The sequence below is a fragment of the Agrobacterium sp. NPDC058088 genome (assembly GCF_042885035.1).
Lineage (GTDB): Bacteria > Pseudomonadota > Alphaproteobacteria > Rhizobiales > Rhizobiaceae > Agrobacterium.
Map to the genome: position 1 here is coordinate 1 of NZ_JBHVSU010000010.1, position 113,476 is coordinate 113,476.

The window sequence follows — 113,476 nt, forward strand, 5'->3', positions numbered from 1 at the left end:
TGGCAGGGCAAGGTCACGGTCGCCGAACATCTCGGCTCCGACACTTTTCTGCATATCGATGTCCCAGGCATCGGCCCGATTACCGCCCGCGCCGACGGTGAATTCGCCTGCAAGCACGGCGACACTGTCTTCATCACGCCCGACGATAGCAAAATCCACAGGTTCGATGACAAGGGCAAAGCAATCTAGGCGGGGCTGGCCCTAACGACGCAGCGGCTCGCTATTTGGTGGCGGCCGTTTGCAGATAGTCCGAATGCCCGCGACAGGGCAATTGGCAAGACCACCGTTTTCCCTTCGAGGATCGTGACATGACATGCAAACTCTCCCTCGCAACGCTTGACGAAGCCAGAAAGACGGCGGCGGTTCCGGCCTATTCCCGGGACGATCTATCCGCCGGCATCGTGCATTTCGGCGTCGGCAATTTCCACCGCGCCCATCAGGCCGTCTATCTTGATGACCTGTTCAACACCGGCACGGATCATGACTTCGCCATCATCGGCGCCGGTGTTCTGCCCTCTGACGCCGTAATGCGCGAAAAGCTTGCGGTGCAGGATTTCCTGACCACTGTCGTGGAGCAGGACAATAACCGCACCGGCGCGCGCGTGACCGGGCCGATGATCGACATTTTGAAGGTCGGCGATATCAGCGCCATCATCGATACGCTTGCCGATCCGAAGATCCGTATCGTTTCGATGACGATTACCGAAGGCGGCTATTTCATCGATGCCTCCGGCTCTTTCAATCCGCAGCACCCGGCCATTGCCGAAGACGGAAAGAACCCGTCTTCGCCGAAAACCGTGTTCGGTTTCATTGTCGCCGGGCTGAAGGCGCGGCGCGACAGGGGCGTGCAGCCTTTCACCGTCATGTCCTGCGACAACATCCCCCATAATGGCAAGGTCACGAAAAATGCTGTGGTCGGTCTGGCAGCGCTCTCCGACCCGGCCTTTGCCAACTGGATCAGCGAAAACGTCGCCTTTCCGAATTCCATGGTCGACCGCATCACGCCTGCCACCGGCGAGCGCGAACGCAACATCGCCCGGGATGACTTCGACATCGAAGACAACTGGCCGGTCTTTTGCGAAGAATTCAAGCAATGGGTGATGGAGGACAACTTCCCAGCCGGACGGCCCGCACTGGAAAAGGCTGGCGTGCAGTTCGTCAAGGACGTCGCGCCCTATGAGCATATGAAAATCCGCATCCTCAATGGCGGCCATGCGGCAATCGCCTATCCTGCGGCGCTGCTCGACATCCATTTCGTGCATGAGGCGATGGAGCATCCGCTGATCCGGGCGTTTCTCGCAAAACTCGAAAAGGACGAGATCATCCCGGTCATTCCGCCGGTGCCCGATACCGATCTCAACGAGTACTTCGCGTTGATCGAGCGGCGTTTCCTTAACCCGAAAATTGGCGACACCATTCCGCGTCTGGCGCAAGATGGCTCCAACCGTCAGCCGAAATTCATCCTGCCGTCGACCGCCGACCGACTGTCGCGCGGTGAAGACATCATCGGCCTGTCGCTGGTTTCGGCGCTCTGGTGCCGTTATTTCTACGGCACTTCCGATAGCGGCAAGGAAATCACCTTCAACGATGCCAGCGCCGAGCGACTGCAGGCCGCGGCCATCAAGGCCAAGGATGACCCGATGGCCTTCCTCGCGCTTGACGACATCTTCGGAGCAGTTGCCGAATCGGCGCTTTTCCGTAAACGCTTCGCCCATGCATTGAAGACGCTGTGGCAAGACGGCACGGCAAAGACCTTGCAGCTTTATCTGGATGACAAGCTGGCTGAAAAGTGACCATGAGATGGACGACCGGACCGGGCCCCTGCTGATTTTCGATTGCGACGGCGTTCTCGTCGACAGCGAACCGGTCTCGATTGCGGTGCTTCTCGACATGCTCTCCCATCTCGGCGTAACGATGGGGGAGGAGGAGGCTTATGAGCGCTTTCTCGGCCGCAGCGTTGCCAGCATGACGGCAACCTTGTTCGAGGATTACGGTGTGGAAACCGACATCGATTTTCTCGACCATATGCGGGCGACGCTGTTCGAGCGCTTCCGCACCGAACTGAAGCCGATCGACGGCATTGCCGAGACGCTGGACCGGCTTGTGGGCCTGAAGCGCTGCGTCGCCTCTTCCAGCCAGCCGGAGCGTATCCGGTATTCACTTGGGCTGACGGGTCTGATCGACAAATTTGAGCCACATGTCTTCAGTGCCACCATGGTGAAGAACGGCAAGCCGGCTCCCGATCTCTTCCTGCATGCGGCGCACGCAATGGGCGTCGAGCCGCGTCACTGTATCGTGATCGAGGACAGCCCGGCCGGTATTGCCGCCGCAAGGGCAGCCGGCATGGGCGTTTTTGCCTTTACCGGCGGATCGCATGCACGTTTTCCCGCATTTCGCGAAAAGATCGCCGGTCTGGGCGCAGACGCCGTGTTTGACGCGATGCCGGATTTGGTCCAACTTGTCGGCAGCTATGTGGGGAGGGGCGGTTTTGACGGCCAGGTGGAACGTGACGCAGGCTGAATCTGATCTTGCCTGCTGCCGCCGGGTCGTTGCGCCAGGGTTGGAATTGCAGTCTTGATGCGTCAAAATCTCGTCGCTGTCGATGTCGGTACGGCAAGCGCCCGGGCCGGGATTTTCGATCCGGCAGGCCGGCTGCTTGCGCGTTCCACCCATCCCATCCTCATGCAGCGGCCCCGTGAAAATCACGCAGAGCACGATTCCACCGATATATGGAATGCCGTCTGCATCGCCGTGAAGGCGGCGCTTGCCGATGCAGGCGTGCTGCCGCAGAGCATTGCCGCCATTGGTTTCGACGCCACCTGCTCGCTTGTCATCCGTAACGGGCGGGGTGAGCCGGTGTCGGTTTCCACGACCGGTGAAGACCGTTTTGACACCATCGTCTGGCTCGACCACCGCGCCATCAACGAGGCGGACCGGTTGACGGCCTCGGGCCATCGGGTGCTCGATTTCGCCGGCAACAGCGTTTCGCCGGAAATGCAGATGCCGAAGCTAATGTGGCTGAAGACGCATATGCCTCAAAGCTGGTCGCGCATGGCCTTCGCCTTCGACCTTGCGGATTTCCTGACCTGGAAGGCGACCGGCTCGACAAGGCGCTCCAATTGCACGCAGACGGCAAAATGGAATTTTCTGGCGCAGGAAAGCCCCGGCTGGCAGGCGGATTATCTGGCCTTTGCCGGACTTGCCGATCTGAAGGAGCGTGCCGGCCTGCCCGAAACCACAGTCATGCCGGGGGCGGCCATTGGCCCGCTTTCACCCGAGGCGGCCGCAGAGCTCGGTCTCGATACCGGCTGCCAGGTGGCGGCGGGCATGATCGATGCCTATGCCGGCGCGCTCGGGGCGCTGGGCGGTTGCCTTTCGGAAGATGTCGGCAAACATGTCGCGCTGATCGCTGGCACGTCCAGCTGCCTTGTCGCCATGTCCGCGCGGCCCATGCCGGGCCACAGCCTGTGGGGACCCTACTGGCAGGCGGTGCTGCCCGGCCACTGGCTGGTGGAGGGTGGGCAATCGGCCACGGGCGCACTGCTCGACCATATCGTGCGTATGCATGCGGCGGGCGGCGAACCGGACACGGCGTTGCATGCCCGCATCGTTGCGCGCGTCACCGAATTGCGCGAGCTGGAAGGCGAAGCCTTTGCGGACCGGCTGCATGTTCTGCCGGATTTCCACGGCAACCGCTCGCCGCTTGCCGACCCGCATGCGGTGGGCGTCATCAGCGGGCTGACGCTCGATACCTCATTCGACAGCCTCTGCCGCCTTTATTGGCGCACCGCGGTCGCGATTGCACTCGGCGCGCGTCACGTGCTCGACGCCATGGAGCGTTTCGGTTATGCGGTGGAGACCCTGCATGTCACTGGCGGGCATGTGAAGAACCCGCTGTTGATGGAGCTTTACGCCGACGTGACGGGCAAGCGCATCGTGGTTCCCGCCACCGCCGACGCGGTCCTGCTCGGCACGGCCATGACGGCGGCAACGGCCGGTGGCGTGCATGTAAGCCTCGCGGCAGCAGGGGCCTCCATGTATCCGGGCAATGCGGAAATCTCGGGCAATCCGGCGCTTGCTGCGCATTACGAACGGGACTATCGCCGTTTCCTCGCCATGTACCGGCATCGTCAGGAACTGGAAAGCCTTTGACTTTTCAAGGTAATAGCTGGCGTTGACTGTTAGTGTATTGCTTCCAAGCGCAATCAGCCGCGCAGCGAGCGCTTCAACGCGGCAAAGTTTTTCGCCCGCGTTTTTGCTGCATCATCCGCCCCGGCGCTCAGCGCGCAGAGGGTGAATTCCAGCAGGGAGACCAGTTGCAGCAGGCCCTGGCCGCTGTTCTGACTCTGCGGCATGGCAAGACAGAGATCGACGCTTTCCGGTCCCCATTCGTAAAACCGCGTGGTGATCAAAAGCGTCCTGTAACCGCCCTTGCGGGCCGTGGCCGACAGGCGTTGCAGGGGCGCGAGGTTGCCGCCGCAATCCATGATGACGAGGAGCGTGCGTTCGGGATCGAAATCCCACAGAGCGACATAGGTCGCATTATCGCTGCCGAGATAATGAACGTGGCCCCGGGCCTCCAGAAGCCGCCCGTAAAAATGCCTGCTGGCATCGAGGCCTTCCGGAGAGGTCGCCAGAAAGACATCGCCCGCCGAGGTTATCTCGTTCATCGCAAGGCGCCAGATCGTCTGGGTGGTCATGTCGAAGGCGGTCTGGATGGCCTGAATCTGCTGTGACAGAAGCTGAGAAAACGGGTTGGAATTCCGTTCTCCGGCTTCGGTCGTCGCGGGCTGGCCTATGCTGACGGTTTCTTCCGCATGGCGCAGGTCGGCGCGGATATCGCTGAATTGCCGGTAACCCAGAGAACGCAGGAATCGGCCGACCGTCATCGGGCTGAGGCTGAGCTTGGCGGCCAGCGTCTGCGCCGTTTCAAACGGCAACTCGTCCAGATGCTCGATCAGATATTTGGCAATCTTGCGCTCGGAAGGGGTGCCTGCCTTCATGGCGCGCGTAAGGTTCAACAGCAGCTTTTCCACCAACGCCTCGTTTATTTTTTAGTTATTGAACGATGATGCTTTCGCGCGCCCGTGCAAGCGTGCGAACCGCGATTTGGCGGTGGGGGCGAGCTTTCCCGGCCATGTCCTCCACCGGATCGAAATGCGAATTATCGTAGATGGTTTATTATATTTTAGGGATATCTTTTATTCAAGGGAAATTCCATCTGCGGTTTAATTCTCAACAGCTTGCCGTCTTTGCACCCGTCTTGCGCAGCGGAGGGTGAGCCCCTATCTCGTGGATCAGAGGGTTTAGACGCGAAAGGCGTCAAGGGAGTTCCGAATGATTCTTGATGCGGCGCGGCTGGCATTCCACAATCTCTTTGCTGCCGAGACCCGGTCGGTGTTCTGGAAAGTGCTGGGGCTGACGCTTCTGGTGCTGGTGGCGCTATGGTTCGCCATCCGCTCCATTTTCATCTATTTCGCCCTGCCATGGGTGGATACGCTGATCCCCGGCGTGCCGGATTGGGCCGGGTGGCTGACCTTCGTTTTTGCCATTTTCGCCGGCATCGGGCTCGCCTTGGCGCTGGCGCTGCTCATTTCTCCGGTTACGGCCGTCATCGCCGGCCTGTTTCTCGATGATGTCGCCGAAGTGGTTGAAAAAAAGAGCTATCCGGATGATCCGCCCGGCAAGGCAATGCCGATCGGCGAAGCCGTGCTGTCGTCGATCAAGTTTTTCGGCGTTGTCATTGCCGGCAACCTCATCGCTTTGTTGCTGCTCCTGGTGCCGGGCGTCAATCTCATCGCGTTTTTTGTCGTGAATGGTTATCTGCTCGGGCGGGAATTCTTCGAATTCGCAGCGATGCGTTTCCGACCGCCCGCCGAAGCCCGGCAGTTCCGGGTGAAGCACCGCGCGACGGTATTCATGGCCGGATTGGTAATCGCCGCATTCCTGGCGGTGCCGTTCCTCAATCTGCTCACGCCGCTTTTCGCCGCCTCGATGATGGTGCATCTGCACAAGGCCGTCAGCCGGCGCGACCCCTTATTCGCTAGCGGTCGCACCGAACAGCTGCGCGGGTAATTCCACCAGCGGGGCTGGAATATCAAAGGTCTTTTCCGGTGATTTGCAGATATCGGCAATCACGCAGCGCTCGCATTCCGGCTTGCGCGCCTTGCAGCAATAACGCCCGTGCAAGATCAGCCAGTGGTGCGCATGGAACAGATATTCTTCGGGAATGATGCGGAGAAGCCGGTCTTCAACCTCGTCAGGGGTTTTGCCCGGCGCAAGACAGAGCCGATTGGCAATGCGGAACACATGCGTGTCCACCGCAAGCGTGGGCACGCCGAACGCCATCGACATCACCACATTGGCCGTCTTTCGGCCAACACCCGGCAGGGTCACCAGTTCCTCGCGGGTTTTCGGCACCCCGCCGCCGAAATTGTCGATCAGCATCTGCGACAGGGCGATGACGTTTTTCGCCTTGTTACGGTAAAGCCCGATGGTCTTGATATGGCCGATCAGTTCTTCCTCGCCGAGCGCCAGCATTTTTTCAGGCGTATCGGCCACCTTGAACAGCGCCCGGGTGGCACGGTTCACACCCACGTCGGTCGCCTGCGCTGAGAGCGCCACGGCCACCAGCAGGGTGAAGGGATTGGTGTGTTCCAGCTCACCTTTTGGCTCCGGCCGCTGAATGGAAAAGCGCCGGAAGATCTCGGTGAGCTCGTCCTTCGAATAGGCCGTTTTCACCCGCGCCGGTTTGCGTGCGGATGCCGGATTTGACTTTTTCAATGTTTGGGTGCTGGATCGTTTCTTGGCCACTGTCATGGACTATCTATAGCCAGCCAGCCCAAAGGAAAGCAACGTGGATACGCTCAACGACCAGCCGATTTTCGCGGCGGAACTCGTTCCGCACCGCTCGCTTGGCCGGCGCGGTTTCCGGCTGCTCCTGCTGATTTCCGGGCTGGCCTGCCTTGTCTATGGCGGTTTTTTCCTTGCCACCGGCGCATGGCCGATCGGCCTGTTCTTTGGACTGGATTTTCTGCTGCTTTATATTGCTTTCCGCGCCAATTACCGGGCGGCGAAAGCGCGGGAAGAGGTCAGCGTATCGCGCACCAGCCTGTCTATCCGCAAATTTTCTCCCGCCGGGCGGATGGTGGAGCATCGCTTCAATCCCTTCTGGGCCCGTTTCAGGGTGAGGCGGCATGACGAGATCGGCATCGTCTCCATGCATGTGACGGGTGAAGGCCGGGCGACCGATATCGGTTCGTTTCTTAACCCGGATGACCGTGAAAGTTTCGCCAAGGCGTTTGGCGGCGCGCTCGCGACTGTGCGGCGGCGGATGTGAGCGGATCAAAAGGTTGTCGTAGCGCTGTAGTCTCTTTCCCTCATCCCTGTGCTCGTCACAGGGATCCAGCCAGCCCAAGTCTTTGGGCTGAAAAGAGTCCTTTCCCACGCGGACGCGTGTCTCCTGGATTCCTGTGATAAGCACAGGAATGAGGGTGAGTGAGTGTTCCGGCTAACGAACATTCCTTGCGTATCGTGATGCCGCGCAAGAAACGGGTGGAGACGCAGTCGCTTTAATGGTTTTCTCTTACCCGTTAGGAGATTTGCGATGAACGCCAATATAATGCTGAACGAAGACATCACCCCCATCGGATCCGATTACGACACGGTGCGCGGCGTCATCGAGCTTTTGACGCTGGATTATCGCGAGCAGCCCTCCCTCGAAGCCATTGCGGCAAGGCTCGGCCAGTCGCCGACGCAATTGCAGAAGACCTTCACCCGCTGGGCCGGCCTTTCACCCAAGGCATTTCTGCAGGCCGTGACGCTCGATCACGCCAAGCGGCTGTTGCGCGAAGAGGATTTACCGCTGCTGGAAACCTCCATCGAGGTCGGCATGTCAGGACCCGGCCGCCTGCACGATCTGTTCGTCACCCATGAGGCCATGTCGCCCGGTGAATGGAAGGCCAAGGGCGGCGGGCTGACGATCCGTTACGGCTTTCACACCTCGCCCTTCGGTCTTGCGCTGGTCATGGTGACCGATCGCGGCCTTGCCGGTTGCGCCTTTGCCGATCCGGGCGAGGAAAGGGCCTGTTTCGAGGACATGGCCGGCCGCTGGCCGAATGCTGACTATGTCGAGGATCGCGAAGCGACCGCGCCCTACGCGGCCCGCATCTTCGATCCATCCATGTGGTCGGCGGACAGGCCACTACGCGTTGTGCTGCTTGGCACGGATTTTCAGGTGCGGGTCTGGGAAAGCCTCCTCAAAATTCCGATGGGCCGCGCGGTTACCTATTCGCATATCGCCTGCGATATAGGCCAGCCCACCGCGTCGCGTGCTGTGGGCGCCGCAGTCGGGGCAAACCCGGTGTCTTTCGTGGTTCCCTGCCATCGCGCTGTTGGCAAAAGCGGGGCTCTGACGGGTTACCATTGGGGCCTCACTCGCAAGCGGGCGATGCTCGGTTGGGAAACGGGGAAGGTGTGAGGCTTTCTACGCCTAAACCAGCTCCATCAACGCCCGCGCCGCCGCTTCGTCGGTTATCAGCGTATTGCAGCCGATCCGCTTGATCGTCGCGCGGATGGCGATGGCGCGGTGGGCGCCGCCGGAGGCCAGCACGATGTGTTTGGCCTTGCGCAGCGTGTCGAGATCGATCGCCATGGCGCGCTGGTTGATGGGATGATCGACGGAGCGGCCTTCGGCATCGATGAAATTGAACATGGTGTCGCAGACGCAGCCGGCATCGACGAGTTCGCGCAACGTCTCTTTCGAGATGAAACCTTCAGACAGCGAGGTGGAGTGCGGGCCGATATCGCCGCAGGAAACGATGGCGAGATCAAGCGTTTCGGCAAGCTCGTAGAGCGTCGCAAGCCCGCATTTTTCGATCAGCGCCCGTTTGGTCTCGACGGAATCCACCAGCAGCGGCGCAAGAAACATGTAACATTCCGCGCCAAGCGCACTTGCCAGCCGCCAGGTGTAATCGAGCGGATTGGTCTGGTGCACGGCGACGATGCCGCCGAGCAGCGACACGACCTTGCAGTTTTCCCGGCGCGGAGGGCGGAAGCTGGAAAGCGAAGCGGTCATGGTGCGGCCCCAGCCGACGCCGATGGTGGCGTCGTTCGGCACCGCTTCGGAGAGGAACTGACCGAGCGCCAGCCCCACCGCCTTCGCCGTGCCTTCGGCATTCACCCTGTCGGGAGATTGGCCGGGGGAGGGGATGATCACTGCCTCGTCCAGCCCGTAGGCGGCCTCCAGCTGGCCAGCCAGCGAAACGAAATCCTCGATGCCCTCGTTGATCCATATCTGCACTTCCGAGCGTTTCATCGCCTCGTCCAACAGACGGATCACGGTGGAGCGGCTGATGCCCAGTTTCTCGGCGACATCCTTCTGCGTCATGCCCTGATTGTAATAAAGCCACGCCGCACGCAGCCTCAGCGAAGCCGCTTCCGAATAGGCCGTATGGGTTTCTCTTCTCAGTTTCGCCACGGTTTCCGCCATTGCTTATATGCGGTCGAGTATCGCAGGCATGAAACTTATGTCAATTGCGATGCGCAAATGTCTTGACTTTCGGCCGCCGCGCTTGCGATAGTCGGAGCCGGACAGAACCGTGATTTCGGCCTTGGGCGCACCCTGGTGCGGGAACGAAAAGACGGCTGAGCAAGTTTACCAGAGATCATGAAGGATCATTCGCCATGACGTCCAAACTCGAACAACTTCGCGCCATCACCACAGTTGTTGCCGATACCGGTGACATCGAGGCGGTTGCACGCCTGAAGCCGGTGGATTGCACCACCAATCCGACAATCGTTCTAAAGGCCCTCGGCACGCCCGCTTTTGCTGACGCAGTGAAGGAAGCCGTGGCCTGGGGCAAGAAGCAGGGCGGCCAGTCCGACGCTGTCGTCGCCGCCGTTGCCGACCGTCTTGCCATTTCCGTGGGCGCAGCCCTTGCCGGCCTCGTTCCCGGCCGTGTGTCGACAGAAGTCGATGCCGACCTTTCTTTCGATACGCAGGCCTCTGTTACCAAGGCGCGCCACATCATCGCCGCCTATAAGGAGCGCGGCATCGAGCGTGAACGCATCCTCATCAAGCTTGCTTCCACCTGGGAAGGCATCAAGGCCGCCGAAGTGCTGCAGTCCGAAGGCATTGACTGCAACCTGACGCTTCTCTTCTCCCAGGCCCAGGCGATTGCCTGCGCGGAAGCAAAAGCCTTCCTCATCTCGCCCTTCGTCGGCCGTATCCTTGACTGGTACAAGAAGTCGACCGGCGAGACCTACACCGCCGAAACCGATCCGGGCGTCGTTTCGGTTCGCAGCATCTACAACTACTACAAGGCCAACGGCATCAGCACCGTCGTTATGGGCGCCTCCTTCCGCAATGTCGGCGAAATCGAAGCGCTCGCCGGTTGCGACCGCCTGACGATCAGCCCGGCCCTGCTGGAAGAACTGGACAAGGACACCGGCAAGCTGGAGCGCAAGCTCTCGGCAGACAACGTCAAGGCCGAACCGCTGCAGTCGCTCGACGAGAAGGCATTCCGCTGGGCGCTGAACGAAGACGCCATGGCAACCGAGAAGCTTTCGGAAGGCATCCGCCTCTTCGCAAAGGATCTGGTGACGCTGCGTGAAATGGTCCGCAAGGAACTGACGCTGGCTGCGGCCTGAGGCATAAAGGGGGGAACCATCCACATTCTCCCCACGTTTAAGAGATATAAATCTCCAGTCACTCAAAACGCGATCGGGTCCCTGCCGGTCGCGTTTTTTTGTGCGTTTCAGGAATTGCCAATCCCTGTCGCCACTTCGGAAATACGCTTTGCCGCCTCTCGGATCAGCACCTCGCAGGCCTCGCGTGTCGGCGCCTTGCCGCCAAGCGGGGTGATATAGGGGCAGGTGATGACGGCGAGCGCCGTGCCATCGAGCGTCAGCACCGGCGCGGAAATATTACGCACGCCGGCGGTCTGGAGGCTGTCCATCGATTCGAAACCGTTCTTGCGCACCACCGCCAGCCTCTCGGCAAGGTCCGACGGCACGGTTTCGCCGCTGCCGCGCACCTGTTCGGTTATCATGATCTCGCGTTGCGCTTCCGTTTGGAAGGCCAGAAGGACATGGCCGGAGCCTGTGTGGAACAGGCTCATCTGCGCGCCGACCCGCATGGACATGGCCCAATAAGTGGCGGATTCCTGCTGGGCGATGACGACGACGCTGCCGCGATCATAAACGGCGAGATGACAGGCCTGTTCGGCGCTTGCGGAGAAATCACGCATGACAGGCGCGGCGAAGGAGACCAGCCGACGGATTGGCGCATGGAAATGCGCCAGCCCGAACATTTTGAGCGTCAGCGAAAACCGGTCGCCGTCAAGCCGCTGCACATAACCCCGGCGCACGAGACGATCCAGCATGCGGTACAGCTCGTTGGGGCTCTTTCCGATCGATTTGGCGATCTCGATCTGCGTCAGTCCGCCATCGGTGCGTGCCAGAAGCTCGAGAATGTCCAGACCCTTGTCGAGGGCGGGGGCGCGATATCTTTCGCTGTCTTCGTCAGTCATCTGGCCTCGATGGTGTTTTGCATGGATGCCCGGCAGAGGTGCCATAAAATATGGTTGCCCTATACGCCGCATCCGCGCAAGTTTGCTTGACGCCATATGAATACCCCGTTTACATATGAATTGTCGATCCATATTTGAGATCATTGAAATTCAGCGGTCCAGTCCACGAAGGATGGGCGCGCCTTAGCGGGAGGCTATTGATGGTGCAGGATTTTAACGGCCGGACAGTGGTGATCACCGCAGCCGGTCAGGGTATCGGCCGAGCGACGGCGGAGCGCTTCATCTCGCTCGGCGCGCGCGTCATCGCCACCGATATCAATGAGCAGGCGCTTTCGACCCTGAAAGGTGCGGAAACCCGGGTTTTGAACGTGCTTGACGGCGATGGCGTCAAGGATTTCGCGGCAGATATCGGCCATGCGGATGTGTTGTTCAACTGCGCCGGCTTCGTGCATTCCGGCACCATTCTCGATTGCGAGGAAAAGGACTGGGACTTCTCTTTTGATCTCAATGCCAAGGCCATGTACCGCACGTGCCGCGCCTTCCTGCCCGGCATGCTAGAAAAGGGCAAGGGCGCGATCGTCAACATGTCCTCGGTTGCTTCAAGCGTGAAGGGCGTACCGAACCGTTTTGCCTATACGGCTTCCAAGGCTGCTGTCGTGGGTCTTACCAAGGCCATTGCTGCCGATTTCGTTACCAAGGGCATCCGTTGCAACGCCATCTGCCCCGGCACGGTCGATAGCCCGTCCCTGCATGACCGCCTGCGCGCCACCGGCAATTACGAACAGGCGCTGGCCGATTTTATCGCCCGCCAGCCGATGGGCCGCATCGCCACGCCGGAAGAAATCGCAGCGCTCGTCACCTATTTGGCTTCTGACGAGGCAGGTTTCACCACCGGCCAGATCCATGTGATCGATGGCGGCTGGACGGGCTGATTATTGAGACGGGAATGAAGAGAGGCGACCGGTGAGAACCGGTCGCCTTTTTCGTTCAGACGATGGCGCTTCCGGCCATCAGTGCAAGCACGAGGAAGACCAGGAAGATCACCACGGCGATAAAGAACAGGATACGGGCGATGCCAGACGCCGCCGCGGAAATGCCGGTAAAGCCGAATACGCCTGCGATCAAAGAAATAACGAAGAAAATAAGAGCCCATTTCAGCATGGCGCTTCCCCTTTTGCATAATTTGCCAAGCCCGCCGCCCCGCGACAGGCTCAGCAAAATGACGCGCAAAAGGGGAAAATGTTCCACGCGCCCGCAAAAATCGTTTTTTTAGAAGCCTGTCTCCTGGGCCGTGTCGGTGCGGTGGGCTTTCCAGATGGTGCGGATGAACGTCGCGATGAAAGTGAGGCTCATGAACAGCACTATCGTCGGGGCGGGGGCGCTATCGATCAGGAAACTCAGCCATATGCCCGCAAGCGATGAGGCGACCGCCACCGCAATGGCCACCAGCAGCATGGCGGAAAAACGCCGGGTCAGCAGGAAGGCGATTGCGCCCGGTGCGACGAGCATGGCGACCGAGAGAATGATGCCCACCGCCTTTAGCGCGCCGACTACGGTGAGCGATAGAACCATCAAGAGACCGTAGTGCAGCAGGCGCACCGGCAGGCCGATGGCTCTTGCATGCTGCGCATCGAAGGCGTTGACCAGCAGGTCCTTGCGAAGGGCGCCGAGGAACAGCGTGGCGAACAGCGCAATCAGCCCGGTCTCCAGCATGTCCAAGGGCGCAATGCCCAGCATGTCGCCGAAGAGGATGTGGTCGAGATGCACATCGCTCTGCACCTTCACGTAAAGCACCAGCCCCAACCCGAACATGCCGGAAAAGACGATGCCGAGCACCGTATCTTCCTTGATACGGCTGTTTTCTTTGATGAAACCGGTGCCGAGGGCACAGATCATCCCCGCGATGAAGGCTCCGATGGAAAGCGGGATGCCAACGATATAGGCCACCACCACGCCGGGCAGCACGGCATGGGAAACCGCATCCCCCATCAGCGACCAGCCCTTCAGCACCAGAAAACACGACAGCATCGCCATCGGCACCGCGATCATCAGGGTGATGACGAAGGCGTATTGCATGAAGGGCAACTGAAACGGCAGGATAGCGAGTTCGAGATAGTCGCTCATGGCGTTTCCTCCAGCGCCCTGCGGGCCTTGGCGCGCGACGCGAGCAGGCCATGTTTCGGCGCAAAGACAAAGGCGGCAAGGAAGATTGCCGTTTGCAGCACGACGATCACGCCACCCGTCGCGCCGTCGAGGAAATAGCTGAGATAGGCGCCGACGAAGCTGGTGGCCGCGCCGATGATGAGGCTCATCAGGATCAGCCGCTCGAAACGGTCGGTCAGCAGATAGGCGGTGGCACCCGGCGTCACCACCATGGCAACGACCAGGAAAGCCCCGACCGTCTGCAATGCGGCAACGGTGGAGGCGGCCAGCAGGGTGAAGAAGATCGCCTTCAGCACTTCCGGTTTCAGCCCAACGGTGCGGGCGTGGTTCTCATCGAAGAACACCACCATGAAGTCGCGCCATTTTACCGCCAGCACGAGGAGGCTGATGCCGCCGATCAAAGCCAGCTGGATGGTGTCTTCGGTGGTGATTGCGAGAATATTGCCGAGCACGATGGTCTGGATGTTCACGGAGGTAGGCGAGAGCGAGACCATGAAAAGCCCGAGCCCAAAGAATGAGGTGAAGATCAGCCCGATGATCGCGTCTTCCTTGAGCCGCGTTTTCTGGTTCAGAAACAGCATGGAACCGGCCGCCAGCCCGCCGGAGAGAAAAGCACCCAGCGAAAAGGGCAGGCCCAGCATATAGGCGCCCGCCACACCGGGAACGATGGCGTGGGACAGCGCGTCGCCGATCAGCGACCAGCCCTTCAGCATCAGATAGGCGGAGAGAAAACCGCAGACACCGCCCACCAGTGCGCTGACCCATATGGCGTTCAGCATATAACCATAAGTGAAGGGCTCAAGAAGACTGTTTATCATCAGCCCTGTCTTTCGAAGCGCGTGGATAGGCGTCCTGTTGGCCGTTCTTGCCGTAGATCACGAAGGGCCGCTCGTCATCGGTAATGACCTTTACCCGGCGCGGATCGGCGTCGTCATGCAGGTCCGTCCCGCCAAGAACGAAGTGGCGCAGGCTACCGCCGAAGGCCTTTTGCAGGTTCTCCTCGTTGAAGGTGTCCGCCGTCTTGCCCGATGCCAGAACCGTGCCCTTGACGAAGACGGCGCGGTCACAGAACTCCGGTACGCTGCCGAGATTATGGGTGGAAACCAGCATGACGCGGCCCTCGTCGCGCAGCGCTTTCAGAAGGGCGACGATCTGCTCTTCCGTGGTCACGTCGACACCGGTGAAAGGCTCGTCCAGCAGGATCACCTGTCCTTCCTGCGCCAGTGCGCGGGCGAGAAACACCCGCTTCTTCTGCCCGCCGGAGAGCTCACCGATCTGGCGCTTGCGATAATCTAGCATGTTGACGCGTTTCAGCGCCTCTTCCACCATCTGGTGGTCGCGTTTTGCGGGAATGCGCAGGAAATTCATGTGGCCATAACGGCCCATCATCACCACGTCTTCCACCAGCACCGGAAAGCTCCAGTCGACCTCTTCGGCCTGCGGCACGTAAGCGACGAGGTTTTTCTTCAGCGCCTCCTTTACCGGCAGGTCGAAGATCGAGACTGAACCGGCGGCCAAAGGCACGAAACCCATGATCGCCTTGAAAATCGTGGACTTGCCGGCGCCATTGACGCCGACAAGTGCCGTGATCGTTCCGCGGGGGATGGAAAAGCTGGCATCTCTTAATGCGGTGTGGCCGTTTCGATAGGTCACTGTCGCATTTTGAACCGTCAGGCCGCCGCCTGATTTTTTACTTCCCATTCTCATGAAGACAGTCCCTTGGCGATGGTTTCGCTCGTCACACGCAGCAGGTCCAGATAGGTCGGGACCGGACCATCAGCCTCGCTCAGCGAATCCACATAAAGAATGCCGCCATAGGCCGCGCCCGTTTCCTTGGCCACCTGCTGGGCGGGATCGGCGGAAACGGTGCTTTCGCTGAAGATGACGTTGATATTGTGCGCGCGCATGGCGTCGATCACGCCGCGCACCTGCTGTGGTGTGCCCTGGCTATCGGCATTGACCGGCCACAAGAACAGTTCCTTCAGGCCGAAATCGCGGGCGAGATAAGAAAATGCGCCTTCACTCGTTACCAACCAGCGCTTGTTTTCTGGCAGAACGGAAAGCGTGTCGCGGATCGGCTGCACGGTGGCCTTGATCCTGTCCGAATAGGCTTTCGCGTTGGCCGCATAGACGTCGGCATGGGCAGGGTCGATCTCGGTCAGGCCCTTGCGAATATTTTCCACGTAGATCAGGGCGTTATCGGGTGACATCCAGGCGTGCGGATTGGGTTTCCCCTGATACGCCCCGCCGTTGATCGCCATGGGCTCCACGCCGTCGCTCACCGTCACATCTGGCACGCCGGAAAGGTTGGCCAGGAATTTCTCGAACCACAATTCCAGATTGAGGCCGTTGCGCAGCACAAGATCGGCCTTGCGGGCCTTGAGAATATCGCGCGGCGTCGGCTGGTAGTTGTGAATTTCCGCGCCGGGCTTGGTGATGCTCTCCACATCCGCCGCGTCCCCCGCCACGTTACGCGCCATATCGGCGATGATGGTGAAGGTGGTGACGACCTTTGGTTTTTCCTGCGCGACGGCCACAGTCGGCAGGAAAAGCGAAAAAGCAAAAAGCGCATGGCGGATTTTATCGAGTTTCACGTCTGTCACCAATTTTGTTGCGATTAACTCGCAATACCATCTGTTATAGAATCACGCTTGTCAACGCTATTGCAAATCATTCGCAATTTAGTTGATTTCAGAAATGTCCGATATTGGTGCGCTTTTGCCCGCTCGGCGACGGCCGGGTTAAACTTTTTTCAATGAGAAAGCGGCACTATCGCAAGGCTCGGACAGCGTAGTCCGTAGCTTGTCCCGCGTGTGTTCCTCATCCATCGAGCCACGTTTCGGGGTGAGGGCGTAAGACGGGGTACTTGATGTCAGGATGTTGCGGGTGAAAGCTGTATTCGGACGAATGCGGTTTTCGCGCAAGCTCGTTATGATTGGAGGCGGGATCCTGCTTTTGGCGGGTGCGACCGGTTCTGCGGCCGTGTTCATCGGCAGCGATCGGCTGCTTGGCCCATCCTATGCCTCCACCAACGGGCTTTCCTGCGACGCGGTCCAGACGGTCAACATCCGCAAGAACGGCGCCCTATGGGTGCGCAAATTCATCCGCACTGGAGGCGGCGACGGCCCAGAGCGGCTGAAGACTGCCCTTCGTGTTGCAAAAGCGGTTTACGACAAACAGAAGCCCGATCTGGTTCAGGTTTCCGTGCTGGACAGTAACGGCCCGCAGCTGCGCTCGGAAATGCGCGGTCGCGCCATTGCCGCGCAGGTGGTCTTCATTCCCGATCTGGCAAAGATTCCCGAAGGCGCGAATGCCCATCGTTATTCCGCCTTTTATTACGATGGCGCGGCCAATGGCAGCGGCCAGTTTTACGGCCTGCGCATCGATCTGCCGCTCGAAGATGCCGAAGCCATGGCGGCAAGCCTGAGCGATTTCGCTGATTGCGCCACCCCGGCCTCGGATGCCAGCTCGGAAGAGCATGAGGGCAAGGCCGCGAAAGGTCATGGCAAAGACAAGGGCGAGGCCAGCGGCGAACATGGCGCTGCTCCGGCAGAGAGCGGCCACGGCGAAACCAGTCCGGAAGCCAATGGCGAAACGCCGTCTCCCGAAGCGCATGGTGAGACCGTCACCGACGAGCTTCTGACCTCGACACCGGAAGCCGAGGGCAGCAGCATCTTCAGCCTGTCCTATCTGAAGTCACTAATCTTCGGAAAAGGCACGACCACCGCGCAGGCAGCGGAGAAAAAACCGGCGGACGGAGAGGCAGCGGTGGCGGAGGAAGCTGCTGGCGAAAAGGCCAAAACGGGGCATTGAGAGGGATTCGGCTTTTGCCGAGGCGTTCCTGTTTCATGCCGGCGGCATGCTCAGCCGACACTGCCTTGTTATGCTTGCGCGACGTCATCCTTGGGCTTGCCCCAGGGATCTAATCACGTCAACAAAATTGCTACGTTAGCAGATCCTCGGGACTAGCCCGAGGATGACGTTGAGTGGATATTCACCCTTCAGCACCAACTTAAAGGGATTGCAGCTTGCCCGGAAATTCGAACCGGGCAGCGCTCCTCGTGCCTCAATCCGCCTTGTTGCGGCGGGCCGGGAAGAGGATGACGTCGCGGATCGACGGGGCGTTGGTGAGCAGCATGATCAGGCGGTCGACGCCGATGCCGAGGCCGCCGGCGGGTGGCATGCCCTGGTCGATGGCGTCGAGGAACTCGTCGTCCAGCTGCTTGTCCTTTTCGCCGCGGGCATGCGCCTGTTCCAGCTGTTCCACCATGCGGCGGCGCTGTTCTTCCGGATCGTTGAGTTCCGAGAAAGCATTGCCAACTTCCCAGGCGTTGCAATAGCTTTCGAAACGCTCGACGAGGCGCGGTTCGCCCGGCACTTCCTTGGCGAAGGGCGAGATGTCCTTCGGAAAGTGCGTGACGTGGCTCGGCTGGATCAGCGTGCCTTCCACCTTCTCTTCGAAGATGAAGGCAAGGCATTCGCCCCAGGTCCAGTCCTTCTCGACGGCAAAACCGGCGGCCTTGGCAGCGGCGCGGGCTTCTTCGTCGGTCTTGATGGCGAGGAAGTCGATACCGGTTGCTTCCTTCACCGCATCAGGCATCGGCACGCGCTTGAACGGACCCTTGAAGGAAATCGTCTGGCCCTGGAATTCCACCTCGGTTGTGCCATGCAGCGAGATCGCCAGCGTCTCGAACAGCCGCTCCACGAGACCCATGATGTCCTCGTAGTCGGCATAGGCCCAGTAGCACTCCATCATGGTGAATTCAGGATTGTGCCGTGTGGACACGCCTTCATTGCGGAAGTTGCGGTTGATCTCGAAGACCTTGTCGGAAAGGCCCGACACCAGCGTGCGCTTCAGGAACAGTTCCGGCGCGATGCGCAGATACATGTCCATCTTCAGCGTGTTGTGAAAGGTCTTGAACGGATCGGCCGTCGCGCCGCCATAGACGGTCTGCAGCATCGGCGTCTCGACTTCGAGGAAGCCTTCCGCCTCCATGAAGCGGCGGATGCCGGAAAGAATCTTCGAGCGTTGCAGGAAGCGCAGCTTGGATTCCTCATTGGAGAGGATGTCGAGGTGGCGCTTGCGGTAACGCAGCTCGATGTCGGAGACGCCGTGCCACTTCTCGGGCATCGGCAGCAGCGACTTCGTCAGCATGGTGATCTCTTCGGCGTTGATCGTCAGCTCGCCGCGCTTGGTACGGCGAACCTTGCCTGTCACACCGATGATATCGCCGATGTCGATCATCGGCAGCAGGTTGCGCGCCGCTTCCGGCGTCGTATCCTTATGGGAGAAGATCTGCACCTTGCCCGAGGCGTCATGGATGTCCATGAACATGCCGGAATTGCGCGAGGAATAAACGCGGCCCGCCACCGTCACCGTATCGCCGGTTTCGACGTCGGCTTCGATATCGGCGTATTTTTCCGCGAGCTCGGCATTGCTCATCGTGCGATGGAAATGCGCCGGATAGACGTCGCCGATCTGCTCGCGCAGCAGCGCAAGTTTCTGGCGGCGCACTTCTGTCGCGTCGGAGGAAAGGGCGGTGGTCTCGGTCTTGGTGTCGGTCATTGTGTTCGCCTTTAGCGGGCTTGTTCGTTGCGGGTGGCCTTTGTGCGCTGGGCTCACCCCCCTCTGTCCTGCCGGATATCTCCCCCTCAAGGGGGGAGATCAGATGCCGCGCCCGCCCGTTCCATGGGCAAGGTGTCAGCCGCTTGTCGATCTCCCCCTTGAGGGGGAGATGCCCGGCAGGGCAGAGGGGGGTGAGCCCCAGGCAAAGGGCGTATTCTAAAATGCTGCCGTCACCGCCAGCACGTCATCATCAGCTTCCGCTGCCAACCATCGTGGCCACAACGGTAATCGCAGCCTTCAGGCGCTGGCGCACGACGGAGCGGCCAAGCAGCGCCATCGAGTCAAACAGCGGCAGCGAGCGCGACGATCCGGACATGGCGACGAACAGCGGCGGCGTGACGACGCGCAGCTTCTTGCCAGTGCGTTCGGCCACGTCGCGCAGCTCGGCCTCGATGGCTTCCACGTTCCAGTCAGGCATCTTTTCGAGGTCTGCTGCAACGGTGGTGAGGATTTCGTGGATTTCCTCCGGCTTGCTCTTCAGGCCGGCAAAGGAAGCGGGCGTGAGGCCAGCATCGCTTGCGAGCAGGAAGCCGGCAAGGTTCGGCAGCTCGCCGAGCTTGGAAATGCGGCTCTGCGCAAGCTTCAGGCCCTCGGTCAGGCGGGAATTCTCCATCGCCCATTCGAGTGTGCGGGCAATGAACTCTTCCGGCGAAAGCTTTTCGCGGAGCCAGCGACCGTTCAGCCAGTCCAGCTTCTGGATGTCGAAAATGGCGCCGGCCTTGGAGAGCGCTTCCGGGTCGAACTTTGCAGCCAGCTCGTCCATGGTCAGGAGCTCTTCGCCCTCTGCGATCTGGATGAAGAACAGGCCGAGGAAGTTCATCAGCGCTTCCGGCAGGTAACCGAGCGCGGAATAATAGGAGATCGAGGTCGGGTTCTTGCGCTTGGAAAGCTTGGACTTGTCAGCGTTGCGCATCAGTGAAAGATGCATGAACACCGGCTCCTGCCAGCCGAAATAACGGTAAAGCAGGATGTGCTTCGGCACCGAAGCCAGCCATTCTTCGCCGCGCGCCACATGGGTGATCTTCATCAGATGGTCGTCGATGACGTTGGCCATGTGATAGGTCGGCATGCCGTCGGCCTTGATCAGCACCTGCATGTCGACGGAATCCCAAGGGATCGATACGTCGCCATAAACGCCGTCATGGAAATCGCATGACCCTTCGGTCGGAATTTTCATGCGCACGACGTTCGCTTCACCGGCGGCAACGCGGGCGGTGACTTCTTCAGCCTTCAGGTTGAGGCAGTGGCCATCATATTTCGGCGGCTTGCCGGCGGCTCGCTGGGCCTCGCGCATCTGCTCCAGCCGCTCGGGCGTGCAGAAACAGCGGAAGCCATGGCCTTTTTCGAGAAGCTCTTCAGCATAAGGCCAGTACATGGCCTTGCGTTCGGACTGGCGGTAAGGACCGTAAGGCCCGCCCACATCGGGACCTTCCGACCAGGTGAGGCCGGTCCAGCGCAGCGCTTCCAGCACCTTCTGCTCATATTCAAGGGTCGAGCGGGTGGCGTCGGTATCCTCGATGCGCAGGATGAACTCGCCACCGTGTTTCTTGGCGAAGAGATAGTTGAACAGCGCGATATAGGCGGTGCCGACATGCGGCTCGCCGGTGGGGGAAGGTGCTATGCGGACGCGAACGCCGGAAGTGGTCATGAAATTCACTCGTCGTGACGTGGCAGTGACATCGGAGCGTTTTACCCTGACATCACGGAGTTTTCGTTTGGATGCGGCAGGACATCATGTCGAAAGGCGAAAGGAAAGCGCCTTTTTCATATTCCCGTTAGGCTTCGGCTTAGGCCATATTCTGCCGCAGGCGTCAAGGAAATATGGAATCGGAACCGTTGCCGGACAGTCCCACCCGGCCCTAATTGACCGGCCAGACATAGAGCAGCATCGGGATGCTGACGATGACGATCATGATCGACAATGGCAGGCCAAGGCGAGGGTAGTCGCTGAAACGATAACCGCCCGGACCCATGACCAGCGTGTTGCACTGGTGGCCGATGGGGGTAAGGAAATCGCACCCCGCGCCGATCGCCACCGCCATCAGGAAGGCCTCGGGCCTGAAGCCAAGCGTGGTGGCAAAACCGGCGGCGATGGGGGCCATGACCAGCACGGTGGCGGCATTATTAAGGAAGGGTGTCACGGCCATGGCGGTGAGCAGGATCATGCCGAGTGCCGCAAAAGGCGGCAAACCCTGCGCCGCATGCCCGAGCCAGCCAGCGATCAACTCGCTTGCGCCGCTGGTGCGCAGACTGTCGCTGACAGGAATGAGGGCGGCGAGCATCACGAGGATCGGCCCATCGACGGATTTATAGACCTCGGTCAGTGGAATGGCGCCGACCACGATCATCAGGAAGGCGGCCGCAAAAAAAGCGACGGAGACCGGGACCAGACCGCTGCCAGCCGCCAGCATGGCGGCGGCAAGCACGATGACCGGCAGAAATGCCCGGCGCTGAACGCCGAGCAGGATTTCCCGCTGCGCCAGCGGCAGCAGCGAAAATTCCTGCAAGACTTGCGGCAGGTTTTTCCGGCTGCCCTGTAAAAGGATGACGTCACCCGCCTGCAATGTCAGTTCCGAGAGCCGCTGGCTGACACGCTGGCCGCGCCGGCTGACTGCGATGAGATTGACGCCGCGCGTATAGGAGAGCGCGAGTTCTCGCGCCGAAATGCCGTTCAGAACGGATTCGTTGCTGATAACGGCTTCCATGGAAATGAGATCGGCGGTTTTCTGGCCGTTCTCCATCAGGGGCTTGCCGGAAAGCAGCAACTTTGCCTGGCAGACGATGCGGTCGAGCCCTTCCGGGCTGCCTTCGAGCAGAACCGTGTCTCCGGCCTTCAGCGTCACGTCGGGAAAGGGGGAAATGCGTCTAGGGCCGCGCAGGATGGTGCTGGCAATGACATCGCCATCCGCCTGCTTGAGAAGCTCGCGCAGCGGCCTTTGCGAAAAGCTGCTGTCTGCGGGCAGCGTCGCTTCGGCGGTATAGGCGGACTGGTCGAGAATATCCTCGACTGAGGCCGTTTCCCGGTTGCGCACCGGCAGCAACCGGTAGCCGAAGGTCAGAAAGATGATGCCGATGACGGTGAGGCCGGCCCCGACAGGCGTAAAATCGAACATGGAGAAGCTTTGGCCGGTCATCTCCTCACGCAGGCGCGAAACGACGATGTTCGGCGACGTCCCGATCTGCGTCATCAGCCCGCCCAGGAGCGCCGCAAAGGCCATGGGCATCAGATAATAGGAGACGGGGCTGCCGGACTTGCGGGCAAACTGGAATGCGACCGGCATCATGATGGCGAGAGCGCCGATATTCTTGATGAAGGCCGACATGACGGCAACGACGATCATCAGAAAGGCAAGCTGTAGTCCCTTGGAGTGCATCTCGGGGAAATATTTCTTGATCGTCATATCGACGATGCCCGAGCGCGCCACTGCCGAACTGACGACCAGCGCGCTACCGACGATGATGACGATATCATCCGAAAAACCCGAAAAGGCTTTGTCGAACGGGACGACGCCCAGCGCAATCGCCACCAGCAGCGCGCTGCACGCCACCACATCATAACGAAACCTGTCCCAGATGAAGGCCACCATCATGCCGGCGATGACGACGAAGGCGAGAATCTGGTCTGTCGTCATCTCTGCGGGTTACTTTCGCATGCGGGGAGGTGGGATCGTATCCATCAACGCAGGTGTGGGACGGGAGTTCCTCGCGCCGGCGGATATCATTTCATTGTTTGAAAAAAAGCGGCGATGAAGCGTGCTGCCTCTTCGGAGATGCCGACGATTTTGTCTGTCGCTTGGCGGTAAAGCTTGAAATTGAGTTCGGTCCCGGGCTGGCCATCGTCCCAGTCACGGAAGTCACAGAGCTGTGCACGACCCAGCGGGCGCAAGGCGGTTGCTGTTCGTTTTATGGCGAGATCGACCCGGGGCGTCTGGCGCGCGATGCCGGGTTTACGGGCGACAGCCTGGGCGCCTGTCACGATGCCGCTCGCAATGAGTCCGTGCCCGCCCTCATTTTCGCTGGCAAACAGAAAAACAGTATCGCCCACCATGATGGTCTTGCCGCCATACATGGTTTTCTGCGCGGTGAATGCGAAAGTTTCCGCGTCTGGATCAGAGATTTCTGCCTTGATGACAAAAGCCATGTTCTTACATTCGGACGGCTATGGGTGTCAGCACGCTTGGTCCGGCTCCGGCGATGCGCAGCCCGCTTGAAGCGGGCCACGCCAGTCGTTGCAGCCGCCCGTCAGTGCGGTTGTTTTTTGTTTCGTCGCGCATTGCGCGCGAGCATGTTGAGCAGTTCCACCAGCGCCGAGAACGCCATGGCGGCATAAACGTAGCCCTTGGGAACGTGGAAGCCCATGCCTTCGGCGATCAGCGTCGTGCCGATCATCATCAGGAAGGCGAGCGCCAGCATGACGATGGTGGGGTTGCGCTCGATGAAGTTGGCCAGCGGCGTTGCGGCGAGCAGCATGACGGTCACAGCGACGACGACGGCGACGATCATGATCGGCAGATGCGGTGTCATGCCGACGGCGGTGATGATGCTGTCCACCGAGAAAACGAGGTCGAGCAGCAGGATCTGGCCGATGGCGGCGCCGAAATTCATCGCGGCCGGGCCACCCACCATGTCTTCCTTGTGATCTTCCGGGTCGACATTGTGGTGAATTTCCTTGGTCGCCTTCCATACCAGGAAGAGACCACCCGCTATGAGGATCATGTCTTTCCACGAGAAGGGGTGGCCGAAGGCTTCGAAGACCGGCGTGGTGAGCTGCACGATCCATGCGACGGTGCCGAGCAGGCCGAGACGCATGACGAGCGCAAGGCCAATACCGATCTTGCGGGCTTTTTCGCGCTGTTCGGGCGGCAGCTTGTTGGTGAGAATGGAGATGAAGATCAGGTTGTCGATGCCGAGCACGACCTCCATGACGATCAGCGTGACGAGCGCCACCCAGGCGGCGGGATCGGACAGGAGAGGGAGAACGGACTCCATCAGGGAAATTTTCCTTTCAGCAACAAGGCCAACCGAATAGTCGGTGGGTGGAACTTATAGCGCAATACGCGAGAAACAAGGAGATCGCGTCTCCGATGCGCATAATTTCATCGAAATTTCGCGCAGTCCGCGTATCGGCGCTTTCGCCGTTGCTGAATGATCTCAGGCCTTGTCGGTTCCGTAGGCCGCCATGAATACCTTGATGGCGCTGCCGATCACCCGGTCCAGTTCCTCCTCGGGAACCGGTCCGTCGATCTCCCCGAACAGGCGCAGCTTGAAGAACGTGCCAGTGGAAAGCTCGATAAATTGCCGCGCTGCCAGTTCGACATCGTCTACTTTCAGGTGGCCGAGAGCGACATGGTGCTCAATGAAATCCTGAAGCACGGTGCGGACATTGTTGGGCGCTGCGATGAAAAAGCGCTGGGCGAGCTTGGGCATACGATCGATGACGCCGATCACCGAGCGCATGGCGGGGATCATATCGGAGCAGATCATCTTGTTGGCGAAAGCCTTGCCGAATTGCTCGAGGCCTTTGCGCACCTCTTCGGTGCCAGCCAGAATATTACGCATGGAGGTGGCGAATTCCTGGCGGTGATGGTCGACAAGGGCGGCGAACAAATCCTCCTTGTTGGAGAAATAGACGTAGATCGTGCCTTTGGAAACGCCGGCTTCCCGCGTGATGTCGTTCATGCTGGCCGCGTCGAAACCCTTGAGCTTGAACACGCGCCACGCGCCAGCCAGAATCTGGTCGCGTTTGGCAGGATCTTCGCCCGCCGCGAAACGCCCGGCGGTGTTGCCCGGACAGACCGTCTCCGTTTCCGTCTCCATATCCCTGTCTTCAACTGTCATCGCTAATGCCCCTTAGCATCGGTATGACGTAAAAAAAATTAACCGAACGTCGAACCAATCGGTTCGATAACACTTGATATGTGTCAGGAAAGAGATTATGTCAATCGAACCGAACGGTTCAGTTCGAAAAAACTTTCTTCAATCTATCACGGTACACTCTCATGTCGGCCCAGAAGAATAGCGCGGTTCGCGCCGCTAATGATGCGGAAGAGGCGGATATCTCCGCCAAGGCCGAGACCTCTCCCGCAAAGCCGGCGGAGGCTCCGGCTGCGCCGCCTGCTCAGACGACGGCTGCGCCGAAACAGAAGAAGCGCTCCAAGCTTCTTCCCATCATAGCGATCGCCCTTTTGGCCGGTGCGGGCTGGTATGGTTACAACTGGTGGATCGACGGCCGCTTCCTGGTGTCGACGGATGACGCCTATATAGAAGGTGATATCGCGGTCATCGCACCGAAGGTTTCCGGTTACGTCGCCAAGGTGAACGTGGTTGAGAACCAGGAAGTCAAGGCAGGCGATCCGCTGGTGACGCTCGACGATGGCGATTACCGCATCGCGCTCGAACAGGCAGACGCCCAGATCCGCACCGAGCAGCTGTCGCTGAAGCGTATCGATGCGCAGATCATTGGCGGCGAAGCTTCGCTGGAACAGGCCGTCGCCCAGAAGGGCGCGCTGGATGCTGCACTTCGCGGCGCCGAAATCACCCAGAAGCGCGCGAGCGAACTGCAGGCCAAGGATGTCGGCACGGTTGCCGCTTCCGACAATGCGCAGGTAGCACTTGATCAGGCCAAGGCGAATGTCGTGGCCGGTGACGCCGCCATCTCTTCGGCCAAGGCCAATGTGGAACTTTTGCGCGCCCAGCGCGAGGAAGCCGAAAGCACGATCCGTTCGTTGCAGCTTTCCAAGGACAAGGCAGCCCGCGATCTCTCCTTCACGGTTCTCAAGGCGCCCTATGACGGCGTCATCGGCAATCTCGCCGTGCAGAATGGCGATCTGGTGTCCGTCGGCAAGCGTCTGGCGTCGCTGGTGCCGATGAACGAGCTTTATATCGACGCCAATTTCAAGGAAACGCAGCTTGCCCGCGTCGTGCCCGGTTCGAAGGTGCGCGTGCATGTCGATGCCTTTGATGATGCGACGATTGAAGGCACCGTGCAGTCGATCTCGCCTGGTTCGGGCTCGGTCTTCTCCATGCTGCCGCCGGAAAATGCGACGGGCAACTTCACCAAGGTGATCCAGCGCGTCCCGGTTCGTATCGTCTTCTCCAAGGAAGACCTTGCAAAGCACAATCTGCGCGCCGGCCTCAGCGTCGTTGTCGACGTGGATACCCGCACGGCGCCGGAAGGCACCAGAACGGCGCAAGTTAACCCGGAAGCCAAGTAAGGCGCATCGCTGATGCGCCGTTGAGGTCAAGATCATGGCGGCTACGGTTGTCGGTACGGGCGGGGCGTCCATCCCCGCCGATCCCCCGATGGACAGGCGCAGGCTCATCGCATTCTTCGCGATGGTCTTCGGCATGTTCATGTCCATTCTCGACATTCAGATCGTGTCCGCCTCGCTTGCGGAAATCCAGGCCGGCCTCGGCGCCGGCTCGGATGAGATCGCCTGGGTGCAGACTTCCTATCTGATCGCGGAAGTGATTATGATCCCGCTGTCGGGCACGCTGGCGCGCATTCTCTCCACGCGCGTCCTCTTCGCCACCTGTGCTGCGGGCTTCACGATCTCGAGCGCGCTTTGCGCCACCGCCACCAATATCGACCAGATGATCGTCTATCGCGCGATCCAGGGCTTTATCGGCGGTGGTATGATCCCGTCGGTCTTTGCGGCCGCCTTCACCATCTTCCCGCCGTCGAAGCGTTCTGTCGTCTCGCCGATCATCGGTCTCGTCGCCACGCTTGCACCCACCATCGGCCCGACTGTCGGCGGTTATCTCTCCAATGCCTTTTCCTGGCACTGGCTGTTCCTCGTCAACATCATCCCCGGCATCATCGTCACCATCCTGACCTGGAGCCTGATCGATTTCGACAAGCCGGAGCGGTCGCTCTGGAAGAAGTTCGACTGGTGGGGGCTGATCTCCATGGCGGTCTTCCTCGGCTCGCTGGAATATGTGCTGGAAGAGGGCAACAACAAGGACTGGTTCAACGACGAGCGCATCGTGCTGGGCTCGGTCGCCATGGTCATCGGTGCCGTCGTGTTCTTCTGGCGCGCCTTCAAGGTGGAATTCCCCGTGGTTGACATCCGCGCCTTCGCGGACCGCAACTTCTCGATCGGCTCGCTGTTTTCCTTCGTCATGGGCATTGGCCTTTATGGCCTGACCTATCTCTACCCGCTCTATCTCGGGCGGGTGAGGGGATATGATGCGCTGATGATTGGCGAAACCATGTTCGTGTCCGGTCTTGCCATGTTCTTCACCGCGCCCATCGCCGGCAAGGTCTCCACCAAGCTCGATCCGCGGGCGATGATGGCCATCGGCTTCATCAGCTTCGGCTGTGGCACCTGGATCATGACGCATGTGACGACCGACTGGGACTTCTACGAGCTGCTGATCCCGCAGATATTGCGCGGTTTCGGCCTGATGATGTGCATGGTGCCGATCAACAACATCGCGCTCGGCACGCTTCCGCCAGCTCGTATTCGCAACGCGTCCGGCCTGTTCAACCTCACACGTAACCTCGGCGGCGCGGTTGGTCTTGCCATCATCAACACCATGCTGTCGCAGCGCACGGACGACCATTATGTGCGGCTGGCAGAACATATCAGCTATTCCAACCCGCAGGCGCTGGAATGGCTGAACAGTGTCGGCGCCAACTATGATTCCTACGGCCTGGACGGGGCCTCCGTCGCGGTCAAGAAAATGGTTGGCGTGGTCTCGCAGCAGGCATGGATTCTGGCCTTCGCGGATGTGTTCTTCGCATTGACGATTCTGTTCTCCAGCCTGATCTTCATGACGATCCTGATCCAGAAACCCAAGGCAGCGCCGCCACCAGACGCGGCGCACTGATAACAATCCCCTCCCATCCACCGCAGAGCTGGGGCCGTCGGAAATGACGGCCCCTTTTTTGCATCCGGCCAAAATCTCGATTTCGTCTAGTGGCCGATTTCAGCTGTTGATCGCAGCGGGCAAGCCATATATATCAGCCATTGACGTACGTACCTCAAAAAAAGTTCAAGGTAGCGAAAACGGGGCCGGGAGGACGGCTGACCCGGATTTTAGCTCCTTGGGCAGGGGCAGTTCAGAGGGGGAGATCATGGCAGCCTTGGAACTCAATCCAGATTTTGCAATCACCGATGAACCGGCGCTTCGCAGCCTGTTCGAGCCGACACATGCCCTCGCGCTGCAGAAGTGTCAGGACAGGCTCGGCGAACATGCGCAGGAGTTCATAAGGCGTTCGCCATTTCTCTGCATCGGCACCCAGAACCTTGAGGGAAAGGCCGATGTCAGCCCCCGCGGCGATCCGCCGGGCTTTGTAAAGGTTCTCGACGTGCGCATGCTGGCGATCCCGGACCGGCCGGGCAATAATCGCCTTGATACGCTCAGCAATATCATCGCCAACCCTATTGTCGGTCTGTTGTTCATCGTGCCCGGTTTCGACGACACGTTGCGGGTCAACGGGCGTGCGACACTGAGCAACGATCCCGAACTGCTGAAGCTCATGAGCGTTGCGGATCGTATCCCCAAACTCGCCATCGTCGTGAAGGTTGATGAGGTTTTCATGCATTGCGCCAAGGCATTTCGGCGCTCCCACCTGTGGGATCCCGCGCATTTGCAGGTGAGGTCGGAAATGCCCTCGCTTATCAAGATCATTCTCGATGAGACAACGGGAGCGCCGACGAACGGAGACGAGATGCAAAAGATGGACGAGCAGCTGGAGCAGGACTACCGGCGGACCCTCTATTAGCCTCAGTCCATGCCGGGATTGATATTCCGCAGCCATTTAATGAAATATGAGGTACGTACATCATTTTTCGATTTACGACGGCGGCAAAGCTGGATATGGAAGGGGAGGGAGGAGCCATGAAGCCGACAGTTCACGATATCGCCGAGCGGGCGGGCGTCAGCCTCGCCACTATTGACCGGGTGCTGAACATGCGCCCCGGCGTGCATGCGGCGACGCGGGCGCGGGTGGAAGCCGCCATTGCCGAGCTGGGTTACGTGCGCGATATCGCGGCCGCCAACCTGGCAAAGAGCCGCAATTATTCGATGATCTTCATCCTGCCGGGCAACGACAATTCATTCATGGCGACCCTGCGCGCCGAAGTGCGGGCCGCCGCCAGCCGCTCCCATCTGGAGCGCACGGCGATCCGTGTCATCGAGGTGCCGCCGTTTAATGCGGCGGCGCTCACGGAAGCTCTCGAGGTTGCGCGGCGGGAAAAACCATCCGGCGTGGCCTTCGTCGCCACCGATTCCGAAGATGTGGCGCAGGCCGCCGATCGGCTGGCGGAAGACGGCATCGCTACCGTGACCTTGGTCTCCGATCTCTCGCGCTCGCGGCGTGATCATTATGCCGGTGTGGACAACGTCGCGGCCGGACGCACGGCGGCGAGCCTGATGGGCCGTTTCCTTTCCGGGCGCAGCGGCGATGTCGCTGTTGTCGCCGGCTCCATGCTGGTGCGTGACCATCGCGAGCGTCTGGACGGTTTTCGCGCCGTCATCGAAACCGAATTTCCGCAGGTACGGCTGCTGCCGGTGCTGGAGGGCAGGGACGATCCGCTGACCGTCGAGGCGCTGATTCGCGAGGCGCTTGGCAATGCCGCACTGGCAGGCGTCTACAGTCTCGGCGCAGGTAATCGCGGTCTCATCAAGGCGCTTGGCGCCGCCGATGGCGAAAGAGCGCTTGCGGTCATCGCCCATGAGCTGACGGAAAACACTGCCAACGCGCTGCGGCAAGGGCTGCTCGATGCCGTGCTCAACCAGGATGCCGGCCATGAGGTGCGCAGCGCCATACGCGTGTTGAAGGCGCGCGCCGATGGCCTGCCCGTCATCGCGGCGCAGGAACGTATTCGTATCGACATCTTCCTCAGGGACAATCTTCCCTGAATAAAACTGCTGAAAGCGGCGCATGGCGCGCCGGAATGGAGAAATACATGTATCTCGGTCTCGATCTTGGCACATCAGGCGTCAAAGCCCTGCTGATGGACGGCGATCAGAAAATCATCGGCTCGGCCAACGGCTCGCTGGATGTCTCGCGCCCGCATCATGGCTGGTCGGAACAGGATCCGGCGGATTGGATTGCCGCGACAAAAACCGCCGTTGCCGGCCTGAAGCAGAAGTTTGCGAAAGAACTTGCTGCCGTCAAAGGCATCGGCCTGTCAGGCCAGATGCACGGCGCCACACTTGTCGATGCCGACGGCAAGGTGCTGCGCCCCTGCATCCTGTGGAACGACACCCGCTCCCATGCCGAGGCCGCAGCACTGGATGCCGATCCTCGTTTCCGCAAGATAACAGGCAATATCGTCTTCCCCGGCTTCACCGCCCCGAAGCTTGCCTGGGTCGCGAAGAATGAACCCGAGATATTCGCGAAAGTCGCCAAGGTGCTGCTGCCGAAGGATTATCTGCGTCTCTGGCTGACCGGCGAATATATCTCGGAAATGTCCGATTCCGCCGGCACCTCCTGGCTCGATACCGGCGCGCGCAAATGGTCTTCCGACCTGCTTGCCGCGACGGGGCTCGATGAAAAACACATGCCGTCGCTGGTCGAAGGCACGGATGAGGCGGGCGTTCTGCGTGCCGAACTGGCATCTGAATGGGGCATTACCGGCCGCACCGTCGTTGCCGGTGGGGCGGGCGATAATGCCGCCTCGGCCTGCGGCATGGGCACGGTAAAGGAAGGCCATGCCTTCGTCTCGCTTGGCACATCGGGCGTGCTTTTCGCCGCCAACGCCTCCTATCTGCCCAAGCCGGAAAGCGCCGTACACGCCTTCTGCCACGCGCTGCCCAACACCTGGCACCAGATGGGCGTCATCCTGTCCGCCACGGACGCGCTGAACTGGTATTCGCGCCTGACAGGCCAGTCCGCCGCCGATCTGACCGGAGAGCTGGGCGAAACGCTGCTTGCCCCGACCGGTGTTACCTTCGCGCCCTATCTTTCCGGTGAGCGCACACCGCACAACGACGCCGCCATCCGCGGCTCCTTCATCGGCCTTTCGCATGAAAGCGACCGCAAGGCGCTGACGCAGGCCGTGCTTGAGGGTGTGACCTTCGCGATCAGGGACAATCTCGAAGCGCTGAAATCCGCCGGCACCTCCATTTCCCGCGTCACCGCCATCGGCGGCGGTTCACGCTCGGCCTATTGGCTGGCCTCGATCGCCACGTCGCTTGGCGTGCCCGTCGATATTCCGGCGGAAGGCGATTTCGGTGCGGCCTTCGGTGCTGCGCGTCTCGGCCTGATTGCTGCGACTGGTGCCGACCCGGTGGCGGTGTGCTCGCAACCGGAGACGGCCCGGACGATTGAGCCGGTGGCCGATCTGGCTGGTGCTTATGAGGAGGCTTACCGGCGGTATCATGCGGTTTATCCGGCGATCAGGGGGCTTTCGCAGTGAGGTGTTGAGGGTGCGGTTTACCCCCCTCTGCCCTGCCGGGCATCTCCTCCTCGAGGGGGGAGATCGGCAAGCGGCGGATACCTCGCTTCATCTCCAGCCTTGCAAGAGGTGAAGACCTAACCACGAGTCGATCTCCCCCCTTGAGGGGGGGATGTCCGGCAGGACAGAGGGGGGTAAACCCCGCCCTCCAACCTCGAAATTCAAACACCACCCAACCCACCAAGGAGGAACCACCCAATGAGCACAGGCTTCTTCGGCGATATCGCCAAGATCAAATATGAAGGCCCCGACAGCACCAATCCGCTGGCCTTCCGCCATTATAACCCGGATGAAATCGTCGCGGGCAAGCGCATGGAAGACCATCTGCGTTTTGCAGTGGCCTACTGGCACACCTTCACCTGGCCGGGTGGCGACCCCTTCGGTGGACAGACGTTCGAGCGTCCGTGGTTCGAAGACAGCATGCAGGCCGCGAAACTGAAGGCCGACGTGGCATTCGAATTCTTCTCGCTGCTCGGTTCGCCGTTCTACTGCTTCCACGATGCGGACGTGCGCCCGGAAGGCAAGAACTTCGCCGAAAACACGAAGAACCTCAACGAGATCGTCGATTATTTTGCGCAGAAGCAGGCCGATACCGGCGTGAAGCTTCTGTGGGGCACGGCCAACCTGTTCTCCAACCGCCGCTTCATGTCGGGTGCTGCGACCAATCCGGATCCTGACGTCTTCGCCTTCTCCGCCGCAACGGTGAAGACCTGCATGGACGCCACCAAGAAGCTTGGCGGCGCGAACTACGTTCTGTGGGGCGGCCGTGAAGGTTACGAAACGCTGCTCAACACCGATCTGTCCCGCGAGCTCGACCAGCTTGGCCGCTTCCTCAATCTGGTGGTGGAATACAAATACAAGATCGGCTTTGAAGGCACGATCCTGATCGAGCCAAAGCCGCAGGAGCCGACCAAGCATCAGTACGACTACGACGTCGCCACCGTTTATGCCTTCCTGCAGAAAAACGGTCTCGACAAGGAAGTGAAGGTCAATATCGAGCAGGGCCATGCGATCCTCGCCGGCCATTCCTTCGAGCACGAGCTTGCCATGGCTAACGCCTTCGGCATCTTCGGCTCCATCGATATGAACCGCAACGATTACCAGTCCGGCTGGGATACCGACCAGTTCCCCAACAACGTGCCGGAAATGGCGCTGGCCTATTACCATGTTCTCGCCGGCGGCGGTTTCAAGAATGGCGGCACCAACTTCGATTCCAAGCTGCGTCGCCAGTCGCTCGATCCGCAGGATCTGCTGATCGGCCATATCGGTGGCATGGATTGCTGCGCCCGGGGCCTGAAGGCGGCGGCGAAAATGATCGAGGACGGCGCATTGTCGAAGCCGCTTAAGGAGCGCTACGCCAAGTGGGATTCGCCGGAAGCCCAGAAGATGCTGCGCGGCGAGCTGAAGCTCGACGAGATTGCGGCATTGGTCGAGCGCGAGGATATCAATCCTGAGCCAAAATCGGGTCGTCAGGAATATCTCGAAAACGTGGTCAATCGTTACGTTTGACGGGTTGGTTTGTTCAAAGACGGTGGATGGGGGAACCTCCCCCCATTCACAGGCTCGATTAAGCTGCAAGACCTTGCTTCCGTCATGCTCGGGCCTGTCCCGAGCATCTGCAACGTCTCAATTGATTGAGAGGTGGTTGGATCCTCGGGACGAGCCCGAGGATGACGTCGAATATGCGGGATGCCGCTTATGCAGTCTTCGGCCCTGATGCTGCAGATACCATTCCACAGTCGGAGGAAGAAGGTTGAAACGCCTGATCCGGTGGCTCGCTCTCCGGCAGGCTTTTAAAGGCGAGGACAACTCCGCGCCACCCCTCCTTCCTTTTCAGTCACTTCCGAAAAAATCCTTCCTCTTCCATCCCCATCGCCTCCGTTGGCTGCATCATTCCTCCCGCAACCGGAACGGAAGGGCGATACGCGCGGCGCCTTTTGCGAACTGGCTGCCGGCATCGACAAGCATGGTTCTGGTAGACCGTGTTTCGGAGAGGCGTCCCGCACGGCCAGAGGCGGGAAGGGCTGATCGGATAGATGTCGTGAAAAGGCCGTAAGTGAGAGGCCATGATTATGGTCTCCATAATGCGGCCCGGTGCATGCAAATACTTCCACCACTACCTATTCCACCCGCATTCACCGGGCCTGCCTTCCACGCCGCCGGCCAAGCGCTGCGGCGACGTTTGCGCATGCAAAGCGCTTTGGACTTGTTAACCGCGCATCCTGAAACGTTGTAGATTCTGCCGAGCCCGGCTGTACCTCGCAAGCGACATGGTCTAAACCGCTGCTGATCTTTTCTCACCCGATGGACGACAAGGGCTTCTCCGATGACCGATCCCAAAACGCTTGCAGCCCGTTTCCCCGGCGACTTCCTGTTCGGCGTCGCGACTGCCTCGTTCCAGATCGAAGGTTCCACCAAGGCGGATGGTCGCAAGCCCTCCATCTGGGATGCCTTCTGCAACATGCCGGGCCATGTCTTCGGGCGTCACAATGGCGATATCGCCTGCGATCATTACAATCGCTGGGAGGAAGACCTCGATCTTATCAAGGAGATGGGGGTGGAGGCCTATCGTTTCTCGATCGCCTGGCCGCGCATCATTCCCGATGGTTTCGGGCCGATCAATGAGAAGGGTCTGGATTTCTACGACCGCCTCGTTGATGGCTGCAAGGCGCGCGGCATCAAGACCTATGCGACGCTTTACCATTGGGACCTGCCGCTCACCCTGATGGGAGATGGCGGCTGGGCCTCGCGCTCGACCGCGCACGCCTTCCAGCGTTATGCCAAGACCGTGATGGCTCGCCTCGGCGACCGGCTGGATGCGGTTGCGACCTTCAACGAGCCCTGGTGCGCCGTCTGGCTCAGCCATCTCTATGGCATCCACGCGCCGGGCGAACGCAACATGGAAGCGGCGCTTGCCGCCATGCACCACATGAACCTCGCCCATGGTTTTGGCGTGGAGGCTTCCCGCCATGTCGCGCCGAAAGTGCCAGTGGGGCTGGTGCTGAACGCGCATTCCGTCATTCCCGCTTCCGATAGCGAAGCCGATCTGAAGGCGGCTGAGCGGGCCTTCCAGTTCCACAATGGCGCGTTTTTCGACCCGGTCTTCAAGGGCGAATATCCCGCCGAAATGATGGAATCGCTGGGTGATCGCATGCCCGTCGTGGAGGCGGAAGACCTCGGCATCATCAGCCAGAAGCTCGACTGGTGGGGCCTGAATTATTACACGCCAATGCGGGTTGCCGACGACGCAACACCGGGCGCGGAATTCCCCGCGACCACGCCCGCACCGGCGGTCAGCGACGTGAAGACCGATATCGGCTGGGAGGTTTACGCTCCGGCTCTGAAGTCGTTGGTTGAGACGCTCTACAAGCGTTACGATCTGCCGGATTGCTACATCACCGAAAACGGCGCCTGCTACAATATGGGCGTCGAAAACGGTGAGGTAAATGACCAGCCGCGTCTCGATTATTATGCCGAACACCTCGGCATCGTCGCCGATCTCATCCGCGACGGTTATCCGATGCGCGGTTATTTCGCCTGGAGCCTGATGGATAATTTCGAATGGGCCGAGGGTTACCGCATGCGCTTCGGGCTGGTGCATGTGGATTATGACACGCAGGTGCGCACGCTGAAGAACAGCGGAAAATGGTACAGCACGCTGGCTTCGGGTTTTCCGAAGGGGAACCACGGGGTGGTGAAGCCGTAACGGTCACCTCCCTCATCCCTGTGCTCGTCAAAGGGATCCAGCCAGCCCAAGTCCTTTGGCTGAAAAGAGTCTTTCCGCCACGCAGACGCGTGTCGGCTGGGTTCCTGTGACAAGCACAGGAATGATGGTTGGGGGACGGCCGTGCATGAACTTTACGCGCCGCATCCGGTAGCAAGCGACGTGTCAGCGCCCGCCGCAATAAAGTTCTCCCCCCTTATTATCAGTTTTCCAAACTTTTTTATCGGTTACCCCACGGTGCCTGCTTGCGCCCGCCGCCCCGCCTCCTATGTGAGACGGGCTACAAAGCGTAGCGCCCATTCTGCCGTCAAGGGGCAGGGCGGGCTGGTCCTCCCAGGGAAAACGAACATGCTTATCGAAAAACTCAACTGGCGTTACGCCACCAAGAAAATGGATCCTTCCAAGGCTGTGTCGGAAGACAAGGTCGAGCGTATTGTCGAGGCAGCGCGGCTTGCGCCCACCTCCAGCGGTCTTCAGCCCTTTGAAGTCATCGTCGTCACCGATCCGGAAGTGCGCGCCAAGATCCGCGAGATCGCCTGGAACCAGGCGCAGGTGACCGAAGGCTCGCATCTGCTGGTCTTTGCGGCGTGGGATAATTACACCGAAGAGCGGATCAACCACATGTTCGATCTGGTCAACGAAGAACGCGGCATCAAGAATGAAGGCTGGGAAGCCTATCGCCAGATGTTGCTGTCCACCTATCCGCGGCGCGAGCAGCAGGTGAATTTCGAGCACGCCGCCCGTCAGGCCTATATCGGCTTCGGCATGGCCGTGGCGCAGGCCGCCTTTGAGGGCGTTGATTCCACCCCGATGGAAGGCTTCGACCCGGCAAAGCTTGATGAAATCCTCGGCCTTCGCGAAAAGGGCCTGCGCTCTGTCACCATCCTGCCGCTCGGCTATCGCCAGCCGGAAGGCGACTGGCTGGTGAACCTGAAGAAGGTACGCCGCCCAGTCGAAGAATTCGTCAGCCGCGTCTGATTTCTCCCAATCGCGAAAGCTAAAGCATTTCCAGGAAAAGTGGAATCCGGTTTTCCGTCCGGAAATGCGGCACACAAAGAGCTGGAGCGTTTTTGCGATTCGAAGAACGCAAAAGCGCTCCAGACTACCGCAAGGCCGCCTAGGCGGCTTTGCGGTAGATTTTTCCTCTCTTTTCAGATAATTGAAAAAGCATCCCTGTTAAAAGGTGGTGTGTGCGGGCATGTATGCGCCATCGAATTGCCGATTCCCGGCATTTCTGAGTGAAAGCCTGACGAAATGAACCGGAAAATCAGCTGTCATCGAATGTGCCGCAAGGCCGCATGAGAGAGCGGTTCAGCACCGCAACAGGATTTTTTGAGACCCGATCCGTCACGCATTCCCAGAGTTCACAATGAGTTTTCTATCCAGTGCGGCCTCGCCCGCGCGCCAAGAGCAGGCAGTCCCGCAAGGGGCGGCACAGGAGCCGATGGTCACGTTTGAAGGCGTGACCAAGACCTTTGGCGGCACAGACGGCAAGCCGGGCTTCGCAGCCCTTGCCGGTGTCGATTATACCGTGCCGAAAGGCTCCATCACCGGCATCATCGGCCGCTCGGGTGCGGGCAAGTCCACGCTCATCCGCCTCGCCAACGGCCTTGAAAAGCCTTCGACCGGTCGTGTGATCGTTGATGGCGTCGATGTTGCGGCGCTTGATGAAAAGAGCCTGCGCACGCTGCGCCGATCCGTCGGCATGATCTTCCAGCATTTCAATCTCCTCTCCTCGCGCACCGCTTTCGATAATGTGGCCCTGCCGCTCGAAATCGCCGGCCTGGGTAAGAAGGAGATCGAGACCCGGGTTGCGCCGCTGCTCGATCTCGTTGGCCTTTCCGACAAGGCGAGACGTTACCCGGCGGAGCTTTCCGGCGGCCAGAAGCAACGTGTCGGCATTGCCCGCGCGCTCGCCACCCAGCCGAAGCTGCTTCTTTCCGACGAAGCGACTTCTGCGCTCGACCCCGAAACGACGCAATCCATTCTCGAATTGCTGAAGCGCATCAATGCCGAGCTTGGCCTCACCGTCCTGCTCATTACCCATGAGATGGAGGTGGTGAAGACCATCGCCTCGCAGGTGGCCGTCATCGACAGGGGGCTGATTGTCGAGAAAGGCACGACCTTCGACATCTTCACCGCCCCGCAACACGAGACGACCCGCAGCCTGCTGTCGTCGTCTGTCGGGGTGAAGCTGCCGCACTGGGTTACCTCAGGGCTGAAGCCTGAAGCCACGGAAGGCGACCGTGTTCTGGTGCGTCTGGTGTTCTTCGGCGAAACGGCCTTCCAGCCGCTCACCGCTCGCCTCGTTGCCGAAATCGGCCCTGATTTGAACATCCTCGCCGGCACCATAGAGGAAATTTCCGGCCAACCCTTCGGTTCGCTGGTCGTCTCCTATCCGGCCTCGGCGGAAATCACCGCCCGCGCCACCCGCTTTTACACTGAGACCGGTCTTCACACGGAGGTGCTCGGTTATGTCGCCTGATATGATCTTCAACCTTCTGCTGAAGGGCCTGCTGCAAACCCTGCACATGGTTGCCGTTGCCGGCATCGTTGGATCCATCATCGGCGTGCCGATGGGCGTTTTCCTTGCCACCAGCGGCAAGGGCGAACTGTTTCCAGCGCCAATGACCAATCGCATCCTCGGCCTCATCGTGAATGCGGCGCGCTCCACGCCCTTCATCATTCTTGTCGTGGCGATCATTCCCTTCACCCGGCTGGTGGCGGGCACGTCGATCGGCACCAATGCCGCCATTGTGCCGCTGACGGTTGCGACCGTGCCCTTCATCGCAAGGCTGGTGGAAGCGGCGATCCGCGAGGTGGACAAGGGGCTGATCGAGGCCGCCCGCGCCATGGGTGCGACGCCGCTGCAAATCGTCACCAAGGTTCTGCTGGCTGAGGCCAAGCCCGGCATCACGCTGGCGCTCACGCTCACGCTGGTCAGCCTCATCGGTTATTCGGCCATGGTGGGCGCGGTCGGCGGCGGCGGGCTGGGCGATCTCGGCATCCGCTACGGTTACCAGCGCTTCATGCCGGATGTGATGTTGGCCGTGGTTCTGGTGTTGATCGTGCTGGTGCAGCTGGTGCAGAGCGCCGGCGACCGGCTGGCGCGCAGCTTCGACAAGCGGACCCGCAAGAATTAACAGCGTTTATAATAACAACCCAAGGAGACACCCATGAAGAAACTCATCCTCGCGGCCTCGCTCGCCGCTCTCTTCACCGCCGGTCAGGCGCTGGCAGAGACCATCAAGATCGGCGTCACCCCCGCCGAACACGCGCAGATCATGGAACAGGTGAAGAAGATCGCCGCCGCCAAGGGTCTCGATATCGATATCGTCGAATTCTCCGATTATGTCGTGCCGAACCAGGCGCTGAACGATGGCGAGTTGCAGGCCAACTCCTTCCAGCACCAGCCTTACCTCGACAACCAGATCGCTGACCGCAAGTTCGATCTCGTCAGCGTCGGCACCACCATCACCACCCCGATGGGCGTTTATTCCAAGAAGGTGAAGAGCCTTGACGAGCTGAAGGATGGCGCGACGGTCGGTATTCCGAACGATCCCACCAATGGCGGCCGCGCGCTTCTGGTTCTCGCTTCCAAGGGCCTGATCAAGGTCAAGGAAGAAGCTGGCCTCAAGGTAACGCCTGCCGACATCACCGAAAACCCGAAGAACATCCAGATCGTTGAGCTCGACGCTGCACAGCTGCCGCGCTCGCTTGACGATACCGACGCTTCGGTGATCAACACCAACTATGCGACGGCTGCCGGCCTGAACCCCAAGAAGGACTCCATCGCCATCGAAAGCGAAAAGTCCCCTTACGCGAATGTCATTGCCGTTCGCACGCAGGACAAGGACAAGCCTTGGGTGAAGACGCTGGTCGAATCCTACCACAGCCCGGAAGTGAAGGCCTTCATTCTGGAAAAGTACAACGGCACGGTCATCCCGTCCTGGTAAGAAACTACCGCATTTCGAAAATGAGGACCTCTCCCGTACGCGGGGGAGGTTTTTTGTCTGCGGAACGGTAATAAGCTGGTTTCCATGAAAAACCCCCACTAATTCATGGAAAGATTTTTCAGTCGCTCGCTCGAACTATGGGTTTCTACCCGTTGTTTTTTGGGTAGGCATTACGCGGCTGTTTAACGGCTTTTGAATGTTTCCTTCGCAAGATGATGCTTTCGAAGGGGATTTTATGCGGATTGCGCCGCGCAACATTGGGGACTATTTGCCGGTCGGGCGTAGAACCGCCGTCGGCGTTGTATTGTCCACCTTCGCGCTGGTGCTGCTCATCGTCACCGCTCTCGTCCTTTCCGCCCTTAGCCAGGTCCGCGAAAAGGCCAATCTGCTCGACAATGCCCGTTCACGCGAAACGACGGCGGGCGCTCTCGTCACGTTCCGCGAGCAGCTCGGTGCGACGCTGAATGACTACGCCGCCTGGGATGATGCCGCCGTGCACGTCTATGCCCCGGATCGTTTTGATTGGGTGGCAAGCAATTATGGCGAGATGACGGTCAATAACGATCTTTTCGATACGGCCGTGATCATCGACGAGGATGACAAGGTCCGCATGGCCTATCAGAACGGCAGGCCCGTGGCATGGCAGCCTGACGCCTATTTTGCCGGCGGCCTTCGGGAAATGATCGAGCGGGTGCAGACCATGCGGCCCGGCATCACGTCGCAGGTCACGGGTTTCGTTAAAACCGGCGATGGCATTGCCGCTGCCGGCGTTGCACTCGTGCGGCTGAAGTCCGGAGCGCTGCCGCCGGTGGGTACAGAGCGGCGCTACCTGGTTCTTGCCCGTCACCTCAAGCAGGCGACAGTGGACAAGCTCGCCCGAAACTATGTTATCGAGGGTCTTGAGCTACGCTATGGCGAGGAGCCCGCTGCCAATCATATCGATATCGTCAACCCGATGGGGCAGGTGCTGGCGCATCTCGTCTGGCGTTCGCATTTGCCGGGAGATGTCAGCTTTCATGAGGCGCGGCCGGTGGTGTTCACCGCACTCGGCATTGCCGGCACGTTTTTCCTGGTGCTTCTCATCATCGGCTCTGCCACGCTCGATAGGCTAAAGGCCGATGAGGCGGCGGCACGGGAAGAAGCGCTGCGCGACCGGTTAAGCGGACTCGACAATCGCACCGGGCTCTTTGCCCAACTCAACCGCATGGTCGGCAAGGCCCGCCAGGACAAGTCCGATATCAAACTGCTTTATCTCGATCTCGACGGCTTCAAGGAAATCAATGATTCCTATGGCCATGCCGCCGGTGACCGGCTGATCAAGGGCGTGGCGGCGGCGCTCAGGGTGCTGGTGCCGGAAGGTGCCGTGCTGGCGCGGCTCGGCGGCGATGAATTCGCCATCGCCATTCAGGGCAACGATGTCTGGGCGGAAGGCCGCAAGCTTTGCCTTTCGCTTCTCGAACTCTTCACCGAGCCTTTCAGCATCGGCGAAAGGGTGGCGAGCATCGGTTGCAGCATCGGCACCTCCGTCTCCCGCGCCGGCGATATCAATGGCGAGGAACTGTTGCGCCGTGCCGACATGGCCATGTATCAGGCCAAGGAGAATGGACGCGGCCGTTACGTTTCCTACGAACTGAAGATGGATGCGTTGCGCGAGGAAAAGCTGCAGCTGGAAGCAGACTTGCGCTCCGCCATCCTAAACGACGAGATACAGGTGGTGTACCAGCCGGTCGTCAACGCCGCCACGCGCTGCATTACCGGCGTGGAGGCACTGGCCCGCTGGCAAAGGCCGGGTTACGGTTTCGTGCCGCCGGATATTTTTATCGCCGCCGCCGAAACCAGCGGCCTGATTGACCGGCTTGGCCTTCTGGTGCTGCACAAGGCCTGCGAGACTGCCCGGCAATGGCCGTCCATCAAGCTATCTGTGAATATTTCCCCCGTACAATTCCGCAATCCGGCGTTTTCCGGCCATGTGGCGGATATTCTCGATGTGACGCAGACGCCGTCCGAAAGGCTGCGGCTGGAGATGACGGAAGGGTATTTCATCCAGCATCCCGAGCGGGCGAGTGCGGCGATCGAAAAGCTGAAACAGCTCGGCCTGCACATCGCGCTCGACGATTTCGGTGCCGGCTTTGCCAGCGTCGGATATCTGCGCCGCTTCGGTTTCGACCGGATGAAGATCGACCGTTCGCTCATCATGGCGCTCGACAAGGGCGGCCGCTCGCTGGAAATGCTGCAGGCCACCGTGGCGCTGGCAAAGTCGCTCGATATTCCGGTGACGGCCGAAGGCGTGGAAACGGAAGAGCAGGCGGCCATCCTGCACCTGTGCGGCTGCGACGAATTGCAGGGCTACCTGTTCTCGAAACCGGTTGCGGCGGAAGAGATCACCGCCATGCTGGACGGGCAGGATGCGCCGCTCTTTGCGCTGCGGGCAGGGGCGTGAGGCTTATTATTTCCACCGCCTCTTGATCACCTGAGGGTGCGACCCATTTCTTCTCACCGCAGTGAAGAAGAAACACGCGGCACCCGCTCTATCCAAATGCAAATAGAGTCCGAGAGCCGCCCGGGCTTACCGCCCCAGATGCCGCTCGCCGCGCTTCTTTGCCAGTTCGATCTGCTGCTGCCGATCGCGGAAGCGCTGGCGGTCCTCTTCGCTGCGCTCATCATAACAGCTCGGGCAGGATACGCCTTCCTCGAATTTGGATGACAGGCGCACTTCCGGCGTGATCGGGTTGCGGCAGGCGTGGCAGAGCTGATGGTCGCCTTCGGCAAGGCCGTGGACAACGGAGACGCGCTCGTCAAAGACGAAGCAGGCGCCTTCCCACAGGCTCTCTTCTTCCGGCACCTCTTCCAGATATTTCAGGATACCGCCCTTGAGGTGATAGACCTCATCGAAACCCTGTTCCTTCATGAAGGCGGTTGCCTTTTCGCAACGGATGCCGCCCGTGCAATACATGGCGATCTTCGGCTTGTTGTGCAGACCGAGGTTATTTTTCACCCAGTCGGGAAACTCGCGGAAGGTCTTCGTCTTCGGATCGACCGCACCCTTGAAGACGCCGATGGCGGTCTCGTAATCGTTGCGGGTATCGATGACGATCGTATCCGGGTCGGAGATCAGCTCGTTCCAGTCGCGCGCTTCGACATAGGTGCCGACGATCCGGTTCGGATCGATATCCGGCACGCCCATGGTCACGATTTCTTTCTTGAGCTTCACCTTCAGCCGCACGAAAGGCATGTGCGAAGCGCGGCTTTCCTTGTGTTCCAGCGCGGCGAATTCCGGCTGGGCGCGCAGGAAAGAGAGCACGGCGTGAACGCCTGCGTCAGGCCCGGCAATGGTGCCGTTGATGCCTTCGGCGGCAAGTAGCAGCGTGCCCTTGACGCCGTTTTTCTGGCAGAGCTCGAACAGCTGCTCGCGCAGGCTCTCGAACCGCGGCAGGCGGGCGAAATGGTAAAGCGCAGCCACAAGGAAATCACCAGAGACTTCCGGGCGGGGGAGAATGGTCGTGTCGGTCATGGGCGCTGAAATACAGCGACGGCGGTCGCAAAGCAATATTTATCAGCGGGGAGCGGTATTTTGGAAATCGTCAAATATCCGAGAGAGAAGGGCGAATGGCGGGCGGTCCGTGCCTCAAATCCGGGAGGGGCGAGAGGGCAACACCTCGCTTGCGTCATCCTTGGGCTTGTCCCAAGGATCTAATCACGTCGCGCAAGATCGTAACGTTGCAGATCCTCGGGACAAGCCCGAGGATGACGTCGAGTGCGGCGGTATTTCCCTCCACCGTCTTCGGCCTACTTCGCCGCCTGCCGCCACAGCTGCCCGACGATGCGGCTTTCGGTGCCGGCGGATTCGGAAAATACCTCGTCGGCCAGTTCAAGGGCTTCGGCACGCAGCGCCTGCTGCCGTTCGATGATGGCGTCGAGAAGCAGGGCCAGTCGCTCGCCATTGCCGAAACGATCCGGTTCCCGATCGGCGACGGCGGCGAGGATGGAGAGATCATGCTCATGGCCGAGAATATCAACCAGCCGCTTGGTGTCGGCGCGTTTGGCGCGCATCGCGGAGGGCCAGAGGCGGCGCATGAGGCCAAGATGCATCCAGTAGGTCTGGCCGGCCTTGCGCAAATCGTGGAAATGTTCGACGTCCGCCTGTTCGCGACAGGAAGAGAGTGCCTGGCGTGCTTTGACCCTCTGTTTCGCCCAGCCGGTTCTCACCAGCTTTGAGGTCTTCTTCAGGTCATCCGGCAGGGAGAGGGCCTCCAGCCTTTCGCGTCCCGTCTTGCAGCCCACGATGGCCGCGGCTATCGCCTCATCAAGACCGGCTTCGTGGTCAAGGGCTTCGTCGCGGCGCTCACGCAACATGACGGTGATCGACCGCAATGCCTCGCCCTGCGTATCGGAAAGCGCAAAGGCTTCGAGATATTCCGCGGTTTCCACGAGCGCCGTCGCATCGCGCGCAAAGGCGAGCGAGCGGGCGATATCGCGGAGGCGGATATTTTCCTCGCGGGCGAAATCGGACGCCACCTTGCGGACCAGACGGTAGAGCGCCCGCAGCCGCTTGAGGCGCTTGCGGGCCTCGTGCACTGCCTCATGCGATCCAGACGGCTGGTCGCGAAGGATGGTAATCGTATCGTCGATCAACTCCAGCCCGGCCCGGCGAATTTCATCGCCGAAAGGCTTTTTCGGATCAATTCTGAAGGGCATCCGACAGGTCTCCATCCGGACAGTCCATGGCGAGCCACTGGTTGGAGAAGCGTTTGTCCCCCGTGACTTCCCTGCCCAGCCAGGATGGCAGATCGGGATTGGCATTCTCGTCATTCATTTCGACTTCGGCCACGACCAGCCCGCGATATTTTCCCTCGAAAACATCGACTTCCCAGGTGAAGCCGCCATGGTCCACCGTGTGGCGGGTCTTCTCGATCACCACGCCCGGCGCGCTTGCCATCAGCTCTTCGGCGTCTTCGAGGGGGATGGAATATTCATATTCATCGCGGACAAGCGCGCTTGCGCCGATCTTGATGGTCAGGGTTGCTTCACGGCGGTCGATGATCCTCACGCGGACTGAACGGTTTTCCATCGAAGCGACATATGCCTGCCGAAAAGCCATGCTATGCGTCACCTCATTGCGCCATTCACCATCTGCTACAAGAAACTTCCGTTCGATTTCCTTGGCCATGCTGTCTCCGCAAACTGGGGGGCCAGATTATCGCAAGTGGGCCGCATGACGAAGCGAATTGATTGAAGTATCTGGATAAAAATGGCCCTGCCATGCCTCGACATCAAAGCCGGGGCAGGCTAATCGATAAACGGGATTTCAATCGTTTCAATCGCGCAAGGAGGCTCGTCTTGGCCCAGGATTCCGAAAAACTTCTCTCCATCCTCAAATTGCAGCCGGTCGTGCCGGTGCTGATCGTGGATGATGCCGCTTCCGCCGTGCATTTGGCGCGCGCTTTGGTCGCAGGCGGCCTGAAGGCAATCGAGATCACCATGCGCACGCCAGCAGCACTCGACGCCATCCGTGCAGTTGCCGCGGAAGTGGAAGGTGCCCATGTGGGTGCCGGCACCATTCTCAATGCGAAGGATTTCGAAGCGGCCGCTGAAGCAGGCTCCACCTTCATCGTCAGCCCCGGCATCAATAAGAGCGTGCTGGAAGCCGCGCGTGGCTCCAAGGTGCCGCTGCTTCCGGGCGCTGCCACCGCCAGCGAAGTCATGGCGCTGCGCGACGAGGGCTATAAGGTGCTGAAGTTCTTCCCGGCCGAACAGGCTGGCGGCGCACCTTACCTCAAGGCGCTGTCTTCGCCGCTCGCCGGCACGGTCTTCTGCCCGACCGGCAGCGTGTCCTTAAAGAATGCCAACGACTATCTGTCGCTGCCGAATGTGGTCTGCGTCGGCGGTTCCTGGGTTGCTCCACGCGAACTGGTGGCAACCGGCGACTGGGCGGGCATCACCAAGCTTGCCGCCGAAGCGGCTGCGCTGCGCGGCTGATTTGTCTCCTGTCAAACCCGTTCACGAAGGCGTGAGCGGGTTTGACATTTGTATTCGGCCCACGGCTTCCTATCTCCCCCTGTAGATTTGACCTCTACAGGAGATTTTGATGTTCGACGCCAAGAAGCTTCTTGAACAATTCCTCGGCTCCCAGGTGCCGGGCCTTTCGGGAAGCGTCCGTGACAGAGCCGGGCAGGCCGCCGATATCGCCAAGAACAATCCCCTCAAGGCCGGCGCGCTCGCCGCCGCCATTCTCGGCACCAAAACCGGCCGCAAGCTTGCCGGCAATGTCGCCACCATTGGCGGCGTGGCCGCCATCGCCGGCCTTGGTTATCTCGCTTACAAGAATTACAAGTCCGGACAGGCTCCGGACGTTGCGCCGAAGCCCGAACCGGAGCTTCTTGCACCGCCGGCCGATTCCGCCTTCCACCCGCAATCGCCAGCTCTTTCCAATGATTTCGCGCTGAAACTCATCCAGGCGATGATCGCCGCCGCCAAGGCCGACGGTCATATCGATGACAAGGAACGCGCCAACATCATGGATAAGGTGCAGGTCTCCGGCCTCGATGATGAAGCCGAGCGGTTCCTTGAAAAGGAACTGGCCGATCCGCTCGACATCGACGCGCTGGTGGCCGCTGCCCGGACGGAAGAGCAGAAGGTGGAGCTTTACACCGCCTCACGGCTCGCCATCGAGGCGGATACGCGTGCGGAGCGGGGGTATCTCGATCTCCTTGCCGGGCGGCTTGGGTTGCCGGATGCGCTGGTGGATCACATCGAGGCGACGGTGGTGGCGGCGAAGGTTTGAGGTTGGCGTTATTTGGCTTGGGCATGAAGGTTTGGGCGTGTGGCTCACCCCCCCTCTGCCCTGCCGGGCATCTCCCCCACAGGTGGGGAGATCGGCAAGACGCTCTTTCGCCACTTCTTTCTTGAATGTTGAGATAGGCGGGACGTCGCCTCGAGCCGATCTCCCCCCTTGTGGGGGAGATGCCCGGCAGGGCAGAGGGGGGTGAACCACGCCCGCCAAGACCGCCGCTCCACTCCACACTCCCCCCACATCCACTGTTGTCATCCCGCCCCGCTTGCCCTAATCCTTCTCCCAGAAAAATGGGGAAGAGAATGCGCGATCTGAGTGATTTCAAGGGATGTCCGGCACCGCAGCCGGTGGTGCTGAAGGGTCGTTATGTGACCGCTGAACCGTTCGGTCGCCAAAAACACCTCACAAGGCTCTGGGACGCCCTTGGCGGCGAGGGCGTGAATGCGCTGCTCAGATACTTCCCGCAAAGCGCCTTTCCCGATGCCGATGCCTTTGGTGACTGGCTTGTCGGCTCGGGCGAAAAACTCAACTGGATCACGCTGATCTTCGTTGAAAACGCCACCGGCGACGTTGTCGGCATGGCGAGCTACATGCGGCCTGATCCAGCCAATGGTGTGGTCGAGGTCGGCTCCGTCGCCCATGGTGCAAAGATGAAGCGCTCGCCGCTTGCCACCGAGGCGCATTACCTGATGGCGAAACATGTGTTTGAGGATCTGGGGTATCGCCGTTACGAGTGGAAATGCCACAACGAAAACGAGCCCTCCAAGACCACCGCGAAACGGTATGGTTTCACCTTCGAAGGCGTTTTCCGCCAGCACATGGTCGCGAAGGGCCAGAACCGCGATACAGCATGGTTTTCGATGATCGATAGCGAATGGCCGCTGATCGGCAGGGCCTTCGAAGCCTGGCTTTCGCCTGACAATTTCGAGGCCGATGGCAACCAGAAGCGCAAGCTTGAGGATATTCGCGCGGAGCTTGCCAATGCCTGATACGCCGACATCTGAGAAAAAGGACAGGTCGCCGGCCATCGCCGCCGCCCTTATCATCGTCGGTTTCGGGATCGTGTTCTTCGTCATGCCGAAGATCATGCTCTGGCTGGGCGACTATTCGCCCTGGCTCGCCGCCGCCTTCGGCGCGGTTGCGGTCCTGTGTTTCTTCCTGCTGTTCTGGCTGCGCGCCCGCTACCAGCGCCGCCGCGATCATCAGAACTGAAGCGACGCGCCGAGCAGCAATAATCCCATGATCAGCACGAACAGCGCGCCGGCGATTTCGATCGCGTGGCTGATGCCGGCCGCCTTGCGGCTGCCGGGGCCAGCGAAGCGCACGGCGAGGCCCTTGGCCGAGACGGCCATGATGGCGAGGGCCGATACCGTGATGGCGGTGCCGAGCGACATGGCGAGCACGGAAAGCACGCCGCCGAGATAAAGACCGTTCAGAAGCGCAAAGCTCATGACGATGATCGCACCCGAGCAGGGCCGGAGCCCCACGGCGATGATGGCCGACCACGCCTCGTGCAGGCTGAAATTCTTGCTCTTCAACAGCATCGGATCGGGCGCATGAGATTTACCGCAGGCGTTGCAGAGATCGCCCGTGCCGTTGTGGTCGTGATCTGCAAAGACCGGCTTGCCCTGAAACCGCAGCCCCGTGCCCATGCCGGTGGTTCTGGCCGCAGGTGACTCGCCCGCTGTGACGAAAACGGGAACCGGTTCGCGCCGGATACGCAGCGACCAGAGCTTGCGCACGAGCAGCCAGGCCCCGAACAGTGCCACCATGGCAAAGCTGGCGATCTCCATCGCCTGCGTTGCCTTGGTCATGGTGATGGAGGTGCCGCGCAGCACCAGCCAGGCAGCACCAACGAGGCCGATGGCCATCAAGCCCTGAATGAGCGCCGAGACGAAAGAAATGAGAATGCCGCGTTTCAGCTGGGTTTCATTGGCGATCATGTAGGACGAAATGACCGCCTTGCCGTGGCCGGGGCCGGCGGCATGGAAAACGCCATAAGCAAAGGAAAGGCCGATCAGCGAGCCGAGCGCCCAGCCATCCTCGCGCATTGCCTTCAGTGCGCCGGTCAGCGCCCGGTAAAACATCTGCTGGTGCACGTTGATCCATTGCATCAGCGGCGCAAACGGCCCGCCGACGGAAAAGGAAGGCTCGGCCGAGCCGATGCCGAGCGGCGATTGCGCATGGGCAGCGCTCGCCACGGCAAGGAGGCCGATGGCGACGGCGGCAAGGCCTGCCCTGCGGCTCAGCATGATATCTCCAGCCGGGTGGCGAAGAGCTTGGTCATGTCGGTGCCCGTCGGGTCGTTGAAGAAGGCGTCGGTGAGCGAACTCTGGTTCTGCGAGATTACTTCGTCGGGGTCAGGGCGAACGATATGATGCTTGCAGGCATTCAAATCCTTGCCCTGTGTGGCGATATCGCTGTCCTTGGCGAAGTCGATCGCCGTATACATGGTCGGATCCCAGGCGCCGAAACTGAGCTTGCCCTTGACGGCGAGCGGTTTCACCGGCTTCACCGAGAAGAACATCAGGATCTGCTGGTCCTTGTAGTCTACATGAATGGTGTCAGGCTTGGAAAATTCCACCGGTTTCCCGTTGTCGGTGATGAAGGTGTAATAGGAATATTCTGCAAGCGATTCCTTGACCGTATTGCCGATCTCGGCCAGCTCGTCCTTGTCCAGCTTCAGGTCGCTGTTCTTGTCGTAATCCATCACCACGCTTGCCGAAAACATCTCGTCGAAACGCCAGATGTTGCGCACTTCCTGGATGGTGCCATTCGGCCCCTCGACGATTTCCATGCGGGCTTCCGCGAAGATGTGCGGGTGCGCCGACGCCGCAACGGGAATGGAGGTCAGGCCAGCCGCAAGAAGCAATAGTCGTCTGTTCATTATACGGTCTGTCCTGACGTCGAATCTCGAAGGCCCGACTCTAGCAGAAATTGGGACCGAATTTCGACCTGATCCACCGCGGCTTTCAAAGCGACGTCAGAAGGTGCCCGTGAAACGGGAAGTGATGCTGGAACCGTCGTAAGCAAGGTCAGTATCGCGCTCGCCGTGCAGCAGGCGGTTGAATTCCAGTTCCAGCTTGCTGTTCTTGCCGGTATCTAACGACAGCGTGGCCACCAACCTGCGCTCGCTGCTGTCGTAGTTGTAATAAATCCAGTCCTTATGGACCTGGTGAAGCGCAAGATCGAGCCCGACCTTTTCGGAGAGTTTACTTTTGACGACGAATTGCCAGCGGCGATGGAATTCGGCAATCGGGTCATCCGGATCGAAGAGCGTATAGTCCTGCGAATAGCCGATACCGAAGGCGAGGCGCTCGGAGGCCTTCATCTCGGCTTCGGCGCGCAAATAGGGCCGGGTGCGTTTCACCTTGTCGCTGATCTCGTCGCCGGAAATGGTGGTGAGACCCGCTTCGGCCAGAACCGCAAAACGTTCGGAGAACTTGTAGCCATAGGCGAGCGAACCGCGCAGCGTATTGGCCTGGAAGCGCTCGTATTTTTCCTGCTGCCCTTCCGGCACAAGAATGCGGTCATAGGCAACGGTCAGCCCCGCCTCGCCGCCGGCAAGCGGGCGCGCGTGTTCGGCCTTCAGGGATAAAAGCGCCTCGTTGGCCTCCAGTCGGGTGGGCATGAAATAGGCCGGGCGGAACCTTGCCTTGCCCTTCATCAGGCTGGCAAAACTTGCCGTCAGCGTGTTCTTGCCGCCGAGAGCGAGGATGCCGAGCTGAGAAGAGGCTTCCAGTTTGTGATCGAGCCGCCGGTACCCGATGTCTTCTTCCGGCAGATGCAGGAAGATATCGCCGGCATCGCTACGGGTGCCGCGCAGCTCGATTGCCCATTCCAGCTTGTCAGAAAAGCGCTTCGTCAGCCCCAATGCGGCGATGGTGTTATGCTCATTGGCGAAGCTGTAGCGGGGGAGGCGGACCTCTTCATGCTCGAGGGAGTAACGCAGTTCCGCGCCGTCAAGAATGACCTTGCCGTTAAGCCCTAAGCCAGCGCGCAGCGAAATGGCGCTCAGCCTGTTGGTATCGGCGAAATAATTGCTGTCATAGGCGATCCCGGACTTGTAGGTGACATTATGCTCATCGGCGTTTTCACCTGCCCGCGCACCGGCGGCGCAGGCAAGCCCGAGAACAAGCGCGATATATCCCCCCAGCCGCATTCGCATCTCCGGTCTCTAATTAAGCAATATCTTATATTTGGATGGTTAATAAAGTCTCCTGCGCCATTTTACTGGTGTACCCAAAATCCAGGACGCCAATACCAAAATAATCGCGGGCAGGTCCTGTAAGAAGATCTGTAAAATTCTATTAAAATCACCAGTATTAAAGTTAACTGTTTATTGTAATATTAGCCTTTGCTTGAATTAGAATCCTCTAAATATACAGTTCAGTTACGCCACATGGCGTGATCAAACAATAAGAGGAGAGAGAAATGATTGCTAAGTTCGCTTGTGTAGCCGCTATTCTTACTGTCGCTTCCGTTGGTCAGGCCAATGCGGGCGGTCTTTTGGGTGGCATCCTGTCCGGCAACAGCAACAAGGGCGGCGCCCTTGTCGTGGTCTCGCCGAGCATCGATCTCGGTGTCAACGGCATCCTGTCCAATAACGGGATTCTGAATGGCAACAAGACCGGCATCCTGAACGGCGTGCTGAACGGCAACAAGACGTCAGTCGATGTCATCGACAACAAGAATGACGGCGGCAAGAAGCGTCGGCACTAAGGAATGAAGAAAGGGATGGCGAAACCATTGTCTTTCGCCATCCCGCTCTCACGGGACAGCTCGAAAATCATCAGGGATTTTCGACGCAGACGATGCGCAAAGCGCATAAAGTCGGAAATGGGCCTCGAGTTGCGTCCGTTTGACGCAAGGCGTTTCCGGCAAGAACAAACGGCGCATCGCATGACTGGAAGGGGGCCTGCGGCCCTCTTTTTTTGCCTGGGTTGCTTGCGTGAACACGTGCACAAGGATGCCGAATGTCCACTACCCATGATGGTTTTCTGGTGTGATCAGAGCTGCTTTTGAGTGGGTGCGAACGATCTGTCGATACCGGTGCGAATTCTTTTTATATTAGTTAAATATTGAAAATCCTAATAGGAATACGTTCCATCGCGACCTTTTTATCAAGGTCATTTACGCGATTTTAACCACGATGTTCTTCAATCTGGGGGTGCGCTAACCCCGTCAAGATGCTGCGCTTCTGGTCGCGAAATACTCGCAGCCCGCAGGTGACGGGATGTTACTTTCAAGGAGCTATCGCATGTTGAAACAATCTCTTCTCGCGCTCGGCCTGCTCGGCGGTCTCGCCACTGCTGCTGCTGCTGCCGACGCGGTCAGCGACATTCCGTCCGCGCCTGTCGTCAACGACGTCGCGCCCGCTTTTTCCTGGGATGGCGTTTATCTAGGCGCGTCTGCGGGTTACGGCTGGAACCGGGTCAAATCGACGACTTTCGGCGTCACCACGAAGCATGAATTTGACGGCGGCCGTTTTTCCGGTTTCGCAGGCTATAATGCCGAGGTTGCCCCCTCTGTCGTTCTCGGCGTCGAGGGTGATCTTGGTTACGCCTGGGGCGACAAGACCATCGTCACCAGCGAGGTTTCGGCAGGCCTGAACGGCTCTGCGCGCCTGCGCGCCGGTTATGCGATCGACCGCGCACTGATCTACACGGCCGCCGGTTATACCGCGACGGACAGCAAGGTTAAGGCACCGTTTGGTGAGGACAGCAAGGTATTGCACGGTTGGACCGTTGGTGCAGGCGTAGACTACGCGTTCACCAACAACCTGTTTGGACGTGTCGAATATCGTTACAACGACTTCGGCAAGGAAACCTACCATACCGGCCCGATCACCTCGACCGGTGATGTCAGCGAACACGTCGTCAAGGTTGGCCTTGGCGTGAAGTTCTGACCTATATTTCGTTTTCGACAGGGGGCGCCGCACCGTTGCGACGCCCCACCTACCTCATGCGGCGGCCCTGGCATCGATCCGGCGAACCTTGAAGCTATTCTGCCGGAAACGAAAACGCACATTGCCTTTCGCGCAGGCTTGAACAGCGCACCCTTTTGATGGGATGGTGGGTTCCAATCCACTCGCACCTGCCAGTCTCCAGTCGATTCCCATGCTACAGAAAAGCACTCCGCCGGGCGCTTTTGATCGTCAGGCCTATTTGATCGCGTTGCTGGTTTTCATCGCCGGCAGCACCAATGCCGCCATCGTGCCGTTTATCGGGTTCTATATCATTCAGGTGCTTGGCCACCCGCCGGCCACGCTCGGACTTTACAGTGTGACGGCGGCGCTTGCCTCCATCGTCGCCAGTCGCATCTATGGCGAGCGGGTGGATGCCGGCGTGCGGGTCAGGCCGTTGCTGCTGCTGTCCGTCGCAGGCGCCTTCGTGGCGGCGGCCGCTGCGAGTTTCGGGCATCTGGCGCTGCTGGTCGCGATAACGGCGACGGGCATGGGGCTTTCCAACGCGGCCACCACCCTTGTCTTCAGTTATGGCCGTTATCATGGCCGGATCTCAGCGCTCGACACCGTTGCTTATAATGCTTTCCTCAGGATGATGGTATCGCTGGCATGGATGCTGTTGCCGGCTGCCGCTTTTCTGATCGTCGATCTTGCCGGTGCAAAAGCCGTCTTCGTGAACGCGATGCTGATGGCGGCGACATGGGGGGCGCTTGCGTTTACAATCGTGCCCCGTGGCCAGACCTGCCCGATGGAGCGGCGGAATGAGGGCGCCGGCGAGGTGGGACGCAACCTGCCGCTGCTGATGGCGGCGGCGGCGAGTTTCTGCATGTCTTTCGCCCATGCGCTCTGCGCTTCGGCACTGCCGGTGTTTCTGGTGCGTGAAGTGGGGTTGCCGGACTATGCGCCGGGCCTGTCGCTCAGCGTCAAATGCGCCATGGAAGTCCTGCTTATTCTTCTTGCGCCGCGCATCATGCGCCGGATCAGTGCACGGCTGCTGCTGAGTGGCGCGGCGATAACGGCGATAATCGCCTTCAACATCATCGCTTCGGTCACGACCCTGCCCGCAATGCTGGTGGGGGCTGCGATGGAGGGGGCCTATTACGGCCTTTTCGCCGGCACCTGTCTCACCTTCGTGCAGGGCTTTGCCCGCGGACGCACGGCGCGGGCAACGGCGCTCTATATGAATTCGATTTTTCTCGCCGCGCTGTTTGCAGTGCCGCTGATGGGGTTCGTATCGCAATATGCCAGCTTCGGCACCTCTATTCGCCTTGCTTCAGTCGGGGCGGGTGCGGCGCTGCTGCTGTTGTTTCTCACGAGGCGGCAGGTGGCGGAATAGGGTGTTCCGGTGATAGCAGGGGAGGATTTCATATGGCCTTGCGGCCCGATCATCCCTCACGCAGAAATATCGATAATCCCGCAATCACCCGCTTCCGAAGCAAAGGCGAGCAGTTTGCCGGTGGCGCTCCAGTCCATGGATGTGATCGCACCCTTGCCGGGGCGGCGCAGCAGGGCTTCCTTGCCGTCGGCGAGGCGCACGCCGAGGATCATGCCGTCGATGAAGCCGATGGCGAGAACATCTTCCACGGGGTGGAAGGCGACATTGGTGGCCATGATGTTGGCGCGGCTGCCGAGTTCTTCCGGGGCCTTGCCCATCGGGCCGTCCTTGCCGGAGAAGGGCCAGACGATGGCGGCCGGTGCGCCCGATGAGGCGAGCCATTTGCCCTTTGCCGACCATGACACGGATTTGACCTTGGCGGGATAACCCGTCATGCGCATGTGGCGGGCTTCCATGCCGCCTTTGGTGGCTTCCATCTTCCAGCCATGCAGGGCGTTTTCCTGCATGGTGGTCACGAGGAACTTGCCATCGGGCGAGAAGGTGACGCCGGTATGCGCGCCTTTCCACTCCAGATCGACGGGGTCGCCTGCCGTCGCCACCCAATGCAGCGTCACGCCGTTATAACGGGCAACGGCAATGCGCAGGCCCTTCGGTGCAAAGGCGATCGCCTCAACCGTGCGTTCTTCCTTGAATTCCTTGACCGTGCCGTCCGACAGCCGGACAAAGCTGGATTTGCCGACGCCATAAGCAACCGCCTTCTGCGGGCCGCCGGCAACGACGCCTACCCATTTGCGCGGTACATTGGCGATCTCGCTGATGCTGCCATCATGGCCTATACGCAGCACACGCCCGTCTTCGCCGCCGGAAAGCAGCGTGGCGCTGTAGGGGTCACGAATGCAGGTCAAAAGCCCGTCATGCGCCTCAGTCACCTTCTCGCCGCCATCGAGCCGGTGAATGGTGCCGGCGGCGGTGGCAAACAGGGGAATGTCGCCGAGAAAATGGGTCGAGACCACGTGGCCTTCGATATCAAGCGGGGCAACAGTCGGCATGGGGCATCGGTCTTTCGTATCTGTGTCTGATTGGCGGGAGCGTCATTCCCGCTGGCTGGCATGGTTCTAGAGCATTTCCGGCAAAAGCGGAACCGCTTTTACGTTCGGACGATTCGCGAAATCAAGGAGATAGAATTCTTTGTGGTAGAGGAATCACCCCCGGCACAGCGGTTGAAAATCATTGATGTTCTGCGCTCCGGGCTCACCCCCCTCTGTCCTGCCGGGCATCTCCCCCTCAAGGGGGGAGATCGTTCCGTGGCTAGGTTTAGCGTCTCTCGTGCGTCGAGAATTAAGTGACGAGAGAGCGCCTTGCCGATCTCCCCCCTTGAGGGGGAGATGTCCGGCAGGACAGAGGGGGGTGAGCCGAGAGCACCGGAGCGTCAATGATTTTCAACTGCCGTGTACGGTGTCGAAGAACGTGCGTCGGGAACGCAGCCGTACCCCGGCTCAGGACCGGGGTGACGGAGGGATAAGGATCAGGCGGTGGCGAGGCAGGCGTTAAAGCTTTTCTCCAGCTTCTCGCGGTCCAGTTTGCGTCCGATGAAGACGAGACGGCTTTCGCGCTTTTCATCTTCCTTCCACGGGCGCTGGTGATCGCCCTCGATGATCATGTGCACGCCTTGGACCACGTAACGCTCGGCATCGCCCTTGAAGGCGATGATGCCCTTGAGGCGCAGAATGTTCGGGCCATCGGTCTGGGTGACCTTCTGGATCCACGGGAAGAACCGCTCGGGATTCATCTCGCCGCCGCGTAGCGAAACCGACTGTACCGTCACGTCATGGATCGGGGATACCGCGCCATGGTGGTGATGATCGTGGCCATGGTCGTGCCCATGGTCATGATGCCCGTGGTCATGGTCATGGTCATGATGATCGTGATCGTGATGATGATCGCAATCAGGGCCGCAAACGTGGTCGTCATGGCCGTGCTCGAGGAAATGCGGGTCGTTTTCCAGCGCGCGTTCCAGGTTGAAGGCGCCCTGATCGAGAACCCGGGCGAGATCGACGCCGGAACGGGTGGTCTTGTAGATGCGGGCGGAAGGATTGATGGCGCGCACGATATCTTCGATGCGGGCAACTTCCTCCGGCGAAACGAGATCGGTCTTGTTGACAACAACGACATCGGCAAAGGCGATCTGGTCTTCGGCCTCGCGGCTGTCCTTCAGGCGTAGCGGCAGATGCTTGGCGTCAACCAGGGCAACGACAGCATCGAGCTCGGTCTTGGCGCGCACGTCGTCATCCATGAAGAAGGTCTGGGCGACGGGCACAGGGTCGGCGAGGCCAGTCGTCTCGACGATGATACCGTCGAAGCGGCCGGGGCGGCGCATCAGGCCTTCCACGACGCGGATGAGGTCACCACGCACCGTGCAGCACACGCAGCCATTGTTCATTTCGTAGATTTCCTCGTCGGATTCGACGATCAGATCGTTGTCGATGCCGATCTCGCCGAATTCATTGACGATGACAGCGTATTTCTTGCCGTGGTTCTCGGAGAGAATGCGGTTGAGAAGCGTCGTCTTGCCGGCGCCGAGATATCCCGTCAGGACGGTGACTGGAATGGGCTTGGCTGTTGCTGTTTCGGTCATGGAAACCTCGTATGGAGCAAGGCCGGTTGCGGCCTTAAGGAGAAGTGTCGTCGTCCATATAGGCGCGACGTTCGGGCAGTTCAAAGGGATTCTGGCCGCTTTCGGCTGAGTTTTTCAAATTTTGTTATGAAATAACGTTATGTCAAAAGCGTGGACATCTTCAAGCAGTTCGAGCAGGCCGTTGACCGCATGGGAAATCAGCCTTTCGCCCTTTTCCGCAGAGGCAGCGGCGGCGTTTCCGGCAACGCCATGAGAGTTGAGATCGCTCATCAGCCAGCCGAATGCGTGCGGGCCATAGGCGCGCAGGTGTTTGAAGCGGCTAGTGAAATCGCTCTGGCGCGAGGGGAAGTTTGCGGCCTTTTCCATTGCCACTCGTTCGGGATGAAGCGCCAGCATGACGGATGTCTCGATATCGCCACCGTGAATATCGACCGCCTTGTCCTCCGGCTTCACGATATCGGCCGGCACGCCAAAACGGGTCCAGCTTGTCGCGACCGCCAGCATGCCGAAACGGGCGCGCGCCTCGGTGGCGACGATGGTCATCAGCGGTGAATTGCCGCCATGGGCGTTCAGCATCACGAATTTGCGTACACCCTTTTCATATTCGGCTTTCGCAATGCCGAGCCAGCGTTCTACAGCCTCCTCATAACGCAGCGTCTTGGTGCCAGGCACATTCATGTGTTCGATGGAATAACCGACGGGCTCCACCGGCAGGAGGCTGACCCGCAGATGAGCAGGCAAAACGGCGGCGAGGCGGGAGACGATGCCCGCCGCAATCAGCGTATCGGTCTCGAAGGGCAGGTGGGGGCCGTGCTGCTCGTGCGCGCCGAGCGGCAGCACGGAAATTGCACCTGTTGCGCGAAGATGAGGGTCTGTTACGTTTTCGTCGTGATAATGCGTGTATGAGTTTGGCATCTGGCAGTCCGCGCGAGCATTCGGTAAGGATTTCCAGCAACATATATCGGTTCCGCCACAGGGTAAAAGGCACTCGCATATGAGCAAGGACAAATCCGGGCATAAGGACAAAAGCGCCAAGAAGGAAAAGGGCAGCAAGAAGGTAAAGGACGTCAAAAAGAGGGATGAGAATTTCAACCCCGAGGAACTGGCGCAATCCATTACCCAGGCCGCCCGCTCCATGCGCACGGCGCTGAGCCACAGCCTTGCCGAAAGCGGCCTTTATGCGGGCCAGGACGGCGTCATTCTGGCGCTGGCGCAGGAAGGCAGCCTGACACCCGGCCAGATCGCCCAGAAACTCGGCGTGAAAGCCCCAACCATGACCCGCACCATCGGCCGCATGGAAGCCCAGGGTTTCGTGGAACGCAGCGGCGATGACGAAGACGGTCGTGTGACGCTGGTGAAGCTGACGGAAGCGGGCCTAAAGAGCGTCGAGCACATCAACACATCGATAGCGGATTGCGGGGCGAGGGCCATAGAGGGGCTTTCCGCCAAGGATATTCGCAACGTTGTTAAACTTCTCAAGGCAATCGACGCCAATCTTCAATAATTTGTTGAAATTTTTAAAGTGCGCCCTTTGTTTTATGGGTATTCCTTAAACGGGTTGCGGATTTTGTTTAAATTGTTTAATTGCGATTTAAACAGGGACATCCGTCGCTGACATGCGTTTGGGGAGGAATGCCATGGCACAAAAAGTTAAACTGTCGACGATTGCCGAAAGCCTCGGTCTTTCGACCGCCACGATTTCACTGGCATTGCGCGACAGTCCGCTGGTTGCCTCCGACACGCGTGACAAGATCAAGGAACAGGCGCGGGCACTGGGTTATATCTATAACCGGCGCGCCGCCAGTCTGCGCACCTCGCGCTCCGGCATTGTGGGCGTGGTGTTCCACGATGTGATGAACCCCTTCTATGGCGAGATCCTGAAAGCCATTGAAAGCGAGCTGGACCGCAGCCGCCAGACCTTCATCCTGTCCAACCATTATGATTCGGTTGAAAAGCAGCGCACCTTCATCGAAACGCTGCTGCAGCTCGGCTCCGACGGCATCATCATGTCGCCCGCCATCGGCACGCCGATCGAGGACATGACGCTCGCCGAAGAAAACGGCATGCCGGCCATTCTGGTGGCCCGTTCGATGGATGGCGTCGACATGCCGACCTATCGCGGCGATGACAGCTACGGCATTTCGCTCGCCACCAACCACCTCATCAGCCTCGGTCACCGCACCATTGCCATGGTTGGCGGCACCGACCAGACCTCGACGGGACGTGACCGTTACCAGGGTTACGTCAATGCGCTGCGCAAGGCGGGCATCGAGGTTGATCCGAACCTGCGCATTCCCGGCCCACGCTCCAAACAGGGCGGTTTCGAGGCGGCGGTGCATTTCCTGTCGCTGCCGCAGAAGCCGACCGCCGCCGTGTGCTGGAACGATCTCGTTGCCATCGGCCTCATGAACGGTATTTCCCGCGCCGGTCTGGTGCCGGGTGTCGATATCTCGGTAACAGGCTACGACGATCTGGAAGAAGCTGCCATCGCCACCCCGGCGCTCACCACCGTTTCTAACGGTCAGGCCGAGGTCGGGCGCCTGGCGGCCCGCGCACTGCTTGACAGGCTGGCGGGCAGCCATGAGCCTGACGGAATTCACCTCATCAAACCGGAAATGCGTATTCGGCAATCGACCGGGCCGGTGCGGCCGCGCGTGTGAGCATATCGCCCGGGAGCATGGATGCGGCAGGCTGCCTGTTCTTGGTTGTTCGCGACGTTCACTTCTTCCGTCATTCCGGCCTTGAGCCGGAAACCAGTCACTGCGTGTCTGCGCGGTGAAAAAGACTCTCTCAGCCCAAGGTTTTGGGCTGACTGGATGCCGGATCAAGTCCGGCATGACGACCTTGCAAGTGCTGCAGAAAAGCAGCATGACGCAAGCGCATGCGCCAAAAAATCGGCAAGAAACTGCCCTCTGTCCCCATAACATCTCCTTATTGGCCTTTTCACGGCCGCCGTTGTTTGAAAGGATCGCCGCCCTGAGGAGTGGGATGGCAAGCGGTTCGCCTGACGACCACTTCTGATATCGGAATGTTATCTGGAGGAATATCCGCTCATGTCTGACAAAAAGGCCGTCGTTCTCGTTCCCGGCAAGATAAACCCGCGCGTTCTCGAACGCCTCGAAGGCAAGGTTGAGATTGTGGCAGTGCCTGCCGGTGCCGAGCTGGTTTTGCCTGAGGGTGCGGCCGGGCGCATCAATGCCATTGCTGTTTCCGGCGCCGTCAACGCCAAATGGATCGATCCGCTGCCAAAGCTCGAGATCATCGCCAATTTCGGCGTGGGTTATGATGGTGTCGACGCCAAACACGCTGCCACGCGTGGCATCGTGGTGACGAATACGCCTGATGTGCTGAATGACGAAGTGGCCGATACGACGATCGCACTGTTGATCAACACCGTGCGCCGTCTCTATCAGGCCGAGACGTGGCTGCGGGATGGCAAATGGGTTGGCGAAGGCCCGTTCGCGCTGTCGCCGTTTTCGCTGCGCGGCCGCAAGGTCGGCCTGTTCGGCATGGGCCGCATCGGCCAGGAAATCGCCAAGCGCCTTGAACCCTTCAAGGTGGAGATCGGCTATCACACCCGCAGCAAGCGCGACGAACTCTCCTACACCTATTACGCTTCGCTGAAGGAGATGGCTGAGGCCGTCGATACGCTGATCTGTATCGTGCCGGGTACTCCGGAGACGCACAAGGCTATCAATGCCGAAATCCTGACCGCGCTCGGGCCTGAGGGCGTGTTCATCAATGTCGGTCGCGGTTCCAGCGTCGATGAGGAAGCGCTTCTTGCGGCGCTCAAAAGCGGTGCGCTGGGTGCTGCCGGTCTCGACGTGTTTTATGCCGAACCGAAGGTGCCGGAAGCCTTCCTGTCGCTGCCGAATGTCTCTCTGTTGCCGCATGTCGCTTCTGCGTCCATCCCGACGCGCAATGCGATGGCTGATCTGGTGGCTGACAATATTCTCGGCTGGTTCCGGGACGGCAAGGTGCTGACGCCGGTGCCGGAAACGCCGGTTAAGGAGTAAGGTCGGAACCTCCACGCACCGTCACCCCGGACTTGATCCGGGGTCCAGCGCGATCAAGTCTTTGATCGCGAAAGGCTCCTCTCACGGCGCAGACGCGCCGTGGCTGGATGCCGGATCAAGTCCGGCATGACGGAGGAGACGTTTTCGCCCGTTGTGGGCGTTCTATTCCACGATCTCCGCGCTTCCCACCCAGCGCCCTTCGGCAAAAGATCGCGCCATGGCGTGAATGCTGCGCTCGATCTTCAACCCTTCCTCGAAATCGATGATATGGGCCTTCTTGCCGTCAATGGCCGCGATCAGTTCCCGGCATTCGATCACCTTCAGATCGTTGAAACCGAGGCCGTGGCCGGGGGCAGGGATGAAGCGGTCATAGGGCTTGTGATGCGGGGCGGTAAGGATCGTTCTGAAACCCTGCTCTTCCGGGCGTCCATCCGTGGTGTAGAGCTGGAACTCGTTCATCCGCTCCTGATCGAACAGGATCGAGCCGGTGGAGCCATATATCTGGATGGCGATGCGCCCCTTGCGGCCCCAGGCGGAGCGGTTGGCGATGAGCACGGCGGAAATGCCGCCTTCGAGCTTCAGGAGAACGCTGGCAAGATCATGCGTTTCGACGGCCCGCTCGCCGCCGCCGGCAAGCGGACGGGTCTCGTAAGGTTTGACCATATCGGTAATGGCGCTTTCTGCGTGGCCGAAGAGGGCGTAAAGCAGCGATAGCGGGTGCACGGCGAAATCATCCAGTGCGCCGTAACCGGAGGACGCCTCACTCTTCCAGTAGAAGGGCTGGGTGGCATCGGCCATAAAGTCCTCGTCCATTTCGGCACGCACATGATAGACCTTGCCGATCGCGCCGTCGTCGATCAGGCGGCGGATGTGGCGGATGACGGGGTTCTGGATATAGTTGTAACCCATCGCCGCTGCCTTGCCGGACCGGCGGGCGGCATCGCGCATCTTCACCGCGTCAGCAAAGGCGGGCGCCATCGGTTTTTCGCACCAGACATGCTTGCCGGCCTCCAGCGCGGCAATCGCCATTTCGGGGTGAAAGGCATTGGGTGTGGTGACCGAGATGACGTCGATTTCGGGATCGGATAGCAGGTCGCGCCAGTTGCCTGTCGAGCGGACAAAACCGAACTCGGCGGCCTTCTTCGCGGCCAGCTCGGGGTTGACTTCCGCAAGCGTCACAAGGCGGGGGCGTTCCACATCCCCGAAGACGCTCGTGACGTTGTTCCACGCCAAAGCGTGGCACTTGCCCATGTAACCGGTGCCGATAAGGCCCACGCCAAGAGCGGTCATGGTATTCTCCTCCCGAAATTATTGGAATTAATACAATTCGTTAATTGCGTTTGTTGTGTGCCAAGACAATCTCAAGACGTGTCTTCGCGCACTCCCTCATTCCTGTGCCTGTCACAGGAATCCAGCCGACGCGCGTCTGCGCGACGGAAAGACTCCTTTCAGCCCAAGGACTTGGGCTGGCTGGATCCCTGTGACAGGCACAGGGATGAGGAGGCGGCGATGTTTGCCTGAAATGCCTTACGGATTATCGCGCTTGAAAATCCAGTCGTGGTCCGGGTGGTTCTTGAAGCGCCATTTGCGCATCGGCCCGGCCATCACGTTCAGATAATACATCTCATAACCATAGGGCGCGCCGCAGGGGTGATGGCCCTTTGGCACCAGCACGACATCCCCGTCCGATACAGCCATGGTCTCGTCCAGCGACCCGTCCTCGGTAAAGACGCGCTGGAAACCGAAACCCTGCGCCGGGTTGAGCCGGTGGTAATAGGTCTCTTCCAGATAGGTCATGTCGGGGTAGTTATCCTCGTCATGCCGGTGCGGCGGATAGGACGACCAGTTGCCGGAGGGCGTGAAGACTTCCGTGACCAGCAGGCTGTCGGCCACATCGCGTTCTTCCATCGCGATTGGGAAGATGTAGCGCGTATTGGCGCCCTTGCCACGCTCGGTCAGTTGCACACCGTTAGGCCCGATCTGCTGCGCCTCGCGGCTGCCTTTTTCGCCGGGTGCGGTGCAGACGCCAACGGTGCAATCCGTTGTGGCGGTCAGCGACCATTCGGAACCGGCAGGAACATAAACGCAATGCGGCGGCTTGCGCTCGAACACATTCATGCGGTCACCGAGTTCTCCGAAGTCTTTACCCCCTGCGGAAATCGTCGCCTTGCCTTCGACCAGCACGAGGATGACTTCCGTGTCGCCAGTGTTTTCCGCTGCCGTCTCGCCCGGCTTCAGTCGGTAAAGGCCGAAACCGACATAACCCCAATCCGCGCTTTGGGGCGTGATATCGTGCACCTTGCCGCTGGTCGCGACCGGCTTGCGCAGAAGTGAGGTCATGGTGGTGTTCCTTTTTGTGAGCAGTTCAATTCATTGAGCGGCTATTCCCGCGTTTCCCTCATCCCTGTGCTCGTCACAGGGATCCAGCCAGCCCAAGTCCTTGGGCTGAGAGGAGTCTTCCCGCCGCGCCGACGCGCATCGGCTGGATTCCTGTGACAAGCACAGGAATGAGGGGGAGAGGGTTGCGCCGGAGTATGCGATCCTTAGACGACGTATACACTGGTGCTACCCCGACGCTTCAAGCAGCCTCAGCCTTATCCAGCCCCACTTGCCGCGCGAAGGCCTTCAGCGATTTCAGCCCGAGGCTCTGATATTCGAACGGGTTGCGCACGTCAGGATCCTGCTCGGCCTCGATCACCAACCAGCCACTGTAACCATGCTCGGCCGCCACTTTCAGCACGGGCGGGAAGTTTACACCGCCTTCGTTATCGCCAGGCACGGTGAAGACGCCGCGGCGAACGCCTTCGAGGAAGGAGAGCCGCTCGTTGCGGACCTGATCGGCAATGACCGGGCGCACGTTCTTGGCATGAATATGGCCAACGCGGTCCATGTATTTCTGCGCAACGCGAACAGGGTCGCCGCCGCCGAACAGGCAATGGCCGGTATCGAGCAGCAGATGCGTCTTCGGACCGGTGTGCTGCATCAGGAGGTCGATCTCGTCTTCGCTTTCGACCACCGTTCCCATGTGGTGGTGATAAACGAGGGTGATGCCCTGTTCTGCGGCGAAGGCGGCCAGCGCTTCCACGCCTGCTCCGAACGATGCCCAGTCCTCGGCCGCAAGGCGCGGACGGTCGACCAGCGCCGTGTCGTCTGCGCCGTGGATGGCGTTGGACGTCTCGCAGACGATGATGACCTTGGAGCCCATGGCTTTCAGGAGATCGAGCGCCGGCTGCATTGCTTTCTTTTCAGATTCGATACTGTCCGTCACAAGGTTCAGCGAATGCCAGCCCGAGACAAAGGAGAGGCCGCGTGGCGAAAGCACGCCCTTCAGACCTTCCGGGTCGGTCGGGAATTTGTGACCCTTTTCGATGCCGTCGAAACCGATCTTGGCGGTTTCATCAAGGCATTGCTCCAGGCTGATATGGGCGCCCAGCGTGCGGTCGTCGTCATTGGACCAGGCGATGGGGTTGGTGCCGTAACGGATCATCTTACTGTCTTTCCTTGACATGGTTTTCATAACGGGCGCGGGCCGGGCCGATTTCGGCGCGGTCTGAGACTTCAGGCACCGCGACATCCCACCAGTGGCCACCGGCCTGCGGGGTCGGATAGGGGTCGGTATCGATGACGATGACGGTCGTGCGGCTGGAGGCACGGGCGGCGGCGAGGGCCTCTTCCAGCTCGGTTATGGTGGAAACCTTGCGTGCATCCGCGCCCATCGAGCCGGAATGGGCAACGAAGTCGATGGCGATCGGATTGACGTTGGTATGGGCGTAAAGGTTGTTGAACTCCGCGCCGCCGGTTTCCATCTGCAGGCGGTTGATGCAGCCGTAACCCCTGTTGTCGGTGATGACGAGGGTGATCTTCACGCCCATGGCGACCGATGTCGCAAGCTCGGAATTCATCATCATGTAGGAGCCATCGCCGACCATGACGATCACGTCCCGGTCCGGTTCCGCCATCTTGATGCCGAGGCCGCCGGCGACCTCGTAACCCATGCAGGAGAAGCCGTATTCCATGTGATAGGAGAGCGGCAGCTTGGATTTCCACAGCTGGTGCAACTCGCCCGGCATCGTGCCCGCCGCGCACATGACGACGGTATTGTCGCGCGACTGGCGCTGGACAGCACCAATGACCTGCATATCGGTGGGCAGGCTGTTTGCGTGCTCTTCGCCCGGCGCCGCCGTATCGGCATCGGCTTTTTCGAACCACGCTGCCTTAAGACCGGCATTCGGCGCTGCAAAGCGATGGCTGCCGAGGGCTGCGGAGAGTTTTTCAAGCCCGATTTTGGCATCCGCCGTCAGGCTGATTGCATCGTGCTTGGCGCTATCATAGGGCTGGACGTTGAGCGCCAGGATCTTGCGGTTCTGGTTTTTGAACAGTGCCCAGGAACCCGTGGTGAAATCCTGAAAACGCGTGCCGACACCAAAGACCAGATCGGCCTTTTCGCTGATGATATTGGCGCTTTCCGCACCGGTAACGCCAACGGGGCCGAAATTCAGATCATGATCCCAAGCCAATGCCGATTTGCCGGCCTGTGTTTCAACAACGGGGATGGAATGGGTTTCGGCAAAGCGTTTCAGCGTCTCCGTCGCACCGGCGAAATGAACGCCGCCACCAGCAACGATGATGGGGTTCTTCGCGGCCTTCAGCGCAGCGACGGCCTCTTCGAATTCCACAACATCGGGCTCAGGACGGCGCTGGCGCCAGACCCGCTTTTCGAAGAAGCTTTCGGGATAATCATAGGCCTCCGCCTGCACATCCTGGCAGAAGGCGAGCGTGACGGGGCCGCAATCGGCCGGGTCCGTCATGGTGCGCATGGCGCGGGGAAGGGCGGTCAGCAATTGTTCCGGCCGCATGATGCGGTCGAAATAGCGGCTGACGGGGCGGAAGCAGTCATTCACCGTCATCGTGCCGTCGCCGAAATCTTCGAGCTGTTGCAGCACTGGGTCCGGGCCACGATTGGCGAAGACATCGCCGGGAATGAGCAGAACGGGCAGGCGGTTGACATGCGCCAGCGCTGCCGCCGTTACCATGTTGGCAGCACCGGGGCCGATGGAAGAGGTGACCGCCATGGCGCGGCGGCGGCGCAGCTGCTTGGAATAGGCGATGGCCGCATGGGCCATGGACTGCTCGTTCTGGCCGCGATAGGTCGGCAGCTCGTCGCGGATGCCATACAGCGCTTCGCCGATGCCGGCGACATTGCCATGGCCGAAAATTGCCCACATGCCGGCAATATAGGTTTCGCCATGTTCATTCATCTGCGCTGCCAGGTAACGAACCATGGCCTGCGCAGCCGTCAATCTTACTGTCTTCACGCTGCCTCTCCCTTTTTGGCGCGCGCCTCATCCCATATACGGCACAGGCTGGTGTAACGCTGCGCCATATCCTTGACCGCTTCCTCGTCGGTCATCTTGCCCGAGAGCCAGCCGCGGGCGGCGTCGGCAAAAATCGTGCGGCCAACGGCGAAACCTTTGACCAGATCGAAACCGGCCGCAAGACGGAAGCTTTCTTCCAGCTCGCTCTGCGGTGCGTCGAGACCGAGAACGACGATGCCCCGCACGTAAGGGTCGTTGCGATGCACGGCGTCGCAGGCATTTTTCCATGCCGCCGTGGTTTTCATCGGCTCCAGCTTCCACCAGTCGGGGTAAACGCCAATCTCGTAAAAGCGCTCGATGATACGGGCGGCGGTCAGATCGTCGGTCGGGCCGACCTTGGAGGGTATGACCTCGAGCAGCATTTCCAGCCGGTTGCGGCGTGCTGCCTCAAACAGCCGTATCACGGTCTCTTCCTGCGCGGCGCGCATCTCATCGGTGTCGTCAGGGTGATAAAAACACAGAACCTTGACGACATTTTCGAGCGGCCATTCGGAGAGCCCGCCAAAATCCTTGCCCAGTTCCGGTTCCAGCGTCAGCGGGCGCGAGCCCGGCCATTCCACCGGACGGCCGATCCAGAGACCGGAGCCGCTGGCGGCAAACAACGCGTCACGTCCAAGGCGTCCGTCGCAGAGAATGCCATAACCCGTTTCCCCACCGGAAACTTTTTGCGCAGCTTGAAGGCAAAGCTTCTTGAAAGCGCCGATCTGCTCGTGCTTGACGCCAAGCTCGTCGGCGATCGCTTCCAGCTGCATGCGATGGTCGAAAGCAAAGACGCGCATGGTTTCCCAATCGCCCTTGCGGTTGGTGGACCAGTGCACCTGCTCCAGCGCCTCGTCCTTGCGCAGCGCCTTGTTGCGAATGCCGGCTTTAAAGAAATATTGCAGCTCTTCCCAGCTTGGATAGGCAGGCGTGCAGCCATGGCGGGAGACGGCAAAGGCGCCGCAGGCATTGGCGTATTTCAGTGTTGTCGGCCAGTCTTCGCCGCGCAGCCAGCCGCGGAACAGCCCGGCCATGAAACCGTCACCAGCGCCCAGAACGTTGAAGACCTCGATCGGGAAACCTTCGCCCGTCTGCCCGTCATCCAGGCTTGCGGGAATGTTGCCGGTGAAGACCGAAGCACCCATCGGGCCGCGCTTGCACACCAGAGTTGCATTCGAAACCTTGCGGACGGCGTTCAGCGCGGTCAGTGTATCGGTCGAGCCGCCGGCAATGTGGAACTCCTCTTCCGTGCCGACGATCAGATCGAAGAGATGCAGGGTGGATTGCAGCTTGGCGGTTACCTTCTGCGATTCCACGAAACGGCTTTCGCCATCGCCATGGCCGGCCACACCCCAGAGATTGGGGCGGTAATCGATGTCGAGCGCGGTCTTTGCACCATTTTCGCGGGCGAGTTTCAGCGCCTTCAGCACCGCCGCTTCCGTCTTCGGATGCGACAGATGTGTGCCGGTGGCGCAGACGCAAGCCGCCTCGGAGATGAAAGCGGGATCGATATCGTCTTCGCTGAGCGCCATGTCGGCACAGTTTTCGCGGTAGAAAATCAGCGGAAACTGGTTCTGGTCACGAATCCCGAGCAGCACCAGCGCCGTCAGGCGCTCCGGGTCGGTTTTCAAGCCTCGCACGTCAACGCCTTCGCGCACGAGCTGTTCGCGGATGAAGCGGCCCATGTGCTCGTCGCCGACGCGAGTGATGACGGCGCTGTTGAGGCCAAGCCGCGCAGCACCCGCTGCGATGTTGGTGGGAGAGCCGCCAATATATTTGGCAAAGGAGGCCATGTCCTCCAGACGGCCACCAACCTGCGACCCATAAAGGTCAACAGACGAGCGCCCGATCGTGATGAGATCAAGTTTTTTCAAAAGGTTCCTCCTTAGCACCGCACGCTGGCGCGGTCTGCCTCATGTGTGTCGAGCGGATCAGGCAACCATGCCGCCAGCTATTGCCATCCCCGCTCCGGTGAGCCTCCTCCGCTCACTTGTCCGTCACGAGAAGGACCGTCGTGGAATGTCCGTTTCATGGATTTGGATCATAAATTCTATTTTTTCCGTTTTCAATAAAAATATTCAGGCCGTCTTGCGTGTTCCCACAGCCACGGCCAGCGTGATGGCGAGACAGAGCGTGGCGGAAAGGGAGCGGAAAGCGCCGAAATCGATCTCGGTGACGGTCAGAAGCGTCGCGCCGGACTTGCGCAGCGGATTGACCGCAGAATCCGAAAGCGCAACGACCGGAATGCCGCTGGCGCGGGCATTCCCCGCCAGTTCCAGCGTTTCTGCGGAGTAGGGGGAAAATGTGATGGCGATCAGCGCGTCGTCACTGGAGATGGCGCTGATATTGCCAAGTCCGCCAACAGCGCTGTGCAGAACCGCGGGCACCTTCATTTTTTCGAAGGCATAGGCCAGATAGCTGGCAATGGGAAAAGAGCGCCGTAAACCGACGATGTGCACGGTGCGCGCCTTTGCCAGTATCGAAACGGCCTCGTCCAACTGCCGTGTATCGACCGATTTCAGCAGCATTTCCAGCGAGGAACGGCCGGCCTCGACAAATTCCGCAAGTAAGCCGGAGGCGCTTTCATCCCCTTTCTCACGCAGATGGTCGAGCCGTGTGGTATAGTCGGGCCAGCCGCCAACATACGAATCGCGAAACAGGCGCTGCATCTCCGAAAAGCCGGAAAAGCCCATGATCTGGCAGAAACGCATAAAGGCCGAAGGCTGCACACCTGCACCCTCAGCCATTTCGGCGACGGTGGAGACGGCAATGCGATCCTGATTGGATGCGACATAATCCGCGCATTGACGCAATCGTTTCGGCAAGCCTTCCGCGACATGGAGCAACCGCTCCTCAAATGCCTTTACGGATTCTGGCGCCTCGATTGCCGTCATTGTCGTTCCCTTATGCAGATTGAATCCCGCGCACTGTAACTGCAATGGAATTTTTATTCCATTGGGTTTTTTAGAGGTAGGAGTGATGGACGGGACCAGGGGCAGGAGGGACCAGCATATTCTCCTCATCCCTGTGCTTGTCACAGAGATCCAGCTGAGGCGCGTCTGCGCGGCGAGAGAGTCCTTCCAGCCCAAGGACTTGGGCTGGCTGGATTCCTGTGACAAGCACAGGAATGAGGGTGGTGGGGTGGACTCAGTGCAGCCCACCCACCCCGAGATGCGTATCGATAATATCCGGATTTGCCGTCAGTTCGCTCGACGGCCCATTCCAGACGATGCGGCCGCGTTCCATGATGATGGCGTGGTCTGCGAAATCGATGGCCATCTGGATGCGTTGTTCAACGAGAAGAATGGTCATTTCGCCTGACTGTGCCAGTTTGGAAAAGGCGGCCATCAGTTCTTCGCAGATGACGGGGGCAAGGCCTTCGAGCGGTTCATCGAGAAGCAGCACCCGTGGCTTTCCGAGAATGGTGCGGGCGGTGGATAGCATCTGCTGCTCACCGCCTGACAGTTGCGAGCCTAAATTGCGGCGCCTTTCCTTCAGGCGTGGAAACAGCGTGTAGGCTTCCTCGATGGCCGATTTTGGTCGTCCCTTGAGGCCGACGAACAGGTTTTCCTCCACTGTCAGCGTCGGAAACACGTCACGCGTCTGCGGCACGTATCCGAGACCGGCGTGGGCGCGCGCCGCACTCGGGAGGGCGGTAATGTCCTGCCCGCCGATGCTGATATCGCCGGAAAAACGTTTCGTCTGTCCAGCCAGCGTGGCGAAGAGGCTTGTCTTGCCGACGCCGTTGCGGCCGAGCACGGCGAAACGCGAGCCCGACGGTACGGAAAGCGACAGGCCCTCAATGACCCTTGTCGGGCCGTAACCGGCGGTGAGGTTGACGATTTCAAGCGGCGCTGCGGGCATCGGCGTAACTTCCCAGATAGGCTTGGCGGACTTCCGCATTGCTGGTGACGTCTTCAGGTGAACCATCAAAGATCACCGCACCTGCAGCAAGCACCACCACACGTTTGGCAAAACGGAAGACCAGATCCATGTCGTGCTCGATCATCAGGATGGCGAGGTCGGCGGGCAGCCGGTCGAGCGCCTGTTCGATGCGCGCCGTTTCCGTGGAGGGCACGCCTGCGGCGGGCTCATCGAGCAGCAGGATTTTCGGGCGAAGCGCCATGGCAAGCGCAATTTCGATCAGTCGCTGCTGGCCATAGGCGATTTCACGCACCCGGGTTTCGGCGAGCGTCAGAAGGCCGAGCGTGCCCATGATATCGCGGGCTTCGCTCATGACGGAGGGCATGGCGCGATAACGCCCGAAGATCCGTCCCGTCTTGCCTTCCCGCTGGAGAATGGCAAGCGCCACGTGTTCCTCCGGCGTCATGTCCTGAAACAGCCGTGTAACCTGGAAGGACCGCACGAGGCCTCGTTTTACGCGCTGGCTGGCGCTGAGGCTTGTGACGTCCTCGCCCGCGATGCGTACCGTGCCGGCCGAGGGTTTGATATTGCCGGTGACGAGATTGACGAAGGTCGTCTTGCCAGCGCCATTGGGGCCGATCAGCACGGTACGGTCCCCCGGCGAAAGCGACAGCGACACATTGTTGGTGACGATAAGGCCGCCGAAATTCTTCTGCAGGCCGGTCACTTCGAAAATGGCGCTCATTTGCGATCTCCCCGCAGACGCGCGATGATCTGCTCACCCGCGCCATAAAGTCCGCGTGGCGCAAAAAGCACGACGGCAATCAGCAGCAGACCGACGATGGTGAGCCAATGGAACGGATTGGCGGCGGAAACGACATCCTCGAACCACATGAAGGTGACGGTGCCGATTAGCGCGCCGTAAAGCGAGCCCGCGCCGCCGAGCACCAGCATGACAAGACCCTCGGCCGATAGGGTGAAGCTGAGGCTGTCCAGGCCGACGACCTGCGTGGAAATGGCGTTGAGCGCGCCACCGATGCCGGCGACGATGCCTGAAATAACGAACATCTTCAGGATTGTGCCATTGACGGCGCCGCCCATGGCTTGAATGCGGATGCTGTCCTGCTTGACGCCACGGCACAACATGCCGAAGGGCGAATTGACAACGACCCGAAGCGCCAGAAAAACGACAAGCAGCAGGCAGACGCCATAGATATAGGCGGTGCGGCCATAAAGATCGAATTCGAAGGTGCCGAACAGCGCATCGGGTGACACGCCTGACAGGCCGTCGCTGCCGCCGGTCCAGTTCGACGCCTTGTTGGCCGCCTCATGGAACAGATGGATGACGGCGATGGAGAGCACCAGTTGCGGCAGGCCATGTGCGCGCAGCAGAACCGTGCCTGACAGCAACCCGGCCAGGCCGCCCGCAGCCGCGCCGATGGCGGTCATCAGCAGCGGATCGGTGATGTTGAAATGAGCAGCGGCAATACCGGATGCATAGGCACCTGCGCCGAACAGCGCGGCGTGGCCGAGCGTGGCGACGCCGCAATAACCGGTGACGAGATCGATCGACAGCACCAGAAGCGCAATCGCGATGATGCGCGTCAGAAGCGCCAGATTATCCGGAAACAGGAAATAACCGATGATGGCGGCGGCGATGATGACAAGGGGCCCGCCCAACGCGCGCAGCGGCGAGCGCGCCTTCGGGATCCTGGCCTTTTCGGTTACGTCGTTCATGAGCACCGCCATCTCATTTCGTCCTTCCGAGAAGGCCGCGCGGGAACAGCGTGATGATCACGATGACCGCCAGATAAAAGAAGAATTCGCCGTATTCGGGCGCAAGATACCGCCCCGTCGTATCGATGGCGCCGAGCAGCAGGCAAGCGATGAGCGCACCGGGAATGGAGCCCGCGCCGCCGACCGAGACTACCACGAGGAAGGTGACCATGTAGCGCAGCGCATAATAGGGCTCCACCGGCAGCAGTTCCGCGCCGATGACGCCGCCCATGGCGGCAAGCCCGACGGCGATGGCGAAGCTGACGGCATAGATGACTTCGGTACGCACGCCGAGTGCCGCCGCCATGGCGGCATTGTCCACTGCCGCCCGCAGCTTGATGCCGAAGGCGGTCTTTTCGAAGGTGAACCACAATGCGCCTGCTACGGCCAGACCGCAGGCAATGGCGAAGATGCGGTGGGTGGCGATGGTGCGGAAGCCGAGATCGGTGGGGCCGGCCAGCTGCTGCGGCAGCGGAATGGTCTTCAGCGTCGGGCCGAAGACGAAATTGGCGATGCCGATGATGCAGAATGTGATGCCGATGGTCATCAGCACCTGCGTCAGCTCCGGAGCGCCATAGATGCGGCGATAGAGAAAACGCTCAAGCGGTATGGCGATGATGATGGTGCCGACGATGGCGACGAGGATCGCTGCCGCATAACCGAGACCGAGGCCGTGGGCGGCATAGGAGGCGAGATAACCGCCGATCATGGCGAATGCGCCATGCGCGAGGTTGACCACGCGCATCAGCCCCATCGTCACCGAAAGGCCGATAGAGATGATAAAAAGGACCATGCCATAGGCAAGCGCATCGATAAGGATGCTGAAGACCGTCTGCATGCTGAAAAAGCTCCTCCCGGTGCTGCAATGCCCGAACCGGGCCGGAACCGAACCGCCGCAAGGACGGTTCGACCCGCTTTGAATGGCCGCTGTTATTTTGCTGCGGCGAGGCCCGGATCGCCCTGTTTTTCGAACGTCTGGACTTCCTTGTTGTAGTAGCTGCCGTCATCTGCCTTGGCCACTTCGCGCAGATAGATGTTCTGCGTGATGTGTCGGCTTTCCGGATCGATGCTGACAGGGCCGCGCGGGCTTGTCCAGGAAAGACCCTTCACAGCCGACACCGCCTTTTCCGCATCCTGTTTGCCGCCGGTGGCCTCTATCATCTTGCTGATGACATACATGCCGTCAAAGGCGCCGACTGCCGGGAAGGAGAGTTCCTTGGGGTTGCCGATGGCCTTGGTCGCGGCTTCCACGAAAGTCTTGTTTTCAGGCGAATCATGCGAGACGGCGTAGTGGAAGGTCGTCTGCATGCCAAGCGCCGCTTCACCGAGCGCCGGCAGATCGGACTCCTGCGTCAGATCACCCGGTGCGAAAAGCTTGATGCCCGATGATTTCAGCCCGTTGTCGTTAAAGGCCTTTACGAAACCGAGCGTCGTTGGGCCCGACGGCAGGAAGGCGAATACGCCCTGCGCGCCGGAATCCTTCACGCGCTGCATGATGGGGCTGAAATCGTTGGTCGAAAGCGGCATGCGGATGCTTTCGACAACCTCGCCGCCGGCGGCGGTGAAGGCCGCCTTGAAGGCGTTCTCGGCATCGACGCCCGGCCCGTAATCGCTGACCAGCGAGATGACCTTCTTCACGCCGCCATCAAAGGCCACCTTGGCGATGGGGGTGGAGGTCTGCCAGGTGGTGAACGAGGTGCGCACCACATAAGGGCTCTTGGTCACGATGGCCGAAGTGGCGGCATTCATGATGACCATCGGCACGTTGCCCTGCTTTAAGAGCGGCGTGACGGCCATGGCGTCGGGGGTAAAATAGAAGCCGGCGAGATATTGCACGCCTTCCTTCACCACCAGCTCCTGCGCCAGCGCCTTGGATTGCGCGGGATCGGCCTGTGGCACATCGCGATAAACGACTTCTACCGTGTCATTGCCCACTTTGTTGCCGTGAAGGGCAAACCAGGCATCAATACCTGCCTTGAAGTTTTTGCCCTGCAGCGCGAACGGGCCGGAGAACGGACCGACCACGCCGACCTTGATGGTCTCGGCATAAGCGGCAGTACTGAAGCAGATGGCCGCGATGGCGGCGGTGATCCGTAATTTCATGAATTCCTCCCAATTGATCCGTGGCTCCCATCCACCGATCCAGGCTGCCAGATTGATGAGTGCGGTAGCCAAAGTAAAATGAAATAAGGGGGGTGATAAATAACCTGACGGTTATCAATATCCGTCCCGCAGGGTTTGTCTCATGCAAGATCGCACAATAGTGATCGTCCCGTGATTCTCACTATATAGCGCCGCGGCAGCCATCACGACCGGTGTTTTTACGGCACGTGGTATCGAAATGCTTCCTCATGAAAACCAGCTTTTGTGCTGTTTCGACAATGACGGTCATACCCGCGCAAGCCTCGTGCCTTAACCAGTTCTAAGGGGATTGTTTGTAGCCTCGCGAAGCATATTGTGAACTTTATTTGGTGTCTGATGGGCGAATATCAAAATAGAGTTGTTGAGTTGATGCGAGATCGCGTTGGCGAAAGTATACTCAACAACAAGATCGAGCGCCGCGAAGCATTTCTTCGCAAGGCGCTGGCGCTGTATCACGTCATGGGCGGAGACGCGCAAGGCATGCACGCTGCTGTGGAGGATGTGGTCAACCTGCAAAAGCCGAGTGTCGATGTCGCTATTGGCGACGTGATGCATGAGCTGGCAGCAATCGGTCACGTTGCCGATCTTGATATTATTCAGGCCGGGTACAACAAGCTTGATGCCGCTAATATGCATATTCTAAGCAAGGGCAAGAGGCTGTTGCAGAAGCAGCGGGACCAAAAACTCGCCGGTTCGGCGGGAAAATAGGCCGCCCATCGAGGGCGGCCGCAATATCAGGCCAGTTCCCCGACGAGAATCTCCTGCCAGGCATCATAGGCCGATAGAACCGTTTCCATCTGTGCGGTGTGGCCGGTGATGAAGTCGTTGCCGTAGATCGTCTCGTCGGGATATTCGGTGATCAGCGTCATCGGCACGGTGTGGCGGTCGTCGACGGAAGACAGGCACGGGAAGCCGTTGATGATGCGGAAACCGGTTTCTCCGGCATGGATTTCATAGAGCGCGATCTGTCGGTTATTGTAATCGAGCAGGCCGGGAATGGCGCCGAGATGACGGGTCACCCGGTCGAGCAGGGCTTCGGCCCGCTCTTCCCAATCCGCATGGTGGCGGATGATGAGGAAGAAACCCTTCGGCAGCGTCCACATGGCGAAATTGCGCGGCACATAACCGGATAGAGGTCGGGTCCACTCATGCGAGGGATAACCGTGCAGGTTCACATGCAGCTTCGCGCCACTTATCTCCTGCGCCTTGAAGCGGATTTCCTTCTCGTTGAGATGGCTACCTGAATTTTCCAGCGTGCGATATTCGAGGTCATCGCCGAGTGCCGTATAGCGCGCGGCATGGTGCATATGCCGCGGATTGTCGACGCGCAGGCGCTGGTGCAGGGCATAACCGTCAGGGTTTTCCAGCGGAGAAATCGTGAAATGCGCGCCCTTGTGTGCGACGAGTTTGCGGGCCGCGCGGATCGCGCCGACGACGCCTGTGGTTTCGTTCGGATGCTGGCCACCGCTGATCATCACGGCAGCATCGCTGCCGGTAACATATCGGGCGGCAAGGGTGCGGCCGGAGCGGGAACGCGCCTCGAAAGCCTCGCCGGCGATGCCTGAGAGCAGTTTTGCGATCTGGCCCGCAGCGATCGGTTCGCGTGCCTCATCGATCAGCTGTTCGCCGCCATCAAGGAAGGCTGTGGTGAGCGGCCGTGTCTCGATGCGAACGGAGACTTCGCCTTCACTTTTCACGATTTCCGGCACGATCTGGCCGGGTTTCAGGCCCCTGTCACCCAAGGGACGGCCTGACTTTTTCTGGAAGAACTCCAGGAGCGAGAAGTAAAAATCCTCATGCAGCGCCTCGCGCAGGCTGACGACCTCATCACCAACGGAGAGGGCCAAGTCCTCAGCCGGATGCGCGACGCGGATGTTCAGCTCCTCGAAATAGGGCTCGTCATTGCCCCAGTCGTGATTGGCGACGGCGTTGATTGCCGCATGGAAAAGCTGTTCGTATTCTGTCTCCAGCCGTTCGCCCAAGGCATCACCGGCAAGCCGGAACCAGCCGGTGGGAGAGACATTGGTTTCACCCACGATATCGGTATGGACCCGGTTTGGAGCGAGAACCTTGAGAGTTTCCGTTTTGCCGTTGCGGCTCAGCGTAACGTCATAATGGAAGGCGTCGTCCTCGCGGGCGATGAAATCCAGCTTGGCATCGCCCACCAGCGCCGCCAGCGGATAGGCCTCCAGCCGGAAACGGTTGGCGGGGGCGTTCTCGTGCACCGGGTAATGCACCTCGATGGCGTCAACGCCATCGAAATTGATCTCTTCCAGAAAGGTGAAGAGAAGCGGCTTGTAGGCGTTGCGGATGCGGGCGCTGACCCCCTTTTTCTTCAGCCTGTTTTCAGCCTCGCGGCGACTCTTGGCATCATCGAAGGTCCATGCCTCGAAGGACTGGCCGGGCTCGGCGCGGGCGACCAGCGTATCCAGAGTGCGCGCGAAAGTCTGGTCGAAAATCTGGCTCATGGGTTACCTCGAGGTTCTGCCTGTTGGGTCAAGGCTGTCGCGCAGCCAGTCGCCGAGAAGGTTAAGGCCAAGCACGGTGAGAAGGATAGCAAGGCCTGGAAAGACGCTAACCCACCATGCCGTCTGCAGATAGGTACGCCCATCCGCCAGCATGCCGCCCCAGCTTGGAATTGTCGGATCAACGCCGAGACCAAGGAAGGTGAGGCTGCTTTCCAGCAGGATGTTGTTAGCGACATTCAGCGTCATCAGCACGATGACCGGGCCGATGAGGTTTGGCAGCAGGTGCTGAAGGATGATGCGCCAGTCCTTTACGCCGATGGCGCGGGCCGAAAGGATGAATTCCCGCTCCCTGAGCGTCAGCACCGAGCCGCGCACGAGACGCGCATATTGCACCCATTGCGAGACGATCAGCAGGATGATGGTGTTGGTAAGGCTGCCGCCGACGATCGCTATGAAGGTAATGGCGAGCAGGATGAAGGGCATGGCGAGCTGGATATCGGCAAAGCGCATGACCAGCATATCCCAGAAGCCGCGATAATAACCCGCCACCAGGCCAACCACGACGCCGAAGATGACAGCGCCGATGACCGAGGTGAAACCGACCAGCAGCGAAATCTTGCCGCCAGCGACGACACGGGCGAGAACGTCACGCCCGAGCGGATCGGTGCCGAGCGGATGGGCGGCATTGGCGAAGGGTTTAGCAAGGCGCGCCATCAGGTCGATCTTGTCCGCACCGCCCGGAAACAGCACATCGGAAAAGACGACGGCAAGGCAGATGATTGTTGTCAGCGACGCGCCGAGGACGAATTCGAGATTGGTGAAGCGCGCGAGACGCGAGGTTTTGGCAGACATCGTCACTTACTCCGTGCGGATGCGCGGATCGACAAGGCCATAGGCGATATCGACCAGAAGGTTGATGCCGACGATCATCAGCGACAGCACGGTGATAACGGCTTGAAGCACAGGATAGTCACGCGCGCCGACCGCGTCGAAGGCCAGCGTGCCGAGGCCCGGCCAGTTGAAGACGCGCTCGATGACGACGATGCCGCCGAGCAGCCCGCCGAATTGCAGGCCGAAATAGGTAATCAGCGGAATGGCGCAGTTGCGCAGCGCGTGTTTGTAGAGAACCTTGCTTTCACTGAGCCCCTTGGCGCGTGCCACCATGACATATTGCGAGCGCAGCGTATCGAGCATTGCGGTTCGCACCAGGCGCACATTGGTGGCGGTGAGGATGACGCCCATGGTGACGGCGGGCATGATGTAGCTCGCAAAACCACCCATGCCGCTTGGCGGCAGCCAGCCGAGCGTGATGGAGAACAACAGCACCAGCATGGTGGCCAGCCAGAAATTCGGGAAGGACAGGCCGACGAGCGAGAAGATGCGGATCACCTGATCGGCCGTCTTGCCGCGCGAGGTCGCCGCCTTGATGCCGAGCGGAATGGAAAGCGCAATTGACACCGCCATGGAGATGAAGGCGAGAAGCAGCGTTGCGGGCAGGGCATCGGCAATGAGGCGCGAGACCGGCGTGCTGCCCGTGAAGCTGCGGCCGAAATCGAGCGTCACGAGGCCCTTCAGGAAGCTGAAATATTGCACGAAGAACGGCCGGTCGGTGCCGAGCGCCGCACGGATGCGCGCCAGATCATCTTCCGTCATGCTGCCGCCGCCCTGGAACATGGTGACGGCGGGGTCACCCGTCAGGCGGATTGCGAAGGAAACGAGAAGGGTGATGGCGATGACGACAAAAATCGCCTGCAGCAATCGCTTGATGAGGAAACCGGCCACGTTTTTTACCTTGAAGAGAGATCCGGCCTTGCCCGCATTCGGCGGGCAAGGTGTTGATCAGAAACCAGCCTGATTATTCGACGGTGACGTCGGTCAGCTTCAGGCGGTTATCCGGCGGTGCGACGAAACCCTTGACCCGCTTGTTGATGCCGTAAATGGCATTGGTGTTGTAAAGAGGGATTTCCAGCGCGCGTTCGGCGGTGTAGCTGCCGATTTCCTTGAGGATCTTTTCGCGCTCGGCACGGTCGGTCAGCGGACGCTGGGATTCCAGGAGCTTGTCCAGCTTTTCGTCCTTGTCGTAAGGGTTCCACTTTTCACCGGAGTGATACATGGAATAGGCGGTGTTGTCGTAATCGAAGGTCCAGCCGCCCCATTTCTGCTGGAACATCGCGCCGGTCTTGCCCTGCGGAATGATGTCGTTCAGGAGAACGTTGGTTTCATAGGGCTTGATGGTGGCGGTGATGCCGACCATGGAGAGGTAGCTGGAGATGACCTGCGCCACCTCGTTCATCGTCGCATCGTTGCCGCGGATATCGATCTGGAGCGCCGCACCCGGCTTGACGCCGGCTTCCGCGAGAAGCTTCTTGGCGCCTGCCGGATCGTAGGGCAGCGGTTTCAGATCGGCGTCGTAACCGAAGGACAGCGCACTCTGGAAGCTGGCGATTTCCGATGCCTGACCGGCGAGGATCGACTTGACGATCGTGCCGCGGTCGACCGCCATGATGATGGCCTTGCGCACCTTCGGATCGGCGGTGATGCCGTCACGGGTGTTGAAACGCAACGCATCCACCGTCGGGCCGGGAACGCTGACGATCTGAAGCTTGGAATCGCCTTCGATGACCGGGATCATGCCAATCGGAATGGTGGGCGGAATGACGAGATCGACGCGGCCTGCCTGCAATTCGGCAACGGCGGTCGCCGGCTCGGAGATGAAGCGGTATTCCAGTTCGGAAAGCTTCGGCGCACCGCCCCAATAATCCGGGTTGGCTTCAAGCTTGATGTTGGTCTTCGGCGCATAGGATACGAATTTGAACGCGCCGGTGCCGACCGGATTGAGGTTGAAGTTGTCCTCACCCTTTTCCTGAATGTATTTCGGCGGCACGATCATGCCGCCATAACCGGCAAGCTTGGTCAGAAGCACCGGATCCGGCGCCTTCAGCTTCATGTCGACGGTGTAATCGTCGATGACATCAACGCTTTCGATGGAAACATAGTTGGAGCGCTGCGGGCCCTTAGCACCCTGTTCGCCGAGAAGGCGCTCGAAGGTGAACTTGACGGCGGTGGCGTTGAAGGGCTCGCCATTGTGGAACTTGACGTTCTGGCGCAGCTTGAAGCGGATGCGCTTGCCCTCATCCAGCTCTTCCCAGGATTCGGCAAGGCCGGGCACAAGTTTCAGGTCCGGTCCGCGATAGGTGAGGCCATCGAAAATGTTGGTGGCGACAGCCGCCCATTGCACGAGGAAGGTGTCGATCGGATCCCAGCTGCCCGGATCCTGCGGGCTGGAAATGGTCATCTTGCCGGCGGCAAGAGCCGGTGCGGCGGTCAAGGCCGTGGCGGCCATGGCAAGCGCGACGAACGTTGTCGTCATCCCCTTCTTGATTATTGTCATCTACCTGTTCCTCTTCAGATGGTTGTGGTTCTGGTTGTTATTCAGGCGCTCTTCGCGATGAAGTGGCCCGGATTGATTTCCTCATGGGCGAGAATGGCCGGCTCATCGCCGACACGGCGCACGGGGTTTGGAATCTCCCCCTCGATCATGGCGATGCGGCGCTCTATGGTCGGATCAGCCACCGGCACGGCTGATAGCAGGCGGCGGGTGTAATCATGCGTCGGTGTTTCGAACACCTGCCGGCGGCTGCCCATTTCCATGATCTGGCCAAGATAAAGCACGGCGACGCGGTGGCTCATCTTTTCCACGACAGCCATGTCGTGGCTGATGAAAAGATAGGCGAGCCCGCGCTCGGCCTGCAAATCCATGAACAGATTGATGATCTGCGCCTGAATGGAGACATCTAGCGCCGACAGAGCCTCGTCGGCAATGATGAGCTTCGGATTGGAGGCAAGCGCCCGGGCAATGCAGACGCGCTGGCGCTGACCGCCGGAAAACTCGTGCGGATACCGCGCGGCGTGCTCGGAGGAGAGGCCCACACGCTCCAGCAATTCATCCACCCGCCGCTTTACGGCCTTCTGATCATTGATCAAACCATGGGTGTTGATCGGCTCGGCAATCGAGAAACCAACAGTCTTGCGCGGATCGAGCGAGGCGAAGGGGTCCTGGAAGATATATTGCACTTCCTGACGCATGCGGAAGCGTTCCGCCGCCGACATCTGTGCAAAGCTGCGGCCGTTGAAGGTTATTTCGCCCGAGATGGCCGACTGCAACTGCTGGATGGTGCGGCCGATGGTGGATTTGCCCGAGCCGGATTCGCCCACCAGCGCCAGCGTTTCGCCGGCATGAATATCGAAACTGACCTTCTGCACGGCGCTGCACCGGTGCGTTGCCTTGCCGAAGAGGTTCTTGCGGATATCGAAGCGAACGAACAGATCCTTGACTGACAGAAGCGGCTTCTGGTCGTATTTCGCGGTATTTTGCACGCGCTCTTCACCGATCACGACCGGCTGGCCATCCTGCAGCACGGTGAGCGGCAGGCGCTTCGGGAAGGCTTCACCTTCCATGCTGCCAAGGCGGGGAACGGCGGAAAGCAGGGCGCGCGTGTAAGGGTGCTGCGGATTGGCGAAGATATCCTTGACCGGGCCTTCCTCGACCTTCTTGCCCTTCCACATGACGACGACGTCATCGGCCATTTCCGCCACCACGCCCATATCATGGGTGATGAAGACCATGCCCATGCCGAGCTTTTTCTGAAGATCGCGCATGATGTTGAGGATCTGCGCCTGAATGGTCACGTCGAGCGCCGTCGTCGGTTCGTCGGCGATCAGAAGCTTGGGGCGACAGGCGAGCGCCATGGCAATCATCACGCGCTGGCGCATGCCGCCGGAAAGCTGGTGCGGGTATCGCTTCAGAAGCTCGGCGGCATCGGGCAGGCGCACCATTTCAAGCAGCTTCTGTGCTTCCGCCATCGCCGCCTGTTTACCCATCTTCTCATGCAGGACAAGCACTTCGCAGATCTGGTCGCCGATGGTGAAGACGGGGTTGAGCGAGGTCATCGGCTCCTGGAAGATCATGGCGATCTCCTTGCCGCGGATCGAGCGCATTTCTTTCTGAGAGGCCTTCAGCAAGTCCCTGCCTTTAAACAGGATTTTGCCGGTGGGGTAGGTCGCGCCCATCATGTCCGCAAGGCGCATGGTGGAGAGCGACGTGACCGACTTTCCCGAACCGGATTCGCCGACGATCGCCACCGTGCGGCCGGGCTCGACGCTGAAGGAAATATCGTCCACGACGCGGCTATGACCGAACTCGACGCTCAGGCCTTCGACGGACAGGAGGGCGTTTGCGTTTGCGGCGGTCATATCAGCGTCTCCGGCGTGGCCTGCGCCGGTGAAGGGGCGCGGTGATCAGGAAAAAGAAAAGGGTGATGGGCAGGCGAGCTTCGCGCAACGCCGGACGGAAATGTCGAAAATGTCGGGTGAGATCGCATCTTCAGGATGTTTTTTCACAAGGGGCCGCACGACAAGCGATGCCCCAGATTAGTAGCCGTAGTGCCGCCGCAGCCGTGCCGGTTACATCGATGGCCACCGCCCGACGCGAAACGCCGGACGCCAATTCGACAATGCGCATGAAACCTTATTCTCCCCCACCTTTGTTTTATAGAAAAAGCTAACAAAACAGAACAATCATGTCCATAGTGTTGAACAATTTTTCTGTACTGCTCTACAAATGCGCATATGCACCGATTTTGAGCGCGAGCTCCTGCCGAATGCTGCGCAAAGAGGCGTGTATTCCGCCTTGAGTGTCACTAAAAACGCTGAGAAGAACCAAAAGGAATGGGAATGCCGAGCGTGAACAATAGTGCAGGCGCAGTCAGGCTGAGGGGTTTTCTACGATGCTTATCCAGGGATGATGTCGAACTGGTCCGGCGCCACCTTCCTGAACATCTTCGTCTGACGAGAGAGGAACCCGGCTGCATTTCCTTTGAGGTATCCGAGACAGACGATCTCCTGATCTGGCGGGTTGAGGAGCTTTTTGCTGATCGTGCCGCCTTTGATTTTCATCAGCGTCGGACGCGGGCGTCGGAGTGGTTTATGGCGACCTCCGCCATTCCACGCGATTACGAGATAACGACATTGGAATAAATGAGAACAGGCCGCAGCGGCATTCCTGCCGGCTGCGGCCTGTTGGGATTTCGCTGCCGAGACCTATTCCTTCGGCATGCCAACCGGCGGCGCAAGCCGTCGTTGCGCGGCGATGCGGAAGGGGGCGTTCATTGCGCCATAACCGCCGTAAGCCCCGCGCCTTTCGACGATTTCGAAGAAGAAACCTTCGCCGAAGGTGCGGCTGTAAATCTGGAAATATTCGCCGTTGTCGTCGCGGTCATAAAGGATGCTCGCCGCTCTGAGCGCATCGGAAAGTTCCGGTTCCAGACCGAAACGGGCTTCCAGATCGTCGTAATAATTGCGCGAGATCGGCAGGGCCTGAAAACCGCGCGCCTGCATCGCCTTGGCCGTTGCGAAAATATCGTGGGTGGCGAAGGCGATGTGCTGGATGCTGGTGCCGAAACCTTCAGCCAAGAATTTGCCGGCGAAGGTCTTGCGATTGTCGGCACCGTTCATGGTCAGGCGAAAATGCGGCGAGGGTACGCTTTCAATCGCCTGGCTGCGCACCAGCCCGCCCGGATCGACCACATCGATCATCGGTGTGCGGCGGGAGGAAAACAGCGAGATGTAAAACAGAAGCCAGGTCAGCATTTCATCATAATGCGTTGTTTGCGCGAGATGATCGATACGTGTCAGACCGGCATCGCTGGTCGTCTTGTGCCCCTGTATCGGCACGAATTCCTTGTCCCAGATGGAGGCGAGTGCGGGGGTGTCATCAAGGAAATAGATGACGCCGTTGCCCACGCCCTGAATGGCGGGAACCGAGACTTCACCTGTCTTGCGCGGTTCGGCAAAGGTCGGAGCACCGAGCGCTTCTGCCCGCGCCAGTGCCGCCTTGGCATCATCGACCTTCAGTCCGAAGGCATAGGCATTGGTGCCGTGGATCGAATAGGAGGCACCGGCGAAGCTGTCGCCATCATCGCTGGTATTGATGACGATGCGGATGTCGCCCTGCGTATAGAGATCGACCGTGCGGTTGCGGTGCTGCGCCGATTTCTCAAAGCCGAGCGTGGCGAGCAACGCCTCCAGATTGGCCTTTTCTTCCGGTGCCGTGGTGAATTCGACGAATTCGACGCCCTGCGTCTCAACTCGTTCCGGCATCGCTGGTACGTCGATGCGAATATCGGGTTCGAGACGCCGCACCTGGTCCATGAGGTTGATCAGCGAGCGATGGCCATCTTCGGCAAGCAGCCGGGCCGAGCCGCCACGAAACTGGTCGTTGAAGATTTCAAGCGAAAGCGGCCCACTATAGCCTGTTGCCGCCACGGCCCTCATGAAGTCTACGACAGGCAGATCGCCTTCTCCCGGCATATTGCGGAAATGTCGGCTCCAGTAGAGCAGGTCCATGTCGATCAGCGGTGCATCGGCCAGCTGAACAATGAAGATCTTGTCGCCGGGAATGGAGCGGATGGAATTTGGATCGATCTTGCGCGACAGCGTGTGGAAACTGTCGAGAATGATGCCGACACTGGCGTGGTCGGCGCGGCGCACCACCTCCCAGGCGTCGCGGTGATCGCTGATATGGCGACCCCAGGCCAGCGCCTCGTACCCCACGCGAACGCCATGTTTTGCAGCAAGCTCACCCAGCTGATGGAAATCGGCCGCGGCCCGGTCGATGCCGCCGAGCGAGACCGGTGAGACATTCGAGCAGATCAACATCAGATCGGTGCCGAGTTCGCCCATGATGTCGAATTTGCGCTGAGCACGCTCGAAGGCGCGGGCGCGGTGGGGTTCCGGCATGCCCTCGAAGTCGCGGAAGGGCTGGAAGAGGGTAATCTCAAGGCCGTGATCGGCGGCCAGCGCCTTCACCTCGCGCGGCGAAGCATCATAGGTCAGGAAATCGTTTTCAAAAATCTCAACGCCCGAAAAACCTGCCTTGGCAATCGCCGCCAGTTTTTCTGGGAATTCGCCACTGATCGATACGGTTGCAATGGATGTGCGCATTGGCATGCCGTGTCCTGCTGTGTCATAGCTCGCCATATTGCCTTCCTTTTCAGCCTTATGTACTGATTGGTTAATAATACGGGCGTGGGCGGTAACCGCAAGCCCAAGGGTGGATTGATCGACCATGACGAAAACCGCGACTTCCAAAGGCACAGCAGAAACTCGCCCGGCGAAACGGGACCCGGAGGGTGTGCGGCGCGATATTCTGTCCGTGGCGATGGAGGAATTTTCGCAAAACGGTCTGTCGGGAGCGCGGATCGACGAGATCGCCGCGCGCACGCGGACGTCCAAGCGCATGATCTATTATTACTTCACCGACAAGGAGAGCCTTTATCAGCATGTGCTGGAAGAGGCATATGCCAAGGTACGCGGAGGGGAAAGCGATCTGAGCCTGGATGAGCTGGAACCTGTGGCGGCACTCGAGAAGCTCTGTCGGTTCACGTTCGATCACCACCGGCGTAATCCGGCCTTCATCCGAATGGTGATGATCGAGAATATTCACCACGGGCGGCACATGCAGTCTTCCGGGACCATACGCGAGTTGAACCGCACCGCCATCGAGGCGCTGGAGAGCGTGCTGGTTCGCGGCCAGCAGAGCGGCATCTTTCGGCAGGGCATCGACGCCTTGGAATTGCACTGGCAGATCAGCGCCCTGTCGTTTTTCAACGTCTCTAATGTCGCGACGTTCTCGTTTATCTTTGGCGACAGCCTGTTTACCGATGATGGCCAGGAGACCTTGTCGCGGCACGCCAGCGACATGGTGCTGCGTTATGTGCTGGCGCCCGCCCATCTCACGAAGATCGTGAAAGACGCTTGATAAGGTGGCTGAGAGCCACCTCGTATCCTTCGATACCCAACCCAGCGATCACGCCCTCTGCACGGGGTGAAATGTAGGAGTGGTGCCGGAAGGCCTCGCGCTTGTGAATGTTCGAGATGTGCACCTCGATGACGGGAGCCTCGAAGGTATTCAAGGCATCGAGGATTGCCACAGAGGTGTGTGTGAACGCGCCGGGATTGATGACGATGCCCGCGGACTTGCCGCGGGCTTCATGGATCCAGTCGATGATCTCATATTCCCGGTTGCTCTGGGCAAAAAAAAGCGTGTGGCCGGCAGCGTCGGCGATGGCGCGGCAGTTTGCTTCGACGTCGGCAAGCGTTTCATAGCCATAGATTTCCGGCTGGCGCTGGCCAAGCAGGTTGAGATTGGGACCGTTGAGGACCGTAAAGAGGCTCATGCTACGCCCTCCGCCATGCATAGTTCGGTGAAATGCGCCGTCATGCGCTCGGCGTCCGGCTCGCGTCCGCAGAACAGCCGGAAGGCGCCAACGGCCTGGAACACGGTCATGCCGCCGCCTGGCAAGGTGCGGCAACCCTTCTGTGCCGCTGTGGCCAAAAGCTCTGTCACAAGCGGCATGTAGACAATGTCGGCCACCCAATGTCGCTGTTCTATGAGATCGGCGGCAACAGGCATGCCCGGATGCGCTGGCATGCCCATCGGGGTGGCGTGGATCAGGCCATCTGCATAGGGCAGGGACGCAGCCGGGTCATTCACCGCAAAGGCGCGCCCCTCACCAAAACGGCCGTTGAGATCCTGCGCCAAGCGCTCGGCCCTTGCCATATCCCGATCCAAAATATCAAGGCGGGCAATATCGAGCTTCAACGCCGCGTGTGCGACGGCGACCCCCGCGCCACCCGCGCCGACCAACAGTGCCCGATCCCGTTTTGCATCCGGCAGGCCACGGACGAAGCTTTCGTGAAAGCCATACCAGTCCGTATTATGGCCGATCCGTCGCCCATCGCGAAAAACCACCGTATTGACCGCGCCCAGCATCCGGGCGTCGTCCGACAGTTCATGCAGATGCGGGATGACCGCCTGCTTGAACGGATGGGTAATGTTGGTGCCGGCAAACCCGCGTGCTTCGAGCTCGGAAAGAAGCTCCGGAAGCGCCGTTTCCGGCAGTTTGCGGGCGGTGACATCCACAAGCTCATAGGAATAATCGAGACCATGGGCCGCCCCCTCGCGCATATGCAGAGCAGGCGATTTCGATAGCTGGATGTCGGCGCCTATCAGGCCGACCTTGAAGGATGTTTTTTCTGTCATGATCAGGTGTCGCTCGTCGGACGGTGTGGGAGAGGCGGGACGGTGCCCGCCCGCCTTAAGAGCGCGCGAACCTCAGTGGTGGGCGAGAATTTCACCGAGGAACGTGCGCGTGCGCTGGTGCTTGGGGTCGCGGAAAAATTCGTCCGGCGGACCTTCTTCGATGATCTCGCCTTCCGACATGAAGATCACTCTATCGGCAACCTGCCGGGCGAAACCCATTTCATGGGTCACGCAGATCATCGTCATGCCGTCGCGGGCAAGACCGATCATGGTGTCGAGCACCTCTTTGACCATTTCCGGGTCGAGAGCCGACGTCGGCTCATCAAACAGCATGGCCTTCGGTTCCATGCAGAGCGCACGCGCGATCGCCGCACGCTGCTGCTGGCCACCGGACAGCTGGGCCGGGTATTTGTCTGCCTGATTAAGTATCCGCACGCGCTCCAGATATTTGCGCGCCGTCGCCTCGGCGTCGGCTTTCGAGACGCCCTTTACCCGCATCGGGGCAAGCGTACAGTTTTCCATGATGGTCTTGTGCGGAAAAAGATTAAAGCTCTGGAAGACCATCCCCACCTCGCGGCGAACCGCATCGATGGCGCGGCTCGAATCCGACAGCGTTGTGCCCTCGACCGTAATCTTGCCTTCCTGGATCTCTTCCAGGTGATTGATGCAGCGGATGAGCGTTGATTTTCCCGAGCCGGAGGGCCCGCAAAGCACAATCTTCTCGCCTTTGCGAACGGTGATGTTGACGTTTTTCAGCGCGTGGAAGGCTCCATACCACTTTCCAACCCCTTCGAGGGCGATCAGCGGAGCCTGTTCGGCAGATTGCGGCATGGAACGTTCCTTCATGCTAAGCAGGAGTTTCAGTTGACGATGCAGGGGACGTCTTCTTCAAATGTTCTGGCACTTGCACCCGCAGGCGTCAGGATTGGCAGCAAGCTGCCAATCCGACGGCAAGCGCAGTACGCATGCTGTCTTTTGTCTGAAGAATCCCATCGGTTTCCCGATATTTCGATCTTGCACCGCGGGTGAAGGGTCACTTCACGGTGAACGGGATATCAGGCAGGCTTTCCGGGAAGGCAGGCACTTCGCGCTTCATCCACTTGTCGTAGATTTTGGCGAGCTGGCCATCCGACTTGATCTTGTCGAGGAAGGCGTTGATGGTTTCGTTCCAGTCCTTTTCGCCTGGGCGGGTGCCGGCGCCATTGTAAAGCGTCGTCAGGTCGAACTTCGATTCGTATTTTCCATCAGCAGCCTTGTTCAGGCGGTCACCGTAGAATTGGTTGCCGCCAACGACTTCAACCTGGCCGGAAATCAGCGCCTGGATATTGGCGGCGTCATCGTCAAAACGCAGAATATTGGCCTTGGAGCCGGCGCCGGCAGTGATAGCCGTATCCATGGCGCTCGACTTCGGAACGCCGACGGCAACGCCGGTCAGATCGTCGTAACCAGCAATCTTCTTGTCCTTGGGACCGTAGACGGAGAGCACGTTACCGGCATAGGGCTTGGAATACTGGATGGTCTTGGCGCGTTCTGCAGTCATGCCCATGGTTGCGAAGAGGACATCTACTTTCCCGGTCAAAAGTGCCGGAATGCGGTTGGCGACAGCGAGCGGTACGAACTCAACCTTCACGCCAAGATAGTCGGCGAAAGCCTTGCCGATATCGGCATCGAGACCGTCCTGAACGCCGCTGGAATTGACGAAGCCCCACGGCGAATTGTCGCCCTGAATGCCGATCACGACCTTGCCCTTGGCCTTGGCTTCTTCCACGGTGCCGGCAAAGGCATCGACCGGCGCCACGAAAGGCAGGGCGACCGTTGCCGCAGCGAGTGCGAGCATCGCACGACGTGAGAATTTCATAGTGGTGGTGTTCATCTTTTGCTCCTCCTTACAAAGCTGATGAGATGATTTTTGATGATTAACGGGACGCGGCCTGCAGCCGCTTTTCAACACCGGCGCCCCACAGGGAAAGCGGCCAGCAGATCAGGAAATAGATGATGCCGACGATGGCAAAGACGGTGAGGGGGCGGAACGTCTGGTTGGAGACGATCTGGCCCGCACGGGAGAGCTCCACGAAGCCGACAATCGCGGCAAGCGAGGTGCCCTTGATGAGCTGCACCAGGAAACCAATGGTGGCCGGCAGCGAAATCTTGAAGGCCTGCGGCAGCACCACGTCTTTCATTCGAGACACATAATGAAGACCGAGTGCGTTGGCTGCCTCCGTCTGACCCTTTGGCACCGCCTGGATGCCGCCGCGCCAGATTTCACCCAGAAAAGCACTGGCATGCAGGGTGAAGGCGATGGCCACCGCGATCCACGCATCCACATTGAGTCCGGCAAGCGCCACGCCGTAATAGACGACGAAGAGCTGCATCAGGAGCGGCGTGCCCTGGAACACGGCGATGAATGCGGCACTTGCCCGCTGGACTGCCGGCCTGTCGGCCACACGGGCAAGCGCCACGCAGAGACCGAAGATGCCGCCGCCGATGAATCCGATGAGGGTCAGCGCGAGGGTCCATTTGAGACCCTGCATGAGGAAGAAGAGTTCGTTGGGGCCGATGGATGCCATTGTCTTCTCCTCACTTGACCGGATAGCTGAAGGATGTGCGCGAGATGAGTGCGAAAATGCCCATCATCAGCGAGGAAATGATCAGATAAAGTAGCGTGATCGAGAAATAGACTTCAAAGGACCGGAACGTATCCGCCTCGATTTTCTGAGCGACCGAGGTCAGTTCATAGGCGGCAATCGAGGTGCAGACCGACGTGGTCAGCGTCAGCATGATGAACTGGCTTGTGAGCGAGGGATACACGGCCCGGAGAGCCGGTTTAAGGATGATATGGCGGAAGATCTGCGCGCGATGAAGACCCAGCGCAAGGCCTGCCTCCACCTGGCCCTTTGGAATGGAATCGACGCCACCTCGAATGATTTCAATCGCATAGGCGCCGCCGTTCAGGGCAAGCGCAATGATCGCCGTGGCCGTCGGGTTAAGTTTGACACCGATCTGCGGCAGGGCGAAGAAGATGAAGAAAATCTGCACAAGAAACGGCGTGTTGCGGATGACTTCGACAAAACCGATGACGAGCCCGCGCAGCAGCTTAAAGCGAGAACGGCGGGCGACGACGCCCAGAACGCCAATGACGGTAGCAAGCGACATGCCGGCAATCGCCAGGCCGATTGTCGCCAGACAGGCCAAAAGCAGCTCGGGCAGACGCTCGATGACCGCCGAAAAATCGAGACTGTAAGACATTCTTCCTCCAACCCATCCGGGCTCGGACAGGTAATTTTCCTGTCCGTAATGCTTCGACGACCTTTTTCGCGTCGAAGCCCTCCACCCGGTTCTGCTCATCCCGGAACTCTCATTCCTCGTCCGGGTATGGGCTTGCTGATAATGTTTGTACCAGTTAGTTCATTTTGGTGTCAAGTCGTACATGCGATGAAAAAGCAGTCCTGAAACTGTTTTTCAAATATTATTGACCGGCAAATAAGTCGTTTATTATCAATAACTAAAGTGGTGCACTTCCACTTGCTCGTTGTCACGAGCCTGATCTGCGATAGAGCAGCGGCTCGCCGCTTAAACTTCACCTTAAAGAGCAGGCCAAAGCAGGTCCGGCTAGTCTTTGCTCGTCCCCAGCTGGTCTATCTGCGCCGCCAGACGATCGGCTATTAACAGCGAAGCGCCGGTCGCCGTCACCATCTGCGGAAGCGATAGCCATTCCAGCATCCAGCTTGCGCCGGAGCGTTCCTGTTCATGCACGAGCGACTGGTGCAGTGCGGAGATTTGCACGGCGTTAAAGCGGGCGAGCGCCACCAGCGTTTCGGCATTGACGGGGTTTTGCTTGTGCGGCATGGCCGAAGAACCGCCGCCGCCGGAGAGACGGATCTCTGTGCCGAGTTCGGCCATCAGCGCGATATCCTGCCCGAACTTGCCGAGTGAGCCTGTCACGAGCGAGAGAATATTGCCGAATTCGGCGATGCCGTCGCGCTGGCTCTGCCATTGCTGTCTGCCAGCAAGGCCCAGCCGTTTTGCAAGGTCGGCGCGCACCGTTGCGGCATTGTCGCCGAGCTTTTCCAGCGTACCGGCGGCGCCGCCGAATTGCAGGGCAAAACCGCTCTGCGCGAAGGTTTCGAGCCTGAGCAGATGGCGCTCAAGCGGCGCGATCCAGCTTGCCGCGCGCTCGGCCACCGTGATGCCGATGGCGGCCTGCATACGGGTATAACCCGTCAAGGAGTTGTGGCCATCGCGGGAGGCCAGGTCGCCCAGGGTGTCAATGAGGTGGCCGAGCCGGGCGGCGATGATCTCGACCGCAGCCTTCAGCCGGAGCATCAGGCTGGTATCGATGACATCCTGGCTGGTTGCGCCGAAATGAACCTTGTCCGCCGCCTTGCCGGCGACGGCTGCCCGCATCTGCCGCACGAGTTCAGGCACCACCACGCCGTCTTTCGCGACGCCATGACGAAGGGCGGTCAAATCGGCGGCGAAGTCCGAAAGCCCGGAGACGATTGCCTCCGCCACATCCTCGGAGATGATGCCAGTCTCCGCTTGCGCCTGCGCCAGAGCCGTCTCGAAACGGACCATGGCGTCAATATCAGCCCTTGCCGAGAACAGTTCGACGATTTCGCTATCGCCGAAAAGGCCTGACAGGAACGGATGCTCGAAGGGGGAAAGGCTCATCGTCCGGCTCGCTTTCTTTTGCGCATATCGTTGTTGCAAAACCGCTGCACACTTTTGCGCGATATGCGTCAGATATCGAAAAACACGGTTTCGCCTTCGCCCTGAAGGCGGATATCGAAACGATAGACGTTGCCTTCCTCTTTTTTGGCGACGAGCGTGGCGATGCGGCTTTTCTGCTCGATGCGGGCAAGAACCGGATCGGCGGCATTCGCCTCCTGTTCTTCCGGGAAATACATGCGGGTCTGCAGGCCGATATTGATGCCGCGCGCGACGATCCAGAAGGTGATGTGCGGCGCCATCGGACGGCCATCGCGGAACGGCACTGAGCCGGGCTTGATGGTCTCGAAGACGAATTCGCCGGTATCCATGTCTCCGGGCGAGCGGCCCCAGCCGACGAAGTTCGGGTCGGCCTTGCCGCGTGTTTCGCTTGGGCTGTTGTAATAACCGTCGGTATCGGCCTGCCAGATTTCGATCAGCGCGTCCTTCAATGCCATTCCGGCGCCATCATAAACCGTCCCGCGCACGCTGATGCGTTCGCCGCGGGCCTTGTCGTTATAAAGCGGACCGGAACCGAGATCCTTTTCGAACACGCCTTCGATGCCGACGAAATTGGGTGTGCAGCCGATATGCACATAGGGGCCTGCCGTCTGCGAGGCGGTTTCCTTGAAATAGTTGAGCGGCTGAACCATGGTCAGTTGCCCTCCATGCGGTTTTCGAAAAGGGTGGAGCGGCGGCCGCGCAGCACGATATCGAACTTGTAGGCCAACATGTCCATCGGCAGTGTGGCATTCATATCCAGCGGTGCGATCAACCGCTTGATGGCATCCTCATCCGGGATGGTCTTGACGATCGGACATTTCCAGATCAGCGGATCGCCTTCGAAATACATCTGGGTAATCAGCCGCTGGGCGAAACCATGGCCGAAGACCGAGAAATGGATGTGGGCCGGCCGCCAGTCATTGACGCCATTTGGCCAGGGATATGCGCCCGGCTGGATGGTCTTGAACCAGTAATAACCGTTCTCATCCGTGATGGTGCGGCCGACGCCGCCGAAATTCGGATCGATGGCGGCGAGATAGCTTTCCTTCTTGTGGCGGTAACGACCTCCGGCATTGGCCTGCCAGAACTCTACCAATGCGCCATCGACGCCGCAGCCACGCTCGTCCAGCACCCGGCCGTGAACGAGAATACGTGGACCGACCGGCATTTCGCCGGGACGGGCATAGTTGAGGATAAGGTCGTTATCCAGCGGGTTCAGCATGCCGTGGCCGAAGACCGGTCCGGTGATCTCGCTCTTGGTGCCCTCAAGCGAAATCAGTGCCCGCTGCGGCGAGCGCAGGATCGAGGTCTTGTAGCCGGGCGCATAGGCCAGCGGGTGAATATCGCGGTTACGTGCGAAGAACGGTCCCGTTTCGGGCGGCTGGTTGCTCATTTCGTCTCCTCCTCACTGGAACTATCAGCTTTCATACCCGCCAGAGCAAGCTTGGCAATCTTGAAAGCATGGTTGGAAGCGGGCACGCCGGCATAGATCGCCACATGCATCAGCGCTTCGCGAATATCCGCTTCCGTGGCGCCGGTATTGACGGTGGCGCGCACATGCATGGCAAGCTCCTCATCCTGCCCCAGTGCCGCCAGCAGGGCGATGGTGACGATCGAGCGCTCACGCTTCGTGAAGTGGGTGCCGGACCAGACCGTGCCCCATGCCCCTTCGGTGATAAGCTGCTGGAAGGGCTGGTCGAAAGCAGTCGTCAAGGTCTGCGCGCGGTCGACATGGGCGTCACCCAGCACCGAGCGGCGGGTTTTCATGCCCTGTTCGAAACGTTCGTTCTTGTTGATATGGTCCGCCATCGGTCAGTGCTCCGGCAAGGTCTTCAGAAAAATGCAAACTGCCTGCGTGTAGGCAAGCGGCTGTTCAAGGCAGGGGATGTGGCCGCAGCCGGCGACGGTGTGGAAGCGGCTCGCGGGGATGAGAGCCGCCAGCGATTGCACCAGTTCCGGTGGGGTCGAGCCGTCCTGATCGCCCGCAACACAAAGCGTCGGCACGGCGATGCGGCCTGCCTCTTCGGTGAAATCCGCGTCACGAATGGCAGCACAGGTGCCGCTGTAACCGGCCTCGGGCTGCTGGGAAAGCATGTTGCAGGCACCGGCATAGGCGGCATTGTCCCGACGGCGGAAGGCGGGCGTGAACCAGCGCTCCATGACGGGATCCACCAGCGAGGCAAGGCCATCGGCGGCGATCTTATGGACGCGGGCATTCCACATTTCGGCTGTGCCGATCTTATGCGCGGTATTGCTGAGCACCAATGCGCGTACGAGATCCGGCCGGCGCGCATAAAGGCCCTGCGCAATGAGACCGCCGACCGACAATCCCCAGATGACGGCGTTTTTGACGCCAAGATGATCGAGGAGCGCAATCAGGTCGCCGGCATGATCGTCTATCGAATAGGGGGCACGCCCGACATCGGAAAGCCCGTGACCACGCTTGTCGTGCAGGACGTAAGCATAGTCGTCGCCCAGCACCTCGATGACCGCATCCCAGATGCGGAAATCCGTACCGAGCGAGTTGATGAAGGCGATGACTGGTTTGCCGCTGTCCAATCCCTTGACGCGATAATGGATCACAGTCTCGCCGCAGCGCAGAAAATGCATGGCATGCTCCTCCTGCGAAGGATATTGCAAGCGCGTTCCGGTTAAGTAAAATGACATTATAGATGAAAATCATAACCTGGAGATTATACGAGCGATGGTCGATCAGCGTATCAAATTCCGGCACCTGCAGACTTTCGTGGAGGTGGCGCGGCAAAAAAGCGTCATCCGCGCTGCGGAAATCCTGCATGTCAGCCAGCCGGCGGTGACGAAGACCATTCGCGAGCTCGAGGAGATTCTCGGCGTTTCGCTGTTTGACCGGGAAGGACGTGGCATTCGCATCAGCCGCTATGGCGAGGTGTTCCTGCGCCACGCCGGCGCGACGATGACGGCGCTGCGTCAGGCGGTCGATTCGGTGTCACAGGAGGCGGCGCGCGCCGGCCCGCCGGTGCGGGTAGGGGCTTTGCCTACGGTTTCGGTCCGGATCATGCCGAAGGCGATGGCCGGTTTTCTGGCGGAAAAGACCGGCAGCCCGGTGAAGATCGTGACGGGCGAGAACGCCGTTCTGCTGGAGCAACTGCGTGTCGGCGATCTCGATCTCGTCGTCGGACGTCTGGCGGCGCCGCAGAAGATGGCCGGGTTTTCCTTCGAGCATCTCTATTCGGAAAGGGTGCGCTTCGTGGTGCGCGCGGGCCACCCGCTTCTCTCACCCGGTGTTTCGGTGTTCGATCATCTGCATGAATATCCGGTGCTGATGCCGACAAGACAATCCGTCATCGGCCCCGTCGTCGAGCAGTTCCTGATCGCCAACGGCGTTCCGGCTCTGCCGATCCGCATCGAAACCGTGTCCGACGCCTTCGGCCGCGCTTTCCTGCGCACCAGCGATGCGATCTGGATCATCTCGGAGGGCGTCGTGGCGGCGGATGTGGCCGATGGCATTCTGGCCATCCTGCCGGTCGAAACCGGCGATACCAGCGGTCCGGTGGGGCTGACGGTCCGGGCCGATACGCAGCCCTCGTTGCCGCTCTCGCTGCTGATGCAGGCCATACGTGAGGCGGCGGGCGAGTTGCTGGATGGGAAGACTGAAGGGTGAACACACGTGCGACGTCGTCTTGGGCCTTTACAATAGGTACGAGGACGACGTCGACGCAAATGGCGTGGCCCCTAATAGGGAAGCCCCACGTAATTTTCCGCAAGCGCCGTCGAGGCGGCGCGTGATTGCACGAGATAAGCCAGTTCCGCTTCCTGAATGCGCTGGCCGAAATCGTCGGTATCGGGAAAACGATGCATCATCGTCGTCATCCACCAGGAGAAGCGCACAGCCTTCCAGACGCGGGAAAGCGCCTTCTGCGAATAGGCATCGATGCCGGCTTTGGACCTGTCGTGATAAAATTCGATCAGTGCTTCGCTCAGGTAGTGGACGTCGCTGGCGGCAAGGTTAAGGCCCTTGGCGCCCGTCGGCGGTACGATATGGGCGGCGTCCCCCGCTAAAAACAGCCGTCCAAACCGCATCGGCTCGCTGACGAAGGATCGGAGCGGCGCGATCGATTTTTCGAAGGATGGGCCGGTCACCATGACATCCGCATGGTTTTCCGGCAGGCGCCGGCGGATTTCATCCCAGAAGCGCTCGTCGCTCCAGTCTTCCGGCCGATCCTCCAGCGAACATTGAATGTAATAGCGGCTGCGCGTGTGCGAGCGCATGGAGCAGAGCGCAAAACCGCGCGGATGGTTGGCATAGATGAGTTCGTGGTTGACCGGCGGCACTTCGGCCAGAATGCCGAGCCAGCCAAAGGGGTAGACCTTTTCGAATTCCTTGATCGCGCCTTGGGGCACGGATTTGCGGCTCACCCCGTGAAAACCATCGCAGCCGGCAATGAAATCGCAATCGATCCGGTGGCTTACGCCGTCTTTCTGATAGGTGACATAGGGACTTGCGCCATCAAAATCATGCGGTTCGACATTGGCAGCGTCGTAGATGGTCACAAGGTTTGCCGCCTCACGCACATCCATCAGATCATGGGTCACCTCGGTCTGGCCATAGACCATGACCTGGCTGCCGCCGGTGAGATCGAAGAGATCGATGCGGTGGTCTCGACCGTCGAAGGTCAGCGAAAAACCCTCATGCGGCAGGCCCTCGCGGCGCAAGCGCTTATCCGCGCCGACCTTTTCCATAAGCTGCACGGTGCCTTCTTCCAGCACGCCGGCGCGAACACGGCCAAGGATATAGTCCTTGCTGACCCGATCGAGAATGACGGTCTCGACGCCGGCTCTCGCCAGAAGCTGGCCAAGCAGCAGCCCCGATGGGCCCGAACCGATGATGACGACCTGTGTACGCATTGTTTCCTCCCGAACTTCTCTCCGGTCAAGAAATTGACCAAGCGTTGCCGGAAGCTCAATGGACTTTCTGATCCGTAAATTGCACAATCCGACCATCAAGCGTAGAAGGGGGATGAGATGCGGGTGACTGCCAATGAAGGGCTTTATGGCGAGGAAACCGCACAGGGCAGCGATTTTCGCTTCCATTGCGAGACGCTTTTTTCTCGGAGCAGCCTGCACCGCTTTGAAATCGGCATGCACCGCCATGCCGCTTTTTTGCAAATCTTGTACATTTTTGGTGGCGAAGGGGATGCGTTGCTGGAAGGCAGTATCGAGCCCATCCGGCCGCCGGTGGCCATCATCGTGCCGCCGGGTTTCGAACATGGCTTTCGTTTTTCACGCGATATCGGAGGCGTGATCGTCACCATGCTGCCGGGCGCGCTGCCGGCATCGGTGCAGGCGTTGTTGCTGCGAAATTTTCAGCAGCCGGTGCTTCTGCCCTTGCGGGATTTTGCCGAGGGAGAGTGCCTGCGCAGCGGGTTCGAACGGATTTCCGCGGAATATGAGGCGCGCGAGATTGGTCGCGACGCAATGATCGAAGGCCAGCTCGCCACCGTGGTCACGCTTCTTTCTCGGGCAGCGCGGCCGCTTCTGGAAACGAGCGGCGAAGGCCTTGCCGAGCAGCGTTTCGAACGGTTGCTGTCGCTGATTGCCCGCCATATCCGCGAGCCGCGGAAAGCCGGGTTTTATGCAGGGAAGCTCGGTCTGTCCGAGACCCATCTCAACCGGCTTGTCCGTTCGGTCTCCGGCCTCAGCCTGCAGCGGCTGATTGCCAAGCGTCAGATCGAAATCGCCCAGCAGGAACTGGTCTTCACCGTCTCCAGCGTCCAGATGATCGCCGAAGGGCTTGGTTTTGCCGATCCCGCCTATTTCAACCGCTTTTTCAGGCGCGAGACCGGCATGACACCGCGCGCCTGGCGTCTGGCAGAACAGCGCAAAATGGGCGATACCGGCACGCGGCAGGTCCTGCCTCAGCCTCAGACCAGCATTCTCGCCAGTTCACGCTGAACGGAAAGAAGCGCCGGCAGGTAACGCTCCACCAGATCCTCCATCGATGCGACCGAGGCGGCGAGCCCGACATTCAGCGCAGCGACCGTCTGGCCGCGCACGCTTTTCAGCGGCACGGCGATGGAGCGCAGGCCGATTTCGACTTCCTGATCGATCAACGCATAACCGCGATGGCCAGTCACCTCGATTTCGGTGAGTAAGGCTTGAATATCGGTGATGGTCTTTTCCGTGCGGGTAACCAGCCGGGAGGCTTCGAGAATGTCGCGCTGGCGTTCGGGCGGCTGAGCGGAAAGAAGAACGCGGCCCATGGAGGTGCAATAGGCGGGCAGGCGCGACCCTGGCATCAGCGCAATGGACATGACCCGCTGCTGGGCGGCGCGGGCAACATAAACAATTTCGGTTTCGTCCAGGATAGAGACGGAGGTGCTCTGACCGATCACCTCCGAGAGATGGTCGATGAGCGGTTGTACGATTTTCGGCAGCGGCATGGTGGCGAGGCAGCCGGTGCCGAGCCGCAGCACCTTCGGCGTGACGGTAAAGAACTTGCCGTCATATGCGGCATAACCAAGCTCCGAAAGCGTGAGCAGGCAGCGGCGCGTCGTGGCGCGGTCCAGCCCGGCGATCTCGGCGGCATCAGAGATGGAAAGACGCGGCCTCTCGGAGCTGAAAGCTTCGATCACCCGCAATCCCTTGGCGAGACCGCCCATCATGTCTCTCTCGCTGACGGCCATTTCGGAGCTCCATTTGTGCGATATACGAACAAAAATCATATAACGCACAAAATCCTTGCCGTCGAGGCAATTTCGGCATTACCTCATGGCCACGCAGCCTTGCCGGTCCATCCGCTCGGCTGGATGGAGGTTTTGAGAATGGACAAGACAATCAAGAGCGCCGAAGATGCGCTTTCCGGCGTCAGTGACGGTGCGACGATCATGATCGGCGGTTTCGGCGGCTCCGGCGCGCCGATCGAGCTGATCCACGCGCTGATCGATAAGGGCCCGAAGAACCTGACCGTTATCAACAACAATGCAGGCAATGGCCGTATTGGCATCGCCGCGATGATCGATGCGGGCATGGTCAAGAAGATGATCTGCTCCTTCCCGCGCTCTTCGGATCCGCGCGCCTTCACCGACCGGTATCTCGCCGGCGAAATCGAGCTGGAACTGGTGCCGCAGGGCACGCTTGCCGAGCGTATCCGCGCTGGCGGTTCCGGTATTCCGGCTTTCTACACCCCGACCGGCTTTGGCACTGACCTGGCGCAAGGGAAGGTTATCGCGGAATTTGACGGCCGCTCCTATGTGCAGGAGCGCTGGTTGAAGGCCGACTTTGCCATCGTCAAGGCCGAGCTTGGCGACACCTATGGCAACCTCACCTACAACAAGGCAGGGCGCAATTTTAACCCGCTGATGTGCATGGCCGCGAAGACCACCATTGCGCAGGTCTCGAAGATCGTCGCCGCCGGCGAGATCGATCCGGAGCATGTCGTGACGCCGGGTATTTTCGTAAACGGCGTCGTGGAAATTCCCGATCCGCAACAGGAAGAAGTCCTCATTCGCGCGGGAGTAGCCTACGCATGACCCAGACCATCGACACCCGCGAAGACATCAAGCTTTCCAACGCCCAGATCGCCTGGCGTGCGGCGCAGGACATCGAGGACGGCGCCTACGTCAATCTCGGCATTGGTTTTCCGGAAATGGTGGCGCGCTATCAGCCGCCCGGCCGTCAGGCGATCTTCCACACCGAAAATGGCATCCTGAATTTCGGTGAAGCGCCGCCGGAGGGCGAGGAGGACTGGAACCTCATCAATGCCGGCAAAAAAGCCGTGACGCTAAAGCCGGGCGCCGCCTTCTTCCACCATGCCGATAGCTTCGCCATGGTGCGCGGCGGACATCTGGACGTGGCGATCCTCGGGGCCTATCAGGTGGCCCAGAATGGCGATCTCGCCAATTGGCGCGTCGGCTCCAAGGGTGTGCCGGCCGTCGGCGGGGCCATGGATCTGGTGCATGGCGCCAAGCAGGTCTTCGTCATCACCGAACATGTGACCAAGAATGGTGAGCCGAAACTGGTGGAGAAATGCGCCTTCCCGCTGACCGGTGTCGGCTGCATCACCCGCATCTATACCAGCCATGCGGTGATTGACGTGGTCGATGGTCGTTTCGTGCTGCGTGAAAAATTGCCGGCAATGACGTTTGAAGAGCTACAGGCCATGACTGGCGCGCCGCTTCATGTGGATGGCACGGTTGCCGATCTCGTTGCACCGGAACTGTGAGGAAACACCGATGACCGAAGCCTATATCTGCGATTACATCCGCACGCCCATCGGCCGTTTTGGTGGTGCGCTTTCCTCCGTCCGTGCCGACGATCTAGGCGCAGTGCCGCTGAAGGCGCTGATGGAACGCAATCCTTCCATCGACTGGGAAGCCGTCGAGGATGTGATCTTCGGCTGCGCCAATCAGGCAGGCGAGGATAATCGTAACATCGCGCGCATGTCGCTGCTGCTTGCCGGCCTGCCGGTTTCCGTGACGGGAACGACGATCAACCGGCTGTGCGGCTCAGGCATGGATGCGGTCATTGCAGCCGCCCGCGCCGTCAAGTCGGGCGAGGCTGAACTGATGATCGCCGGCGGCGTCGAAAGCATGAGCCGCGCGCCCTTCGTTATGCCAAAGGCGGAAAGCGCCTTTTCCCGTAACGCCGAAATCTATGACACCACCATCGGCTGGCGTTTCGTGAACACACTGATGAAGGCGCAATATGGCGTCGATTCCATGCCGGAAACAGGTGACAATGTCGCCGTCGATTATCAGGTGTCGCGGGAAGATCAGGATGCCTTCGCCGTGCGCAGTCAGCAGAAGGCAGCTGATGCGCAAGCCAATGGCCGTCTCGACAAGGAGATCGTCTCGGTAACGATCCCGCAGCGCAAGGGCGATCCGCTTGTCGTCTCCAGAGACGAACATCCGCGGACCACAAGCCTCGAAGCGCTGGCGAAGCTGAAGCCGGTGAACAAACGCGATGGCGCCACCGTAACGGCGGGCAATGCGTCTGGCGTCAATGATGGCGCGGCCGCGCTTATCATCGCTTCCGCAGAAGCCGCGAGAAAATATGGTCTCACCCCCATCGCCCGCGTTCTCGGCGGTGCCGCCGCCGGTGTGCCGCCGCGCGTCATGGGCATCGGTCCGGCGCCCGCCTCGGCCAAACTTCTGGCGCGGCTCGGCTTGAAACAGGAGCAGCTCGATGTGATCGAGCTGAACGAGGCTTTCGCCAGCCAGGGCCTTGCAACGCTGCGCCAGCTCGGCATTGCCGATGACGACGCGCGGGTGAATGCGAATGGCGGTGCGATCGCGCTTGGCCATCCGCTTGGCATGTCGGGCGCCCGCATCGCTGGCACGGCGGCGCTTGAACTTTCGCTGACCGGCAAGCGGCTTGCGCTCGCCACCATGTGCATCGGTGTCGGGCAGGGTATTGCCGTGGCGCTTGAGCGGGTCTGATTGTCCGGCGGCATTCGACATCGCCAAAACGGTGCGAATGCCGCTGCCTCGATTTCTTCTTGAGCGACTTCTGCTCGTCCGGCACTCGGTTGGCGATTCTCTCGCCTTGGTACCTCCCTCATTCTAGTCCTTGTCACAGGAATACAGTCGACGCGCGTCTGCGCGGCGCAGGGAGCCTTTTCAGCCCAACGACTTGGGCTGGCTGGATCTCTGTGACAAGCACAGAGATGAAGGGAGGAGGCGTGCTGGACTAGGCAAGTGGGGCCTGCGGTGCAGCTCTGGCCTGACTATTTTCTGATGACGCACTCCATGCCATATCCCTTCACGCATGTTGGATTCCATCGCGATCCGTGACATGTTTTGCGAGATATGACAGGAATCTTTCCGTCTACGGGGTGCCCGCATGAGACGTCCGACCATCACAGATGTTGCGACAGCCGCCGGCGTCAGCGTCGCCACCGTCGACCGGGTGCTGAATGGCCGCCTGCCGGTGCGGGAGGAAACCACGCGGCGAGTGTGCGACGCGGCGGAAAAGATCGGTTTCCATGCCACCAACATCATTCGCCAGCGCATGCTGGCCGATCTGCCGTCCTATAGTCTCGGCATCATCCTGCGCAAGGAACGGCACGCCTTCTACCAGACCTTTGCCGACGAGCTGGAGCTTGCGGCGCGCAACGTCCGGGATCGCCATCTCAATCTGCGCATTGAATTTGCCCAGTCGGGCGAGCCGAGCGAGCTTGCGGCCCTTCTGACGGGTATGAAGGGTCGCGTGCAGGCCGTGGCGGCCACCGGGCCGGACCATCACGATGTCACCGCCGCCGTCGAGGCCCTGAAGGCGAAGGGCATTCCGACATTTTCGTTGCTTTCGGATTTCGCGCAGGGGGTGCGGGAAGCATATCTCGGCGCCAACAACATGAAAGTCGGGCGCACGGCGGCCTGGATGATCTCGCGGCTGGCGCGCAGCAGGGGCAAGGTGCTTTTGCTGCTTGGCGGCCACCGTTTTCACGGTCATTCGCTGCGCGAAACCGGCTTTCGCAGCTATATGCGGGAATATGCGCCGGAATTCGAGGTGATGGATGCGCTGATTACGCTGGAAACCCGGCGGCTGACCTATGAGCTGGTGATGGACACCATCGCCAAGCACAAGGATCTGGTCGGCATCTATTGCATCGGCGGCGGCATGGAAGGCGTCATCGAGGCCCTGCAGCAGGAAAACCGGCAGGAGGCTATCGTCTGTCTTGTGAATGAACTGACGCCCGAATCCCGTCAGGCGCTGCTGGAAAAGCGTATCAGCGGCATATTCCAGACGCCGCTCCGTGAATTATGCACCGACCTTATCGCCACCATGGTTCACAGCATCGAACATGGCATGGCGGAAACGCCGGGGCAGCGGTTTGTACCCGCCCATCTGTGGGTTCCTGAAAGCCTTTGATGGTTTGATAGATTCTATCATAAATTCGGCGTCTCTTTCTATCAGCCTTGATGGTTTGGGCTGCCGCTGACCCGTTGACGCCGGGCCGGGACTGGGAAATCTTGCCTGCGTGTGGAGCGGGCAGGAGGCTGATCCACGATAATAACGATGTTTCGGATTGCTTCAGGCTGCGGACTTGTCTTCGCGGCGACGGGTATTTTTTGCCGGGAAATGGTGGCGGCGCGATGGGCGCTGGACCGTGCAACCGGTTCTTTTCAAGGGTTTTGGAGGAGAACGACATGAAAAGACATTTCGCGATTGCAGCGCTCGCCACCATGCTGGCGACGACCGCCTCGGCGGAAACCATCGGTGTTTCGATGGCCCTGTTCGACGATAATTTCCTGACCGTGCTGCGTAACGGCATGATCGATTATTCCAAGGGCATGAGCGGCGTCTCGCTGCAGATCGAGGATGCGCAGAACGATGTCGGCAAGCAGTTGAGCCAGGTGCAGAACTTCGTCGCCGCCGGTGTCGACGCCATTATTGTCAACCCGGTGGATACGGATGCGACCGTGGCGCTTTCGCAGGCTGCCGCTGCCGCCGGCATTCCGCTCGTTTATGTCAACCGCCAGCCGGTCAACCTCGACAGCCTGCCGGAAAAACAGGCCTTCGTTGCCTCCGATGAAAAGCAGTCCGGCACCCTGCAGACGCAGGAAGTCTGCCGCCTGCTGAAGGCGGCCGGCAAGGCGGAAGCGAAGGCGGTGGTGATGATGGGCGAGCTTTCCAACCAGGCGGCCCGCATGCGCACGCAGGATATCAAGGATGTGGTGGCGACGCCCGATTGCAGCTTCATCAAGCTTGTCGAGGAACAATCCGCCAACTGGTCGCGCACGCAAGGCTCGGACCTGATGACCAACTGGCTTTCAGCCGGCGTTGAGTTCGATGCCGTCATTTCCAACAATGACGAAATGGCCATCGGCGCCATCCAGTCGCTGAAGGCGGCAGGCCGGTCGATGGACAGCGTCATCATCGCCGGCATCGACGCCACGCAGGACGCGCTTGCCGCCATGGCGGCGGGTGAGCTGGATGTGAGCGTTTTCCAGAATGCCGCCGGCCAGGGCAAGGGCGCGGTTGATACGGCGCTGAAACTGGCAAAGGGGGATGCGGTGGACAAGAAGGTTTTCGTACCCTTCGAACTGGTCACACCCCCAAACCTCAAGGACTATCAGGCCAAGAACTGAGACCCGTTCGGGCCTGAAAACGACGTGACAGACCGAAGACGCTGGAGGCGGGGGGAGGATATTCCGGCTTCAGCGATATCAGTGCGATTGAACCAGCGGAGGTTTTCCGCGGGAGGAAAGACTTTGAAAAACCTGTTGATGGCGACTGCGCTCTGCATTTTCGCAACGCCTGCCCTTGCCGAGACCCGTGTTGCGGTCTCCATGACATCGTTCGACAATCCGTTTCTGACGATTTTGCTGAACGGCATCAGGGCTGAGGCCGGGGGTGACAAGAACATCGAGCTTCTGGTGGAGGACGCCCAGCTCGATCCTTCGAAACAGCTCAATCAGGTGCAGAATTTCATCGCCAACGGTGTCGATGCGATCATCGTCAATGCCGTGGATGGCGATGCCACCTCGGCGATCACCAAGGCCGCATCCGCCGCAAAAATCCCGCTCGTCTATGTCAATCACCCGCCGGCAGAACTGGAAACCGGCCTGCCTGATGGCACGGCCTTCGTCGGTTCCAACGAACTCGATTCCGGCACCATGGAGGCGGAAGCCGCCTGCAAGCTGATGGGCGGCAAGGGCAAGGCCGTCATCCTGATGGGACCTTTGGAAAACCATGCGGCGCTGGTGCGCACCAAGGATGTGGAAACGGTGTTTGCCCGGCCGGACTGCAAGATCGAAATCCTCGAAAAGCAGACTGCGAACTGGAGCCGCACGCAGGCGCAGGACCTCGTTTCCTCCTGGCTGACGGCGGGCATCCAGTTCGATGCCGTCATCGCCAATAATGATGAAATGGCGATAGGTGCCGCGCAGGCGCTGAAGGCGGCGGGCGTTTCCATGAAGGATGTGGTCATCGCCGGTATCGACGCCACGCCGGACGGCCTTGCCGCCATGCAGGCCGGCGACCTCGACATTACCGTCTACCAGAATGCGACGAAGCAGGGCGAGGTCTCGGTTCAGACGGCGGTGAAGGCCACTGCCGGGCAAGGCACTGAGAAGACGCTTTGGGTGCCCTTTGAACTCGTGACCCCGGAGAACATGTCCGCCTACGCCAAATAAGCGGCGGCTTCGACCCGGTCCATCTATCACTCCACTGGAAACAGCCATGAAACATACGCTCGACCCCCACATGTTCCGACAACTTTCGCTGGCCGAGACCTGCCGCAAGGTTGCCGAACTCGGTTATGATTACGTCGAACTTTCACCCCGTCCGGATTTTCTTTCCTGGTGGACCCGACCGAAGGTCTATCCCGAACGCGTCGCCGAATTCAAAAAGGCGCTGAAGGACCATGATGTCGGCCTTGCGACGCTGCAGCCCATGTATCGCTGGGCAAGCCCCTATCCGGACGAATGGGAGGTGGCGATCGATAACTGGAAACGCGCCATCGAGATAGCGGTCGAAATGGAATGCCCGATGTTCGTTTCGGAATTCGGCCGCGGCGGTTCGCCGGATCGCAGCCTTAACGACCGTTCCGGTCTGCATCGGCCGGAAACCTGCGAAGCGCAGTTCTTCCGCGCCATGGATATTCTGGTGCCGATCCTTGAACGGGAAGGTCTGGTACTGTCGCTGGAGGCCCATCCCGAAGACTGGATCGAGGAGATCGCGCCTGCCATCGACATCATCAAGACCATCAATTCCAAGGCGGTAAAGGCCTCCTTCATCGCGCCGCACACGTTCTTTTACGGGCCGGACATGGTGGCTAACCTGCGTGCCACCGAGGGCCATCTGGTGCATGTGCGCCTTGCCGATACCTATGACCACAACAAGTCGTCGCAGCTGCGCTACATCGTCAATCCCCCCGGTTCCAAGGTCAGGGTGCACCAGCACACCGATTTCGGCCAGGGCGAGATCGACTGGGAAACCTTATTTGCGACGCTCGCCGACATGAAATTCGACGGTGTGCTCTCGAACTGCGTGTTTGCCTGGGAAGACCGTGTCGATGAAAGCGCGCGGTTCATGCTCAGCGAAACCCGGCGATACGTCGCCAAATACTGGAAATGAGGTTTTTCAAATGACTGTCAGAATTGGTGTCGTCGGCACCGGCGCAATCGGGCGTGATCATGCCCGCCGTATCAACAAGGTTCTGGGCGGCGCGAAGATCGTTGCGCTGAGCGACGTCAACCGCGCCTCCGCCGAGGCGGTCAAAAACGACATCGCCCCGGATGCCGTCGTTTTCGCCACCGGTGAAGAGCTGATCGCATCGCCGGATGTGGATGCCGTGCTCGTCACCTCCTGGGGCGCAACCCATGAGCAATATGTGCTGGCGGCCATCGCCGCCGGCAAGCCGTGCTTTTGCGAAAAGCCGCTCGCAACAACGGCGGAAGGCGCAAGACGCATCGTCGACGCCGAGGTGGCGCATGGCAGGCGGCTGGTTCAGGTGGGCTTCATGCGCCGATATGACGCCGGTTACGTGGCGCTGAAACAGGCCGTCGATAGCAGGATCGGCGCGCCGATCATGGTGCACGCCGCCCACCGCAACCCGGCGGTTCCGGAGCAATATGTCACCCCGATGGCGATCCATGACACAATGATCCATGAGATCGACGTGCTGCGCTGGCTGCTTGACGATGACTATGTTTCGGCGCGGGTTCTCTTTCCCCGTTCGGCGGCCAGAAGTCATGCGCGGCTGAAGGACCCCCAGATCGTCATTCTGGAGACGGCGAAGGGCACGATCATCGACGTCGAAATCTTCGTCAATTGCCACTATGGTTACGATATCCAGTGCCAGGTGGTGGGTGAGGACGGCATTGCCAGCCTGCCGGAGCCGATGTCGGTGCAGACGCGCCTGGGCGCCAAGCTGCAGAATGATATCCTGACCGACTGGAAATACCGCTTCATCGCCAGCTACGATGTCGAATTGCAGGACTTCATCCATGCGGCGGCGAAGGGAACGGCCTTAGGTCCCAATTCCTGGGATGGCTACGTGGCCGCCATCACCTCGGATGCCTGCGTTGCCGCGCAGGAAACAGACGGGGCAGCCGTCGCCATTAAGCTTCCCATCCGTCCCGCCCTTTATCACTGAGGTCTTTCATGCGTTTTGCCATCAACCACATTACCACCCCGAAGCTCTCGCTTGATGAGTTCTTCGCAACGGCCCGCGAACTCGGTATCACCGAAGTCGAAATCCGCAACGACTTGCCTGATATCGTCGGTACGGTGGAGCCGGCTGCCGTGAAGGCGGCGGCTGAAAAGGCCGGCGTGACGATCATCTCCATCAACGCACTTTATCCCTTCAACGTCTGGTCGGGTGACCTGCCCGCACGGGCCGTTGCCATGGCCGATTATGCTGCGGCGGGCGGCGCGAAAGCGCTGGTCATGTGTCCGCTCAATGACGGTACTTCTGTATCTTTCGACGATCTTGTGACGGCGCTGAAGGCCATGAAGCCGATTCTAGAGGAACGCGGGCTGACCGGCCTTGTCGAGCCGCTCGGTTTTCCGGTCTCCTCGCTGCGCACCAAGGCCGAGGCCGTGAGAGCCATCGATGCGGCGGGCGGCGGCGACGTTTACAGGCTGGTGCACGACACCTTCCACCACCACCTCGCGGGCGAGACGGTGTTCTTCCCCGAACGCACGGGCCTTGTTCACATTTCCGGCGTAACCGACCCCGCGGTCTCCGTCGCCGACATGCTGGACGCCCACCGCGTTCTGGTGGACGGCAACGACCGGCTGGAAAATATTGCGCAGATCAGGGCGCTGGAGGCTGCCGGTTACAAGGGGCCTTACAGCTTTGAGCCCTTTGCGACGGAAGTGCACGCGCTGAGGGATCCCGCCGCTGCCGTTAAGGACAGCATGGATCAGATTTCCCGAGCTCTGTAAGCGAGTTAACCGTAGGGTCGGCGGTAAGCTTCGTTTTGAGCAGTTCAACGTCACCGCCGAAGCGGTCGTCGGTGGCGTTATAACGATACTTCAAGCGAGGTCGAGGTGGCGCAGTGAGTTTCGGATTGATGCGGCAAACTGGGCTGTTTCCTTACCACGCCTCTTCGTAGATTTTGGCAGCATCCGACAGCGACACCAGACGTGGATTGTTGACCAGCAGGCGGGTCTGCTCCATTGCATTTTCCGCCAGTAGGGATAGCCCGGTTCTGGGGATTCCGACATCCCGCAGTCTTACGGGCAGGTTCAGACGTACGGGAAGTAATGCCAGCCCTTCCAGAAGGCCGGAGAGCCGTTCTTTCTGATCGGCATGCGCCAGATGAGGAAAGAGGCACGGCGCCAATTCCGCGTAGGCATCGCCGCATACCGTGGCGTTGAAGCGCAACACATGCGGCAGGACAAGACTATTGGAAAGGCCATGCGGCACGTGATAGCGGCCACCGATCGGATAGGCGAGCGCATGGACGGCAGCGACGGGCGAATTGGCGAAGGCCTGGCCGGCCAGCATCGCCCCGAGCAGCATCCCCTGTCTGGCGGGGAGGTCGGTTCCGTTATTGACGGCGATCTCGATATTCGCCCCTAGAAGCCGGAGCGCTTCTTTGGCGAGGGCACGGGAAACCGGATTGTTGTTGACACTTGTGGAGGTGAAAGCCTCGATGGCGTGGACCATTGCGTCAATCCCGGTCGCCGCTGTCACGGCTGGCGGTAAGCCAATCGTCAGCTTAGCGTCCAGAATAGCGGCGTCCGGCAGCAGGACCGGCGAAACGACGCCTTTTTTCTGATGCTCGCCCGTGGTGATGATCGAAATCGGTGTGACTTCCGATCCGGTGCCGGCCGTTGTCGGCACGAGCACCAGCGGCAGACGCTCTCCCGTCACATTTCCGACCCCGTAGATATTACCGAGCGCTTCGCCGCTTTTGGCAATGAGCGCCACCAGTTTTGCGACATCGAGCGACGAGCCACCGCCAATCCCCAGCACACCGGTTGCACCAAAATCCACCGCCATTGCGACAGCTGTATTTACAATGGTTTCCGGTGGATCAGCGACAACGCCGGTGAAGATCGATGTTTCGGCGCCGGCTTCTCTAAGGCTGGCGAGGGCCGGCTGAACCAGCCCCGCCTTTACGACCCCTTCGTCTGAAATCACCAGAACGCGCGGACCCAGTCGGGTCTTCAGCTCCGAAAGCCTTGCTATACAGCCCGGTCCCGCAATGATCTGCGGGACAGTAGCGAATGTGAATGCGGACATGCTGCCGATCTCTCACTGATGCCATTTAACGAGAGGCTGATAATGATGCGGCTGGCGCATCACAACAAGGTCTTTTCGCCGGACGATGTTGGTCGGATAGGGCGTATCGAGATTGCTGGTGTCGACGGTCGCACCGGCAATTCCTTCCTCCTCCAATATCGCCGATTCCTGGCGCGGAAAGGCAAAGGAGTCCGGCCCGAACACGGCGCTCTTGCCCAGATATCCCCGCGCCTCATCGAGTACATTGGCGAAAGCGAAATAGACGTTGTTCTCGCCGCCGCGGACCCGCAGGGCATGCCAATGAAAGGGGTCGGCGCCCTTCGGGATGGGATAGTTGTGCGGGATTTTCGTTCCCGCGTGGCTGCCGGTGAAAGTGCCGGCAATTGCCGAGGGGCAGGCCACCAGATCGCATCCCATAAGCGAGAGCGAACGAATGGCTTCCGGATAAAGGGCGTCGTGGCCAATGGCGAGGCCTACGCGGCCGACGGCAAGATCGTATATTTTCCATTCGTCGCCGGCCGTCGCCCAGCTATCGGCAATGCCCAGATGCGTCTTGCGATAGCTCCCTACCAGCCCCTCGGGGCCGGCGAGCACTGCGGTATTATAGATTTTGTCTCCATCCGCTTCAGCAAATCCGGCAACGAGATAAAAGCCAAGCTTCATGGCCAGGCGCACGAAGGCGGAGACCGCCGGGCCCGAAAGCGGTTCCGCCCGGGTGTGGGGAGCCTCAAGCCCGGTCAGCGACAGTTCCGGGAAAACCAGAATGTCCGGCGCGGTCGTCACCTTTGCCTCGGTGGCGAGCGCGGTGATGCGGGCAATGTTGTCTGCGACCACGGTGGAGGGGGAAAACTGGGCAACGGCCGCACGTGATTTGCGCCCGCGCGGGATGGGTTGATAGCCATAAAGGCGGAAGTAGTCGCCCGGATTCCAAGTGAAGCTGTTGGTCATCATGTTCATGTAAAGCTCGGGCCGGCGCGACCTGAAGACCGGTTCGCTCAAGACTTCGCGGCGGCGCGCACGGGCAAGATCGACCGTGCCATAGACAATCCCGTCGCCTGTGTCGATGGATGCGGCAACCGTCCCGTCGGGTTCGATCAGGCAGCTCCCTCCGGAAAACTGCACGGTTCTTTCCAGGCCCCACCGGTTGCTTTCGATGACGTAGCAGGCGTTTTCAAAGGCGCGGTTGATCCAGTAGGGTGCGGGTGCACGTTCCTGCAGCCAGTTGGAGATGTGGCAGATGATGTCGGCCCCCCCCAAGGCCTCCAGCCGCGCCGTTTCGAAGAAGTGCAAATCCATGCAGACCAGCATCGAAATCCGGCCGATTTCCGTTTCGAAGACCTCGTGTACGATATCGCCATTCGCAGCCCATTTCGGCTCGGCGATATAGGGATGCGATTTGCGATGCCTGCCAACAACGCCCTCGGGACCGATGAGAACGGCCGTATTGTAATAGAGATCGCTTGCCGGATCGACTTCCGGCATGCCGACCACGATATAGCAGCGGTGTTTGCTGGCAATGGCCTGAAAAACATCCGTGGTCGGTCCGGGGATCGTTTCAACGAACGGTTTGACTTCCGCCCTGTCGAACCAGCAATAACCAGTCGTGCCCATTTCTGGCGTGACGATCAGGCGCGCGCCCGCCTCCGCCGCTTCCTCGCAAAGGGCTTTGAGCCGGGTGATATTGCGTTCTTTTTCAAACATGGTCGGTTCGAACTGGATGGCGGCGGCGGTGTAGCTCTTTATCGATGTCATGATTGGTCCCATTGTCTTTATTGAAGGATTTGTCTTGTTCAGACAGCCATATGCCGATGAACGAGCGCGTCGGAGAGCATGTCGATGGCGCCGGCCGCAACCACGCTTCCCTTCTCCAGCATGGCGAAATGATGAGATGCGTGCCGTGCGAATGCGACGTTCTGCTCAACGAGGATGATCGTCATGCCGATCTCGCGATTGAGCCGGATGATGATCTTTTCGATCTCCTCGACGATCGAGGGCTGGATGCCCTCGTTGGGTTCGTCGAGGAGCAGAACCTTCGGATCTGCAGCGAGAGCCCGGGCGATGGCGAGCTGCTGTTGCTGGCCGCCTGAAAGCACGCCTCCCGGTCTATCAAGATTGGCCATCAGGTAAGGAAAGAGCTCCGGCACCAGTGCTGGAATTTCGCGTTTGCCATCGGCCCGCGCGAATGCGCCCATCAGGATGTTCTCGCGAATGGTGAAATCGGGAATGATTTCCCTGCCCTGGGGGACATAGGCGATACCGGCGCGCGCTCGCTTATGCGTCGGGGAGGAGGCGATGTCTTTTCCCTGCAGGTGCATTTCGCCCGTCATGCGGTCGGTCAGCGCCATCAGCGTTTTCAACAGGGTCGTTTTGCCAGTGCCGTTGCGGCCGAGAATGCTCGTCACCTTGCCGGTTGGAACATCAAGCGTGACGCCGTGCAGGATGTGGCTGCGGCCATAATAGCTGTCCACGTTTTTCAAATTCAGCATCAGGATATTCCTTTTGAACCGAGATAGGCTTCGCGGACTTTCGGATTGTTCTCGATATCCCCGACGCTTCCTTCTGCCAGAACCTCTCCCAGATGGAGAACGGTGATACGCTCGGCAATTTCACGCACGAACCCCATGTCGTGCTCGACGACGAGGATGGTGTGGCGGCCTTTGAGGCTTTTGATGATCTGCGCCGTCTTGCGGGTCTCGGCCTGGGTCATGCCGGCTGTCGGTTCGTCCAGTAGAACGACCTTTGGATCCTGGACGATGAGCATGCCGAGTTCCAGCCATTGCGTCTGGCCATGGCTGAGATACGCCGCCGTCATATCCTTTTCTGCTTCGAGGCCGGTAAGGGCGAGCACCTCATCGACGCGTTTGGCTTCCGCACGCGAAAATCCAAACCGGAGGTTGGCAAAAACAGAGGGATTTCGGCAATTCGCCACCTCCAGATTCTGTCGCACGGTAAGATCCCGAAAAATGCTGGGAATCTGGAATTTTCGGCCAATCCCTGCACGGGCGATTTTGTGTTCCGGCCAGTTTGTGATGTCCGTGTCGTAGACGAAGACCTTACCCTGGGTACTGCGCGTCTTGCCGCTGATCAGATCCATCAGGGTCGTCTTGCCGGCGCCATTTGCGCCGAGCAAAACCCGCAGCTCGCCATCGCCGACGGTGATGCTGACATTGTTGACGGCTCTGAAACCGCCGAAATCGACGCTGAGACCGTCAACGGTCAATGCGATTGCACTCATATCACAATGCCTCGCTCTGTTGATGCAACGATGACGATGCCGCAGCCGGTTTGACCCGGCGGATGAACTGCCGCAGCACATCATGCGCCACGCCACCAAGGCCACGCGGCATGAACAGGACGACGAGAACGAAGATGAGGCCGATGATCGCTTTCCACGCCTCGACCAGTGCTTCGGTTTCGCTGACCTCAGCCTCGATCATGTTGATGAGGATCGCGCCGATGCAGGCACCGAGCAGGGAGGAGCGGCCGCCGACGGCAGCCCAAACCACCATCGTCACGGAGAAGGAAAGATCCATGAAGGTCGGCGAGGCGAACTCCGCAACGACGACGTAGAGCATACCGGCAACGCCAGCTATTCCGGCTGAAATGGCAAAGAAGAACACCTGGTAGAGCGAGACGTCGAAACCGAGATAGCGGGCGCGAACCTGATCATCGCGGATCGCCTGGAGGATCATGCCGGCACGGGTTTCCACGACAAGACGCGCACCGATGAGCGTTAACGACAGGCATATGGCACACAGATAATAGGTTGCCCGGCTGTAAGGGTCGAATTCAATGCCGCCGATCGTCAGCCAGCCGAGATCCGTCAGGCCGTTAAAGCCGTTCGTCACCGGTTGAGCATCAACCATCACCAGACGCACGAGCAGGACCAGCGCCAATGTAATGATCGAGACGAAGACACCGGAAATCCGTTTGCGAAAAACGAGCATGCCGAGTGCGCCGGCTATCACCACGGGAAGCAGGATGCCGAGCACGAGACCGACCGATTGGCTTTGAAAGGGAAGCCAGAGGAAGGAGCCCTTGTTGATGCAGCAGAGTTCCGTCGGCGCGCCGGGTTCGGCATTCCAGAGCATGAAATCCGGGACCGGCTTGTCGGAGCCCTGTTGCAGGCTGGTCATGCTCGACAGCTTCAGGGACATGGCGAGCATATAGGCGCCAAGACCAAAGAACAGTCCCTGGCCAAGATTGAGAATGCCCGCATATCCCCATGTCAGCGCAATGGCGACGCCGAGCATGCCGTAGACCAGATATTTAGAAATACGGTTCAGCCAGAATTCGTCGCCAAAAACAGGCGCTGCAAAGATCAGCGCGATAAAAATGGCGTAGGCGGCGATCTGGAATTTTCGTTCGATGCTCATATCAGCGCCCCTTGAACGAGAACAGCCCGCTGGGCTTGACGAGAATGACGACAATGACGACCCCGAACACGACGGCGCGTGCCAGAATGTCGTTCGTGCCGATGGCCACCAGCGCGTTGATTTCACCCAGAAGACCCGAAGACAGCGCCGTGCCGAAAAGGCTGCCGACGCCGCCGGTCACCACGACCATGAAACCGTCGACGACCATCGTCGTCCCCATGTCAGGGAAAACGGTCTTGAAGCCGGACATCATCACGCCGGCGACACCGGCAAGACCGGAACCGAAGGCGAAGGTCAGGGCATTGATGCGTTTCACATCGATGCCGCAAGCGGCAGCCATTTTCGGATTGCGGATGATGGCCCGCACCTGCATGCCCGCTGCCGTACGGTAGAGAATGAACCATGTCGCCAGCGTCAGCGCGGCTGTCACCGCGATGATGAAGGTGCGATAGGCGTTGATGTCGGCACCGGCGAGCCTGAACGTGCCTTGAAGATAGGAAGGCACCGCGACATTTTGCAATCCGGCGCCAAGGCCTTCGATGTGAATGCCGAAAAATGTGAGGCCTAACTCGAGCCTTACGGCTTGTTGTAAAAGAATGGCGATGCCCCAGGTGGCCAGAAGCGTGTCGAGCAGACGGCCGTAGAGCCGCCGAACGACTACTCGTTCGATCAACAGGCCGAGCACTGCAGTTATGACGAAGGCCAGCGGGATGGCGAGCAGAAGGCTTGCCTTCAGCCAGATGCCCGAGAGCACGGCGACATAGGCGCCGATCATGACCATTTCGCCGTGGGCCATATTGATGACGCCCATTGCGCCGTAGGTGATGGCGAGACCGAGTGCCACCAAAAGAAGGATCGAGCCCAGACTGAGGCCGATGAAGAGAATATCGAGCATAACGCCACCGTTCGTAAGAAGGGCGGATCAGAGGTCTCCTTTCACTTGCCAATGCTGAACGCGGATTGGCAATGAGCAAAGAAAAAACGCAGATCCGCCTTGCCGAGACATGGTCCCGCCAACCAGGTTGGCGGGACAAAGCGGGCAGGGGTCAGCCCTTGAGCTTTGCTGCGTCGAGACCGTTGCTGGTGCAGAACAGATTGCTTTCCGTCTCACCATAGGCCGAATAGGGCAACGGCTTGATTGGTGCCGGGTAGGCGTTGACAACCTTACTCTGGCCATCCGACTGCCACTGTCCGATGCGCGGCGTCAGCCAGCAATGCAGGTTGTCGGGGTCGGTCGTCACCTTGCCACCAGGTGCTTCGTAGGTCTGGCCGCGAATGCCGGCCCGGATCGCGTCGGCAGACAGGTCGCCGGATTTTTCGACTGCCTGCTTCCAGAGGAACACCTGGAAATAG

106 protein-coding genes and 1 pseudogene (1 of these 107 cut by a window edge) are annotated in these 113,476 nt (G+C 59.9%); 46 read left to right on the forward strand and 61 right to left on the reverse strand.

Annotated elements, in window-relative coordinates; all coding sequences use genetic code 11:
* The 4 genes from ACFVTJ_RS20920 to ACFVTJ_RS20935 all read left to right on the forward strand — a co-directional run.
* Positions 1–189: TOBE domain-containing protein (locus ACFVTJ_RS20920; RefSeq protein WP_386910522.1), on the forward strand; the 189-nt coding region annotated here is incomplete at its 5' end.
* 119 nt (positions 190–308) lie between these two features.
* Entirely contained in the window at positions 309–1,793 is a 1,485-nt protein-coding gene (locus ACFVTJ_RS20925) for a mannitol dehydrogenase family protein (protein WP_386910523.1), read from the forward strand.
* 7 nt (positions 1,794–1,800) lie between these two features.
* The gene (locus ACFVTJ_RS20930; RefSeq protein ID WP_386910524.1) at positions 1,801–2,520 is read left to right on the forward strand and encodes an HAD family hydrolase; all 720 of its coding nucleotides are present in this window, start codon (positions 1,801–1,803) and stop codon (positions 2,518–2,520) included.
* Between the two features lie 57 nt (positions 2,521–2,577).
* Complete coding sequence (locus tag ACFVTJ_RS20935) at positions 2,578–4,152, forward strand: FGGY-family carbohydrate kinase (RefSeq protein ID WP_386910525.1); 1,575 nt, start codon at positions 2,578–2,580, stop codon at positions 4,150–4,152.
* Positions 4,153–4,205: 53 nt separating this feature from the next.
* Here the strand turns inward: ACFVTJ_RS20935 and ACFVTJ_RS20940 are convergent, their stop codons facing one another.
* Complete coding sequence (locus tag ACFVTJ_RS20940) at positions 4,206–5,039, reverse strand: MurR/RpiR family transcriptional regulator (RefSeq protein ID WP_386910526.1); 834 nt, start codon at positions 5,037–5,039, stop codon at positions 4,206–4,208.
* Between the two features lie 298 nt (positions 5,040–5,337).
* Here ACFVTJ_RS20940 and ACFVTJ_RS20945 point away from each other — a divergent pair, with 298 nt between their 5' ends.
* Complete coding sequence (locus ACFVTJ_RS20945) at positions 5,338–6,075, forward strand: sulfate transporter family protein (RefSeq protein WP_386910527.1); 738 nt, start codon at positions 5,338–5,340, stop codon at positions 6,073–6,075.
* On the opposite strand, the gene nth is transcribed toward ACFVTJ_RS20945, so the two are convergent.
* Entirely contained in the window at positions 6,037–6,819 is a 783-nt protein-coding gene (nth, locus tag ACFVTJ_RS20950; RefSeq protein ID WP_386910528.1) for an endonuclease III, read from the reverse strand. The genes ACFVTJ_RS20945 and nth overlap by 39 nt on opposite strands.
* Positions 6,820–6,856: 37 nt before the next feature.
* On the opposite strand from nth, the gene ACFVTJ_RS20955 reads away from it, so the two are divergent.
* On the forward strand, positions 6,857–7,339 hold the full coding sequence (locus ACFVTJ_RS20955) for a DUF2244 domain-containing protein (protein ID WP_386910529.1): 483 nt from the start codon (positions 6,857–6,859) through the stop codon (positions 7,337–7,339).
* Between the two features lie 267 nt (positions 7,340–7,606).
* Positions 7,607–8,479 (forward strand): methylated-DNA--[protein]-cysteine S-methyltransferase, encoded by an 873-nt coding sequence (locus ACFVTJ_RS20960; protein WP_386910530.1) that lies wholly within the window; start codon positions 7,607–7,609, stop codon positions 8,477–8,479.
* 12 nt (positions 8,480–8,491) lie between these two features.
* On the opposite strand, the gene ACFVTJ_RS20965 is transcribed toward ACFVTJ_RS20960, so the two are convergent.
* Positions 8,492–9,478, reverse strand: a complete 987-nt coding sequence (locus tag ACFVTJ_RS20965; protein WP_386910531.1) for a sugar-binding transcriptional regulator — start codon at positions 9,476–9,478, stop codon at positions 8,492–8,494.
* A gap of 206 nt (positions 9,479–9,684) precedes the next feature.
* On the opposite strand from ACFVTJ_RS20965, the gene tal reads away from it, so the two are divergent.
* The gene (gene tal / locus ACFVTJ_RS20970; RefSeq protein ID WP_386910532.1) at positions 9,685–10,650 is read left to right on the forward strand and encodes a transaldolase; all 966 of its coding nucleotides are present in this window, start codon (positions 9,685–9,687) and stop codon (positions 10,648–10,650) included.
* 107 nt (positions 10,651–10,757) lie between these two features.
* On the opposite strand, the gene ACFVTJ_RS20975 is transcribed toward tal, so the two are convergent.
* Positions 10,758–11,531 (reverse strand): IclR family transcriptional regulator, encoded by a 774-nt coding sequence (locus ACFVTJ_RS20975; protein WP_386910534.1) that lies wholly within the window; start codon positions 11,529–11,531, stop codon positions 10,758–10,760.
* Between the two features lie 200 nt (positions 11,532–11,731).
* On the opposite strand from ACFVTJ_RS20975, the gene ACFVTJ_RS20980 reads away from it, so the two are divergent.
* Positions 11,732–12,463 carry an SDR family oxidoreductase gene (locus tag ACFVTJ_RS20980; RefSeq protein WP_003499083.1) on the forward strand — a complete coding sequence of 244 codons (732 nt, stop codon included), beginning with the start codon at positions 11,732–11,734 and terminating at the stop codon, positions 12,461–12,463.
* Between the two features lie 55 nt (positions 12,464–12,518).
* On the opposite strand, the gene ACFVTJ_RS20985 is transcribed toward ACFVTJ_RS20980, so the two are convergent.
* The 5 genes from ACFVTJ_RS20985 to ACFVTJ_RS21005 all read right to left on the reverse strand — a co-directional run bounded on the left by ACFVTJ_RS20985 (position 12,519) and on the right by ACFVTJ_RS21005 (position 16,288).
* Positions 12,519–12,692: a DUF1328 domain-containing protein gene (locus tag ACFVTJ_RS20985; protein WP_386910535.1), complete on the reverse strand. Its 174-nt coding sequence runs from the start codon at positions 12,690–12,692 to the stop codon at positions 12,519–12,521.
* Positions 12,693–12,800: 108 nt separating this feature from the next.
* Complete coding sequence (locus ACFVTJ_RS20990) at positions 12,801–13,655, reverse strand: metal ABC transporter permease (RefSeq protein ID WP_386910536.1); 855 nt, start codon at positions 13,653–13,655, stop codon at positions 12,801–12,803.
* Positions 13,652–14,512, reverse strand: coding sequence for a metal ABC transporter permease (locus ACFVTJ_RS20995; protein ID WP_386910537.1), 861 nt, complete (start codon positions 14,510–14,512; stop codon positions 13,652–13,654). Before ACFVTJ_RS20995 ends, ACFVTJ_RS20990 begins: the two co-directional genes overlap by 4 nt.
* Entirely contained in the window at positions 14,493–15,401 is a 909-nt protein-coding gene (locus tag ACFVTJ_RS21000) for a manganese/iron ABC transporter ATP-binding protein (protein ID WP_386910538.1), read from the reverse strand. The genes ACFVTJ_RS20995 and ACFVTJ_RS21000 overlap by 20 nt, the downstream gene beginning before the upstream one ends.
* Positions 15,398–16,288, reverse strand: a complete 891-nt coding sequence (locus tag ACFVTJ_RS21005) for a metal ABC transporter substrate-binding protein (RefSeq protein ID WP_386910539.1) — start codon at positions 16,286–16,288, stop codon at positions 15,398–15,400. The genes ACFVTJ_RS21000 and ACFVTJ_RS21005 overlap by 4 nt, the downstream gene beginning before the upstream one ends.
* A 283-nt stretch (positions 16,289–16,571) precedes the next feature.
* On the opposite strand from ACFVTJ_RS21005, the gene ACFVTJ_RS21010 reads away from it, so the two are divergent.
* Positions 16,572–17,507, forward strand: a complete 936-nt coding sequence (locus tag ACFVTJ_RS21010; protein WP_386910540.1) for a hypothetical protein — start codon at positions 16,572–16,574, stop codon at positions 17,505–17,507.
* Between the two features lie 253 nt (positions 17,508–17,760).
* Here ACFVTJ_RS21010 and lysS read toward each other — a convergent pair whose 3' ends face one another.
* The 6 genes from lysS to ACFVTJ_RS21040 all read right to left on the reverse strand — a co-directional run bounded on the left by lysS (position 17,761) and on the right by ACFVTJ_RS21040 (position 25,158).
* A complete protein-coding gene (gene lysS, locus ACFVTJ_RS21015) occupies positions 17,761–19,260 on the reverse strand; it encodes a lysine--tRNA ligase (RefSeq protein ID WP_004445220.1) in 1,500 nt (499 codons plus the stop codon).
* Between the two features lie 250 nt (positions 19,261–19,510).
* Complete coding sequence (gltX, locus tag ACFVTJ_RS21020; protein WP_386910541.1) at positions 19,511–20,968, reverse strand: glutamate--tRNA ligase; 1,458 nt, start codon at positions 20,966–20,968, stop codon at positions 19,511–19,513.
* Between the two features lie 211 nt (positions 20,969–21,179).
* Positions 21,180–22,952 carry an SLC13 family permease gene (locus ACFVTJ_RS21025; protein WP_386910542.1) on the reverse strand — a complete coding sequence of 591 codons (1,773 nt, stop codon included), beginning with the start codon at positions 22,950–22,952 and terminating at the stop codon, positions 21,180–21,182.
* 86 nt (positions 22,953–23,038) lie between these two features.
* The gene (locus ACFVTJ_RS21030; RefSeq protein WP_386910543.1) at positions 23,039–23,461 is read right to left on the reverse strand and encodes a hypothetical protein; all 423 of its coding nucleotides are present in this window, start codon (positions 23,459–23,461) and stop codon (positions 23,039–23,041) included.
* A gap of 101 nt (positions 23,462–23,562) precedes the next feature.
* The gene (locus tag ACFVTJ_RS21035) at positions 23,563–24,309 is read right to left on the reverse strand and encodes a TerC family protein (RefSeq protein ID WP_386910544.1); all 747 of its coding nucleotides are present in this window, start codon (positions 24,307–24,309) and stop codon (positions 23,563–23,565) included.
* Positions 24,310–24,471: 162 nt separating this feature from the next.
* Entirely contained in the window at positions 24,472–25,158 is a 687-nt protein-coding gene (locus ACFVTJ_RS21040; RefSeq protein ID WP_386910545.1) for a TetR/AcrR family transcriptional regulator, read from the reverse strand.
* A gap of 161 nt (positions 25,159–25,319) precedes the next feature.
* Here ACFVTJ_RS21040 and ACFVTJ_RS21045 point away from each other — a divergent pair, with 161 nt between their 5' ends.
* The 12 genes from ACFVTJ_RS21045 to ACFVTJ_RS21100 all read left to right on the forward strand — a co-directional run bounded on the left by ACFVTJ_RS21045 (position 25,320) and on the right by ACFVTJ_RS21100 (position 41,850).
* A complete protein-coding gene (locus tag ACFVTJ_RS21045) occupies positions 25,320–26,534 on the forward strand; it encodes an HlyD family secretion protein (protein WP_386910546.1) in 1,215 nt (404 codons plus the stop codon).
* A gap of 34 nt (positions 26,535–26,568) precedes the next feature.
* Positions 26,569–28,152 carry a DHA2 family efflux MFS transporter permease subunit gene (locus ACFVTJ_RS21050; protein ID WP_386910547.1) on the forward strand — a complete coding sequence of 528 codons (1,584 nt, stop codon included), beginning with the start codon at positions 26,569–26,571 and terminating at the stop codon, positions 28,150–28,152.
* A gap of 247 nt (positions 28,153–28,399) precedes the next feature.
* The gene (locus tag ACFVTJ_RS21055; protein WP_386910548.1) at positions 28,400–29,050 is read left to right on the forward strand and encodes a pyridoxamine 5'-phosphate oxidase family protein; all 651 of its coding nucleotides are present in this window, start codon (positions 28,400–28,402) and stop codon (positions 29,048–29,050) included.
* A 116-nt stretch (positions 29,051–29,166) separates the two neighbouring features.
* A complete protein-coding gene (locus tag ACFVTJ_RS21060; RefSeq protein WP_386910549.1) occupies positions 29,167–30,189 on the forward strand; it encodes a LacI family DNA-binding transcriptional regulator in 1,023 nt (340 codons plus the stop codon).
* A gap of 47 nt (positions 30,190–30,236) precedes the next feature.
* Complete coding sequence (gene xylB, locus ACFVTJ_RS21065) at positions 30,237–31,691, forward strand: xylulokinase (RefSeq protein ID WP_386910550.1); 1,455 nt, start codon at positions 30,237–30,239, stop codon at positions 31,689–31,691.
* A 237-nt stretch (positions 31,692–31,928) separates the two neighbouring features.
* The gene (gene xylA / locus ACFVTJ_RS21070; protein ID WP_004445208.1) at positions 31,929–33,239 is read left to right on the forward strand and encodes a xylose isomerase; all 1,311 of its coding nucleotides are present in this window, start codon (positions 31,929–31,931) and stop codon (positions 33,237–33,239) included.
* An 817-nt stretch (positions 33,240–34,056) separates the two neighbouring features.
* Positions 34,057–35,436, forward strand: coding sequence for a GH1 family beta-glucosidase (locus ACFVTJ_RS21075; protein WP_386910551.1), 1,380 nt, complete (start codon positions 34,057–34,059; stop codon positions 35,434–35,436).
* A gap of 366 nt (positions 35,437–35,802) precedes the next feature.
* Positions 35,803–36,432, forward strand: coding sequence for an NAD(P)H-dependent oxidoreductase (locus ACFVTJ_RS21080; RefSeq protein ID WP_386910552.1), 630 nt, complete (start codon positions 35,803–35,805; stop codon positions 36,430–36,432).
* Positions 36,433–36,898: 466 nt separating this feature from the next.
* Positions 36,899–37,939 carry a methionine ABC transporter ATP-binding protein gene (locus tag ACFVTJ_RS21085; RefSeq protein ID WP_386910664.1) on the forward strand — a complete coding sequence of 347 codons (1,041 nt, stop codon included), beginning with the start codon at positions 36,899–36,901 and terminating at the stop codon, positions 37,937–37,939.
* Positions 37,929–38,597 (forward strand): methionine ABC transporter permease, encoded by a 669-nt coding sequence (locus ACFVTJ_RS21090; protein ID WP_386910553.1) that lies wholly within the window; start codon positions 37,929–37,931, stop codon positions 38,595–38,597. The genes ACFVTJ_RS21085 and ACFVTJ_RS21090 overlap by 11 nt, the downstream gene beginning before the upstream one ends.
* Before the next feature lie 33 nt (positions 38,598–38,630).
* Entirely contained in the window at positions 38,631–39,410 is a 780-nt protein-coding gene (locus tag ACFVTJ_RS21095; protein ID WP_006699526.1) for a MetQ/NlpA family ABC transporter substrate-binding protein, read from the forward strand.
* Positions 39,411–39,606: 196 nt separating this feature from the next.
* Entirely contained in the window at positions 39,607–41,850 is a 2,244-nt protein-coding gene (locus ACFVTJ_RS21100) for a putative bifunctional diguanylate cyclase/phosphodiesterase (protein WP_386910554.1), read from the forward strand.
* Positions 41,851–41,976: 126 nt separating this feature from the next.
* On the opposite strand, the gene ACFVTJ_RS21105 is transcribed toward ACFVTJ_RS21100, so the two are convergent.
* From ACFVTJ_RS21105 to ACFVTJ_RS21115, 3 genes are all read right to left on the reverse strand, one after another.
* Complete coding sequence (locus ACFVTJ_RS21105) at positions 41,977–42,921, reverse strand: rhodanese-related sulfurtransferase (RefSeq protein WP_386910555.1); 945 nt, start codon at positions 42,919–42,921, stop codon at positions 41,977–41,979.
* A gap of 275 nt (positions 42,922–43,196) precedes the next feature.
* The gene (locus ACFVTJ_RS21110; protein WP_386910556.1) at positions 43,197–44,105 is read right to left on the reverse strand and encodes a CHAD domain-containing protein; all 909 of its coding nucleotides are present in this window, start codon (positions 44,103–44,105) and stop codon (positions 43,197–43,199) included.
* Positions 44,089–44,577 carry a CYTH domain-containing protein gene (locus tag ACFVTJ_RS21115; protein ID WP_386910557.1) on the reverse strand — a complete coding sequence of 163 codons (489 nt, stop codon included), beginning with the start codon at positions 44,575–44,577 and terminating at the stop codon, positions 44,089–44,091. The genes ACFVTJ_RS21110 and ACFVTJ_RS21115 overlap by 17 nt, the downstream gene beginning before the upstream one ends.
* A gap of 170 nt (positions 44,578–44,747) precedes the next feature.
* Here ACFVTJ_RS21115 and ACFVTJ_RS21120 point away from each other — a divergent pair, with 170 nt between their 5' ends.
* From ACFVTJ_RS21120 to ACFVTJ_RS21135, 4 genes are all read left to right on the forward strand, one after another.
* Positions 44,748–45,386, forward strand: coding sequence for a 2-dehydro-3-deoxy-phosphogluconate aldolase (locus tag ACFVTJ_RS21120; RefSeq protein ID WP_386910558.1), 639 nt, complete (start codon positions 44,748–44,750; stop codon positions 45,384–45,386).
* Positions 45,387–45,495: 109 nt separating this feature from the next.
* Entirely contained in the window at positions 45,496–46,191 is a 696-nt protein-coding gene (locus tag ACFVTJ_RS21125) for a tellurite resistance TerB family protein (protein WP_386910559.1), read from the forward strand.
* A 311-nt stretch (positions 46,192–46,502) separates the two neighbouring features.
* Entirely contained in the window at positions 46,503–47,189 is a 687-nt protein-coding gene (locus tag ACFVTJ_RS21130; protein WP_386910560.1) for a GNAT family N-acetyltransferase, read from the forward strand.
* Complete coding sequence (locus ACFVTJ_RS21135; protein WP_063950490.1) at positions 47,182–47,412, forward strand: hypothetical protein; 231 nt, start codon at positions 47,182–47,184, stop codon at positions 47,410–47,412. Before ACFVTJ_RS21130 ends, ACFVTJ_RS21135 begins: the two co-directional genes overlap by 8 nt.
* Here the strand turns inward: ACFVTJ_RS21135 and ACFVTJ_RS21140 are convergent.
* From ACFVTJ_RS21140 to ACFVTJ_RS21150, 3 genes are all read right to left on the reverse strand, one after another.
* Positions 47,403–48,452: a nickel/cobalt transporter gene (locus ACFVTJ_RS21140; protein ID WP_386910561.1), complete on the reverse strand. Its 1,050-nt coding sequence runs from the start codon at positions 48,450–48,452 to the stop codon at positions 47,403–47,405. The two genes, ACFVTJ_RS21135 and ACFVTJ_RS21140, sit on opposite strands and share 10 nt — an antisense overlap.
* The gene (locus ACFVTJ_RS21145; RefSeq protein ID WP_386910562.1) at positions 48,446–49,087 is read right to left on the reverse strand and encodes a DUF1007 family protein; all 642 of its coding nucleotides are present in this window, start codon (positions 49,085–49,087) and stop codon (positions 48,446–48,448) included. The genes ACFVTJ_RS21140 and ACFVTJ_RS21145 overlap by 7 nt, the downstream gene beginning before the upstream one ends.
* Before the next feature lie 96 nt (positions 49,088–49,183).
* Positions 49,184–50,362, reverse strand: coding sequence for a hypothetical protein (locus tag ACFVTJ_RS21150; protein WP_386910563.1), 1,179 nt, complete (start codon positions 50,360–50,362; stop codon positions 49,184–49,186).
* A 272-nt stretch (positions 50,363–50,634) separates the two neighbouring features.
* Here ACFVTJ_RS21150 and ACFVTJ_RS21155 point away from each other — a divergent pair, with 272 nt between their 5' ends.
* From ACFVTJ_RS21155 to ACFVTJ_RS21165, 3 genes are all read left to right on the forward strand, one after another.
* Complete coding sequence (locus tag ACFVTJ_RS21155) at positions 50,635–50,922, forward strand: hypothetical protein (protein ID WP_078053196.1); 288 nt, start codon at positions 50,635–50,637, stop codon at positions 50,920–50,922.
* Positions 50,923–51,460: 538 nt separating this feature from the next.
* A complete protein-coding gene (locus ACFVTJ_RS21160; protein ID WP_386910564.1) occupies positions 51,461–52,108 on the forward strand; it encodes an outer membrane protein in 648 nt (215 codons plus the stop codon).
* Positions 52,109–52,319: 211 nt separating this feature from the next.
* Positions 52,320–53,501, forward strand: coding sequence for an MFS transporter (locus tag ACFVTJ_RS21165; RefSeq protein WP_386910565.1), 1,182 nt, complete (start codon positions 52,320–52,322; stop codon positions 53,499–53,501).
* Positions 53,502–53,557: 56 nt separating this feature from the next.
* Here ACFVTJ_RS21165 and ACFVTJ_RS21170 read toward each other — a convergent pair whose 3' ends face one another.
* The 3 genes from ACFVTJ_RS21170 to ACFVTJ_RS21180 all read right to left on the reverse strand — a co-directional run bounded on the left by ACFVTJ_RS21170 (position 53,558) and on the right by ACFVTJ_RS21180 (position 57,051).
* Positions 53,558–54,550, reverse strand: coding sequence for a WD40 repeat domain-containing protein (locus ACFVTJ_RS21170; RefSeq protein ID WP_080793901.1), 993 nt, complete (start codon positions 54,548–54,550; stop codon positions 53,558–53,560).
* A 476-nt stretch (positions 54,551–55,026) separates the two neighbouring features.
* The gene (locus tag ACFVTJ_RS21175; RefSeq protein ID WP_386910566.1) at positions 55,027–56,136 is read right to left on the reverse strand and encodes a CobW family GTP-binding protein; all 1,110 of its coding nucleotides are present in this window, start codon (positions 56,134–56,136) and stop codon (positions 55,027–55,029) included.
* Between the two features lie 114 nt (positions 56,137–56,250).
* Positions 56,251–57,051, reverse strand: a complete 801-nt coding sequence (locus tag ACFVTJ_RS21180) for a creatininase family protein (protein WP_386910567.1) — start codon at positions 57,049–57,051, stop codon at positions 56,251–56,253.
* Positions 57,052–57,130: 79 nt separating this feature from the next.
* Between ACFVTJ_RS21180 and ACFVTJ_RS21185 the strand changes: the two genes are divergently transcribed.
* The 3 genes from ACFVTJ_RS21185 (at position 57,131) to ACFVTJ_RS21195 (ending at position 60,152) form a co-directional block, all read left to right on the forward strand.
* Positions 57,131–57,640: a MarR family winged helix-turn-helix transcriptional regulator gene (locus ACFVTJ_RS21185; protein ID WP_386910568.1), complete on the forward strand. Its 510-nt coding sequence runs from the start codon at positions 57,131–57,133 to the stop codon at positions 57,638–57,640.
* Positions 57,641–57,773: 133 nt separating this feature from the next.
* Positions 57,774–58,796: a LacI family DNA-binding transcriptional regulator gene (locus ACFVTJ_RS21190; RefSeq protein ID WP_004433466.1), complete on the forward strand. Its 1,023-nt coding sequence runs from the start codon at positions 57,774–57,776 to the stop codon at positions 58,794–58,796.
* A gap of 393 nt (positions 58,797–59,189) precedes the next feature.
* Positions 59,190–60,152 carry a 2-hydroxyacid dehydrogenase gene (locus tag ACFVTJ_RS21195; protein ID WP_386910569.1) on the forward strand — a complete coding sequence of 321 codons (963 nt, stop codon included), beginning with the start codon at positions 59,190–59,192 and terminating at the stop codon, positions 60,150–60,152.
* Positions 60,153–60,314: 162 nt separating this feature from the next.
* On the opposite strand, the gene ACFVTJ_RS21200 is transcribed toward ACFVTJ_RS21195, so the two are convergent.
* From ACFVTJ_RS21200 to ACFVTJ_RS21250, 11 genes are all read right to left on the reverse strand, one after another.
* A complete protein-coding gene (locus ACFVTJ_RS21200; protein WP_386910570.1) occupies positions 60,315–61,442 on the reverse strand; it encodes a Gfo/Idh/MocA family protein in 1,128 nt (375 codons plus the stop codon).
* A gap of 237 nt (positions 61,443–61,679) precedes the next feature.
* Positions 61,680–62,492, reverse strand: a complete 813-nt coding sequence (gene iolB / locus ACFVTJ_RS21205) for a 5-deoxy-glucuronate isomerase (RefSeq protein ID WP_003519834.1) — start codon at positions 62,490–62,492, stop codon at positions 61,680–61,682.
* A 238-nt stretch (positions 62,493–62,730) separates the two neighbouring features.
* Complete coding sequence (gene iolE, locus ACFVTJ_RS21210; RefSeq protein ID WP_386910571.1) at positions 62,731–63,639, reverse strand: myo-inosose-2 dehydratase; 909 nt, start codon at positions 63,637–63,639, stop codon at positions 62,731–62,733.
* Position 63,640: 1 nt separating this feature from the next.
* On the reverse strand, positions 63,641–65,467 hold the full coding sequence (iolD, locus tag ACFVTJ_RS21215) for a 3D-(3,5/4)-trihydroxycyclohexane-1,2-dione acylhydrolase (decyclizing) (RefSeq protein ID WP_386910572.1): 1,827 nt from the start codon (positions 65,465–65,467) through the stop codon (positions 63,641–63,643).
* The gene (gene iolC / locus ACFVTJ_RS21220) at positions 65,464–67,380 is read right to left on the reverse strand and encodes a 5-dehydro-2-deoxygluconokinase (protein ID WP_386910573.1); all 1,917 of its coding nucleotides are present in this window, start codon (positions 67,378–67,380) and stop codon (positions 65,464–65,466) included. The genes iolD and iolC overlap by 4 nt, the downstream gene beginning before the upstream one ends.
* A gap of 204 nt (positions 67,381–67,584) precedes the next feature.
* Positions 67,585–68,400, reverse strand: a complete 816-nt coding sequence (locus ACFVTJ_RS21225; RefSeq protein ID WP_386910574.1) for a MurR/RpiR family transcriptional regulator — start codon at positions 68,398–68,400, stop codon at positions 67,585–67,587.
* Between the two features lie 253 nt (positions 68,401–68,653).
* A complete protein-coding gene (locus ACFVTJ_RS21230; RefSeq protein ID WP_386910575.1) occupies positions 68,654–69,370 on the reverse strand; it encodes an ABC transporter ATP-binding protein in 717 nt (238 codons plus the stop codon).
* On the reverse strand, positions 69,351–70,115 hold the full coding sequence (locus ACFVTJ_RS21235) for an ABC transporter ATP-binding protein (RefSeq protein ID WP_386910576.1): 765 nt from the start codon (positions 70,113–70,115) through the stop codon (positions 69,351–69,353). The genes ACFVTJ_RS21230 and ACFVTJ_RS21235 overlap by 20 nt, the downstream gene beginning before the upstream one ends.
* The gene (locus ACFVTJ_RS21240) at positions 70,112–71,119 is read right to left on the reverse strand and encodes a branched-chain amino acid ABC transporter permease (protein WP_386910577.1); all 1,008 of its coding nucleotides are present in this window, start codon (positions 71,117–71,119) and stop codon (positions 70,112–70,114) included. The genes ACFVTJ_RS21235 and ACFVTJ_RS21240 overlap by 4 nt, the downstream gene beginning before the upstream one ends.
* Before the next feature lies 1 nt (position 71,120).
* Positions 71,121–71,984 (reverse strand): branched-chain amino acid ABC transporter permease, encoded by an 864-nt coding sequence (locus ACFVTJ_RS21245; protein WP_386910578.1) that lies wholly within the window; start codon positions 71,982–71,984, stop codon positions 71,121–71,123.
* A gap of 92 nt (positions 71,985–72,076) precedes the next feature.
* Positions 72,077–73,249, reverse strand: a complete 1,173-nt coding sequence (locus ACFVTJ_RS21250; RefSeq protein WP_386910579.1) for an ABC transporter substrate-binding protein — start codon at positions 73,247–73,249, stop codon at positions 72,077–72,079.
* 375 nt (positions 73,250–73,624) lie between these two features.
* Here ACFVTJ_RS21250 and ACFVTJ_RS21255 point away from each other — a divergent pair, with 375 nt between their 5' ends.
* On the forward strand, positions 73,625–73,996 hold the full coding sequence (locus tag ACFVTJ_RS21255; RefSeq protein WP_174037709.1) for a hypothetical protein: 372 nt from the start codon (positions 73,625–73,627) through the stop codon (positions 73,994–73,996).
* Positions 73,997–74,022: 26 nt separating this feature from the next.
* On the opposite strand, the gene ACFVTJ_RS21260 is transcribed toward ACFVTJ_RS21255, so the two are convergent.
* The 5 genes from ACFVTJ_RS21260 to ACFVTJ_RS21280 all read right to left on the reverse strand — a co-directional run bounded on the left by ACFVTJ_RS21260 (position 74,023) and on the right by ACFVTJ_RS21280 (position 81,009).
* Positions 74,023–75,756, reverse strand: coding sequence for a M14 family metallopeptidase (locus ACFVTJ_RS21260; RefSeq protein ID WP_386910580.1), 1,734 nt, complete (start codon positions 75,754–75,756; stop codon positions 74,023–74,025).
* Between the two features lie 3 nt (positions 75,757–75,759).
* Positions 75,760–76,608, reverse strand: coding sequence for an ABC transporter permease (locus ACFVTJ_RS21265; protein WP_386910581.1), 849 nt, complete (start codon positions 76,606–76,608; stop codon positions 75,760–75,762).
* Positions 76,609–76,614: 6 nt separating this feature from the next.
* Entirely contained in the window at positions 76,615–77,538 is a 924-nt protein-coding gene (locus ACFVTJ_RS21270; protein ID WP_172965715.1) for an ABC transporter permease, read from the reverse strand.
* A 73-nt stretch (positions 77,539–77,611) separates the two neighbouring features.
* Positions 77,612–79,147: an ABC transporter substrate-binding protein gene (locus tag ACFVTJ_RS21275; RefSeq protein ID WP_386910582.1), complete on the reverse strand. Its 1,536-nt coding sequence runs from the start codon at positions 79,145–79,147 to the stop codon at positions 77,612–77,614.
* 41 nt (positions 79,148–79,188) lie between these two features.
* The gene (locus ACFVTJ_RS21280) at positions 79,189–81,009 is read right to left on the reverse strand and encodes an ABC transporter ATP-binding protein (RefSeq protein WP_386910583.1); all 1,821 of its coding nucleotides are present in this window, start codon (positions 81,007–81,009) and stop codon (positions 79,189–79,191) included.
* 474 nt (positions 81,010–81,483) lie between these two features.
* On the opposite strand from ACFVTJ_RS21280, the gene ACFVTJ_RS21285 reads away from it, so the two are divergent.
* A complete protein-coding gene (locus ACFVTJ_RS21285) occupies positions 81,484–81,792 on the forward strand; it encodes a putative quinol monooxygenase (protein ID WP_386910584.1) in 309 nt (102 codons plus the stop codon).
* 63 nt (positions 81,793–81,855) lie between these two features.
* On the opposite strand, the gene ACFVTJ_RS21290 is transcribed toward ACFVTJ_RS21285, so the two are convergent.
* The gene (locus ACFVTJ_RS21290; RefSeq protein ID WP_386910665.1) at positions 81,856–83,757 is read right to left on the reverse strand and encodes a bifunctional sugar phosphate isomerase/epimerase/4-hydroxyphenylpyruvate dioxygenase family protein; all 1,902 of its coding nucleotides are present in this window, start codon (positions 83,755–83,757) and stop codon (positions 81,856–81,858) included.
* A 124-nt stretch (positions 83,758–83,881) separates the two neighbouring features.
* On the opposite strand from ACFVTJ_RS21290, the gene ACFVTJ_RS21295 reads away from it, so the two are divergent.
* Entirely contained in the window at positions 83,882–84,574 is a 693-nt protein-coding gene (locus tag ACFVTJ_RS21295) for a TetR family transcriptional regulator (RefSeq protein ID WP_386910585.1), read from the forward strand.
* Here ACFVTJ_RS21295 and aroQ read toward each other — a convergent pair.
* From aroQ to pcaD, 11 genes are all read right to left on the reverse strand, one after another.
* Positions 84,549–84,992, reverse strand: coding sequence for a type II 3-dehydroquinate dehydratase (aroQ, locus tag ACFVTJ_RS21300; protein ID WP_065655344.1), 444 nt, complete (start codon positions 84,990–84,992; stop codon positions 84,549–84,551). The two genes, ACFVTJ_RS21295 and aroQ, sit on opposite strands and share 26 nt — an antisense overlap.
* Positions 84,989–85,858 carry a shikimate dehydrogenase gene (locus ACFVTJ_RS21305; protein ID WP_386910586.1) on the reverse strand — a complete coding sequence of 290 codons (870 nt, stop codon included), beginning with the start codon at positions 85,856–85,858 and terminating at the stop codon, positions 84,989–84,991. The genes aroQ and ACFVTJ_RS21305 overlap by 4 nt, the downstream gene beginning before the upstream one ends.
* Positions 85,859–85,930: 72 nt before the next feature.
* Entirely contained in the window at positions 85,931–86,689 is a 759-nt protein-coding gene (locus ACFVTJ_RS21310) for an amino acid ABC transporter ATP-binding protein (protein ID WP_386910587.1), read from the reverse strand.
* 202 nt (positions 86,690–86,891) lie between these two features.
* Complete coding sequence (locus ACFVTJ_RS21315) at positions 86,892–87,731, reverse strand: transporter substrate-binding domain-containing protein (RefSeq protein WP_386910588.1); 840 nt, start codon at positions 87,729–87,731, stop codon at positions 86,892–86,894.
* A gap of 43 nt (positions 87,732–87,774) precedes the next feature.
* On the reverse strand, positions 87,775–88,425 hold the full coding sequence (locus ACFVTJ_RS21320; protein WP_209091468.1) for an amino acid ABC transporter permease: 651 nt from the start codon (positions 88,423–88,425) through the stop codon (positions 87,775–87,777).
* 10 nt (positions 88,426–88,435) lie between these two features.
* Positions 88,436–89,104, reverse strand: a complete 669-nt coding sequence (locus ACFVTJ_RS21325) for an amino acid ABC transporter permease (RefSeq protein ID WP_144576432.1) — start codon at positions 89,102–89,104, stop codon at positions 88,436–88,438.
* A 363-nt stretch (positions 89,105–89,467) separates the two neighbouring features.
* Positions 89,468–90,529, reverse strand: coding sequence for a 3-carboxy-cis,cis-muconate cycloisomerase (locus ACFVTJ_RS21330; protein WP_386910589.1), 1,062 nt, complete (start codon positions 90,527–90,529; stop codon positions 89,468–89,470).
* 68 nt (positions 90,530–90,597) lie between these two features.
* The gene (pcaG, locus tag ACFVTJ_RS21335; protein ID WP_386910590.1) at positions 90,598–91,218 is read right to left on the reverse strand and encodes a protocatechuate 3,4-dioxygenase subunit alpha; all 621 of its coding nucleotides are present in this window, start codon (positions 91,216–91,218) and stop codon (positions 90,598–90,600) included.
* Positions 91,219–91,220: 2 nt separating this feature from the next.
* On the reverse strand, positions 91,221–91,961 hold the full coding sequence (pcaH, locus tag ACFVTJ_RS21340) for a protocatechuate 3,4-dioxygenase subunit beta (protein WP_386910591.1): 741 nt from the start codon (positions 91,959–91,961) through the stop codon (positions 91,221–91,223).
* Positions 91,958–92,377, reverse strand: coding sequence for a 4-carboxymuconolactone decarboxylase (pcaC, locus tag ACFVTJ_RS21345; RefSeq protein ID WP_386910592.1), 420 nt, complete (start codon positions 92,375–92,377; stop codon positions 91,958–91,960). Before pcaC ends, pcaH begins: the two co-directional genes overlap by 4 nt.
* A 3-nt stretch (positions 92,378–92,380) precedes the next feature.
* Complete coding sequence (gene pcaD, locus ACFVTJ_RS21350) at positions 92,381–93,178, reverse strand: 3-oxoadipate enol-lactonase (RefSeq protein WP_386910593.1); 798 nt, start codon at positions 93,176–93,178, stop codon at positions 92,381–92,383.
* Positions 93,179–93,272: 94 nt separating this feature from the next.
* Between pcaD and pcaQ the strand changes: the two genes are divergently transcribed.
* Positions 93,273–94,208, forward strand: a complete 936-nt coding sequence (pcaQ, locus tag ACFVTJ_RS21355; RefSeq protein ID WP_386910594.1) for a pca operon transcription factor PcaQ — start codon at positions 93,273–93,275, stop codon at positions 94,206–94,208.
* Positions 94,209–94,279: 71 nt separating this feature from the next.
* Here pcaQ and pobA read toward each other — a convergent pair whose 3' ends face one another.
* Positions 94,280–95,452, reverse strand: coding sequence for a 4-hydroxybenzoate 3-monooxygenase (gene pobA / locus ACFVTJ_RS21360; protein WP_386910595.1), 1,173 nt, complete (start codon positions 95,450–95,452; stop codon positions 94,280–94,282).
* A gap of 117 nt (positions 95,453–95,569) precedes the next feature.
* On the opposite strand from pobA, the gene ACFVTJ_RS21365 reads away from it, so the two are divergent.
* On the forward strand, positions 95,570–96,499 hold the full coding sequence (locus tag ACFVTJ_RS21365) for a helix-turn-helix domain-containing protein (protein ID WP_386910596.1): 930 nt from the start codon (positions 95,570–95,572) through the stop codon (positions 96,497–96,499).
* Here ACFVTJ_RS21365 and ACFVTJ_RS21370 read toward each other — a convergent pair.
* Positions 96,469–97,230, reverse strand: a complete 762-nt coding sequence (locus ACFVTJ_RS21370) for an IclR family transcriptional regulator (protein WP_386910597.1) — start codon at positions 97,228–97,230, stop codon at positions 96,469–96,471. The two genes, ACFVTJ_RS21365 and ACFVTJ_RS21370, sit on opposite strands and share 31 nt — an antisense overlap.
* 138 nt (positions 97,231–97,368) lie before the next feature.
* Here ACFVTJ_RS21370 and ACFVTJ_RS21375 point away from each other — a divergent pair, with 138 nt between their 5' ends.
* The 9 genes from ACFVTJ_RS21375 (at position 97,369) to ACFVTJ_RS21415 (ending at position 106,441) form a co-directional block, all read left to right on the forward strand.
* The gene (locus ACFVTJ_RS21375; RefSeq protein ID WP_386910598.1) at positions 97,369–98,076 is read left to right on the forward strand and encodes a 3-oxoacid CoA-transferase subunit A; all 708 of its coding nucleotides are present in this window, start codon (positions 97,369–97,371) and stop codon (positions 98,074–98,076) included.
* Positions 98,073–98,768: a CoA transferase subunit B gene (locus tag ACFVTJ_RS21380; RefSeq protein ID WP_386910599.1), complete on the forward strand. Its 696-nt coding sequence runs from the start codon at positions 98,073–98,075 to the stop codon at positions 98,766–98,768. The genes ACFVTJ_RS21375 and ACFVTJ_RS21380 overlap by 4 nt, the downstream gene beginning before the upstream one ends.
* Before the next feature lie 10 nt (positions 98,769–98,778).
* On the forward strand, positions 98,779–99,984 hold the full coding sequence (gene pcaF / locus ACFVTJ_RS21385; RefSeq protein ID WP_386910600.1) for a 3-oxoadipyl-CoA thiolase: 1,206 nt from the start codon (positions 98,779–98,781) through the stop codon (positions 99,982–99,984).
* Positions 99,985–100,387: 403 nt separating this feature from the next.
* Positions 100,388–101,416, forward strand: coding sequence for a LacI family DNA-binding transcriptional regulator (locus tag ACFVTJ_RS21390; protein WP_386910601.1), 1,029 nt, complete (start codon positions 100,388–100,390; stop codon positions 101,414–101,416).
* A 278-nt stretch (positions 101,417–101,694) separates the two neighbouring features.
* Entirely contained in the window at positions 101,695–102,636 is a 942-nt protein-coding gene (locus ACFVTJ_RS21395) for a sugar ABC transporter substrate-binding protein (protein WP_386910602.1), read from the forward strand.
* Positions 102,637–102,774: 138 nt separating this feature from the next.
* Positions 102,775–103,683, forward strand: coding sequence for a sugar ABC transporter substrate-binding protein (locus ACFVTJ_RS21400; protein ID WP_386910666.1), 909 nt, complete (start codon positions 102,775–102,777; stop codon positions 103,681–103,683).
* Positions 103,684–103,729: 46 nt separating this feature from the next.
* Complete coding sequence (locus ACFVTJ_RS21405) at positions 103,730–104,626, forward strand: sugar phosphate isomerase/epimerase family protein (protein ID WP_386910603.1); 897 nt, start codon at positions 103,730–103,732, stop codon at positions 104,624–104,626.
* Between the two features lie 10 nt (positions 104,627–104,636).
* On the forward strand, positions 104,637–105,647 hold the full coding sequence (locus tag ACFVTJ_RS21410) for a Gfo/Idh/MocA family protein (protein WP_386910604.1): 1,011 nt from the start codon (positions 104,637–104,639) through the stop codon (positions 105,645–105,647).
* Between the two features lie 8 nt (positions 105,648–105,655).
* Complete coding sequence (locus ACFVTJ_RS21415) at positions 105,656–106,441, forward strand: TIM barrel protein (RefSeq protein ID WP_386910605.1); 786 nt, start codon at positions 105,656–105,658, stop codon at positions 106,439–106,441.
* Between the two features lie 151 nt (positions 106,442–106,592).
* Here the strand turns inward: ACFVTJ_RS21415 and ACFVTJ_RS21420 are convergent, their stop codons facing one another.
* The 7 genes and pseudogenes from ACFVTJ_RS21420 to ACFVTJ_RS21450 all read right to left on the reverse strand — a co-directional run.
* Positions 106,593–107,747 carry an iron-containing alcohol dehydrogenase gene (locus ACFVTJ_RS21420; RefSeq protein WP_386910606.1) on the reverse strand — a complete coding sequence of 385 codons (1,155 nt, stop codon included), beginning with the start codon at positions 107,745–107,747 and terminating at the stop codon, positions 106,593–106,595.
* A gap of 12 nt (positions 107,748–107,759) precedes the next feature.
* Positions 107,760–109,511 carry a nitrilase-related carbon-nitrogen hydrolase gene (locus ACFVTJ_RS21425; protein WP_386910607.1) on the reverse strand — a complete coding sequence of 584 codons (1,752 nt, stop codon included), beginning with the start codon at positions 109,509–109,511 and terminating at the stop codon, positions 107,760–107,762.
* Positions 109,512–109,537: 26 nt separating this feature from the next.
* The gene (urtE, locus tag ACFVTJ_RS21430; RefSeq protein ID WP_386910608.1) at positions 109,538–110,233 is read right to left on the reverse strand and encodes an urea ABC transporter ATP-binding subunit UrtE; all 696 of its coding nucleotides are present in this window, start codon (positions 110,231–110,233) and stop codon (positions 109,538–109,540) included.
* Positions 110,233–110,982, reverse strand: a complete 750-nt coding sequence (urtD, locus tag ACFVTJ_RS21435) for an urea ABC transporter ATP-binding protein UrtD (protein WP_386910609.1) — start codon at positions 110,980–110,982, stop codon at positions 110,233–110,235. The genes urtE and urtD overlap by 1 nt, the downstream gene beginning before the upstream one ends.
* Before the next feature lies 1 nt (position 110,983).
* Positions 110,984–112,123 (reverse strand): urea ABC transporter permease subunit UrtC, encoded by a 1,140-nt coding sequence (gene urtC, locus ACFVTJ_RS21440; RefSeq protein ID WP_386910610.1) that lies wholly within the window; start codon positions 112,121–112,123, stop codon positions 110,984–110,986.
* A 49-nt stretch (positions 112,124–112,172) separates the two neighbouring features.
* Positions 112,173–113,018: pseudogene (urtB, locus tag ACFVTJ_RS21445) on the reverse strand (urea ABC transporter permease subunit UrtB); the annotation flags it as partial.
* Between the two features lie 151 nt (positions 113,019–113,169).
* Positions 113,170–113,476: the 3' end of a transporter substrate-binding domain-containing protein gene (locus tag ACFVTJ_RS21450; protein ID WP_386910611.1), read on the reverse strand. 944 nt of this gene lie beyond the right edge of the window; the window shows 307 of its 1,251 coding nt (coding positions 945–1,251); its start codon lies off the right edge, out of view; it ends in the stop codon at positions 113,170–113,172.

Bases quoted from the DNA above. Each gene is read 5' to 3' on its own strand.
- ACFVTJ_RS20925 (WP_386910523.1), top strand. From the start codon at position 309: ATGACATGCAAACTCTCCCTCGCAACGCTTGACGAAGCCAGAAAGACG.
- ACFVTJ_RS20930 (WP_386910524.1), top strand. From the start codon at position 1,801: ATGGACGACCGGACCGGGCCCCTGCTGATTTTCGATTGCGACGGCGTT.
- ACFVTJ_RS20935 (WP_386910525.1), top strand. From the start codon at position 2,578: ATGCGTCAAAATCTCGTCGCTGTCGATGTCGGTACGGCAAGCGCCCGG.
- ACFVTJ_RS20945 (WP_386910527.1), top strand. From the start codon at position 5,338: ATGATTCTTGATGCGGCGCGGCTGGCATTCCACAATCTCTTTGCTGCC.
- nth (WP_386910528.1), bottom strand. From the start codon at position 6,819: ATGACAGTGGCCAAGAAACGATCCAGCACCCAAACATTGAAAAAGTCA.
- ACFVTJ_RS20960 (WP_386910530.1), top strand. From the start codon at position 7,607: ATGAACGCCAATATAATGCTGAACGAAGACATCACCCCCATCGGATCC.
- tal (WP_386910532.1), top strand. From the start codon at position 9,685: ATGACGTCCAAACTCGAACAACTTCGCGCCATCACCACAGTTGTTGCC.
- ACFVTJ_RS20975 (WP_386910534.1), bottom strand. From the start codon at position 11,531: ATGACTGACGAAGACAGCGAAAGATATCGCGCCCCCGCCCTCGACAAG.
- ACFVTJ_RS20980 (WP_003499083.1), top strand. From the start codon at position 11,732: ATGGTGCAGGATTTTAACGGCCGGACAGTGGTGATCACCGCAGCCGGT.
- ACFVTJ_RS20985 (WP_386910535.1), bottom strand. From the start codon at position 12,692: ATGCTGAAATGGGCTCTTATTTTCTTCGTTATTTCTTTGATCGCAGGC.
- ACFVTJ_RS20990 (WP_386910536.1), bottom strand. From the start codon at position 13,655: ATGAGCGACTATCTCGAACTCGCTATCCTGCCGTTTCAGTTGCCCTTC.
- ACFVTJ_RS20995 (WP_386910537.1), bottom strand. From the start codon at position 14,512: ATGATAAACAGTCTTCTTGAGCCCTTCACTTATGGTTATATGCTGAAC.
- ACFVTJ_RS21000 (WP_386910538.1), bottom strand. From the start codon at position 15,401: ATGAGAATGGGAAGTAAAAAATCAGGCGGCGGCCTGACGGTTCAAAAT.
- ACFVTJ_RS21010 (WP_386910540.1), top strand. From the start codon at position 16,572: ATGTTGCGGGTGAAAGCTGTATTCGGACGAATGCGGTTTTCGCGCAAG.
- lysS (WP_004445220.1), bottom strand. From the start codon at position 19,260: ATGACCGACACCAAGACCGAGACCACCGCCCTTTCCTCCGACGCGACA.
- gltX (WP_386910541.1), bottom strand. From the start codon at position 20,968: ATGACCACTTCCGGCGTTCGCGTCCGCATAGCACCTTCCCCCACCGGC.
- ACFVTJ_RS21025 (WP_386910542.1), bottom strand. From the start codon at position 22,952: ATGACGACAGACCAGATTCTCGCCTTCGTCGTCATCGCCGGCATGATG.
- ACFVTJ_RS21030 (WP_386910543.1), bottom strand. From the start codon at position 23,461: ATGGCTTTTGTCATCAAGGCAGAAATCTCTGATCCAGACGCGGAAACT.
- ACFVTJ_RS21035 (WP_386910544.1), bottom strand. From the start codon at position 24,309: ATGGAGTCCGTTCTCCCTCTCCTGTCCGATCCCGCCGCCTGGGTGGCG.
- ACFVTJ_RS21040 (WP_386910545.1), bottom strand. From the start codon at position 25,158: ATGACAGTTGAAGACAGGGATATGGAGACGGAAACGGAGACGGTCTGT.
- ACFVTJ_RS21045 (WP_386910546.1), top strand. From the start codon at position 25,320: ATGTCGGCCCAGAAGAATAGCGCGGTTCGCGCCGCTAATGATGCGGAA.
- ACFVTJ_RS21050 (WP_386910547.1), top strand. From the start codon at position 26,569: ATGGCGGCTACGGTTGTCGGTACGGGCGGGGCGTCCATCCCCGCCGAT.
- ACFVTJ_RS21055 (WP_386910548.1), top strand. From the start codon at position 28,400: ATGGCAGCCTTGGAACTCAATCCAGATTTTGCAATCACCGATGAACCG.
- ACFVTJ_RS21060 (WP_386910549.1), top strand. From the start codon at position 29,167: ATGAAGCCGACAGTTCACGATATCGCCGAGCGGGCGGGCGTCAGCCTC.
- xylB (WP_386910550.1), top strand. From the start codon at position 30,237: ATGTATCTCGGTCTCGATCTTGGCACATCAGGCGTCAAAGCCCTGCTG.
- xylA (WP_004445208.1), top strand. From the start codon at position 31,929: ATGAGCACAGGCTTCTTCGGCGATATCGCCAAGATCAAATATGAAGGC.
- ACFVTJ_RS21075 (WP_386910551.1), top strand. From the start codon at position 34,057: ATGACCGATCCCAAAACGCTTGCAGCCCGTTTCCCCGGCGACTTCCTG.
- ACFVTJ_RS21080 (WP_386910552.1), top strand. From the start codon at position 35,803: ATGCTTATCGAAAAACTCAACTGGCGTTACGCCACCAAGAAAATGGAT.
- ACFVTJ_RS21085 (WP_386910664.1), top strand. From the start codon at position 36,899: ATGGTCACGTTTGAAGGCGTGACCAAGACCTTTGGCGGCACAGACGGC.
- ACFVTJ_RS21090 (WP_386910553.1), top strand. From the start codon at position 37,929: ATGTCGCCTGATATGATCTTCAACCTTCTGCTGAAGGGCCTGCTGCAA.
- ACFVTJ_RS21095 (WP_006699526.1), top strand. From the start codon at position 38,631: ATGAAGAAACTCATCCTCGCGGCCTCGCTCGCCGCTCTCTTCACCGCC.
- ACFVTJ_RS21100 (WP_386910554.1), top strand. From the start codon at position 39,607: ATGTTTCCTTCGCAAGATGATGCTTTCGAAGGGGATTTTATGCGGATT.
- ACFVTJ_RS21105 (WP_386910555.1), bottom strand. From the start codon at position 42,921: ATGACCGACACGACCATTCTCCCCCGCCCGGAAGTCTCTGGTGATTTC.
- ACFVTJ_RS21110 (WP_386910556.1), bottom strand. From the start codon at position 44,105: ATGCCCTTCAGAATTGATCCGAAAAAGCCTTTCGGCGATGAAATTCGC.
- ACFVTJ_RS21115 (WP_386910557.1), bottom strand. From the start codon at position 44,577: ATGGCCAAGGAAATCGAACGGAAGTTTCTTGTAGCAGATGGTGAATGG.
- ACFVTJ_RS21125 (WP_386910559.1), top strand. From the start codon at position 45,496: ATGTTCGACGCCAAGAAGCTTCTTGAACAATTCCTCGGCTCCCAGGTG.
- ACFVTJ_RS21130 (WP_386910560.1), top strand. From the start codon at position 46,503: ATGCGCGATCTGAGTGATTTCAAGGGATGTCCGGCACCGCAGCCGGTG.
- ACFVTJ_RS21135 (WP_063950490.1), top strand. From the start codon at position 47,182: ATGCCTGATACGCCGACATCTGAGAAAAAGGACAGGTCGCCGGCCATC.
- ACFVTJ_RS21140 (WP_386910561.1), bottom strand. From the start codon at position 48,452: ATGCTGAGCCGCAGGGCAGGCCTTGCCGCCGTCGCCATCGGCCTCCTT.
- ACFVTJ_RS21145 (WP_386910562.1), bottom strand. From the start codon at position 49,087: ATGAACAGACGACTATTGCTTCTTGCGGCTGGCCTGACCTCCATTCCC.
- ACFVTJ_RS21150 (WP_386910563.1), bottom strand. From the start codon at position 50,362: ATGCGGCTGGGGGGATATATCGCGCTTGTTCTCGGGCTTGCCTGCGCC.
- ACFVTJ_RS21155 (WP_078053196.1), top strand. From the start codon at position 50,635: ATGATTGCTAAGTTCGCTTGTGTAGCCGCTATTCTTACTGTCGCTTCC.
- ACFVTJ_RS21160 (WP_386910564.1), top strand. From the start codon at position 51,461: ATGTTGAAACAATCTCTTCTCGCGCTCGGCCTGCTCGGCGGTCTCGCC.
- ACFVTJ_RS21165 (WP_386910565.1), top strand. From the start codon at position 52,320: ATGCTACAGAAAAGCACTCCGCCGGGCGCTTTTGATCGTCAGGCCTAT.
- ACFVTJ_RS21170 (WP_080793901.1), bottom strand. From the start codon at position 54,550: ATGCCGACTGTTGCCCCGCTTGATATCGAAGGCCACGTGGTCTCGACC.
- ACFVTJ_RS21175 (WP_386910566.1), bottom strand. From the start codon at position 56,136: ATGACCGAAACAGCAACAGCCAAGCCCATTCCAGTCACCGTCCTGACG.
- ACFVTJ_RS21180 (WP_386910567.1), bottom strand. From the start codon at position 57,051: ATGCCAAACTCATACACGCATTATCACGACGAAAACGTAACAGACCCT.
- ACFVTJ_RS21185 (WP_386910568.1), top strand. From the start codon at position 57,131: ATGAGCAAGGACAAATCCGGGCATAAGGACAAAAGCGCCAAGAAGGAA.
- ACFVTJ_RS21190 (WP_004433466.1), top strand. From the start codon at position 57,774: ATGGCACAAAAAGTTAAACTGTCGACGATTGCCGAAAGCCTCGGTCTT.
- ACFVTJ_RS21195 (WP_386910569.1), top strand. From the start codon at position 59,190: ATGTCTGACAAAAAGGCCGTCGTTCTCGTTCCCGGCAAGATAAACCCG.
- ACFVTJ_RS21200 (WP_386910570.1), bottom strand. From the start codon at position 61,442: ATGACCGCTCTTGGCGTGGGCCTTATCGGCACCGGTTACATGGGCAAG.
- iolB (WP_003519834.1), bottom strand. From the start codon at position 62,492: ATGACCTCACTTCTGCGCAAGCCGGTCGCGACCAGCGGCAAGGTGCAC.
- iolE (WP_386910571.1), bottom strand. From the start codon at position 63,639: ATGATCCGTTACGGCACCAACCCCATCGCCTGGTCCAATGACGACGAC.
- ACFVTJ_RS21225 (WP_386910574.1), bottom strand. From the start codon at position 68,400: ATGACGGCAATCGAGGCGCCAGAATCCGTAAAGGCATTTGAGGAGCGG.
- ACFVTJ_RS21230 (WP_386910575.1), bottom strand. From the start codon at position 69,370: ATGCCCGCAGCGCCGCTTGAAATCGTCAACCTCACCGCCGGTTACGGC.
- ACFVTJ_RS21235 (WP_386910576.1), bottom strand. From the start codon at position 70,115: ATGAGCGCCATTTTCGAAGTGACCGGCCTGCAGAAGAATTTCGGCGGC.
- ACFVTJ_RS21240 (WP_386910577.1), bottom strand. From the start codon at position 71,119: ATGGCGGTGCTCATGAACGACGTAACCGAAAAGGCCAGGATCCCGAAG.
- ACFVTJ_RS21245 (WP_386910578.1), bottom strand. From the start codon at position 71,984: ATGCAGACGGTCTTCAGCATCCTTATCGATGCGCTTGCCTATGGCATG.
- ACFVTJ_RS21250 (WP_386910579.1), bottom strand. From the start codon at position 73,249: ATGAAATTACGGATCACCGCCGCCATCGCGGCCATCTGCTTCAGTACT.
- ACFVTJ_RS21255 (WP_174037709.1), top strand. From the start codon at position 73,625: ATGGGCGAATATCAAAATAGAGTTGTTGAGTTGATGCGAGATCGCGTT.
- ACFVTJ_RS21260 (WP_386910580.1), bottom strand. From the start codon at position 75,756: ATGAGCCAGATTTTCGACCAGACTTTCGCGCGCACTCTGGATACGCTG.
- ACFVTJ_RS21265 (WP_386910581.1), bottom strand. From the start codon at position 76,608: ATGTCTGCCAAAACCTCGCGTCTCGCGCGCTTCACCAATCTCGAATTC.
- ACFVTJ_RS21275 (WP_386910582.1), bottom strand. From the start codon at position 79,147: ATGACAATAATCAAGAAGGGGATGACGACAACGTTCGTCGCGCTTGCC.
- ACFVTJ_RS21280 (WP_386910583.1), bottom strand. From the start codon at position 81,009: ATGACCGCCGCAAACGCAAACGCCCTCCTGTCCGTCGAAGGCCTGAGC.
- ACFVTJ_RS21285 (WP_386910584.1), top strand. From the start codon at position 81,484: ATGGGAATGCCGAGCGTGAACAATAGTGCAGGCGCAGTCAGGCTGAGG.
- ACFVTJ_RS21290 (WP_386910665.1), bottom strand. From the start codon at position 83,757: ATGCGCACATCCATTGCAACCGTATCGATCAGTGGCGAATTCCCAGAA.
- ACFVTJ_RS21295 (WP_386910585.1), top strand. From the start codon at position 83,882: ATGACGAAAACCGCGACTTCCAAAGGCACAGCAGAAACTCGCCCGGCG.
- aroQ (WP_065655344.1), bottom strand. From the start codon at position 84,992: ATGAGCCTCTTTACGGTCCTCAACGGTCCCAATCTCAACCTGCTTGGC.
- ACFVTJ_RS21305 (WP_386910586.1), bottom strand. From the start codon at position 85,858: ATGACAGAAAAAACATCCTTCAAGGTCGGCCTGATAGGCGCCGACATC.
- ACFVTJ_RS21310 (WP_386910587.1), bottom strand. From the start codon at position 86,689: ATGCCGCAATCTGCCGAACAGGCTCCGCTGATCGCCCTCGAAGGGGTT.
- ACFVTJ_RS21315 (WP_386910588.1), bottom strand. From the start codon at position 87,731: ATGAACACCACCACTATGAAATTCTCACGTCGTGCGATGCTCGCACTC.
- ACFVTJ_RS21320 (WP_209091468.1), bottom strand. From the start codon at position 88,425: ATGGCATCCATCGGCCCCAACGAACTCTTCTTCCTCATGCAGGGTCTC.
- ACFVTJ_RS21325 (WP_144576432.1), bottom strand. From the start codon at position 89,104: ATGTCTTACAGTCTCGATTTTTCGGCGGTCATCGAGCGTCTGCCCGAG.
- ACFVTJ_RS21330 (WP_386910589.1), bottom strand. From the start codon at position 90,529: ATGAGCCTTTCCCCCTTCGAGCATCCGTTCCTGTCAGGCCTTTTCGGC.
- pcaG (WP_386910590.1), bottom strand. From the start codon at position 91,218: ATGGTTCAGCCGCTCAACTATTTCAAGGAAACCGCCTCGCAGACGGCA.
- pcaH (WP_386910591.1), bottom strand. From the start codon at position 91,961: ATGAGCAACCAGCCGCCCGAAACGGGACCGTTCTTCGCACGTAACCGC.
- pcaC (WP_386910592.1), bottom strand. From the start codon at position 92,377: ATGGCGGACCATATCAACAAGAACGAACGTTTCGAACAGGGCATGAAA.
- pcaD (WP_386910593.1), bottom strand. From the start codon at position 93,178: ATGCATTTTCTGCGCTGCGGCGAGACTGTGATCCATTATCGCGTCAAG.
- pcaQ (WP_386910594.1), top strand. From the start codon at position 93,273: ATGGTCGATCAGCGTATCAAATTCCGGCACCTGCAGACTTTCGTGGAG.
- pobA (WP_386910595.1), bottom strand. From the start codon at position 95,452: ATGCGTACACAGGTCGTCATCATCGGTTCGGGCCCATCGGGGCTGCTG.
- ACFVTJ_RS21365 (WP_386910596.1), top strand. From the start codon at position 95,570: ATGCGGGTGACTGCCAATGAAGGGCTTTATGGCGAGGAAACCGCACAG.
- ACFVTJ_RS21370 (WP_386910597.1), bottom strand. From the start codon at position 97,230: ATGGCCGTCAGCGAGAGAGACATGATGGGCGGTCTCGCCAAGGGATTG.
- ACFVTJ_RS21375 (WP_386910598.1), top strand. From the start codon at position 97,369: ATGGACAAGACAATCAAGAGCGCCGAAGATGCGCTTTCCGGCGTCAGT.
- ACFVTJ_RS21380 (WP_386910599.1), top strand. From the start codon at position 98,073: ATGACCCAGACCATCGACACCCGCGAAGACATCAAGCTTTCCAACGCC.
- pcaF (WP_386910600.1), top strand. From the start codon at position 98,779: ATGACCGAAGCCTATATCTGCGATTACATCCGCACGCCCATCGGCCGT.
- ACFVTJ_RS21390 (WP_386910601.1), top strand. From the start codon at position 100,388: ATGAGACGTCCGACCATCACAGATGTTGCGACAGCCGCCGGCGTCAGC.
- ACFVTJ_RS21395 (WP_386910602.1), top strand. From the start codon at position 101,695: ATGAAAAGACATTTCGCGATTGCAGCGCTCGCCACCATGCTGGCGACG.
- ACFVTJ_RS21400 (WP_386910666.1), top strand. From the start codon at position 102,775: ATGGCGACTGCGCTCTGCATTTTCGCAACGCCTGCCCTTGCCGAGACC.
- ACFVTJ_RS21405 (WP_386910603.1), top strand. From the start codon at position 103,730: ATGAAACATACGCTCGACCCCCACATGTTCCGACAACTTTCGCTGGCC.
- ACFVTJ_RS21410 (WP_386910604.1), top strand. From the start codon at position 104,637: ATGACTGTCAGAATTGGTGTCGTCGGCACCGGCGCAATCGGGCGTGAT.
- ACFVTJ_RS21415 (WP_386910605.1), top strand. From the start codon at position 105,656: ATGCGTTTTGCCATCAACCACATTACCACCCCGAAGCTCTCGCTTGAT.
- ACFVTJ_RS21420 (WP_386910606.1), bottom strand. From the start codon at position 107,747: ATGTCCGCATTCACATTCGCTACTGTCCCGCAGATCATTGCGGGACCG.
- ACFVTJ_RS21425 (WP_386910607.1), bottom strand. From the start codon at position 109,511: ATGGGACCAATCATGACATCGATAAAGAGCTACACCGCCGCCGCCATC.
- urtE (WP_386910608.1), bottom strand. From the start codon at position 110,233: ATGCTGAATTTGAAAAACGTGGACAGCTATTATGGCCGCAGCCACATC.
- urtD (WP_386910609.1), bottom strand. From the start codon at position 110,982: ATGAGTGCAATCGCATTGACCGTTGACGGTCTCAGCGTCGATTTCGGC.
- urtC (WP_386910610.1), bottom strand. From the start codon at position 112,123: ATGAGCATCGAACGAAAATTCCAGATCGCCGCCTACGCCATTTTTATC.